Source organism: Methylobacterium sp. WL1 (assembly GCF_008000895.1).
GTDB lineage: Bacteria > Pseudomonadota > Alphaproteobacteria > Rhizobiales > Beijerinckiaceae > Methylobacterium.
In genome coordinates this window covers 4,052,390-4,165,003 of record NZ_CP042823.1, presented here as the reverse complement: position 1 = coordinate 4,165,003, position 112,614 = coordinate 4,052,390, and the positions used below count along the sequence as shown (strand labels likewise).

The 112,614-nt window shown below is 70.7% G+C and carries 100 protein-coding genes, 10 pseudogenes and 1 riboswitch (2 of these 111 only partly in view); of the genes and pseudogenes, 50 read left to right on the top strand and 60 right to left on the bottom strand.

Annotation, left to right across the window (positions count from 1 at the left end):
• Window positions 1–127, bottom strand: the 5' end (the start) of a protein-coding gene (locus FVA80_RS20230; protein WP_147908067.1) for an SDR family oxidoreductase. 734 nt of this gene lie to the left of the window's left edge; only the first 127 of its 861 coding nucleotides appear in the window; it begins with the start codon at window positions 125–127; its stop codon lies off the left edge, out of view.
• Window positions 128–960: 833 nt separating this feature from the next.
• On the opposite strand from FVA80_RS20230, the gene FVA80_RS20225 reads away from it, so the two are divergent.
• The 4 genes and pseudogenes from FVA80_RS20225 (at window position 961) to FVA80_RS20205 (ending at window position 4,594) form a co-directional block, all read left to right on the top strand.
• On the top strand, window positions 961–1,686 hold the full coding sequence (locus tag FVA80_RS20225; RefSeq protein ID WP_147908068.1) for an NUDIX domain-containing protein: 726 nt from the start codon (window positions 961–963) through the stop codon (window positions 1,684–1,686).
• 17 nt (window positions 1,687–1,703) lie between these two features.
• Window positions 1,704–2,690, top strand: a complete 987-nt coding sequence (locus FVA80_RS20220) for an SPFH domain-containing protein (protein ID WP_147908069.1) — start codon at window positions 1,704–1,706, stop codon at window positions 2,688–2,690.
• A 12-nt stretch (window positions 2,691–2,702) separates the two neighbouring features.
• A pseudogene (locus FVA80_RS20215) lies at window positions 2,703–3,593 on the top strand (hypothetical protein); the annotation flags it as partial.
• Between the two features lie 623 nt (window positions 3,594–4,216).
• The gene (locus tag FVA80_RS20205; RefSeq protein WP_147857259.1) at window positions 4,217–4,594 is read left to right on the top strand and encodes a PH domain-containing protein; all 378 of its coding nucleotides are present in this window, start codon (window positions 4,217–4,219) and stop codon (window positions 4,592–4,594) included.
• Window positions 4,595–4,621: 27 nt separating this feature from the next.
• On the opposite strand, the gene FVA80_RS20200 is transcribed toward FVA80_RS20205, so the two are convergent.
• From FVA80_RS20200 to serA, 3 genes are all read right to left on the bottom strand, one after another.
• On the bottom strand, window positions 4,622–5,182 hold the full coding sequence (locus FVA80_RS20200) for a cytochrome b (protein WP_147908072.1): 561 nt from the start codon (window positions 5,180–5,182) through the stop codon (window positions 4,622–4,624).
• A complete protein-coding gene (locus FVA80_RS20195) occupies window positions 5,179–6,234 on the bottom strand; it encodes a catalase family peroxidase (RefSeq protein ID WP_147908073.1) in 1,056 nt (351 codons plus the stop codon). The genes FVA80_RS20200 and FVA80_RS20195 overlap by 4 nt, the downstream gene beginning before the upstream one ends.
• 229 nt (window positions 6,235–6,463) lie before the next feature.
• Window positions 6,464–7,687, bottom strand: coding sequence for a phosphoglycerate dehydrogenase (serA, locus tag FVA80_RS20190; RefSeq protein ID WP_147908074.1), 1,224 nt, complete (start codon window positions 7,685–7,687; stop codon window positions 6,464–6,466).
• A gap of 413 nt (window positions 7,688–8,100) precedes the next feature.
• Here serA and FVA80_RS20185 point away from each other — a divergent pair, with 413 nt between their 5' ends.
• The 6 genes and pseudogenes from FVA80_RS20185 (at window position 8,101) to FVA80_RS20160 (ending at window position 14,898) form a co-directional block, all read left to right on the top strand.
• On the top strand, window positions 8,101–9,057 hold the full coding sequence (locus tag FVA80_RS20185; RefSeq protein WP_147908075.1) for a GlxA family transcriptional regulator: 957 nt from the start codon (window positions 8,101–8,103) through the stop codon (window positions 9,055–9,057).
• 140 nt (window positions 9,058–9,197) lie between these two features.
• Window positions 9,198–9,644, top strand: a complete 447-nt coding sequence (locus tag FVA80_RS20180) for a (2Fe-2S)-binding protein (protein WP_147908076.1) — start codon at window positions 9,198–9,200, stop codon at window positions 9,642–9,644.
• 10 nt (window positions 9,645–9,654) lie between these two features.
• Window positions 9,655–11,917: pseudogene (locus FVA80_RS20175) on the top strand (xanthine dehydrogenase family protein molybdopterin-binding subunit).
• Window positions 11,918–12,137: 220 nt separating this feature from the next.
• Window positions 12,138–13,052, top strand: coding sequence for a C4-dicarboxylate ABC transporter (locus FVA80_RS20170; protein ID WP_147957924.1), 915 nt, complete (start codon window positions 12,138–12,140; stop codon window positions 13,050–13,052).
• 214 nt (window positions 13,053–13,266) lie between these two features.
• Entirely contained in the window at window positions 13,267–14,352 is a 1,086-nt protein-coding gene (locus FVA80_RS20165) for an alpha/beta hydrolase (protein WP_147908079.1), read from the top strand.
• 45 nt (window positions 14,353–14,397) lie between these two features.
• Window positions 14,398–14,898: a cytochrome P460 family protein gene (locus FVA80_RS20160; protein ID WP_147908080.1), complete on the top strand. Its 501-nt coding sequence runs from the start codon at window positions 14,398–14,400 to the stop codon at window positions 14,896–14,898.
• Window positions 14,899–14,940: 42 nt separating this feature from the next.
• On the opposite strand, the gene FVA80_RS20155 is transcribed toward FVA80_RS20160, so the two are convergent.
• From FVA80_RS20155 to FVA80_RS20145, 3 genes are all read right to left on the bottom strand, one after another.
• Window positions 14,941–15,942 (bottom strand): 4-hydroxyproline epimerase, encoded by a 1,002-nt coding sequence (locus tag FVA80_RS20155; RefSeq protein ID WP_147908081.1) that lies wholly within the window; start codon window positions 15,940–15,942, stop codon window positions 14,941–14,943.
• Window positions 15,943–15,952: 10 nt separating this feature from the next.
• Window positions 15,953–17,203: an FAD-dependent oxidoreductase gene (locus FVA80_RS20150; protein ID WP_147908082.1), complete on the bottom strand. Its 1,251-nt coding sequence runs from the start codon at window positions 17,201–17,203 to the stop codon at window positions 15,953–15,955.
• A gap of 426 nt (window positions 17,204–17,629) precedes the next feature.
• On the bottom strand, window positions 17,630–18,652 hold the full coding sequence (locus tag FVA80_RS20145) for a glycosyltransferase family 2 protein (protein WP_147908083.1): 1,023 nt from the start codon (window positions 18,650–18,652) through the stop codon (window positions 17,630–17,632).
• A 595-nt stretch (window positions 18,653–19,247) separates the two neighbouring features.
• Between FVA80_RS20145 and FVA80_RS20140 the strand changes: the two genes are divergently transcribed.
• Window positions 19,248–19,568, top strand: coding sequence for a hypothetical protein (locus FVA80_RS20140; protein ID WP_147908084.1), 321 nt, complete (start codon window positions 19,248–19,250; stop codon window positions 19,566–19,568).
• 18 nt (window positions 19,569–19,586) lie between these two features.
• Here the strand turns inward: FVA80_RS20140 and FVA80_RS20135 are convergent, their stop codons facing one another.
• Together FVA80_RS20135 and FVA80_RS20130 are read right to left on the bottom strand one after the other, a co-directional pair.
• Entirely contained in the window at window positions 19,587–19,991 is a 405-nt protein-coding gene (locus FVA80_RS20135) for a lysozyme inhibitor LprI family protein (RefSeq protein ID WP_147908085.1), read from the bottom strand.
• A gap of 26 nt (window positions 19,992–20,017) precedes the next feature.
• Window positions 20,018–21,118 (bottom strand): hypothetical protein, encoded by a 1,101-nt coding sequence (locus tag FVA80_RS20130; RefSeq protein ID WP_147908086.1) that lies wholly within the window; start codon window positions 21,116–21,118, stop codon window positions 20,018–20,020.
• 806 nt (window positions 21,119–21,924) lie between these two features.
• Between FVA80_RS20130 and FVA80_RS20120 the strand changes: the two genes are divergently transcribed.
• Entirely contained in the window at window positions 21,925–22,143 is a 219-nt protein-coding gene (locus tag FVA80_RS20120; RefSeq protein ID WP_246692045.1) for a hypothetical protein, read from the top strand.
• A gap of 13 nt (window positions 22,144–22,156) precedes the next feature.
• On the opposite strand, the gene FVA80_RS20115 is transcribed toward FVA80_RS20120, so the two are convergent.
• Window positions 22,157–23,632 (bottom strand): protein adenylyltransferase SelO, encoded by a 1,476-nt coding sequence (locus FVA80_RS20115; RefSeq protein WP_147908088.1) that lies wholly within the window; start codon window positions 23,630–23,632, stop codon window positions 22,157–22,159.
• 484 nt (window positions 23,633–24,116) lie between these two features.
• Here FVA80_RS20115 and FVA80_RS20110 point away from each other — a divergent pair.
• Window positions 24,117–26,257: pseudogene (locus FVA80_RS20110) on the top strand (PAS domain-containing protein).
• Between the two features lie 10 nt (window positions 26,258–26,267).
• Here FVA80_RS20110 and FVA80_RS20105 read toward each other — a convergent pair.
• From FVA80_RS20105 to FVA80_RS20085, 6 genes are all read right to left on the bottom strand, one after another.
• On the bottom strand, window positions 26,268–27,323 hold the full coding sequence (locus FVA80_RS20105) for a zinc ribbon domain-containing protein (protein ID WP_147908089.1): 1,056 nt from the start codon (window positions 27,321–27,323) through the stop codon (window positions 26,268–26,270).
• Between the two features lie 161 nt (window positions 27,324–27,484).
• The gene (locus tag FVA80_RS20100; protein ID WP_147908090.1) at window positions 27,485–28,798 is read right to left on the bottom strand and encodes an MFS transporter; all 1,314 of its coding nucleotides are present in this window, start codon (window positions 28,796–28,798) and stop codon (window positions 27,485–27,487) included.
• Between the two features lie 36 nt (window positions 28,799–28,834).
• Window positions 28,835–28,978, bottom strand: coding sequence for a hypothetical protein (locus FVA80_RS30625; protein WP_187193436.1), 144 nt, complete (start codon window positions 28,976–28,978; stop codon window positions 28,835–28,837).
• A gap of 197 nt (window positions 28,979–29,175) precedes the next feature.
• Complete coding sequence (locus tag FVA80_RS20095; protein WP_147908091.1) at window positions 29,176–29,679, bottom strand: MucR family transcriptional regulator; 504 nt, start codon at window positions 29,677–29,679, stop codon at window positions 29,176–29,178.
• A gap of 350 nt (window positions 29,680–30,029) precedes the next feature.
• Window positions 30,030–30,326, bottom strand: coding sequence for a hypothetical protein (locus tag FVA80_RS20090; protein WP_147908092.1), 297 nt, complete (start codon window positions 30,324–30,326; stop codon window positions 30,030–30,032).
• A 60-nt stretch (window positions 30,327–30,386) separates the two neighbouring features.
• Window positions 30,387–30,758, bottom strand: a complete 372-nt coding sequence (locus FVA80_RS20085; RefSeq protein WP_147908108.1) for a hypothetical protein — start codon at window positions 30,756–30,758, stop codon at window positions 30,387–30,389.
• 231 nt (window positions 30,759–30,989) lie between these two features.
• On the opposite strand from FVA80_RS20085, the gene FVA80_RS20080 reads away from it, so the two are divergent.
• On the top strand, window positions 30,990–31,319 hold the full coding sequence (locus FVA80_RS20080) for a hypothetical protein (RefSeq protein ID WP_147908093.1): 330 nt from the start codon (window positions 30,990–30,992) through the stop codon (window positions 31,317–31,319).
• 21 nt (window positions 31,320–31,340) lie between these two features.
• On the opposite strand, the gene FVA80_RS20075 is transcribed toward FVA80_RS20080, so the two are convergent.
• Window positions 31,341–31,574 (bottom strand): DUF2171 domain-containing protein, encoded by a 234-nt coding sequence (locus FVA80_RS20075; protein ID WP_092037671.1) that lies wholly within the window; start codon window positions 31,572–31,574, stop codon window positions 31,341–31,343.
• A gap of 227 nt (window positions 31,575–31,801) precedes the next feature.
• Between FVA80_RS20075 and FVA80_RS20070 the strand changes: the two genes are divergently transcribed.
• Entirely contained in the window at window positions 31,802–31,987 is a 186-nt protein-coding gene (locus FVA80_RS20070; RefSeq protein ID WP_147908094.1) for a hypothetical protein, read from the top strand.
• Window positions 31,988–32,061: 74 nt separating this feature from the next.
• On the opposite strand, the gene FVA80_RS20065 is transcribed toward FVA80_RS20070, so the two are convergent.
• Window positions 32,062–32,325 (bottom strand): hypothetical protein, encoded by a 264-nt coding sequence (locus FVA80_RS20065; protein WP_147908095.1) that lies wholly within the window; start codon window positions 32,323–32,325, stop codon window positions 32,062–32,064.
• 230 nt (window positions 32,326–32,555) lie between these two features.
• On the opposite strand from FVA80_RS20065, the gene FVA80_RS20060 reads away from it, so the two are divergent.
• Window positions 32,556–32,921, top strand: a complete 366-nt coding sequence (locus FVA80_RS20060) for a hypothetical protein (protein ID WP_147908096.1) — start codon at window positions 32,556–32,558, stop codon at window positions 32,919–32,921.
• Window positions 32,922–33,286: 365 nt separating this feature from the next.
• Complete coding sequence (locus FVA80_RS20055; RefSeq protein WP_147853809.1) at window positions 33,287–33,550, top strand: hypothetical protein; 264 nt, start codon at window positions 33,287–33,289, stop codon at window positions 33,548–33,550.
• A 30-nt stretch (window positions 33,551–33,580) separates the two neighbouring features.
• On the opposite strand, the gene FVA80_RS20050 is transcribed toward FVA80_RS20055, so the two are convergent.
• Window positions 33,581–34,321 carry a DUF4336 domain-containing protein gene (locus tag FVA80_RS20050; RefSeq protein WP_147908097.1) on the bottom strand — a complete coding sequence of 247 codons (741 nt, stop codon included), beginning with the start codon at window positions 34,319–34,321 and terminating at the stop codon, window positions 33,581–33,583.
• 104 nt (window positions 34,322–34,425) lie between these two features.
• Window positions 34,426–35,004, bottom strand: coding sequence for a YgjV family protein (locus tag FVA80_RS20045; RefSeq protein WP_147908098.1), 579 nt, complete (start codon window positions 35,002–35,004; stop codon window positions 34,426–34,428).
• Between the two features lie 534 nt (window positions 35,005–35,538).
• Between FVA80_RS20045 and FVA80_RS20040 the strand changes: the two genes are divergently transcribed.
• Window positions 35,539–36,513 (top strand): methyltransferase, encoded by a 975-nt coding sequence (locus tag FVA80_RS20040; RefSeq protein ID WP_147908099.1) that lies wholly within the window; start codon window positions 35,539–35,541, stop codon window positions 36,511–36,513.
• Complete coding sequence (gene egtD, locus FVA80_RS20035; protein WP_147908100.1) at window positions 36,510–37,469, top strand: L-histidine N(alpha)-methyltransferase; 960 nt, start codon at window positions 36,510–36,512, stop codon at window positions 37,467–37,469. Before FVA80_RS20040 ends, egtD begins: the two co-directional genes overlap by 4 nt.
• Window positions 37,470–37,907: 438 nt before the next feature.
• Here egtD and FVA80_RS20030 read toward each other — a convergent pair whose 3' ends face one another.
• Complete coding sequence (locus tag FVA80_RS20030; RefSeq protein WP_147908101.1) at window positions 37,908–38,141, bottom strand: hypothetical protein; 234 nt, start codon at window positions 38,139–38,141, stop codon at window positions 37,908–37,910.
• Window positions 38,142–38,592: 451 nt separating this feature from the next.
• Between FVA80_RS20030 and FVA80_RS20025 the strand changes: the two genes are divergently transcribed.
• The 4 genes and pseudogenes from FVA80_RS20025 (at window position 38,593) to FVA80_RS30620 (ending at window position 42,464) form a co-directional block, all read left to right on the top strand.
• Window positions 38,593–39,558: a helix-turn-helix domain-containing protein gene (locus FVA80_RS20025; RefSeq protein ID WP_147908102.1), complete on the top strand. Its 966-nt coding sequence runs from the start codon at window positions 38,593–38,595 to the stop codon at window positions 39,556–39,558.
• Between the two features lie 185 nt (window positions 39,559–39,743).
• Window positions 39,744–41,809, top strand: a pseudogene (locus FVA80_RS20020) (oligopeptide transporter, OPT family).
• Window positions 41,806–42,297 carry a DUF2243 domain-containing protein gene (locus FVA80_RS20015; protein ID WP_147910405.1) on the top strand — a complete coding sequence of 164 codons (492 nt, stop codon included), beginning with the start codon at window positions 41,806–41,808 and terminating at the stop codon, window positions 42,295–42,297. The pseudogene FVA80_RS20020 and the gene FVA80_RS20015 overlap by 4 nt, the downstream one beginning before the upstream one ends.
• Window positions 42,294–42,464: a hypothetical protein gene (locus FVA80_RS30620; protein WP_187193753.1), complete on the top strand. Its 171-nt coding sequence runs from the start codon at window positions 42,294–42,296 to the stop codon at window positions 42,462–42,464. Before FVA80_RS20015 ends, FVA80_RS30620 begins: the two co-directional genes overlap by 4 nt.
• Window positions 42,465–42,467: 3 nt before the next feature.
• On the opposite strand, the gene FVA80_RS20010 is transcribed toward FVA80_RS30620, so the two are convergent.
• The 3 genes from FVA80_RS20010 to FVA80_RS20000 form a co-directional block, all read right to left on the bottom strand.
• On the bottom strand, window positions 42,468–43,223 hold the full coding sequence (locus FVA80_RS20010) for an amino acid ABC transporter ATP-binding protein (protein ID WP_147910404.1): 756 nt from the start codon (window positions 43,221–43,223) through the stop codon (window positions 42,468–42,470).
• Entirely contained in the window at window positions 43,220–43,900 is a 681-nt protein-coding gene (locus tag FVA80_RS20005) for an amino acid ABC transporter permease (RefSeq protein WP_147856460.1), read from the bottom strand. Before FVA80_RS20005 ends, FVA80_RS20010 begins: the two co-directional genes overlap by 4 nt.
• Before the next feature lie 398 nt (window positions 43,901–44,298).
• On the bottom strand, window positions 44,299–45,075 hold the full coding sequence (locus tag FVA80_RS20000; RefSeq protein WP_147910403.1) for an amino acid ABC transporter substrate-binding protein: 777 nt from the start codon (window positions 45,073–45,075) through the stop codon (window positions 44,299–44,301).
• Between the two features lie 657 nt (window positions 45,076–45,732).
• Between FVA80_RS20000 and FVA80_RS19995 the strand changes: the two genes are divergently transcribed.
• Window positions 45,733–46,659 (top strand): dihydrodipicolinate synthase family protein, encoded by a 927-nt coding sequence (locus FVA80_RS19995; protein ID WP_147910402.1) that lies wholly within the window; start codon window positions 45,733–45,735, stop codon window positions 46,657–46,659.
• A 230-nt stretch (window positions 46,660–46,889) separates the two neighbouring features.
• On the opposite strand, the gene FVA80_RS19985 is transcribed toward FVA80_RS19995, so the two are convergent.
• Window positions 46,890–48,110 (bottom strand): pyridoxal phosphate-dependent aminotransferase, encoded by a 1,221-nt coding sequence (locus FVA80_RS19985; RefSeq protein WP_147910401.1) that lies wholly within the window; start codon window positions 48,108–48,110, stop codon window positions 46,890–46,892.
• A gap of 229 nt (window positions 48,111–48,339) precedes the next feature.
• On the opposite strand from FVA80_RS19985, the gene FVA80_RS19980 reads away from it, so the two are divergent.
• The 4 genes from FVA80_RS19980 to FVA80_RS19965 all read left to right on the top strand — a co-directional run bounded on the left by FVA80_RS19980 (window position 48,340) and on the right by FVA80_RS19965 (window position 51,607).
• The gene (locus tag FVA80_RS19980) at window positions 48,340–49,758 is read left to right on the top strand and encodes a cytochrome ubiquinol oxidase subunit I (protein ID WP_147910400.1); all 1,419 of its coding nucleotides are present in this window, start codon (window positions 48,340–48,342) and stop codon (window positions 49,756–49,758) included.
• Between the two features lie 7 nt (window positions 49,759–49,765).
• A complete protein-coding gene (cydB, locus tag FVA80_RS19975) occupies window positions 49,766–50,773 on the top strand; it encodes a cytochrome d ubiquinol oxidase subunit II (RefSeq protein WP_147910399.1) in 1,008 nt (335 codons plus the stop codon).
• Window positions 50,773–50,895 carry a DUF2474 family protein gene (locus FVA80_RS19970; protein ID WP_147910398.1) on the top strand — a complete coding sequence of 41 codons (123 nt, stop codon included), beginning with the start codon at window positions 50,773–50,775 and terminating at the stop codon, window positions 50,893–50,895. Before cydB ends, FVA80_RS19970 begins: the two co-directional genes overlap by 1 nt.
• A 133-nt stretch (window positions 50,896–51,028) precedes the next feature.
• A complete protein-coding gene (locus FVA80_RS19965) occupies window positions 51,029–51,607 on the top strand; it encodes a GbsR/MarR family transcriptional regulator (RefSeq protein WP_147856216.1) in 579 nt (192 codons plus the stop codon).
• A 174-nt stretch (window positions 51,608–51,781) separates the two neighbouring features.
• On the opposite strand, the pseudogene FVA80_RS30615 reads toward FVA80_RS19965, so the two are convergent.
• The 7 genes and pseudogenes from FVA80_RS30615 to FVA80_RS19930 form a co-directional block, all read right to left on the bottom strand.
• Window positions 51,782–52,156 (bottom strand): annotated as a pseudogene (locus FVA80_RS30615) (autotransporter outer membrane beta-barrel domain-containing protein); the annotation flags it as partial.
• Between the two features lie 133 nt (window positions 52,157–52,289).
• Window positions 52,290–56,981, bottom strand: a complete 4,692-nt coding sequence (locus FVA80_RS32020; protein ID WP_187193432.1) for a S8 family serine peptidase — start codon at window positions 56,979–56,981, stop codon at window positions 52,290–52,292.
• Window positions 56,982–57,734: 753 nt separating this feature from the next.
• Window positions 57,735–58,901, bottom strand: a complete 1,167-nt coding sequence (locus FVA80_RS19950; protein ID WP_147909896.1) for a glutathionylspermidine synthase family protein — start codon at window positions 58,899–58,901, stop codon at window positions 57,735–57,737.
• Complete coding sequence (locus FVA80_RS19945) at window positions 58,901–59,563, bottom strand: DUF1190 domain-containing protein (protein WP_147909895.1); 663 nt, start codon at window positions 59,561–59,563, stop codon at window positions 58,901–58,903. The genes FVA80_RS19950 and FVA80_RS19945 overlap by 1 nt, the downstream gene beginning before the upstream one ends.
• Before the next feature lies 1 nt (window position 59,564).
• Complete coding sequence (locus tag FVA80_RS19940; RefSeq protein WP_147909894.1) at window positions 59,565–59,963, bottom strand: DUF350 domain-containing protein; 399 nt, start codon at window positions 59,961–59,963, stop codon at window positions 59,565–59,567.
• A 152-nt stretch (window positions 59,964–60,115) separates the two neighbouring features.
• Window positions 60,116–60,436: a hypothetical protein gene (locus FVA80_RS19935; protein WP_147909893.1), complete on the bottom strand. Its 321-nt coding sequence runs from the start codon at window positions 60,434–60,436 to the stop codon at window positions 60,116–60,118.
• A 277-nt stretch (window positions 60,437–60,713) separates the two neighbouring features.
• Window positions 60,714–61,034, bottom strand: coding sequence for a hypothetical protein (locus tag FVA80_RS19930; protein WP_147909892.1), 321 nt, complete (start codon window positions 61,032–61,034; stop codon window positions 60,714–60,716).
• Between the two features lie 876 nt (window positions 61,035–61,910).
• Window positions 61,911–62,120: riboswitch (cobalamin riboswitch) on the top strand.
• A gap of 220 nt (window positions 62,121–62,340) precedes the next feature.
• Between FVA80_RS19930 and FVA80_RS19925 the strand changes: the two genes are divergently transcribed.
• Together FVA80_RS19925 and FVA80_RS19920 are read left to right on the top strand one after the other, a co-directional pair.
• A complete protein-coding gene (locus tag FVA80_RS19925; protein WP_147909898.1) occupies window positions 62,341–64,461 on the top strand; it encodes a TonB-dependent siderophore receptor in 2,121 nt (706 codons plus the stop codon).
• Between the two features lie 128 nt (window positions 64,462–64,589).
• Window positions 64,590–65,675 carry a heparan-alpha-glucosaminide N-acetyltransferase domain-containing protein gene (locus tag FVA80_RS19920; protein ID WP_246692439.1) on the top strand — a complete coding sequence of 362 codons (1,086 nt, stop codon included), beginning with the start codon at window positions 64,590–64,592 and terminating at the stop codon, window positions 65,673–65,675.
• 46 nt (window positions 65,676–65,721) lie between these two features.
• Here FVA80_RS19920 and FVA80_RS19915 read toward each other — a convergent pair whose 3' ends face one another.
• The 11 genes and pseudogenes from FVA80_RS19915 to FVA80_RS19865 form a co-directional block, all read right to left on the bottom strand.
• Window positions 65,722–67,128, bottom strand: coding sequence for an amidase (locus tag FVA80_RS19915; RefSeq protein ID WP_147909890.1), 1,407 nt, complete (start codon window positions 67,126–67,128; stop codon window positions 65,722–65,724).
• Window positions 67,121–68,044, bottom strand: coding sequence for a DUF1028 domain-containing protein (locus FVA80_RS19910; protein WP_147909889.1), 924 nt, complete (start codon window positions 68,042–68,044; stop codon window positions 67,121–67,123). Before FVA80_RS19910 ends, FVA80_RS19915 begins: the two co-directional genes overlap by 8 nt.
• Before the next feature lie 3 nt (window positions 68,045–68,047).
• Window positions 68,048–68,779, bottom strand: a complete 732-nt coding sequence (locus tag FVA80_RS19905) for an ABC transporter ATP-binding protein (protein ID WP_147909888.1) — start codon at window positions 68,777–68,779, stop codon at window positions 68,048–68,050.
• Window positions 68,772–70,571, bottom strand: a complete 1,800-nt coding sequence (locus FVA80_RS19900) for an ATP-binding cassette domain-containing protein (protein ID WP_147909887.1) — start codon at window positions 70,569–70,571, stop codon at window positions 68,772–68,774. The genes FVA80_RS19905 and FVA80_RS19900 overlap by 8 nt, the downstream gene beginning before the upstream one ends.
• Window positions 70,564–71,397, bottom strand: coding sequence for a branched-chain amino acid ABC transporter permease (locus tag FVA80_RS19895; RefSeq protein ID WP_147909886.1), 834 nt, complete (start codon window positions 71,395–71,397; stop codon window positions 70,564–70,566). Before FVA80_RS19895 ends, FVA80_RS19900 begins: the two co-directional genes overlap by 8 nt.
• 105 nt (window positions 71,398–71,502) lie before the next feature.
• On the bottom strand, window positions 71,503–72,660 hold the full coding sequence (locus FVA80_RS19890) for a substrate-binding protein (RefSeq protein WP_187193430.1): 1,158 nt from the start codon (window positions 72,658–72,660) through the stop codon (window positions 71,503–71,505).
• A gap of 36 nt (window positions 72,661–72,696) precedes the next feature.
• Entirely contained in the window at window positions 72,697–73,542 is an 846-nt protein-coding gene (locus FVA80_RS19885; protein ID WP_147909884.1) for a nitrilase family protein, read from the bottom strand.
• Window positions 73,543–73,713: 171 nt separating this feature from the next.
• On the bottom strand, window positions 73,714–74,340 hold the full coding sequence (locus FVA80_RS19880; RefSeq protein WP_147909883.1) for an ANTAR domain-containing protein: 627 nt from the start codon (window positions 74,338–74,340) through the stop codon (window positions 73,714–73,716).
• Window positions 74,337–75,491, bottom strand: a complete 1,155-nt coding sequence (locus FVA80_RS19875; RefSeq protein ID WP_147909882.1) for a transporter substrate-binding domain-containing protein — start codon at window positions 75,489–75,491, stop codon at window positions 74,337–74,339. The genes FVA80_RS19880 and FVA80_RS19875 overlap by 4 nt, the downstream gene beginning before the upstream one ends.
• Window positions 75,492–75,811: 320 nt before the next feature.
• On the bottom strand, window positions 75,812–76,504 hold the full coding sequence (locus tag FVA80_RS19870) for a GntR family transcriptional regulator (RefSeq protein ID WP_147910915.1): 693 nt from the start codon (window positions 76,502–76,504) through the stop codon (window positions 75,812–75,814).
• A 471-nt stretch (window positions 76,505–76,975) separates the two neighbouring features.
• Window positions 76,976–77,895, bottom strand: a pseudogene (locus FVA80_RS19865) (LysR family transcriptional regulator).
• 126 nt (window positions 77,896–78,021) lie between these two features.
• Here FVA80_RS19865 and FVA80_RS19860 point away from each other — a divergent pair.
• The 5 genes from FVA80_RS19860 to FVA80_RS31425 all read left to right on the top strand — a co-directional run bounded on the left by FVA80_RS19860 (window position 78,022) and on the right by FVA80_RS31425 (window position 81,106).
• Window positions 78,022–78,948, top strand: a complete 927-nt coding sequence (locus tag FVA80_RS19860) for a ring-cleaving dioxygenase (RefSeq protein ID WP_147910917.1) — start codon at window positions 78,022–78,024, stop codon at window positions 78,946–78,948.
• A 62-nt stretch (window positions 78,949–79,010) separates the two neighbouring features.
• Window positions 79,011–79,643 (top strand): alpha/beta hydrolase, encoded by a 633-nt coding sequence (locus FVA80_RS19855; protein WP_147910918.1) that lies wholly within the window; start codon window positions 79,011–79,013, stop codon window positions 79,641–79,643.
• Window positions 79,644–79,680: 37 nt separating this feature from the next.
• Window positions 79,681–80,100, top strand: a complete 420-nt coding sequence (locus tag FVA80_RS19850) for a DoxX family protein (protein WP_147957860.1) — start codon at window positions 79,681–79,683, stop codon at window positions 80,098–80,100.
• 31 nt (window positions 80,101–80,131) lie between these two features.
• Window positions 80,132–80,497, top strand: coding sequence for a Gfo/Idh/MocA family oxidoreductase (locus FVA80_RS31430; protein ID WP_348644584.1), 366 nt, complete (start codon window positions 80,132–80,134; stop codon window positions 80,495–80,497).
• Window positions 80,498–80,674: 177 nt separating this feature from the next.
• Window positions 80,675–81,106: a hypothetical protein gene (locus FVA80_RS31425; protein WP_246692044.1), complete on the top strand. Its 432-nt coding sequence runs from the start codon at window positions 80,675–80,677 to the stop codon at window positions 81,104–81,106.
• A 149-nt stretch (window positions 81,107–81,255) separates the two neighbouring features.
• On the opposite strand, the gene FVA80_RS19840 is transcribed toward FVA80_RS31425, so the two are convergent.
• The 4 genes and pseudogenes from FVA80_RS19840 to argJ form a co-directional block, all read right to left on the bottom strand.
• Window positions 81,256–81,684 (bottom strand): (deoxy)nucleoside triphosphate pyrophosphohydrolase, encoded by a 429-nt coding sequence (locus FVA80_RS19840; protein ID WP_147910215.1) that lies wholly within the window; start codon window positions 81,682–81,684, stop codon window positions 81,256–81,258.
• Window positions 81,685–81,855: 171 nt separating this feature from the next.
• Window positions 81,856–82,170: pseudogene (locus FVA80_RS31420) on the bottom strand (SIMPL domain-containing protein); the annotation flags it as partial.
• Between the two features lie 23 nt (window positions 82,171–82,193).
• Window positions 82,194–82,394, bottom strand: coding sequence for a hypothetical protein (locus FVA80_RS31415; RefSeq protein ID WP_246692501.1), 201 nt, complete (start codon window positions 82,392–82,394; stop codon window positions 82,194–82,196).
• Entirely contained in the window at window positions 82,391–83,641 is a 1,251-nt protein-coding gene (gene argJ / locus FVA80_RS19830) for a bifunctional glutamate N-acetyltransferase/amino-acid acetyltransferase ArgJ (protein ID WP_147910213.1), read from the bottom strand. The genes FVA80_RS31415 and argJ overlap by 4 nt, the downstream gene beginning before the upstream one ends.
• A 236-nt stretch (window positions 83,642–83,877) precedes the next feature.
• On the opposite strand from argJ, the gene FVA80_RS19825 reads away from it, so the two are divergent.
• A complete protein-coding gene (locus tag FVA80_RS19825) occupies window positions 83,878–84,315 on the top strand; it encodes a histidine kinase (protein ID WP_147910212.1) in 438 nt (145 codons plus the stop codon).
• Between the two features lie 580 nt (window positions 84,316–84,895).
• Window positions 84,896–86,887, top strand: a complete 1,992-nt coding sequence (locus FVA80_RS19820) for a methyl-accepting chemotaxis protein (protein WP_246692043.1) — start codon at window positions 84,896–84,898, stop codon at window positions 86,885–86,887.
• Window positions 86,888–87,150: 263 nt separating this feature from the next.
• Here the strand turns inward: FVA80_RS19820 and FVA80_RS19815 are convergent, their stop codons facing one another.
• The 8 genes and pseudogenes from FVA80_RS19815 to FVA80_RS31410 form a co-directional block, all read right to left on the bottom strand.
• A complete protein-coding gene (locus tag FVA80_RS19815) occupies window positions 87,151–87,987 on the bottom strand; it encodes a TetR/AcrR family transcriptional regulator (RefSeq protein ID WP_147910211.1) in 837 nt (278 codons plus the stop codon).
• A 94-nt stretch (window positions 87,988–88,081) separates the two neighbouring features.
• A pseudogene (proC, locus tag FVA80_RS19810) lies at window positions 88,082–88,884 on the bottom strand (pyrroline-5-carboxylate reductase).
• 23 nt (window positions 88,885–88,907) lie between these two features.
• Complete coding sequence (locus tag FVA80_RS19805; RefSeq protein ID WP_147856750.1) at window positions 88,908–89,417, bottom strand: YbjN domain-containing protein; 510 nt, start codon at window positions 89,415–89,417, stop codon at window positions 88,908–88,910.
• Between the two features lie 289 nt (window positions 89,418–89,706).
• The gene (locus tag FVA80_RS19800; RefSeq protein WP_147910210.1) at window positions 89,707–89,991 is read right to left on the bottom strand and encodes an accessory factor UbiK family protein; all 285 of its coding nucleotides are present in this window, start codon (window positions 89,989–89,991) and stop codon (window positions 89,707–89,709) included.
• Between the two features lie 164 nt (window positions 89,992–90,155).
• Window positions 90,156–90,392: a hypothetical protein gene (locus FVA80_RS19795; RefSeq protein ID WP_147856748.1), complete on the bottom strand. Its 237-nt coding sequence runs from the start codon at window positions 90,390–90,392 to the stop codon at window positions 90,156–90,158.
• A 132-nt stretch (window positions 90,393–90,524) separates the two neighbouring features.
• On the bottom strand, window positions 90,525–91,241 hold the full coding sequence (locus FVA80_RS19790; protein ID WP_147910209.1) for a PhoH family protein: 717 nt from the start codon (window positions 91,239–91,241) through the stop codon (window positions 90,525–90,527).
• A gap of 412 nt (window positions 91,242–91,653) precedes the next feature.
• A complete protein-coding gene (locus FVA80_RS19785) occupies window positions 91,654–94,017 on the bottom strand; it encodes a UvrD-helicase domain-containing protein (protein WP_147910208.1) in 2,364 nt (787 codons plus the stop codon).
• A gap of 130 nt (window positions 94,018–94,147) precedes the next feature.
• A complete protein-coding gene (locus FVA80_RS31410) occupies window positions 94,148–95,620 on the bottom strand; it encodes a hypothetical protein (RefSeq protein ID WP_246692042.1) in 1,473 nt (490 codons plus the stop codon).
• A gap of 160 nt (window positions 95,621–95,780) precedes the next feature.
• Between FVA80_RS31410 and FVA80_RS31405 the strand changes: the two genes are divergently transcribed.
• The 4 genes from FVA80_RS31405 to FVA80_RS19770 all read left to right on the top strand — a co-directional run bounded on the left by FVA80_RS31405 (window position 95,781) and on the right by FVA80_RS19770 (window position 99,765).
• On the top strand, window positions 95,781–96,791 hold the full coding sequence (locus FVA80_RS31405; RefSeq protein WP_246692041.1) for a hypothetical protein: 1,011 nt from the start codon (window positions 95,781–95,783) through the stop codon (window positions 96,789–96,791).
• A gap of 296 nt (window positions 96,792–97,087) precedes the next feature.
• Complete coding sequence (locus FVA80_RS31400) at window positions 97,088–97,663, top strand: hypothetical protein (protein WP_246692040.1); 576 nt, start codon at window positions 97,088–97,090, stop codon at window positions 97,661–97,663.
• Between the two features lie 408 nt (window positions 97,664–98,071).
• Window positions 98,072–98,824, top strand: coding sequence for a bacteriorhodopsin (locus FVA80_RS19775; RefSeq protein WP_147910414.1), 753 nt, complete (start codon window positions 98,072–98,074; stop codon window positions 98,822–98,824).
• Between the two features lie 74 nt (window positions 98,825–98,898).
• Window positions 98,899–99,765, top strand: coding sequence for a Brp/Blh family beta-carotene 15,15'-dioxygenase (locus FVA80_RS19770; RefSeq protein WP_246692039.1), 867 nt, complete (start codon window positions 98,899–98,901; stop codon window positions 99,763–99,765).
• 154 nt (window positions 99,766–99,919) lie between these two features.
• On the opposite strand, the gene FVA80_RS19765 is transcribed toward FVA80_RS19770, so the two are convergent.
• The gene (locus tag FVA80_RS19765; protein ID WP_147910412.1) at window positions 99,920–102,055 is read right to left on the bottom strand and encodes a S9 family peptidase; all 2,136 of its coding nucleotides are present in this window, start codon (window positions 102,053–102,055) and stop codon (window positions 99,920–99,922) included.
• 379 nt (window positions 102,056–102,434) lie between these two features.
• On the opposite strand from FVA80_RS19765, the gene FVA80_RS19760 reads away from it, so the two are divergent.
• The 3 genes and pseudogenes from FVA80_RS19760 (at window position 102,435) to FVA80_RS19750 (ending at window position 104,121) form a co-directional block, all read left to right on the top strand.
• Window positions 102,435–102,860, top strand: coding sequence for a MucR family transcriptional regulator (locus FVA80_RS19760; protein WP_246692038.1), 426 nt, complete (start codon window positions 102,435–102,437; stop codon window positions 102,858–102,860).
• 115 nt (window positions 102,861–102,975) lie between these two features.
• Window positions 102,976–103,188 (top strand): hypothetical protein, encoded by a 213-nt coding sequence (locus FVA80_RS19755; RefSeq protein ID WP_147910410.1) that lies wholly within the window; start codon window positions 102,976–102,978, stop codon window positions 103,186–103,188.
• A gap of 139 nt (window positions 103,189–103,327) precedes the next feature.
• Window positions 103,328–104,121, top strand: a pseudogene (locus FVA80_RS19750) (DUF6456 domain-containing protein).
• Window positions 104,122–104,229: 108 nt separating this feature from the next.
• Here the strand turns inward: FVA80_RS19750 and FVA80_RS19745 are convergent.
• The 4 genes from FVA80_RS19745 to FVA80_RS19730 form a co-directional block, all read right to left on the bottom strand.
• Window positions 104,230–104,661, bottom strand: coding sequence for a SufE family protein (locus FVA80_RS19745; protein ID WP_147910409.1), 432 nt, complete (start codon window positions 104,659–104,661; stop codon window positions 104,230–104,232).
• A 96-nt stretch (window positions 104,662–104,757) separates the two neighbouring features.
• Window positions 104,758–105,849, bottom strand: a complete 1,092-nt coding sequence (locus tag FVA80_RS19740; RefSeq protein ID WP_187193426.1) for a PAS domain-containing protein — start codon at window positions 105,847–105,849, stop codon at window positions 104,758–104,760.
• A gap of 520 nt (window positions 105,850–106,369) precedes the next feature.
• On the bottom strand, window positions 106,370–106,735 hold the full coding sequence (locus FVA80_RS19735; protein WP_147910408.1) for a response regulator: 366 nt from the start codon (window positions 106,733–106,735) through the stop codon (window positions 106,370–106,372).
• Window positions 106,736–106,755: 20 nt separating this feature from the next.
• A complete protein-coding gene (locus FVA80_RS19730) occupies window positions 106,756–107,049 on the bottom strand; it encodes an STAS domain-containing protein (RefSeq protein WP_147910407.1) in 294 nt (97 codons plus the stop codon).
• 447 nt (window positions 107,050–107,496) lie between these two features.
• Between FVA80_RS19730 and FVA80_RS19725 the strand changes: the two genes are divergently transcribed.
• From FVA80_RS19725 to FVA80_RS19710, 6 genes and pseudogenes are all read left to right on the top strand, one after another.
• Complete coding sequence (locus FVA80_RS19725; RefSeq protein ID WP_147910415.1) at window positions 107,497–108,636, top strand: methyl-accepting chemotaxis protein; 1,140 nt, start codon at window positions 107,497–107,499, stop codon at window positions 108,634–108,636.
• A gap of 379 nt (window positions 108,637–109,015) precedes the next feature.
• Window positions 109,016–109,246: pseudogene (locus FVA80_RS31395) on the top strand (Hpt domain-containing protein); the annotation flags it as partial.
• A gap of 727 nt (window positions 109,247–109,973) precedes the next feature.
• Window positions 109,974–110,915: an ATP-binding protein gene (locus FVA80_RS31390; protein ID WP_246692037.1), complete on the top strand. Its 942-nt coding sequence runs from the start codon at window positions 109,974–109,976 to the stop codon at window positions 110,913–110,915.
• On the top strand, window positions 110,849–111,151 hold the full coding sequence (locus FVA80_RS31385) for a chemotaxis protein CheW (RefSeq protein WP_246692438.1): 303 nt from the start codon (window positions 110,849–110,851) through the stop codon (window positions 111,149–111,151). The genes FVA80_RS31390 and FVA80_RS31385 overlap by 67 nt, the downstream gene beginning before the upstream one ends.
• A complete protein-coding gene (locus FVA80_RS19715; RefSeq protein ID WP_147910928.1) occupies window positions 111,151–111,612 on the top strand; it encodes a chemotaxis protein CheW in 462 nt (153 codons plus the stop codon). Before FVA80_RS31385 ends, FVA80_RS19715 begins: the two co-directional genes overlap by 1 nt.
• 19 nt (window positions 111,613–111,631) lie before the next feature.
• Window positions 111,632–112,614, top strand: the 5' end (the start) of a protein-coding gene (locus FVA80_RS19710; RefSeq protein WP_147957859.1) for a methyl-accepting chemotaxis protein. The gene runs 1,201 nt beyond the window's last position; 983 of the gene's 2,184 nt are visible here — the first part of the coding sequence; the start codon lies at window positions 111,632–111,634; the stop codon falls past the right edge of the window.

Below are 112,614 nucleotides of genomic sequence, written 5' to 3'. Positions count from 1 at the left end.
CGGTGAGACGTCCCGACCCCCGGTAATGCGCCTCGCCATAATCGGGCCGGGGATCCATGTCGGCGTCGCGGGCCGGGGGCGTCAGCGGGCGCTGCCGCTCGAAGGGGGGTTTTGGGAAATTCGTCATCCGCGGATCTCCATTCTCTGACGCGGGTGGGTCGGGGCGCGGACGCATCCGGTGTCGCGAAGACGGTGCAGCCATCCGGGCACGGCGGCCGGATGCGAGGCGGTCCCGTTGTCGAGCCGTGCGGCGGCCCGAGGTGGACTTAGGTTTTCCAGGTCGCCGTCGCGCACAACGTCGCCGTCGCGCACAACGTCGCCGTCCTCTCGGTCGTCCGGCACGAAGCGTGATCCGCGCGCCGGATCGGCCCGCCGCCGACCGTTGGCCGCCCGAGCGACGCGGACGAGCCGTCCCGCTCTCCGCACGCGGAGCACAGTCTTCGTCTCGTCCCGGACGAGCCCGCGCAGCAGCGGCGCGCTGGAAAGGAAACAGAGCGCCCGTCTCGTCCGACATGACAGGCCCAGCGGACGTTCTTGGTAAGACGGTTCAGCTGCATAACGCGACGATGATGCCGGTTCTTGAGGCGATAACCTTCGAGGGAAATATTTGTTTCGATGATTTTCTATTGACGCATGTTAAGTGTTCGAACGATCGGCGCTGCTTCATAGGCGCCTCCTCACCTGCGCGTCGTGCCTTGGCCGTGCCCCGGCAAACCGGTTCGCGCCGCCCGCAGGCCATGCCGCGGGGCGGATCGAACCCGTGAGGCCGGCTCGCACATCGGGTTCTCGCGCACGGCTTCCGGCGGCCACGCGACGCGTCGCCCGTCTTCGGCGCCCATTCTCCCAGGCCGGTCGCGCCCCGGCGGATCGGGGCGCCCGCTCCGCGCCTGAACCCGGTGGCTCCTTGACTTATAAGCAATCTGCGTCTTAGTTATGCTCAAGTTGAGCATAGTTGGCGCCATGACCGAACCCGAGTTCCTCGCCGGATATGACCCCGCCTCCTACGAGCGGCCGGCGCTCGCCGTCGATCTCGTCCTGCTCGGCCTGCGTCAGGGGCGCCTGACGGCGCTCCTGACGGAGCGCACGCAGCATCCCCATGCCGGGCGCTGGGCGCTGCCGGGCGGCTTCGTCGGCATCGCCGAGACCCTGGACGCGGCGGCCTGGCGGGTCCTGCGGGAGAAGGCCGGGATCCCGCAAGCGCGCCTCGAACAGCTCTACACCTTCGGCGCCCTGGACCGCGATCCGCGCATGCGCATCGTCTCCGTGGCCTACTTGGCGCTGCTGCCGGAGCGGACCTTCGCGGAAGCGCTCGCGGGTAAACGAGGCCTGACGGCCGCGAGCGTCGCGGTGCCCTGGGAGGGCGAGGCCGGCGGCCCCGTCTCGGCCCTGCCGGAGGACGGGGACCCGCTCGCGCTGGCCTTCGACCATGCCGACATCCTGGCGCTGGCCGTGCTGCGGCTGCGCGGCAAGCTCGACTATTCGGACGTCGCCTTCGCGCTCCTGCCGGAGCACTTCACGCTCCGGCAGCTGCAGGACGTGCACGCGGCGATCCTCGGTACGTCGCTCAACAAGCCCGCCTTCCGCCGCCGCATGCTCGACCGCGGCTGGCTGGAGCCGACCGGCGCGCGCGAGGCCGGCACGGCGTTCCGCCCCGCCGAACTCTACCGGTTCCGACCGTCCCGTTGACCCGCAAGGAGGACATCATGGCTACGATCCGCAACATCGGCCTGATCGCCCAGCTGAGGAGCGAGGCGAGCCGCCACGTCATCCGCTACAGCAGCGGCCGCGTCCGGCAGAGCGGCCGGGGACTGGTCTTCTGGTTCAGGCCCGAGACCGCCAGCATCAGCGAGGTGCCGGTGGACGACCGCGAGATGACGCTGTTCGTGCGCGGCCGCAGCCGGGACTTCCAGACGGTCGCGGTGCAGGGGACGGTCGGCTGGCACGTGGTCGATCCCGAACTGCTGGCACGCCGGGTCGATTTCTCGATCAACCTCGCCACCGGCCGCCTGCAGGGCGAGCCGGTCGAGCAGATCGAGGCGCGCCTCAGCGGCATCGCCGGCCAGGCGGTCCTGCAGTATCTCGGCGCCGCGCCGATCGGTGCCCTGCTCGATGCAGGCCCCGAGCCGCTGCGGGTGATCCTCGAGGCGGTCCTGGCATCGGCCCCGGCGCTCGCCGAGATCGGGGTCGCGGCGGTGTCGGTGCGGCTCACCAACCTCGCACCCACCAGCGAGCTGGAACGCGCCCTGCAGACGCCGACCTACGAGGCGCTGCAGCAGAAGGCCGACGAGGCGACCTTCGCCCGCCGTGCCCTCGCGGTCGAGAAGGAGCGGGCCATCGCGGAGAACGAACTCGCGACCAAGACCGAGCTGGCCCGGCGCGAGACGCTCCTGATCGTGCAGGAGACGCAGAACGCCCGCGACCGGGCGGCCGGCCTCGCCGAAGCCCAGGGGCTCGAGGCGGCCGCCGAGGCCGAGCGGATCCGGCTCGTCGAGGGCGCCCGCGCCGAGGCCGAGCAGCAGCGCGCCGCGATCTACCGCGACATGCCGCCGGCCGTGCTGCTCGGGCTCGCCGCACGGGAATTCGCCGGCAAGCTCGACACGATCGAGCACCTCAACGTCACGCCCGACCTGCTCGCGGCGGCCCTGGGCGAATTCCGCCGGGCCGTGCCGCTGCCGGCCGCGACGCGCTGAGGGGGGCGGGCCATGGCAGGGGTCACGCCCCGGGTGGTCTTCGTGATCCGCGACACCGATTACGAACTGCTGCTGATCCGGCACGCGACCCGCGGCCAGGTCCGGTTCTTCCTGGAGAGCCGCGGGCAGTCGATCGCGGAGATCGAGGAGCGCCACGCGCGCGTCCACGCGGTCCTCGCGCAGGCCCGCGCTTGCGTGCCGACGGAGTGGCGCCAGGCGCTGGTGCGCCGCCCCGACCTCGATCGCTTCCTGTTCGCCCCCGAGGACGTCGTGGTCGCGGTGGGCCAGGACGGGCTCGTGGCCAACGTCGCGAAGTATCTCGACGGGCAGCCGGTGGTCGGCGTCAATCCGGCGCCCGACCTCTACGACGGCATCCTGGCGCGCGCCCCTGTGGGGCGGCTGGCGGCGCTGCTTCCGGCCAGCGTCGCCGGAGCCGCGCGGATCGAGCGCCGCACCATGGTGCAGGCGGTGCTCGACGGCGGCGAGCGGCTGCTGGCGTTGAACGAGATCTTCGTCGGCCACCGCAGCCACCAATCCGCGCGCTACCGGATCGAGGATCGCGGCCGGGCGGAGGACCAGTCGTCGAGCGGCCTGATCGTGGCGTCCGGGACCGGCCTGACCGGCTGGGCCCGGTCGATCAGCGACGCGACCCACATCGCCCTCGCTGTCGGCGTCGAGGAGGCGGCGGTCGGCTACTGGGTGCGCGAGCCGTTTCCGAGCGTCGCCACCGCGACGGGCCTGCGCGCGGGCAAGCTCGCCGACGCGGCCCTGGCCGTGACCTCCCGGATGAACGAGGGCGGCGTCGTGTTCGCCGACGGGATCGAGCAGGATTTCCTCGCCTTCGACTGGGGGCGGCGCGTGGACATCGCCCCCGCCGCCCGGACCCTCAACCTCGTCGTCGGTGAGACCGCGGGCCGCGTTCGGGGCGGGCGGCGTCACCGGCCAGCGCACGCGGCCCTCGTCGAGACGCCGGCAACCGGGCGGGGCAACGCGTCGGCGCGCGCCGCTGTCGCGTCATGCGGCGACGGGCCTGACCACCACGTCCTCGGCGTCAACAAGGGTCGCCATGACGCCGGACTGGATCCGCGCGAAGACCGTCTCGCGGTCGCCGGTGCCTTGCATCAGCAGGGCGCACGAGAGGGCGATGACGTGCGGGGTGCGGTCAGGCCCTTCGGCGAGGAACGCGCGGATCGCCTCGACCAGGGAGTCGTTCGGATCCTCCTCCGGCAGCGTGCTCAGGACATGCGCGCAATCCTGCCGCAGCGACGCCAGCGCGGTGTCCACGACCGAAACCCAGTGCCGGGCCTGGTCATGGATGAGCCAGCGCACCGACCCTTCAGCGACCGGGGCCAGTCCCGCGAGATAGCGTCGAGCGGCTGCGTCATCGAACATGGCGTTGGCTTTAGCGCCCGCCCTTCGAAACGCCAACGCGTCGGATGACCGGTTCGGACCGCCGCCCTGTTGCCGGCGCGGGACCCGGCCGGCATGGTGTCGGCCCCGGAACAGGCGAAGCGAGCATTCGAGCCATGGGTCTGCTGGATGGATTGCTGGGACACGGCGCCGAAGTCGACGCCGCCTCACTCGAGCGAAGGCTCGCGGGCATCCTGATCGACGGCGAGACGGCGCGCCTGGCGTTCAAGATCATCCGGGACGTGTTCGTGTTCACGGAACGCCGGATCATCCTGATCGACGTGCAGGGCGTCACCGGCAGCAAGGTCGAATTCACCTCGATTCCCTACCGGGCGGTGGTCCGCTTCTCGGTGGAGACCGCCGGCACCTTCGATCTCGATGCCGAGCTCAAGATCTGGGTCTCGGGCACGCCGCAGCCGATCGAGCGCACCCTCAAGAAGGGCGCCGACGTGCGCGGCATCCAGCGCGCCCTGGCCGAGGGCGTGCTGCGCTAGAGCGGTGCCCGAGCGCCGGACGCCGGCTCATCGGGGCGCCGCGCCGCTCCGCGACCCGACCGGGGCCATCGCCTCGAACACGCCGTCCCGGCGCACCAGCGCGTGGAACAGCGCCGCCGCCACATGGGTCAGCACCAGGGCGAAGAACGCGAAGGCGAGATAGGAATGCGCGTTCCACAGCAGCGTATGGAGCGCGGCGTTCTGCGGTAGGATCGCGGGCAGGCGTAGGCCGCCGTAGAGCACGACCGGGTAGGCCCCGGCCGACAGCATCGCCCAGCCCAGAAGCGGCATGGCGAACATCAGCGCGTAGAGCCCGTAATGGGACAGGTGCGCGGCGAGCTTCATCGGCGCCGGCAGGTCGGCCGGCAGGGGCGGGCTCCCGCTTCGCGCCCGCACCGCCAGCCGGATCAGGGCGAGGACGAAGATCGCCACGCCCAGCGTCTTATGGGTCGCCAGCAACGGCACGTATGTGGGCATGATCGTCGAGACCATGCCGACCCCGATGAAGAACATCGCGATGATGCACGCCGCCATCGACCAGTGCAGCAGCCGCTGGCCGCCCGTGAAGCGCGTCCTGTCTGTCGTCATCGCCGCGCCTCCGCCGTGCGCCCAGGATAATCCTTCTCCTCCGCGGTGCGGAGGTCGTAGGATCGCGCGTAGGCCGCCGAGCGCGCCGCCGGGAACGGGTCGTCGGAGACCCGGATGCCATCCGGCAGGATCGTCGGATCGAAGTTGATGTCGCGGCAGGGGCCGTCCGCCTCGGGTTCGATGCGCCGAACCACCAGGGTGCCCGCCTCCACGCTGCGCCGTCCCTCCGGCCAGGCCCGGCTCGGATCGGCGGTCGGGTCGCCGGGCTCGGCGACGGTGAGGACCAGGGTCCAGCGTTGCGGCGCGGCCGCGACCCGGTCCGCGATCTCCTGCTCCAGGTAGGCGGGGCCGCGCTTGTCCAGATCCTCGGGCGTGATCCGCACCGCCTGCGCTTCGGGACGGAACGACCAGCGCACGGCCCGCTCGGCGCCGGACGCGTCGGTCACCAGGAAGGCGTTGAGGCTGTTGTAGGGCTCCTGCGCGTAGCTCTCGGTCCAGTCGGGGCTCTTGGCCCAGGCGCCGAACGGGGCGAACCCCGGATGCGCGGCGACGAAGGCCGCCATCGCGTTCGGCTCCTTGCTCGCCGGGACCCGCAGCAGGGCGTAGAACGCCTCCGGGGTGGAAACCGGGAAGACCGGCGCGTTGATCATGGCGGTGCGCCACACCGCGCCGTCGTCCGACGTGATCTGCAGCCCGAGGCCCCGCACCCGGACGGTGGCATCCGGCGCGCCCGGATTGGGGGTGCCGAGGTTGAACCGCCCCAGCGCCGGATGGTGCCCGGCCTCAAAGATGCGTGCCCGCGAGAGCGCGCTGCCCTGGCCGTTGGCCTCGAACGTTCCGGTGAAGCAGATGCCCTTGGCGTGGTTGCGGCGATACCCGGGAACCGGGCCGGTCGGCGGCGCGAGCGCGTCGACGAGCTTCGTGGACGTCAGGCGGTCGGGCGAGAGCCAGCCCGCCGTGTAGGCGAGCGCCCCGGTCGCGCCGACGCAGACGGCCGCGATGACCGCGAGCGAGGTCAGGGTCGAGCGCGGCCCCGATGATGGAAGCGGCATGCGAGGGTCTCCCTTGGACGTCGCGCGGCGCCGGCCGCCGACGGCCCCGGCGCGGCGACGAACGATCCCGGACGCCGGCGGAGACCGGCTCCGCCCGCGTTCGAGGACTCACAAGCTGCCAGAAATTTTGAATGCAGGAAAGCAAAGCTTCGGAGCAGCGACGAATACGGGCGGCGTTCGTGGAAAGACGGGTTTCTGCCCGGGCCGTACTGCTCCACGCCGGTACCGCTCACGCGGCCCGGGGCACCAGGCGCCGGGCGCGCACGGTGCCGTCGATGCTCCGGAGCGCCTGGAGAACCGCATCCGCCTCCGTCCGCTCCACCGACGCATCCACGACCACGTAGCCGAAATCGCCATCGGTCTGCAGATACTGCGCGTCGATGTTGAGCGCGCGGCCCGAGAAGACCGTATTGATCTTGCCCAGGACGCCGGGCACGTTCCGGTGCACGTGGAGGAAGCGTGCGCCGGACAGGCGCGGTGGCAATTGCACCTGCGGGAAGTTGACGGCGCCCAGCGTCGAGCCGGTCTGGGCATACTCCACCAGCTTGCGGGCGACCTCCGCGCCGATGCGGTCCTGCGCTTCTTCCGTCGATCCGCCGATATGCGGGGTCAGGATCACGTTCGCGAGGCCCTGGAGCGGCGAGACGAAGCGCTCCGCGTTGGAGGTCGGCTCGACCGGGAAGACGTCGATCGCCGCGCCGCCGAGACGGCCCTCCCGCAGCGCCCCGGCCAGGGCCTCCAGGTCCACCACCGTCCCGCGGCTGTTGTTGATCAGGTAGGCGCCGGGCTTCATGGCGCGGATCCGTGCCGCGTTCATGAGCCCGTGCGTCGCCGGGGTCTCGGGAACGTGCAGGCTGACCACGTCGCTCAGGGCGAGCAGGGTCTCCAGGCTGTCCACCGGCTCGGTGTTGCCGTGGCGCAGCTTGTCGGTCAGGTCGTGGAAGATGACGCGCATGCCCATCGCCTCGGCGAGATTGGACAGCTGCGAGCCGATATTGCCGTAGCCGACGATCCCCAGTGTCTTGCCGCGGACCTCGAAGGCGCCCGTCGCGGATTTGTCCCATCCGCCCGCATGCGCGGAGGCCGAGCGCGGCAGGATGCTCCGCAGCAGCATCACGATCTCGCCGATCGTGAGTTCGGCGACGCTGCGCGTGTTCGAAAACGGCGCGTTGAAGACGGGCACGCCCCGCGCCCGGGCGCTCTCGAGATCGACCTGATTGGTCCCGACGCTGAAGCACCCGATGACGGTCAGGTCGGGCAGCGCGTCGAGCAGCTCCGCCGTGACCGTGGTCCGCGAGCGGATCCCGAGCACGTTGGTGTCGGCGAGGCGCGCCGCCTCGGCGAGGCCGAAGGCGTGGGACAGCGGTTGGACCGCGCCGAATCCCGCCTGCGCGAAGATCGCGTGGGCCGTGGCGGCGATGTTCTCGCTCAGGACGATGCGTTCCGTAGGCAAAACCGGCACCTCTGCGGAAGGGATGTTGCAGAGTATCACGATCTGCGCGGCGCTGTTCGTCGTCAATCGTCTTCGATCGGCGAACAGGACAAGACGGAAGAATCGTCGTGGTGTTGTGCAATACGATGGGAAGAATGTATCGTTCGCGGCTGGCGTCCTGCTTCATTGCGATCTTGAGGGATCGGTGCTTCCGATTCGCCCTTCGCTGAGTCCGGCGGGCGTCGAGATCGCGCGTCCGGCCCGAAGGATCCGCGGCGCCTGCGTCGGTCATGCGCTCCGTCCGCCCGGCGGTTGACCCGTATCCGGTGCGAAAACCGCGTCGCGCACGTCGGGATGTGCTTCTACCGTTCGCCCTCTCTCGAAAGGAATGCTACTATAAAAGCCGATACCGGGGTGGAACGGGACGGTTCTTCATGGCAGCGACGCGTCGCATCGGCCTCGTCCTCTGTCCCGATTTCGACTTCATGGGTCTGGCCGTCACCTCGCCGTTCGAGATGGCGAATTGGTATGCGGGCGAGAAGCTCTACGACGTCCGCCTGCATTCCGAGTTGGGCGGCCGGCTCCGGGCCGGACTGGGCGCCGACGTCGCCACCGAGCCGCTGGCCGAGCCGGACGCCTTCGACACGATCCTGGTCGCGGCCGGCGTCGGCATCCCGACGACTGCGCCGGGGCTCGCCGCCTATATCCGCGCCGCCGCGCAGGGGACACGCAGGCTCGCCGGCCTGTGCCTGGGGGCCTTCACCCTGGCCGATGCAGGGATACTCGACGGGCGGCGCGCGACCACGCACTGGTATTTCGCGCCCCATTTCCGCGCGCGCTACCCCGCCTGCAAGCTCGACGTCGACAAGATCTACATCGCCGACGACAACATCTGGACCTCGGCCGGCATGTCGGCGGCCATCGACCTCGCGGTCGGCATGGTCGAGCGCGACCACGGCCGGGACCTCGCCACCTCGGTCGCCCGGGGGCTGGTGATGGAGCGGCGCCGGTCCGGCGGCCAGGCGCAGCGCTCGGCCCTGCTCGATGTCGATCCCCCCACCGATCGGATCCAGAGGGTGCTGGACTACGCCCGGCGCAACCCGGGCAAGCCGCTGACGGCCGAGGACCTGGCGGCGGTGGCTTGCCTGAGCCCGCGCCAGCTGACGCGCCTGTTCCGCGCCGAGACCGGGACCTCCCCGGCCAAGGCCGTCGAGACGATCCGGGTCGATGCGGCCAAGCTGATGCTGGAGGAGAGCCGGCTGCCGCTGGAGGCCATCGCCCAGGCGGTCGGGTTCGCCAACCGGGAGCGGATGCGCCGGTCGTTCCTCCGGGTCTACGGCGAGGTCCCCCGGCGAATCCGCCAGGCTGCCGGGCCGCTCGCCGTGATGTGACGCGGACCATGTCCGCGGGCGGTGCCGGCGGGCTGCGGCCGTGGGCGATGTCCGAAAACGTGGCCTTTATGGCGTAGGCCGCGGGCAGGGCCACGCTTAAGCATGGTGCAGGCCCTGCTGATATTCGGACGGACACGATCATGGTGAACCTGTCGATCAATGGTCGCCAGCATGCAGTCGATGCCGAGCCCGACACGCCATTACTGTTCGTCCTGCGTGATACGCTGGGCCTGACCGGCACCAAGTACGGGTGCGGTATCGGCCAATGCGGCGCCTGCACGGTGCTGCTGGACGGCCAGGCGACGCGCTCCTGCCAGATCCCGATCGAGAGCGTCGGCACGCAGCCCGTCGCCACGATCGAGGCGGTGGAGCAGGACGCGGTCGGCCAAAAGGTCGTGGCGGCCTGGGTGGCGCTTCAGGTGCCCCAATGCGGCTATTGCCAGTCGGGTCAGGTCATGGCCGCGACCGCCCTGCTCAAGCAGACGCCGCGCCCCACCGACGCCGACATCGCCGACGCGATGACCAACCTGTGCCGCTGCGGAACCTACAACGCCATCGCCGCCGCCGTGCGGCAGGCCTCGGCCTGAGGAGAGCGGCATGGAACAGTTTCTCGCTCCGGCCCCGGCGGACGCCGTGACCGTGGTCGAACCGATGCCGCGCGAGGCATCGCGGCGCGGCTTCCTGACGGCCGCCGGCAGCGCGCTGGTGCTCAGCGTGGCGCTCCCCGGCCGCAGCGCCCGCGCCCAGGCGCAAGGGCCCGCGGAGGGAGCGGGCGCGATCGCGCCCAAGCCCGGCACCCGGGTCGCCGCCTTCCTGGAGATCCACCCGGACGGCACCGTCAAGCTGCTCAGCCCCTTCGTCGAGGGCGGTCAGGGCATCGCCACCGGCATCGCGCAGATCGTCGGCGAGGAGCTCGACGTGCCGCCTGCGCGGTTCGTCGTGGAATGCTCGCCGCCCGGTCCCGACTATGCCGTGGTGAACGGGCTGCGCATGACCGGCGGCAGCTTCTCGACCCGCTCCAGCTACGCGGTGATGCGCCGGCTCGGCGCGACCGCCCGCGACATGCTGATCCGCGCCGCCGCGGCCCGGCTCAAGGTCCCGGAGGCCGAACTCACCACCCGCGACGGGGTCGTGCTGCACGCGGCGACCAACCGGTCGCTGCCCTACGGTGACCTGGCGGCCGACGCCCTGCTGCTGAAGCCGAACGAGGCCGTGCAGCTGCGTGACCCGGCGACCTTCCGGTATATCCGCCAGCCGGTCCCGCGGCTCGACGTGCACGACAAGGCGACCGGGCGGGCGGTCTACGCGATCGACCAGAAACTCGACGGCATGCTGTACGCGGCCGTGCAGCACGCCCCGCATCTCGGCACCGAGCCGGAGGCGCTCACCAACGAGGCGGACATCCGGGCGATGCCGGGCGTCCATTCGGTGCATCGCCTGCCGGGCGCCGTCGCGGTCGCGGCCGACAGCTGGTGGCGGGCCCGCAAGGCGGTCGAGGCGCTCACCGTGCGCTGGTCGGCGCCCAAGCCCGGCGGGCTCGACACGGTCGCGGCCGACTTCTCGTCCGACGGGATGGTGGCGGCGCTCAAGGCTTCCACCGATCCGGGCCTCGCGGCCGAGGCGGTGGGCGACACCGCCGACGCCTTCGCCAAGGCGGCCAAGGTCATCGAGGCGGAGTACGAGGCACCCTATCTCGCCCATGCCCAGCTCGAGCCGCCCTCGGCGCTCGCGCGCTTTGCCGAGGATGGGACGCTCGACCTCTGGCTGCCCAACCAGATGCCGGAGCTGTTCCAGGCGATCTCCGCCCAGGCCGCGGGCCTGCAGCCGGCGCAGGTGCGGATCCATTCGCCGATGCTCGGCGGCTTCTTCGGCCGCCACTTCGCCTACGGGCCCGGCAACCCGTTCCCGCAGGCGATCCGCCTCGCGCAGGCGACCAAGCGTCCGGTGAAGGTGCTGTGGTCGCGCGAGGAGGAGTTCCGCTCCGACGCCCTGCGCCCGCTCAGCTACAGCCGCTTCCGGGCCGCCCTCGACGCAGAGGGCCGGCCGAGCGCCATCGCGGTCCGCACCGTCGGCGAGGGGCCGATCGGGCGCTATTTCGGGGCGCTGTTCAAGAACCCGATCGATTCCTCCGCCGTGGAGGGGATCGTCGAGAAGCCCTACGCCATCCCGAACCGGCGGATGACCTTCACCAAGCTCGCCCACCCGGTGACCATCGCGTTCTGGCGCTCCGTCGGCCACTCGATGAACGACGCGTTCTACGAGAGCTTCCTCGACGAGATCGCGCAAGGGGGCGGGCAGGACCCGTTCGCGCTGCGCCAGGCGCTCCTGAAGGACAGCCCGCGCCACCTGGCGCTGCTCGCGGCGGTGGCCGAGATGTCCGGCGGCTGGCGGCGCGGGCCCCTACGCGGCCGAGGGCGGCACGCGCGCCCGCGGCCTCGCCATGGCCTCGCCGTTCGGGTCGGAGACGGCCACGATCGCCGAGGTGTCGGTCGAGGGCGGCGAGGCGCGGGTCCACACCCTGTGGATCGCGTTCGATCCCGGCAGCGTGGTCAACCCGGCGATCGTGCGGGCCCAGGTCGAGTCGGCCGCGGCCCTGGGCCTCTCGTCGGTGCTGTTCGAGCAGATCGTCTACCGCGACGGCGTACGCCAGTCGCAGAATTACGACACCTACCCGATCCTGCGCCGGGAGCACATGCCGGCGGTCCACGTGCGCATCGTCGAGAGCGGCGCGCCCATGGGCGGCGTCGGCGAGCCGGGGCTTCCGGGGGTGCCGCCCGCCGTGCTGAACGCGGTCGCGGCCCTCACCGGGCAGCGCATCCGCGCCCTCCCGATCGCCAACACCAGGCTCACCACGGCCTGACGAGTTTTGGGGACGCGTCCGGTAGGCCGGCGACGGGGGCCGGGCTCGCCGGGGCCATCTTGGAGGCAGCCGATGCTGGATATGGTCGCGCCGGGCGTGCGGATCGCGGATCCGCCCGAGACCGCCCTGACCGCGCAACAAGGCCCCCGACACGCCGCCGGCCGCCCCGGCGGGCTGGCGGCAGCTCGCGGCGCTGCCGGTCGGCCTGTTCGCCGCGGTGATGGGCCTGACCGGCCTCAGCGTCGCCTGGAGCCTGGCCCAGGCCCGCTATGCCGCGCCGGCCTGGATCGCGGATGCCCTGGGATTGGCCGCGCTCGCCGCCTTCGTGGCGATCGCGGCGGGCTACGCCGTGAAGGCTGCCATCGCCCCGCAGGCGGTGCGCGCCGAGTTTCTCCATCCGATCGCCGGAAACCTGTTCGGGACGCCGCTGATCAGCCTGCTGCTGCTGCCGATCCCGCTGGCGCGAGCGAACCTGCTCGTCGCGCAGGTCCTGTGGGTTCTGGGCGCCGTGGGCATGACCCTGTTCGCGTGGCTGATCGTGACCCGCTGGCTGAGCGAGCGCCAGCAGGCGGCGCACGCGACGCCGGCCTGGATCGTCCCGGTGGTGGGCCTCCTCGACGTGCCGCTTGCCCTGCCGGGACTGGGCCTTCCGCCGATGCACGCGGTCATGATGTTCGGGCTCGCGGTCGGCCTGTTCTTCGCGGTGCCGCTGTTCACGCTGATCCTGTCGCGCCTGCTGTTCGAGGCGCCGCTTCCGGTGGCGCTGCAGCCGGCGCTGCTGATCCTGATCGCCCCGTTCGCGGTCGGGTTCTCGACCTACGTGGCGACCACCGGGACGATCGACCTGTTCGCGGAGGCGCTCTACACCGTCGCGCTGTTCCTGCTGGCGGTGCTGCTGCCCAAGCTCGCCCGCCTCGTCCAGGCCTGCCCGTTCCGGGTCGCCTGGTGGGCGGTGAGCTTCCCGCTCGCCGCCGCCGCGGTGGCGTCCCTGCGTGTCGCGACCGCGATGCCGGGCGCGCTCGCCGACGGCACCGCCCTGGCGCTCCTGGCCCTGGCGACGCTGGTGGTCCTGTGGCTCCTCGGTCGGACCCTGGTCGGCCTCGCCCGCGGCGAGCTGCGCACCCTGTCCCAGTGATCCGATCGTGGCGGGGATCCGAGCGAGGACCGGATCCGCAACGCCGTGAGGAACGGCGCCGTCCCGAAGATCGTCGGCCACCGTTCAGGACGATGGACGGGCACAGGCGCCGCGCGGTAAGAGTCGAGCGCTTCTGAAAGCCGTCTTCAAGCGCGTTGCCGGCCCGTGATGCAGTCTTCGCGCACTCGAAGATCCGTCAAAACGGAGGCCGCCCATGAAAGCCGCCACGCATCCTGAACATCCCCCCGAGACCATCGACCGGAGCCGCCGCCGGCTCCTCGGCGCCACGGCCGCGGCCCTGGCATTCGCGGAGTTCGGCCGCATCGGCGTCGCGCGGGCCGAGACCGGAGCCCCCGCGGACGGTTCCATCCCTCGCCCCGTCCCTCGCCCGGTTCCTCGCCCCATGCCCGGCACGCTGAAGCAGGTCGAGGCCGGAATGCTCGATGTCGGCTATGCCGAGGCCGGCCCCGCCGACGGTCCGGCGGTCATCCTGCTGCACGGCTGGCCCTACGACATCCACGCCTTCGCGGAGGTCGTCCCGATCCTCGCCGCAGCGGGCCATCGGGTGATCGTTCCGCATCTGCGCGGCTACGGGACGACCCGCTTCCTGGCCACGGACGCGGTCCGCAACGGCGAGCAGGCGGCGCTGGCGGTGGACGTCATCGCCCTCATGGACGCCCTCGGCATCCCCCGCGCCGTGCTCGGCGGCTTCGACTGGGGCGCCCGGACGGCCTGCATCGTCGCGGCGCTCTGGCCGGACCGGTGCCGCGCCCTCGTCTCGGTGAGCGGCTACCTGATCGGCAGCCAGGAGGCCGGCAAGGCGCCGCTGCCGCCGAGGGCCGAGCTGTCCTGGTGGTACCAGTTCTACTTCGCCACCAGCCGGGGCCGGGCCGGCTACGAGGCGTATCGCGACGCCTTCGCCCGGCTGATCTGGCAGAGCGCCTCGCCGCGCTGGGCGTTCGACGACGCGACCTTCGCCCGCAGCGCCCAGTCCTTCGACAACCCCGACCATGTCGGCATCGTCGTCCACAATTACCGCTGGCAGCTCGGGCTCGCCGAGGGCGAGCGGCGCTACGAGGCCCTGGAGGACCGGCTGGCCCGGGCGCCGGAGATCGCCGTGCCGACGATCACGCTCGAGGGCGACGCCAACGGCGCCCCGCATCCGGAGCCTGCGACCTATGCCGGGAAATTCACCGGCCGCTACGCGCACCGGCCGATCACCGGCGGGATCGGCCACAACCTGCCCCAGGAGGCGCCGCACGCCTTCGCGCAGGCCGTCATCGATGCGGCCTCGGCCTGAGGTCCCCCGCGTCCGGATCGGCCTGAGACGGCACAGGAGCCTGCGATGCGTGCCATCACCGTTGCTGCGTCCAGCTTGCTGGCGGCCGCCCTGCTGGGCGCCGCCGCCCTCCGTGCCGGGACCGCGCCCGAAGCGTCGCCGCTCTACGGCGTGACCGTTCCGGACGGTTTTCGCGACTGGCCGCTCATCGGGGTCGCGCAGGAGACCGGCGCCCTCGACGAGCTGCGCGCGGTGGTGGGCAACGCCCCGGCGCTGCAGGCCTACCGGTCGGGCACGCTGCCCTTCCCGGACGGGACGATCCTGGTGAAGCGCGCCTGGAAACGCACCCCCTCCGGGAAATTCGAGCCGGCCTTCGTCCCCGGGGCGGCGACCACGGTCCAGGTCATGGTCAAGGATTCGAAGCGCTACCCGGAAACCGGCGGCTGGGGGTTCGGCCGCTTCATCGACGGCAAGCCCACGGACGCGGCCCAGCACGAGACCTGCTTCGCCTGCCATCAGGCCAACGTCCGGGACCACGACTACGTGTTCACCCGGCTCGCGCCCTGAGGAACCGCGGGCACGGCGACTTCGACGCGGACCCGCTGGGAGCTACGCCACCACGAAGCCGTGCGCGAACGGATCGCGGTCGTCGATGAAGATGGTGTTGATGCCGGTCTGGCGCGCCCAGCCCGCCACCGAGGGCACGATCGCGGGCTTGCCGGCCACCGTGGTCGCGGCCTCGACCCGGCCGCGGAACAGCGAGCCGATGATCGATTCGTGCACGAAATCGTCGCCCACCCCGAGGCGCCCCTTGGCGGCGAGCTGCGCCATCCGGGCCGAGGTGCCGGTGCCGCAGGGCGAGCGATCGATCGCCTTGTCGCCGTAGAACACGGCGTTGCGGGCCTGGGCCTCGGGGTGGCGCGGCGCGCCGGTCCACAGGATGTGTGACAGGCCCCGGATCTCCGGATGCTCCGGATGGACGAAGTCGTACGTGGCGTTGAGCGCCGCGCGCAGCTTCGGCGACCGGGCGATGAGGTCCCCGGCGGTGTGATCGGCCATGTCCCGGAAGTTTTTTTGGGGCTCGACGATCGCATAGAAGTTGCCCCCGTAGGCGACGTCCACCACGATCTCGCCGACCCCATCGAGATGCGCGGTCAGCCCTTCGGCGTGCAGGAAGCCCGGCACGTTGCGCAGCCGCACCTCCTCCACGAAACGGCCCTCCTGCCGGTAGGTGATGTCCACCTTGCCGGCCGGCGCGTCGATCGAGAGCCGCCCCGGCGCGCGCGGCGTGACCAGGCCGTTCTCGATCGCCATGGTGACCGTGCCGATGGTGCCGTGGCCGCACATCGGCAGGCAGCCGCTGGTCTCGATGAACAGCACCGCGACGTCGCAATCGGGCCGCGTCGGCGGATACAGGATCGCGCCCGACATCATGTCGTGGCCGCGCGGCTCGAACATCAGCCCGGTGCGGATCCAGTCGTAGGTGCGCAGGAAATGGGCGCGCTTCTCCAGCATGGTGCCGCCTTCGAGGATCGGGCCCCCGCCCGAGACGAGGCGGACCGGGTTGCCGCAGGTATGGCCGTCGAGGCACGAGAAGGTGTGGTTGGCCATAGGCGAAGCCCTATCGGAAGCGCTGGGGCGAGAACGGCGCGAGGTCGATGGACGGCGGCGCGCCGGTGACGAGGTCGGCGACGAGGCGCGCGGTGCCCGCCGACTGGGTCAGCCCCAGATGACCGTGCCCGAAGGCGTAGACGACCCGGCGGGTGGACGCGGCCCGACCGATGGCGGGCAACGAGTCGGGCAGCGACGGTCGGAAGCCCATCCAGGGCTGGCCGCCCTCGGTTTTGAGGCCCGGCAGGAAGGTCTTGGCCTTGCGCAGCATCGCCTCCGAGCGCCGGAAATCCGGCGGCCGGTCGAGGCCGCCGAGTTCCACCGCGCCGCCGACCCGGATCCCGCAGGAGAGCCGCGTCACCACGAAGCCGTGGCCCCCGAAGGTGACCTGCGTGCGCAGGTCGAGGGCGCCCTCGGGCAGGGTCGTGTTGTAGCCCCGCTCCGTCTCCAGCGGGATCCGCTCGCCCAAGGTGCGGGCAAGGCGGTGCGAGAAGGCCCCGGCCGCGACCACGACCTGCCCGGCCATGCGGGTGCCGGCGGATGTCACCACGGCGATGCCGTCGGCTGTGGGGCGCAGCGCCGTGACCTCGGCCCGCGCGATCGCGCCGCCTTCGTCCCGCAGGCGCTCGGCCAGGGCGAGCACGTAGGTTTTCGGTTCGGCGATCGAGTACCAGCCGGGGGTGAACGTCCCGTGCGTGAAGCGGGGCGCCAGGCCCGGCTGGATCGCCGCCATCGCGGCGGCGTCGAGGTGCTGGAAGGCGATGCCGTGATCGGCGCGGACGTCCCAGCCGGGGAGGGCGGCGTCGAATTCCGGCTTTCCCTCGTAGACCTGGAGGTTGCCGTCCTTGCACAGCATCCCCCGCGTGCCGGTGGCCTCGAGGAATGGCTCCAGCGTGTCCCGCGACAGGTCCATGAGCGCGGTCTGGGCGGCGGTCGCCCGGCGGACGCGATCCGGCGCGCAGGCTCGCCAGAAGCGCAGCATCCAGGGCAGGATCCGGGGCGCGTAGGCCGGCGGCACCGAGAGCGGCCCGAGCGGATCGAGCAGCCAGCGCGGCGCCCTCCTGAGGATGCCGGGCGAGGCCAGCGGCAGGATGTCGGAGAACGCGAAGGCGCCGGCATTGCCCGCGCTCGCCCCGGCCGCCGGGCCCTCCCGATCGAGCACCGTGACCGACAGGCCGCGCGCGCGCAGGACCAGGGCGGCGGACAGCCCGACGACGCCCGCTCCGACGACGATGACGTCCGGTGGCTCCGCGGCCGCCATCCTAGCGCGCCACCGCCCGGTGCGGACGCGTCGCGCTCCCGGACGCGACGCCCCTTGGACAGCAAGAAATGGCGTCCTTCATGCCGGTCGGCAGGCCTCCGAAGATGAGCGGGCCCGGCATCGGGCCCCGCGCAGACATCCGGAACCGATGCCTCTATCGAGATGCGTCGTTCCGGCGTCTGCATCCAAGCACGTTCTGGGCCGGTCGGCAAAAAGAGCCCGGACGGACTATCGCGGGCAAGCCTGACGCCCCGGAGATCTCGCCATTGCCGTCTCCGCGATCGCTTCGTCTTGCGCTCCGGTTCCGGTGCTCGCCGGCGTGGGCACCGGTCGTCCCACGTCTGGCGCGCGTGTGCCGCCTCTCCCTACCGGGGCCGATGGTCCCCGATCGCTGCCGGATGCGGGCAAAGGCCGGCTTGCGGCCCATCAGCCCGACCGGGCCATGCCCAAGGTGCGGATGTTCGACACGACAGGCCTCCAACTCCCGGTCAGACGCGCCTCCAGGATCGATCTGACCGTCCGGCGCGGCAGGATTGTGCAGGCCAGCAGGAACAGCACGACGGATACGCGCCTGAGCGGGCTGTACCAGGTCGGGAACGATCGGATCGTGACGACGACGCCCGCCCAGGTGATGCGGCGCATCTCCAGTATATCGCAGTAATTATTGTACCGAGCATGCATGTACATACGGGTCGGTGAGGCGATTTTGCAGGATCCATCCCTGTCGGGCAGTGCGGTTCTAAGATGTTCCAGCCGATCGACGAACCGTTTCTGGTGCTTTCTGATCAGGGCCACCGTCGGTGTCCGGTTGGTGCCGGACTTGTTCTTGTTGTGCAATCTGTAGCGGCCGAGCGGTTCGGACAGGCTCACGACGTCACCGTGGAACGGCGCGGCGAGCAGCATCACGCCGTCGACGGCCGAATCGTAATGGGCGTCCTCCAGGAGCGCGCACAGGTCCCTGCGAAACACGTTGCCCGAGGTCGGTGGCGAGATGTAGGTCCCCGCCCTCTCGATGGCCTTGACGAACGTGGCGCGCGCCCGGCCTTTCGCCAGATTCGGAAAAGACGTGCCGAGCGGCGTGCCGTTGCTGTCGATGCGAAGCAATGGGAACTGTAGCTTCGCAACGTCCGCATCGAGATGCTGGATGATCGTCTGTATCGAGCCCGGAACGAGTTCGTCGTCGGCATCCAAGAACAGGATGAACGGGGCATCCGTTTTTGACACGCCGTATCGGCAGGCGCTGACTTGACCGCCGTTCTCTTTCCTGAACGCGCGAACCTTGAACTGCTCGATTACCTCCCACGAACGATCAGTCGATCCATCATCGACGACGATGACATCGCGGTGGGTCGTGTCCTGGGAGAGTACGCTTGCGATCGCATTTCGAACGTAATCTTCATAATTATGACAATTTATTATGATCGCAAGCTTTAGTTCTCTGTCTTCCATGTTATTTTCCCACGTAGAGATTGCGCAATATTTCTTGATGGCATCTTGAATAGGTTTTGATGTTGCTATTATCCACGTATTAAGGCTTTCGGTAAATACCCTGATCCATAAATAAGGCCGGGATTAAAATCATCGCTCGGCGATAGGCCGTCCGGATTGCAGAGATCCCTGCGTGGGACGCGATCATCACCCCGCCGCACGTCCGCAACCGGGAAGGGGGCGACTGGCAGCGCCGACGATCGGACGCTTGGCCCTCGCCCGGCACGACCGGCTCACCGATCGGGACACGGAACCCGCACCCATCGACCTGGATCGGCGGCGTCACGCCGGCCGGGGCGCGGACCGGCCGGCCGCGTCCGCCCCACGTGCGCAGGTCTTCGCGTTAAGTCAGCGTTCCGCGGCCGCAGGTCGTACATTTCGCAGTGACTGCGCGGGATCGCGCGGCCACGGCCCGAGTTAACGCGCGGTCTGACCGACGATCGGGCTGTCGGACACCCGGTGTCTTCGCTGGGACTACACCGATGCGCATACCGGTTATCAATCCGTCCCGCGCATACCGTCCCGGGATTGGACGCGGCGCGAGGAGGGACGATCGGTGGGCCTGCCCGGTGTGAAGGACGGGGAGAAATCCCGTCACATCCTCCCGACCGCCAGCACGATGATCGGAATCAGCACCACGCTGATTGGTCTGGTGAAGCTGCTGGAGCACTATTCCGGTCCCAGCCAGGTCGACGTCTTCAGCGGCATCGTCGCCGTCCTGTTCCTGCTGAGCGCGATCCTGTCCTACCTGTCGACGCGGCTCGAGGCCCGGCCGCGCATCAGCCGCTTCGCCGAGCAGGTGGCGGACAACTTCTTCCTGCTCGGGCTCATGGGCATCACCGGCGTCGCCTTCCTGTTCGCCTACGAGGTGATCTGAGGCCGGTCCGTATCCCGCTCAGGGTGCGCAGGCGAGGTCGCCGCCCGGGCACTTGATCTGTGCGGTCAGGTCCTGGATGCGCTGGCGGGTCAACTCGGTCTTGCAGGTGCCGTCGAGCAGGGGCGCGATCGTTCCGTTGGAATCGGGCGCGGAGGCGTCGTAGCCGGTGCGCAGGTTGCACTCGAGGTCGCGGAAGGCGATCCAGGCCCGCTGCGCCGCCACCAGGTTGTGCCGCCCGTTGCTGTCGAGCTTGTCGCGCAGGGCGGCGTAGCGCCGGTTCAGTTCCGCATCGGCCTGCGCGAAATTCTGGGCCGCGCAGAGATTCGCCGCCGTCTGATCGGGCGCCTGCGTGCAGTCCGCCCCCACGGCGGAGCCGACGGCCGGCAGGGCGATCAGGACTCCTATGAGGGCGGTTCGCAGCATGGCAGGTTCCAGGGCCGAGGCGGGCTTCAGGGCTCATCATCCGTCTGCCGGGCGCGGAAGGCGTAGAAGCCGCCGTCGGCGTCGTACAGGACGTCGAAGCCGTTGAGCAGGCGCAGACCGGTATTGACGAAGGGCAGCGGACGCGTGGTGTTGAGGACGATGCGCTCCGGCGCCAGGGGCGAGGCGGTATCGCCGCTCGTGATCGCGTAGCCGGCCGCGTCGCCGAAGCGGAAGCGCAGCCGCGTCCCGGGGGCGAGCGCGCGGTGGCCGGCGCCATCGGTACGGAGGCTCTCAGTGACTTGCTCGCGCGGGAGCGTCAGGAACATGTCGGTCACGCCGGTATCGATCAGCGCGCGACCGCAGGCGCCCGGCTCCCGGGCATTCACCCCGATACACACCGGTACGCCGAGCCAGTCGCCCGAGACCCGCGGATGCGGATCGAGCTTCACGAAGCGGAAGCGTCCCCGGGTGTTGGCGCGTGTCAGCCCGACATGCACCCCCGTCCTGGTCACGACGTAGCCGCGATGGACCGGACCGGGACCCGGCGGCTCGGCGTTGAGCAGCGGATTGGTGTCCGGCGTGCTCTGGGTCTGGCTGTCGTCCTCGCGCCCGAAGCCGATCCCCAGCATGGCCACGTGCCCGGGGGCATCCTCCGGGGTGCAGGAGCGGGCCTTCTCTGTGCAGTCGATCCGGTCGACCGCCAGCACGGGAAGCGGCCGCGTCGAGACCCTGGCGCCGTCGCGGCCCGACAGGGTCACCGGCACCGTCACCCAGCGGCCGATCATGATCCGGCCGGAACTCGTGTAGGTCAGGCGACCGGGCCGGCTCGGCAGGGCGTCGACATCCGGGATGCGCCCGGCCGACACGACGATGCCGGTTGAGCCGGTATCGACGAGCACCGGGCGGGTCTCGCCTCCGAAGGACAGGCTGAAACGCGGTGAGCGAGCGATCGCTTCGCCGGGACCGGGTGCGTTGAGGAAGGTCAGGAAGATGCCGCGCCGGTCGCTCTCGTAGCTCGGGCGCTCATCCGCCCTCGCGGCGGCAGCGCGCGCGATCAGCCCGGCTCCGAGCAGCGCCGTCCAGGCAAGACCGCGCGTTCCGACGTGTAGCGTGTTGATGAGACGCATCGTGGGACCCGGATATGGGAAGCCCGAGCCTAGCATCCGGTCGAACTGCCGGCACGCTGGAGTCCCTCCCGCCGATGTGGAGACGAAACGGACTTGGCCGGTACGGTGAATCTCGCCGCGCCGGACCTGCCTGACGGCGGCACGACCGGGAGTAGCGCTATCGCCGGGGGGGCGCCCGCTCCTCCAACCCGCCCAGGAGGACCAGGATCCGGCCCAGCAGCACGCGTGTGTGCAGCGCCGCACCGGTGACGGCACGATCGTCGGCCTGTCTGGTACAGGCCTCGTAGGCAGCCCGCAGAGCGGCAAGCTGGCGCGCACGCAGTTCGGGAACATCGGAGCCCATGGGCCACCCCCGACAGGCTCGTGTCCGCGGTACGTCCCCGCAGACAAGCCTCCTGAACCATCCATAGTCGGGGAGTTGGAAAACCGTGCTCGAACGGTCCCTACGACCTTTAGTGCCGGAACACCTGGACATACGCCGCAGGCTCCCCGACCCACGCGGTCAAGGATTCGGGTGCCATCGCGGCCGGCACCAAACCGTCGAGCAAGAGGTTTCCACGCCCCAGGGCGGCACGTACCGCCCCGGGCAGGCAGGTAACCAATTCTAGGAAGCGAATCCAGACCGATAACGCTTCCGCCCCGATGCGTTTTCGGGATGCCTGGTGGCGCATGCAGGACAGCATTTGGTAGATAAAATGCTCGAATTTGTCTTAAAAAGCATTAACCTCGTTGCTCGGCGATGTTGAACAAATGCCTCGCCTTCGACATCTGCTTCCGTCCAGCAGGTTGTCTCAGGTGTGATGAAGATGAAATCGTATTCCATCTTTCTTCGCGATCGGGCGCAGGTCGACGCGGATCATCCGCGCTTGCTCGCGTACGAGATTTCAGATCGGGATGTGGCGCAGGCGCTCGTCTCGTCGATCGCCGCGTCTCATGAGGATCACGGCTTCAATCCAGCGACGGGCGTGCATTGGTTCAGGTACGGCGGCAGCCTTCACGAGATCTACGCTTGGCCGCAACGCTGAGTGCGGGGTCGGCTCAGGTACCGCAGAACGTGCGGTATCCGACCCCGCCGCCCTCGGGTGGCTCGGCATAAGGGGCGGCCGCGGGCTGGTCCTCGTAGGGGCGCGACAGCACCGCCAGAAAGGCTTCGAAGGGAGCGAAGTCGTCACGCTCCACTGCCGCCTCGATCATCTCCTCGACCCGGTGGTTGCGCGGGATGTAGGAGGGGTTGACCTGCCGCATCGCCGCCGCGACCGCCGCAGGGCTGCGGCCGTCCTGGGCCAGGCGGGCGCGCCAGCGCGACGCCCAGTCGTCATAGGCCGTCGGATCGACAAACAGGTCGCGCGGATCGGCGCCGGTCTCCGGTCGTTCCGCGACCGCGCACAAGGCCCGGAACGTGCGGGTGAAGTCCGCCTGATTCTCTGCCATACGCTTCAGGAGGTCGCCTGCCAGCGCGGGGTCGCCGTCCCGGATGTCGGACAGGCCGAGCTTGGCATTGAGACCGCCCTGATAGGCGGCCTCGAAGCGCGGCGCGTAGCCGGCCAGCGCCGCTTCGGCCTGCGCGACCGCCTCGGTCTCGTCCGGATCGAGCAGCGGCAGCAGCGTCTCAGCCAGGCGCGTCAGGTTCCAAAGCGCGATCCGGGGCTGCTCGCCATAGGCATAGCGGCCGTTCCGGTCGATGGAGCTGAACACCGTCCGGGGATCGTAGGCGTCCAGGAAGGCGCAGGGGCCGTAATCGATGGTCTCGCCCGCCACCGACATGTTGTCGGTGTTCATCACCCCGTGGACGAAGCCGACCAAGAGCCAGCGGGCCACCAGTTCGGCTTGGCGGGCGACGACGCCTTCCAGCAGTGCCCGGTAAGGTTTCTCCGCACCGGCCGCATCGGGATAGTGCCGGGCGATCACGTGGTCGGCGAGTGCCCGCAGACCCTCGACGTCGCTCCGCGCGGCGAAGAATTGGAACGTGCCAACCCGGATATGGCTCGCCGCCACGCGGGTCAGGATTGCGCCGGGCAGGACCGTCTCGCGCGCCACCGGCTCGCCGGTCGCGACGGCGGCGAGTGCCCGGGTGGTCGGAATGCCGAGCGCCGCCATGGCTTCGCTGACGAGGTACTCGCGCAGCACGGGCCCCAGCGCTGCGCGGCCGTCGCCCCGTCGGGAGAACGGTGTCGGGCCGGACCCCTTCAACTGGATGTCGCGGCGCTGTCCCGCCCGGTCGATCACCTCGCCGAGCAGGACCGCACGGCCGTCGCCGAGCTGCGGTACGAACTGGCCGAACTGGTGCCCGGCATAGGCCGCTGCGAGCGGTGCCGCGCCCTCCGGGACACGGTTGCCCGCCAAAGCCGCGACGCCCTCGGAACCGGCCAGCCAGTCCGGATCGAGGCCGAGGTCCTGGGCCAACGCTCGGTTCAGCCGGATCAGGCGCGGTGCCGCCACCGGCGTCGGCGCGCGGGACGCATAGAAGCGCTCCGGGAGGCGGGCGTAGCTGTTGTCGAATGGGATCGGGGTCATCGACGCCATCTATGAATGCGCCCGGCGGCCAGCAAGCGCGGCCGAGGTCGGTTCTCATGGGCCGCCGTTGGTCCAAGACCGTTCGCGCGTGCCCGGTTCCGTACGTCGCAGTCGTGGCGCTGCGGATCCGGCTGGATTGCGACCGAACCGCCGGGATGCGCGTTCGCTCCAGACGCCGATCAATCCCGGCTCCGTCGTGCCCGGCCCCGTCGTGAGCCGTCGAGCGGCGTGTGGCGGGCGGGTCTCAGGACGTTTCCTCTGGACGAAAATACGCGGTGACGGCCAACCGGATGCTTGTAAGCCTTCCCCCCACGGGCGATGCCGCTGCCATGGCTGTGTGCGAACCCGTATCAATCTTGCCGAAGCCCGAACCGGGGGCTGCGATGCACGTGCATGACACCGCCAACCGAGCCTGCGCGACCGATCGCGAGCCCGGTCTGGCGGTGCGAGGGGCTGCTGCAGGACCGCGCAGTTCGAGCGAGCCATGAGCGCCACGGCCGCATTTCTGCCTGGAGGCGGCGAACTGGGCGCGATCGTCCGGGCCTACGACTGGGCGACGACGCCGCTGGGTCCAATCGCCCGCTGGTCTCAGAGCCTGCGCTCCGCGGTCAGCACCGTGCTGCTGTCGCCGGTGCCGATCGTGCTGCTCTGGGGCGCGGACGGCATCATGATCTACAACGATGCCTACTCGGCTTTCGCGGGCGGCCGGCACCCGCAGCTCCTCGGCTCGAAGGTCCGCGAGGGCTGGCCTGAGGTCGCCGACTTCAACGACAACGTGATGCGGGTGGGGCTCGCCGGCGGCACGCTGTCCTACAAGGATCAGGAACTCACTCTGCACCGCTACGGCCGACCCGAGCAGGTCTGGATGAATCTCGACTACTCGCCGGTGCTCGACGAGGCCGGGCAGCCGGCCGGGGTGATCGCAGTCGTGGTCGAGACCACCGAGCGCGTGCTCGCGGAGCAGCGGCTGAAGGCGAGCCAGGCGCTGGCTCAGCTCTATGCCGACCGCATCCAGCTCGCCCTGTCGGCCGGCGCGATCATCGGCACCTGGGTGTGGGATCTGCCCGCCGACGCGTTCACCGTGGACGAGGCCTTCGCCCGCAGCTTCGGCCTCGATCCGGCCCTCGGCCGGGTCGGGCTCAGCCTCGAGCAGGTAATCGCTACGGTCCATCCCGAAGACCGGCAGGGGCTGATCGCGGCGATCAACGAGGTCATCGCCCGCGGGGGGGCGTACGCGCACCAGTACCGGGTGCGGCGCACCGACGGGAAGTACTACTGGATCGAGGCGAACGGCCGGGTCGACCGCGCTCCGGACGGGACGCCGCTGAGCTTCCCGGGGGTGCTGATCAATGTTGAGGACCGCCGGGCCATCGAGCCGAGCGCGACCGCGCCATCATGATGCTGCGCACCCTTACCGACACGCTGGAGCAGCGTGTTGCCGAGCGGACCAGCGAACTGATGCGCGCCGAAGACGCCCTGCGTCAGTCGCAGAAGATGGAGGCGGTTGGCCAGCTCACAGGCGGTGTCGCACACGACTTCAACAACCTGCTGACGATCATCCGTTCCTCGGTGGACTTCCTGCGCCGGCCCGATCTGCCGGAGGCGCGCAAGACCCGCTACCTCGATGCGGTCTCCGACACGGTGGACCGCGCCGCCAAGCTCACCGGCCAGCTCCTCGCCTTCGCCCGGCGGCAGGCGCTCAAGCCCGAGGTGTTCCATGTTGGGCAGAAGGTCCGCGGGATCGCCGACATGCTCGACACCGTGATCGGCGCCCGCGTCCGGGTGATCGCCGAGGTCCCGGACGAGCCCTGCCATATCCGGGCCGACGTCAGCCAGTTCGAGACCGCCCTGGTGAACATGGCGGTCAACGCCCGGGACGCCATGAACGGGGAGGGCACGCTGACCCTGCGGCTCGCCGGCGGTCGGACTATGCCGGCGATCCGCGGGCATGCCGGGGCCGACACCGCCTTCGTGGCGGTGTCGCTGACCGATACCGGCTCAGGGATCTCGGGGGCCGACCTGGGTCGTCTGTTCGAGCCGTTCTTCACCACCAAGGAGGTCGGCAAGGGCACCGGCCTCGGCCTCAGCCAGGTGTTCGGATTCGCCAAGCAGTCGGGCGGCAACGTCGACGTCACCAGCGCGCCGGGGCAGGGGGCGACCTTCACCCTGTATCTGCCGCAGGTCGAGGTCGATCGCGGGATCGACGAGGCGGAGGGCGTCCCGGCGACAGTCTCGCCGCTCGGCACCGGGCAGCGGGTCCTGGTGGTCGAGGACAATGTCGAGGTCGGTCAGTTCGCCACCCAGATCCTGCAGGATCTCGGCTACGAAACCGTCTGGGCGGCCAACGCCGAGGCGGCGCTCGAGCGGCTCGGCCGGGACGGCGGCGGGTTCGAGGTGGTGTTCTCGGACGTGGTCATGCCCGGGATGGGCGGCCTGGCGCTCGCCCAGGAGCTGGCGCGCCGCCTTCCGGACCTGCCGGTGCTGCTGACCTCGGGCTACAGCCACGTCCTGGCCCAGGAAGGCACCCACGGCTTCGAGTTGCTACACAAGCCCTATTCCGCCGACCAGCTCGGGCGCGTGCTGAGCCGGGTCGTCGGACGGCCCACACCAGCCTCGGTGGAGTGAAGGCGACGCCTTAAGCTGCCGGCAGGACCGCACCGGCCCCCGGGGTGCCGCAGGCGTGGCAGAACCGCTCGAAGGTGCTCTTGCGCTGCGTGCAGGCTTGGCAATCCTCGAACAGGCCGAGCCCGCAATGGGGGCAGAAATTCGTGTTCGGATCGCCGAGCGCGACCGGCCGCTCGCAGCCCGGGCAGACCTTCTTGGCAAGTCGGGCCAGAGCCTGATCGGTGGCGATCTCGGTGCGGCGCTCCTCGTTGGGCCGTGTCTCGACCAGCGCCTGACGTGCGCGGTAGGCATGCAGGGCGTTGATCGCCGCCCGACCGCCGACCAGCGTTACGACCACGCCGACACCGTACTGCACGTAGCCGCCGTAGCTCGGCATGTACGGGACCAGCTCGACGAAGAACGCGAAGGCGGCGGCGAACGCGAAGCCCCAGACGAACGGCCAGTTGCGCGTGTTCCGCCGCTTCAGCAGCAGCCATCCGGCGAGCACCAGCAGCGGCAGGGTCAGAGCGAGCCGGTAGCCGAACACCCGGAGTTCCTGGCCACGCTCCGCCGAGTCGAGCTTCTGCTGAGCCGCCGCGCGGAGTTCGCCGTCCACCCGGCTCTGGTCCTGCTCCCGCTCGGACAGCGTGCGCTGCGTTTCGGCAAGCCCGGCCAGCCGCTCCTCGATCGTCCGCTCGGCGTCCTTGAGTGCGTCGAGCTGCCGGGTGCGTGCGATGAGTCCCGGATCCTGATCGACGCGCTGGGTCGCATCCCTGGTCTTTAGCCAATTGGCGAAGGTCTCGCGGGCGCCTTCCGAGGCCGCCTGGGCGGCATCGAGGGCGAGTTGGTCCCGCTCCGTCCGGCGCCGGCTGTCGTCCATCTCGCGGCGGATTTGCTTCAGCGCGTCGGTCGAGGCCCGGGCTTGGTCGGATCCGAGGAACTGCTCGAGGGTGTAGTGCTGCTCCACCTGCGGCAGGTCGCCAACGACTAGGGAGCCCAGCCCGATCAGGAACCAGGCGAACAGCAGTGCGACGAGCCAGAGGGCGACGTTGAACCAGCGCTCGGACAATCGGGAACCAGCACGCACGCCGTCGACCCCACAGATCCCATTATCGCCCGCCGCACACGCGTCGGACCGACGACCGTGAGCCGTGCTCGACCGCTATTCGGTCGGGCACGGCTCCGGTGTCGGCAAGCTCTAGCATAGGTCGGCCTCCGCCCAACTCGGTCGGCTGACGGAGCCGATAGTCAGCGGGCCGACGCTGTTCGCGAGGCGCCCGGCGCGGCGCGTGCCCGGCCAGGAACGAGCGACAGTCCGGCCGAAATCAGCGCGAACAGGATCAGCGGCGTCAGGCTCAGAGTGAAGCTGCCGGTGGCATCCTTGATCGCGCCGATCAGGTAGGGGCCTAGGAATCCGCCGAGATTGCCCACAGCGTTGATCGCCGCGATGCTGGCAGCCGCCGCAGCCGGCGGCAGCTCCTCGGTCGCCAGGGCCCAGAACGGCCCCTTCAGCATGTAGACGCCGACCGCCGCGACGGTCAGCGCCCCGACCAGCGGCAGGATCCCATTCAGGACGGTCCCGCCTGCCAGCCCTGCGGCCAGGACCAGGAACGGGATGGCGAGGTGCCAGCGCCGCTCGCCGACCTGGTCGCTGTGCCGCCCCCACAGGATCATCGCCACGGAGGCGACGCCGTAGGGAACGCTGTTCAGCAGGCCGGTCTCGAAATTGCCCAGGCCGTAGCTCTTGACGATCTGCGGGGTCCAGAAGGTCAGGCCGTAACTACTGGCGGTCGAGCCGAAATAGATGGCGGCGAACAGGATCAGCCGCCGATCGCGCAGCATCGTTCCAAGCGACGGCGAGGCGGCACCGCCGCTGCGCGCGGCGTTCCGGGCGGATTCTTCCTTCAGGCGTCCCTCCAGCCAGTCCCGCTCGGCCGGCGGGAGCCATTTCGCGTGGCGCGGCCCATCGGGCAGGAACCACAGCACGGCCCCGGCCATCAGGACGGCGGGCAGGCCTTCCAGGATGAACAACCACTGCCAGCCGCGCAGACCCCATCCGTTCAGGCCGAGCAGCGCCCCGGAGATCGGCGAGCCCAGGAACGACGAGATCGGGATCGAGATCATGAAGATGCCGACGATCCGAGCCCGGTACGCCGAGGGGAACCAGTAGGTCAGGTACAGGATCACGCCCGGGAAAAACCCGGCCTCGGCAACGCCCAGCAGGAAACGCAGGGCAATGAACGACCAGGGACCCTGCACCATCGCCATCGCCATGGAGATCACACCCCAGGTCGCCATGATCCGGGCGATCCAGAGCCGCGCCCCGAACCGCTCCAGCATCAGGTTGCTGGGGACCTCCATCAGGAAGTAGCCGAGGAAGAAGATCCCGGCGCCCCAGCCGAACAGCGTGGCGGTCAATCCGACATCGTGGTTCATCTGGATGGCCGCGAAGCCGACATTCACCCGGTCCAGGAAGGACACGAAGTAGGCGAGGATCAGGAACGGCACCAGCCGCCACCCGATCCGCCGCATCGCCGACCGTTCGAGTTCAGACTCAGCCATGATGATCCTCCTCGGCGGCGGCTGTCTTCGAGCCGCTCACGGGTGCAGGCGCAGGCTCCGGGCGCGCCGGTTCGGCGCTCCGGCGTCGGAGTTTTCGACATCGACAAGGCAGGCGGCCGTGCGCATCCACTCGAACGGCGCGCCCCGGTCGTCCGGGCCGGAGTCGATCGTGGACGCCATCAGAGCGCCGCCGCAGCGCAGCGCGTGCGGATCATCTCGGGTTTCCTCGCGGCCCGTCGGTTCGATTGCCGATCTTGGTCAGCCGATCTAACGCGAAAGCCCGGTGACCGGAAGTCGTCGCCCGATGAAGACCTCCGATTTGTCGCGGGTTTACCGGATCGCAGCCGACGCCGGGGTGCCCCGGAGCGGGCGCAACCTCACGCCGGCTTGCGTGCGCGGGCGGGCTTTGCCGCCGGAGCCTCGACCGTCTCAGCGGCCTCGGAGGCGTGCGCGGCAGGCTTCCGGCGCTTGTGGCCGAGGCCTGCGGTGCGGGCGAACTCGGCGCGCATGGCCGAGTAGTTGGCAGCGGTGGCCGGGTAGTCGCGCGGCAGCCCGAAACGCTCTCGATAGGCCTCGATGGTAAGGCCATGGCCGCTCAGGTGCCGCTTCAGGGTCTTGTACGGCTTGCCGTCGATGAAACTGATCAGCGCGTCGGGGGTGATCGACTTCCGGATCTGGCCGGGCGTGGTCTTCTTGGCGTCCGGCTCGGCGGGTGTGCCGGCCTGACCAAGCCCCGTGAGGGCTTCATGGACACGCGACAGCAGGGTCGCCAGTTCGGGCATCGGGACGGAATTGTTGGATACGTATGCCGACACGATGTCGGCGGTCAGAGCAATGACATCGGTCTGATCGTCTTGCGGTAATGCGGTGTCGTCTTCCATGGGCAGCTCTCGCGAGGACAGTACGCGATGAACATCGCTGTATCTGTCAACAGTCAAGCGCTAAATCGCACAAAACAGATGACGCCGTGGGTTATCGACTGTTGTATCGAATGAATACCAACATAGATTTGCAACGGTGTAAGCGTGGGACTGCGTCCCGCTGGCTCAGGCCCAACGGCGAGGCGCGTCGAGCCGCCGGGCGCCCGCCGCGTGATGGCCCGTTCGGGATGTCTTAACGATCCTGTGGTCTCTCGAGGCGTCGCTGCGGCCTCGAGGGGTACGAAGCCGAACGACAGGCGGGCCGAGCCCTGCCCTTCATGCTCGGCCCGCGCCCTTCTACCTGGCAGCGCTCAGGCGTTGGCTGCGTGCCCGATCGGCGCTGGTATCGTTCCGCGATTGACCGACGGCGCGGCGGCCGGAAGCGTCGCGCTGGATCCGTATTCGGCGCGGTAGGCGCGCTCCAGGGTCATCAGTGTACGCATCGGCGCCTCGGCCAGATCGAGCAGCCGTGCGTCTCGCCAGCGCGGCTTAGTCAGCTTCTTGCGGCTGAACCAGCGCGGCCTTTCTTCCTCGACGAGCAGAATCAGCTTGCCCGACCACGTTTTCCGAAACCAGAACTGCCCCGTGAGCTTGCCTGCGCCGAACATGGCAGCACCTCGCATGAGAGTCCGGAACGACAACGCCCCCGAAACTCGGCGGTTTCCCTGTCACCCGCTGGTGCGGGCCTGGAGGCGCCGGTCCACCCAGGATGCCAACCCGAGGCCCACAATGCCGCCCACCAGCGCCGCTGCCGCCTTCACGAGGAAGTCGTCAAACCGGCCGTGACGCGTACCCGTGAGGGACTGCCCGGCTTCCAGCCCGCCGGCCAGCAGCACGGCTCCGAGCAGGATCCACGGCCAGGGCCGCGGGTAGCCCAGGGTCAGAAGAAGGCCGGCCAACGCGTAGGCGGCCGCCCGCTCGAAGCTGGGATTGGCCGTCACCACCGGACGGAGGCCGATCGGCACCAGCGTGATGGCGACGATCGCCGCCACCAGGATCCAGGCCGCGACCCGCACGAGACCCAGTACCCACTTCTCCATCATGCGCCGCATATCCCGTAACCCTTTGCCGAGCCTCCGGCTTACAGGGCCTTAGGGTTGGAAACTGTTGCAGTTCGGCGGCCAGGACCGGGAAAGCCGATGCCGCAAGTTCAACCGACGGTCCGAGCGGCGTCGCAGGCTTGGCGCCTCATCCGAGTGGGCAGCTTCTGATCGCGAGGTGTTGCTTGTTCGTTCTAGGCACTAGGTCGTCGAATCGGGCATAGAGGCGTCATGCGCTCGCCCGTGCTCAGCCTCCTCGCGATGCTCGTCCTGATCGACGCTGGGTCGACAGCGATGGCGACGGCGACCGATCCGCGCGCGCTCGAACGGGCGTGGCATCGCTGCTTGCGGGAATCCTACGCCCATCAGCCGCCCGGTCAGAGCCGGGCTGGGGACGAACGCAACGCCCTCGACGAATGCAAGGTGCAGGAAGATGCGTTCGTGGCGTCGCTCATAGCAGCCGGGCCTGCGCAGGATGGCAGAACCGGGACCGTCTGGGCCCGGACCTGGGCAGCCTTCGTGGAGCCGCTCACCGCCTGGATCGGCGGTCTTCGGCGTTGAGCCTGCGCCGATGCGTGCCGATCAGGAGGTCGACCACTCGCGCTTCACCTCGTCGGCCGGCCGGTCGAGATGAACCTTGCCGCCCTCTACGGCCCGAACGAAGTCGAGCGGGATGTAATGGTGCAGGCCGCCCGCCGCCGCATCACGCTTGGTCAGTTTGATCTCGCCTTTGTCGATGTGATCGACGGTTCCAACATGGGCCCCGTCCGAGCCGACGACCTCGGCGTGTTCCTGGATCTGCGCAGCGTCCACCATCTTCATCCTCCCTGTGAAGTCGTCAAACCGTGCCCTGCTCACAGCGGTTCCTGGCTGCGCCATTCCAGCTCAGGCCTGGGTTTCAGGGATGCAGCGTTCGGGATGCGTGCCGCAGGGTCGCACCGTGCGGACGTGACTGAACCGGCATCTGCCCGGACCGTTGGACCGCCATGACCGAGCCAACATCCGCCTCACTGGAACAAGTTGCCGACGCCCGGCGACACGAGATGGCCACCGAACACCTGCTGTTCGGCACGATCCGCTTCCTGGCTCACCGCCACCCGGAACTGCTGGATGAACTTGACGCCAGCTTGGCGCACCTATGGGACCGCGCGGAGGGCGAGGCGCGGGACGACGAGGCCGTGCGCAAGATCGCCAGCCGCATCATCAAGAGCCTCCGGGCGGAGAGCTAGCGACGCCGGGTCGGCCGCCTATCCTTGGCCGACCCGCTAGATGCTGCTTTTCGGGGACACGTGATTGGCGTCTGTCAGCGCGTACAGCCGATGCAGATCCCGCGTGTGATCGCGTCGTTGCGCTGTTCGCCTGGGCTCCGCCGTTCGATGCTGCCGGTCTCGCTGGGTCCGAGTGCGTTCGGATTGGGCACCGTCTGCCCGGTGGCCGCGGTATGTGGGGCCTTCGCAGCCGTGGTCGGACCGCCCCCCGTCCCCGTCTGGCTGATGGATTGTGCCCAGCCTTGCTGAATGCCGACGACGAGGAAGGCGACGGTGGCGATCTTCAAGGGCGCGCGCATGATAACCTCCCGGCGCTTTGTTCTGCGTGGAACTGACGCACTTGCCGAGCGAAAGTTCCGTTGATGCGCAGATTCGGACTTTCAGCTCCAACCGTTGATGTTGCCGCATCCAGATTTCGTACGCCCCATTCAGGACTTCGCCAACCGGCGTATCGGCTAAGTCCTATTGAGGCTTGCCGGCTGCGCGGGATTACTAGTCCCTGACACGGTCGCGCTTAATGGGGCTCCCGATGAACCCGACCGTCAAGGCTGTGTTGCTGAACGAGCGGGCGACCGTCCTCTCGGCCATCGCGGCCCGTGAAGGGACCGTCTCAGACCTTCTTGTCCAGTTGAATGGCGTAGAAAATGACATCTGGCGGTTGCGTCACCGCTTGATCGACCTGGAAGCCTATTTGGTCGGCCAGCGGATCGACCTGCCGGCGGATCCGACCGACTCGGAAGCGGCTGCCCCATGCCTGGATGCAGTGGCGACCCCGGCACCAGGCCTGCCGGCTTGCAAGCCCCTCGACGATTTTGTGCGCCACAGGTCCGGCAAGCGAAAGGTCCTCGCCAGCACCGCACCGCGCCGCATCGAGGATGCGAGCCGCTCGGCCTGAGCCTTCCATGCGGATCGGCGCGGCTTGGTTGAGGCGGAGCCGGGTCAGGCTTCCCGCAGGTCGGAGCCAATTACCGGAAAGCCTGACCCGGCTCATCGGCGACCGCCGCGTAGAGTCGATGCCCGTATGGGCTATCGATCGCAAGCGCGATATCCTGGTAGCCGCGGTCTCCCTGGCGATCTTCGCATCGGTTGGAGGACCTAGTGTTCCGGCATGGTGAGCTGTCTTGGCCCGGGGCAGGGCGTGAGCGCCATGTAGACCCGGCTCGCGGTCGTTCGGATCGCTGATGCGGCTTCCGCCGGGATTGCCGAGACCCCCATCCTGAGGCCTATCTGAGGCCTGCGAGGATCCGAAAGGGGTGAGGGATGGGCAACCGGGATGGTGCCGGCGCGTCGAATGCACGGATCGCCGAGGTCCAGCGCCTCGCGACCGCCCTGGCTGCCCGGGTGCGATACGCCCAGCTGGTTCAGCGGCCGATCTTCGAGGAGCAGGTCAATGCCCTGGTCGGCGCGGCGCGGCTGTTGGACGAGGAGAGGGTACCCTGGCCGCCCATGGTGGAAGAGGTGTTGATGGAGCTGGCCAAGTCGCTGGACAGCTCCGGGGATACCGACACGCCAGCGGAGCCCTGAGGCTGGGACGGCCGGCCGACCGGTCGGCGGTCAGCTGAAGTCGCCGAGCCAGCGCAGCGAGTGTCGCAGGCGTGCGGTGCCCTCCCGTGCGAACCAGAGCCCGTGCGCGAAGACAACGGCTTCGGGCTTGAGGGCCACGAGATCCGCCGCGCCCCGGGCCGCGTCGCGCCGACGCAGCTTGATCACGAGGCGCAGATAGGGCGGCGGCTTCCCCTCCGGCGCGGTCATTCCGGCCAGCCGCAGCAGCGGGCGCAGGAGCGCCGGCATCTTCGCCGGTTCCAGGTTCAGGACGAGGTCGGTGAGCACCAGCGTCCGGCTGCGCTTGTGGAAGAAGGCGACCTCGCGGAAGCCGAGGCCGCCCGGCACCACCTGCTGGCGCAGGTCCGCCTGCCACTCGGGAGGCGCAGCGTCCCCGAGCACGCGGTCGATCCGCAGGCCGGAGCGGCGAACCTGTCCGCGCTGGCGCAGGTTGGGCGCCGCCCAGGTCAGCGCCTCCGGACACTGGCTCTGCCAATCCTTCAGGAAGGTCCAGTGCGCGATGTTCGGCGCGACGAGGTGGCGGATCGGTCCCAGCGCCTCGATCGCCCGATGCAGCGCCGCGTCGTAGCGGGTTGGCGAATGCAGCCACAGGCCACCATCGCCGAGCCGGACCACGGTCATCCGCACCGGGAGCGGGAAGCCCAGGATCCGCAACGGGCCGCTGTCGACGATCCAGACGCCCTCGGCGACCGGCTTGAGCACGTCGAGGGGTGGATAGGTTGCTTCAGGCAAGGCCCGGTTCTCTCGGCTGCCTCCGGCTGTGCGGCCGGAAAGTGAGGCAACCGCCGCGGCGCATCGGGTTTCCCGGATGGATCGCCGCAGCCCGCTGCCTCAGGTCAGGCCTGAAGATAGGTGGGCGCCGCGATGGGCCGGGCCGGGAGGGCGCGCCACAGGGCGATCCCGAGGCCCAGGAGGGTCAGAAGATCGCAGGTCAGCCCGAACACGGAGCCGACGAGGAGGTTGTGGCCGGCCCAGCACAGGGACGCGCCCAGGAACAGCAGGCGCATCGTCTGGGGCGCGGCCTGCAGGCGTGCGGCCGTCGCCAGCAGGGTGCCGATCGCCGCGCAGGCGGAGGGCGTCCCGTTCCAGGTGGCGATCGTCAGCCAGGCCGCCAGCAGGGTGGTGGCGGCGAACAGGGGATGGACCCATCCGTTTCGGTTCGGTGCGCCGAGGCAGGTCAGGGAGACCAGGCTCTGCACCACCGCGATGGCACACATCGCGGCGCCGGTGAGCGCTCCGAGCGTCAGGTAGTGGGCGCCGAAGCAGGCGGCGCAGGCCGCCGACCCGGCAAGCATCCACGGGCGGCGCGGCATCAGGCCGGCAATGAATCCCAGGGTCAGGCCCAGGGATCCGAAGATGTCGAGATGGGTCCCGGCGAGATCATACCAGGTCAATACGGTGTCGGCGGCAATCATCGGTCGCGCTCAGCCGGCGCGGATGCGCCGTTTCCGCCGAATGCGCTAGATTCGCATGGTAATCAGATGGTTAACGATAAATCGCCCGGTGATCACGTCCCTGCGAGGGTGGCGAAACGGCCGCACGGGCGACGCGCTCAGATCTACCGCGTACATCAAGTATTGGATCGGCAATAACTCGAGAATAACATAGGTTATCGCTCGGTTGTCCGGAGATAAATCCGGGAACAAGGCCTGAGAATTCCAGTTGCCGTGGTATTCATTCGGACGTGTCCGGGGCCGATCGAGGCCGCGGGGCGTCCGCTCCTGCCGTCCTGCGGCGACCCGACCCGACGCGCCCATGCAGCTTTCCAACCCGGATATCCGTCGCCCGATCGCCGTCCCGGCCCGGCTCCGCGCGCCCGGCGGCACCGGTCCCTTCGCGGTCCTGGCCCGCGCGCAGCGCCGGACGACGCGAAGAATCGACGAAGTCTGGGGCCACCACCCGCCCGGGTCCCGCCAGACTTCGCGTAGCCGGCAGGCGGGGTCCGGCCGATGACCCGATCCGCAGCGTTTCCCGAAAACCAGGACGCCCTGCTGGCCTTGGGGCGCACCCTGCGCGACAGCGGCTACACCTTTACGACGGTGACCCCCGCGACCCATGCCATCGTCAACGCACGGTCGTGCAACGCCGAGGCGCGCACGCTGCGCGACGTGATCGGCTGGAGCCGCCCGTTCCGGCCCGAGATCCTGTCCGGAGAGATCCTGAGCCGGCTTCGGGATGCCGGGGCCGTGGTCGAGGACGGCGCGCTGCTGCGCCCGACCGTCCGGTTCTCCAGCCTCGACGGCGAATTGCTCGCGCATTCCTCCTACCCGCCGACCGCCACCGATGCGGTGTTCTTCGGGCCGGACACGATGCGCTTCGTCGCGGCGGTGGTGGCCCATGTGGAGGCACGGCCGACGCCGGTGCGCCGGGCGGTCGATCTCGGCTGCGGTTCCGGGGCCGCCGGGATCTGCATCGCCAAGCGGTCGCCCGGCGCCGAGGTGGTGCTGGTGGACATCAACCCCGCCGCGCTGCGGGCCGCCCGGGTCAACGCCCGGCTGGCCGGGACCGACGGCGTCGATGTCCGGCACAGCGACATGCTGCGCGACGTCGAGGGGACGTTCGACCTGATCGTCTCGAACCCGCCCTTCATGATCGATCCGGCGGCCCGGGCCTACCGGCATGGCGGCGGTCCGCTCGGGGCCGGCCTGCCGCTGGCGGTGGTGGAGCAGGCGATCGCGCGGCTGGCGCCGGGGGGCAGCCTGGTGCTGTTCACCGGGGCGGCGATCGTCGAGGGGGCGGACCCGTTCCGGGACGCGGTGGCCGAGGCCTGCGGCCGCGCCGGCCTGGACTGGACCTACCGCGAGTTCGATCCGGACGAGTACGGTGAGGAGTTGGCCAACCCGGAATATGCCGCCGTCGAGCGCCTCGCCTTGGTGGTGCTCACGGTGACCCGGCCAGGGACCCGGCCAGGGACCCGGTCATGAGCGAGGCCGATGGCGGGCGCGAAGAGGTCCTGAACGACGAGGTCCTGAACGATGTTCTGGCCGGCCTCACGGCCGAGGTGAAGACCCTGCCGGGCAAGTATCTCTGGGACGAGACCGGCTCGGACCTGTTCGACCGGATCTGCCACAGCCCCGATTACTATCCGACCCGCCAGGAGATGGCGCTGCTGCCCCGGGTCGCCGCCGAGCTGGCCGGCAAGGTCGCACCGGGCGTGACCGTGGTGGAGTTCGGCAGCGGCGCCAGCCGCAAGATCCGCACCCTGCTCGACGCGCTGACCCGGCCGGCCGCCTACGTGGCGATCGACATCTCCGGCGAATACCTGGAGGGCGCGATCCGGCGCCTGGCCGCGGATTACCCCGACATCGCCATGGTGCCGGTCTGCGCCGACTACGCCAAGCCGGTGCCGCTCCCCGTCGCGGCGGGGCCGGGCGGCATCCTGGGCTTCTACCCGGGCACCAGCATCGGCAACTTCGCGCCCCCGGAGGCCGGCCTGTTCCTGGAGCGGGCGCGCACGACCCTCGGGCCCAGCCTGTTCCTGGTGGGCGCCGACGCCACGGTCGAGCCCGAGCGCCTGCAGCGGGCCTATGCCGGCGCGGACGGTCTGATGGCGGCGTTCCACCGGAACATCCTGGTCCGGCTCAACCGCGAGCTCGGGGCCGACTTCGACCTCGACAACTTCCGGCACGGGATCACCCTGTGCCCCGATCCGCAACGGGTCGAGGCGCATCTCGAGGCGCTCCGTCCGGCCACCTATCACCTCGGCGGGCAGGCGATCGCGTTTGCGGCGGGCGAGCGCATCCGCACCGACACCTCCCACAAGTACACGTCGGCGGCCTTCCAGGCGCTGGCCCGCCGGAGCGGCTGGCAGCCGCGCGGCCTGTGGCAAGCGGAGGACGGGAGCTTCAACCTGCACCTGCTGGAGCATGCCGGCATGTGAGGCCCCGTCGAGGCCGGGCTCGTTGTCCGGCGTCGCTCGTGGAGCTTGCCCGGCGCGTCGGATGCGCGCTACGGCCGGGGCCGGTCGCTTCTCTCCCAAGGAGGCGTGTGGATCCTCCTCTCACACAGGGGAGGGAGCCGCGCTTGGGGCTGGCCCTTGCGTTCATCCGGCAGCGATGTGCGAATGTCGTGGCGGGCCGGGGGAGGGCACGGGTTCGCGCCGGATCGGCGCATCGTCCTGCCGCGGAAGATCGGGTTGCGGCCTAAAAATCCGTCGGCGCGACCGGCGACGTCCGGTCGAGCCCAGCCGGGGCGAGGGCGCTTCGAACCGATGGCGTCCCAACCACGGCGCGGATCGGACAGGCTTTGGACCGGAGGCGCGCCGGATCGCGCGCGGCGGGTCAGCCGCGCGAAAGACCCTGGACCCCGGCGAAAAATCTCACACCATCTGGAGCGGCCGGTGCTTGTCGTCGTCGGTATCGGTGGCCGCGCCCTTCGGCACGGTGCCGGTCTCGACCATGGCCCGCTGGTCGCGCGGTGGCGGCGGGAAATCCGTCAGGGGGCGCCAGGGCGCAGCCGGCACGCCCATCCGCACGGCGTTGGCCGAGCGGAACATCCATGCCGCGACCAGCATCCAGGGCACGACGAAAAAAACGAACGCAGTGAGTCCCACGACGATCCTCCCGGGCTAAGAGCCGTTCGCGCTCGCCGCCGAAACGAATACTGGTTCGGCATCGGCGAGCGCACTGAATCGACGGCTCTCCTACAAACGCGTGACCGGCCGGCATCGATCCGGGGGCTTCACGCCTCGTCGAAACGTGCCGGGGTGCAGAGGAGAGCCGCGTGGCGATACGCGCTGGGTGCCATGCCGAGGCGTGCGTTCAAACGGCGAGAGAAACGGGCCCGGCTGGCGAAGCCGCAGCCCAACGCCAGGGTGCCGCCGGCCGCAGGTCCGATCGTCACCGTACGGGATGCGTCTGCAAGACCAGTTGCAAGACCAGTTGCAAGACCAGTACCGGCGGCGGTCTAAAACGGAGTAAAATAACGTATGATAAGATTAAGACCGGGCCATCCTGCGATGACGGTTCCAAATCTCGAATCGTCGGCGATGTGCGCGAGGGTGTGTGCAGACAGTCCTTTCTACATGCGAAGTCAAAGAAAACACGCGGTTCAAACTGTGGTGTGAAGTCATCTCCGACCGCATGGGGCCAATTGAGCTGAGTCAGACTTGTGATCGGCCTTTCGAAGGACTGATACAGGCGGCCGATGTCGGCAGCTTGCGGATCACCCGCATTCGCGAAAGCAACGTGCGGTCGGAGATCACGCCGCAGACCCTGCGTCGGCGCGAGCGGACGGGGGCGGTGTTCGCGCTGATCCAGCTCGAAGGCCGCTCGATCAACATCCAGGATGGCCGGGAGGCCATCCAGGGGCCCGGCGAGATCGTGCTGCTGGCCGACCGGCCGAACGTGCACATCTCGGGGCCCAGCAATCAGTCCCTCGTGCTCGAGATCCCGGTCGCGCCCCTGACGCACATGCTGGGGCCGACCCAGCACCTCACCGCCCTGACGTTCGGGGGCGACGACGGCACCGGCGTGCTGGTGAAGGCCTTCTTCACCGATCTCGTCCGGGTCTACGCGGACCTCGACGCCGTGACGGCCGAACGCATGGCCGGTGTCGGCATCGACCTGATCGTGGCGAGCCTCGCCGAGCGGCTGGCCAGGGAGGTGCCGCGACCGCTCCACGGCAGCGTCGTGGTCCAGCGCGCCAAGGCCCATGTCGAGGCCAACCTGGGCGACACGACCCTCGACCCGCCCCGTCTCGCGGCCGCCGTCGGGGTCTCCTTGCGCCGTCTGCAGGAGCTGTTCCACGAGCGCGGCCAGCACATTTCCGACTGGATCTGGCAGCGCCGGCTGGACTCCGCGGCCGAGCGCCTGGCGGATCCGGGCTGCGCCCACATCGCGATCGGCAACCTCGCGTATGGCAGTGGCTTCACCAATCAGGCCCATTTCGCCCGCCGCTTCAAGGCGCGCTACGGCCTGAGCCCCAGCGCGTACCGGGCCGTTTCCGCGAAGCCGCCCCCGGGTCGGTAATCCGACGCGCGCGCGCTGCCGGCTCGGGCCGTGGAGCGTGGCCGCGCGCCGTCGCGACGGGCTCCGTCCCCGTCCTGTCCCCGTCCCATCCACCGTCCCGTTCCCCTCCCGACCCCGTCGCAACGCCGCAGGCGGGATAGCTTTCGCGACTGCGGTGGTTTGCGGGACGACAGCATGGGGGCAGAATGGACGCCACCAGTCCTAGACTGGCGCCCGAGACCGCGCCAAAGACCGAGACCGGGCCGAAAACCTCGACCGCTCAGGCGCATCAGGCGGAGTTGACCCTGCGCGGCATCGTGCTCGGGGCCGCCATCACGATCGTCTTCATGGCGGCCAACCTCTACATGGGGTTGAAGACCGGGATGACGTTCTCGTCCTCGATCCCGGCCGCAATGCTGTCGATGGGCGCGTTCCGGCTGATGGGCGGCGCCGGCATCCTCGAGAACAACATCGTCCAGACCCAGGCCTCGGCGGCCGGCACCCTGTGCAACGTGATCCTGGTCCTGCCGGGTCTCGTCCTGATCGGGCATTGGCACGGCTTCCCGTTCTGGCAGACCACGGCGGTCTGCGCCCTGGGCGGGCTGCTCGGCGTGGCGTTCTCGATCCCGTTGCGGCGGGCGCTGGTCTCGGGCAGCGACCTGCCCTACCCGGAGGGCATCGCCGCAGCCGAGGTGCTCAAGACCGGCCACGAGGAGGAGGGCGGCCACGGCCTGCGCGACCTGCTGGCCGCCGCCGGGGCGGCCGGAATCGTCGGGCTCGCCACCACGGGGCTGAAGCTCCTGGGCGAGGGGCTCTCCGGCGCGATCAGCCTCGGGGGCGCCGCCTTCCGCACCGGGACCGGGTTCTCCCTGGCGCTGGTCGGCGTCGGCTATCTCGTGGGCATCGGGGCGTGCCTCGCGCTGCTGACCGGCGTGCTGATCGCCTGGGGCATCGCCGTCCCGATCCTGACCGCGCTCTCGCCCGATCCGGGCAAGACCGCCGGGCAGGCCGCCGAGGCGGTCTGGTCGGAGGAGGTACGCCTGATGGGGGCCGGGATCATCGCGGTGGGCGGCCTGTGGACGGTGGCCTCGCTCGCCCGCCCGATCGCGGCCAGCATCCCACGGCCCTGTCGTCGGCCGGCGGCGGCCTCGGCGCGGACCACCCGCGCGAGGAGCGGGACCTGCCGATCACCTGGGTCGCGGGCGGGGCGCTGGCCCTGTGCGTGCCGCTGGCGCTGCTGTTTGCCGACTTCGCCCAGCCGGCCGGGCTCGGCGGCACGCTGATCGTCTTCGCGGTCGCGGCGACTTTGTTCATGGTGCTGTTCGGCTTCCTCATGGCCGCCGCCTGCGGCTACCTCGCGGGCCTGCTCGGCTCCTCGTCGAGCCCGATCTCGGGGATCGGGATCCTCACCACCATGGCGACCGCGCTGCTGCTGCCGCTGCTGCTGGGCCACGCGACCGGCCCCGACGGCGACCGGTTCGTCACCGGCATGGCGCTGCTGCTCACCGCCGTCATCGTGACGACCGCGTCGATCGCCAACGACAACCTGCAGGACCTCAAGACCGGACAGGTGGTGGGCGCCACCCCGTGGCACCAGCAGGTCGCGCTGGTCATCGGCGTCGGGGTCGGCGCCCTGGTGATCGCGCCGCTGCTGTCGCTGCTCTACCAGGCCTACGGCTTCGTCGGCGCCCCCTCGCGGGAGGGGCTCGACCCGGCGAGCGCCCTGCCGGCGCCTCAGGCCGCCCTGATGACCCAGATCGCGCAGGGCATCACGCACGGCGCGCTGCCCTGGACCATGGTGCTGATCGGCGCCGGGCTCGGCATCGTGCTGGTGGCGGCCGAGGCGTGGCTGAAGCGCCGCGACCTCACCTTCCCGGCGCTCACCGTGGGGATCGGCATGTACCTGCCGCTCTCCGTCGAGGTGACGATCGCCATCGGCGGCATCCTGGGCTGGCTCGCCGAGCGCCGCCTGCGCCGCCGGGTCCGGGGTGACCGGCGGGATACCGTGCTCGCCGCCGCCCGCCGCCGGGGCGTGCTCCTGGCCTCGGGGTTCCTGGTCGGGGAAAGCTGCGTCGGCGTGCTGCTGGCCGGCGCCGACCTCATCGCCGGGCACAGCGCGGCGCTGGCGATCATGGGGCCGGGCTTTGCCGCCACGGCGACTTGGCTGGGGCTGGCGGTGTTCCTGGGGGGGCTGGGCCTCTATTTCCGGCTGGTGTCCACGGCCGATGACGACGCGCCCGGGACCGCCGCCCGCTCTTCGGCCGCGTCATGACGGCGGCGGCATCCGAAATCCGCTCGTTTCCGCTCAGCGCCGGGATCCTGTTCGGGCTGGGGCTCGGCGGCTTCTTCGACGGGATCGTGCTGCACCAGATCCTGCAATGGCACCACATGGTGAGCAGCTGGTACCCGATCGATTCGATCCCGAACCTCGAGCTTAACACCCGCTGGGACGGGATCTTCCACAGCGCCACCTACGTGTTCGTGGTGCTCGGGCTGTTCATCCTGTGGCGCGCCGCCCACCGGGAGCACCTGGCCTGGTCGAACAGGTTGCTGGCCGGCTCGCTGCTGATCGGCTGGGGCCTGTTCAACCTCGTCGAGGGCGTGATCGACCACGAGATCCTCGGCGCCCACCACGTCAACGAGACGATGCCCCGGGACCAGTGGATCTTCTGGGATGTCGGGTTCCTGGTCTGGGGCGTCGCCATGCTGGTCGCCGGCTGGCTGCTGGTCCGGGCGGGCCGCCGGGAGGGGGCGGCGTGAGGCGTCGGCGAAGCGCCCGGCCGACCCTGGCCCTGCCGACCCTGGTTCCCTGGCTCGTGCTCGGGGCCGGCCTGGTCCTGGCGACGATGCCGGCCTGGCGGCCGCTGGTGTTCGGCACCGCACTCACCCTCGACAACCTGCTGAGCCTGCGCTGCCTGTCCGGCTGAGCCTCAGGCGCCGGCCTCGCCGAGCAGGGTCTGGACGAAGCGGCGGGTGCGCGGGTCGGCGGGCCGGGCGAACAGCTCGGCCGGCGGTCCCTGCTCCACAAGCGCGCCGCCGTCTAGGAACGCCACCGTGTCGGCGACCCGCCGGGCGAGGCGCAGGTCGTGGGTCGCCATCAGCATGGTCATGCCCTCGCGGGCGAGGCCGGCCAGCACGTCCACCACCTCGGCGGCGAGTTCGGGATCGAGCGCGGAGGTCGGCTCGTCGCACAGCAGCAGGCGCGGGGAGGGGGCGAGCGCCCGGGCGATCGCCACCCGCTGCTGCTGGCCGCCCGACAGGCTCGCCGGCCACGCCTCGGCCTTGTGGGCGAGGCCGACCCGCGCCAGCAATTCCAGCGCCCGGACCCGGGCCGCGGCCCGGGGCCATTTGCCGACCGTGATCAGCCCCTCGGTGATGTTCTCGATCACCGTGCGGTGGGGAAACAGCTGGAAGTTCTGGAACACCATGCCGGTCTGGCGCCGGACCGCCAGCAGGTCCCGCCGGGCCGGCGCCGTGCCGGGCCGGAAGGTGAGGCGCTGGTCGCCGAGCACCAGCGTGCCGGCCTGCGGGATCTCGAGCAGGTTCACGCAGCGCAGCAGGGTCGACTTGCCCGAGCCCGACGGGCCGATCAGCGCGGTGACCTTCCCCTCCGGGACCGTCAGGTCGATGCCGCGCAGGATCGGGGTGTCGCCGAAGCGCTTCTCGATGGCCTGGAGGGCGATCACGCGCGCGCCTCCAGGTAGCCGCCGTAGCGCCCGAGGCGCCGCTCCAGCCCGCCCTGCAGCCAGGACAGGCCCGAGCACAGCACGAGGTAGATCAGCGCCGCCTCGGCGTAGAGGATCAGCGGCTCGTAGGTCACCGCCACGATGCGCTGGGCCGCCTGGAACATCTCCGGCACGGTGATCGCGGCGGCGAGCGAGGTGTCCTTCACGAGCGCGATGAAGCTGTTGGACAGGGACGGCACCGCCACCCGCCCCGCCTGGGGCAGGATCGTGCGGCGCAGGGCCTGGGCGGGGGTCATCCCGGTGGCGTAGGCGGCCTCCCACTGGCCCTTCGGGATCGACGCGATGGCGGCGCGCACGATCTCGGACGCGTAGGCGCCGACGTTGAGCGTGAAGCCGATCACCGCGGCCGGGAAGGCGTCGATCAGGATGCCGGCGCTGGGCAGGCCGTAGAAGATCACGAACAGCTGCACCAGCAGCGGCGTGCCCCGGAAGATCCAGACATAGGTCCAGGCGAGCGCCGCCACCGGGCGCGGCCCGAACAGGCGCGCGAGCGCCACCGCCAGGCCGAGGCTCAGCCCGAGCCCGAAGGCGATGAGCGTCAGCGGCACGGTGAACCGGAGACAGGCTTCGAGCAGCGGCCCGAGCGACTGGAGCATGAGGTCGAGCCAGTGCGGCACGGGACGGTGTTTCCTGCGGGATCGGGCGACGGTCTATACGGGTTTGCGCCGCGGATCGCGCGGGGGATTTTTCGGGTCGGTTTCGGATCGCCCGCGCCTGTCGGGGGAATACGGTTCGGTGACCGAACCCGCCCGGCGGGGGCTGACGGGCTCAAACCTGTCCGGACAAGGCGTGGGTCCGCTCTCCCGTGCGGGCTACGATGTTCGGACATCGTAGCCGGATGAAGCGACGGCTGGACCCAGGCGCGTCTCCCTCCCCCGCAAAGGGGGGAGAGAGGGGGCGTGTCTGCCTCGAAAGGGACTTCTCTTCCCGCCGCCGACGGTCCGAATTGCGATGTGCGAACATCGTAGCCCGGGGAGGGCGCGTGTTCCGCCGCGCCCTGCAGGCGATGACCCGCCTATCGAGACACGTCCGCCCCGAAATAATTCTGCGCGATCGCCGCGTAGCTGCCGTCGGCCTTGATCTCGGCCAGCGCCTTGTCGAGGGCGGCCTTCAGGTCGGGGTTGTTCTTGCGCAGGAGGATGCCGGACGCGTCGGCGTCGTCCTTCTGGGCGACGATCTTCACGGGGGCGTTCGGCTTCTGCTTGTGGAAGTCGAGGAAGGACAGGTTGTCGTTGATGGTCGCGTCGGCGCGGCCGGTGATGACCAGCTGGATCGACTGGTCGAACCCGTCGGTGCCGACCAATTCGGCCCCGGATTCGGTGGCGAGCCGCGCGAAGTTGCTGCTCAGGCTCTGGGCGGATTTCTTGCCCTTGAGGTCGGCGAACCCCGTGATCGTGCCGGTGTCGGCGCGGGTGATCAGCACCGCCCGGGAGCGGATATAGGGCTCGGAGAAATCGAACTTCGCCTGGCGCTCCTTGGTGATGCCGACCTGGTTGATCACCACGTCGTAGCGCTTGGCGTCGAGCCCGGCGATCAGGCCATCCCACTTGCCTTCGAGGAATTGCGGCGCGACGCCGAGTTTGTCCGCCACCTTGCGGCCGATCTCCACGTCGAACCCGGCCAGCGCCCCGGAGGCGTCGTGGAAGGAGAACGGCGCGTAGGTGCCCTCGGTGCCGATCCGCAGGGTCTTGGCGGCCCGGATCGCGTCGAGGTCGTCGGCCCGCGCGGAGACGCCGAGGAGCAGGGCGGCCGCGGCGAAGACGGCCGCGCGGGCGGCGGGGACAAGACGCATCACGACGAACTCCAGAGCGAAAGCGTTGAAACCACGGACCCGGATCCCCGCCGCCCGTCCGGCAAGATCGTCCAGGACGGTTCTGTCGCGACGCGCGGATTGGAAAACCGGGGTGGCTCGTCGCCGCGTCGTCGCCGACCGGGCCGGGCCGAGAGCCCTATACCAAGCGGGGCGCGCGGCGCCTACGCCGAGTCGGGGCGGCTCCGTCGCCTGAAAGCAGAGTCTTCCAGTGGGCCGCACGGTTCCAGGTGTTTGGTTCTTCGGGGCGCGCGCCGCCCCGGACGGCCCGGATCGGCGGGAACACGAGGCCTCGACGGCGCAAGACCTTGATCGACTGATGTTCTCGGATCCCGGACCCCGCCGCGCGGCTCCGGCATGACCGGGTGATGATCAATCCCATGCGCTGTGGGTAGGGAATAAGATTTCTTGCGGCCGGACCGGGTTGTCGCCGTCGCCCAAGGCTTGCGCGGCCGGCCCGGGCACATCGCAAACAGAGCGCGGCTTTTGTCGAGCCGGCGCCGGGACGGGCGTTGATCTTGGATGATCCTTCGGCACAGTGCCGGCGTGGTGTCGATCCGGGGCTGGCCTCTCGTCCCGGTGGCGGCACGCAATGGTCTATCGCTGTGAGCCGGGGGCCGCCCCGGCGGAGGATCGCGCATGAGCTCGCCTGCCCAGCCCTACCGGGGCGTCTTCCCGGTCGCCCCCACGGTGTTCGACGCCGCGGGCGCCCTCGATCTCGACGGACAGCGCCGGGCGATCGACTTCATGATCGAGGCCGGGAGCCACGGGATCTGCATCCTGGCCAACTTCTCCGAGCAGTTCGTCTTCACCGACGCCGAGCGCGAGACCGTGATGGACGCGGTGCTCGACCACGTCGCCGGCCGGGTGCCGGTGATCGTGACGACCACGCACTTCGCCACCCAGGTCTGCGCCGAGCGCTCGCGCCGGGCGCAAGAGGCGGGGGCCGCCATGGTGATGGTCATGCCGCCCTATCACGGCGCCACGATCCGGGTGCCGGACATCGGCGTCTACGACTTCTTCCGCGGCGTCTCGGACGCGATCGCGATCCCGATCATGATCCAGGACGCGCCGGTGGCCGGCACGCCGCTCTCGGCCGCGTTCCTGGCCCGCATGGCCCGGGAGATCGAGCACGTCTCCTACTTCAAGATCGAGACCCCCGGAGCCGCCGGCAAGCTGCGCGCGCTGATCGCGCAGGGCGGCGACGCGGTAATCGGCCCCTGGGACGGCGAGGAGGCGATCACCCTGATGGCCGACCTCGATGCCGGCGCCACCGGGGCGATGACCGGCGGCGCCTATCCGGACGGCATCCGCCAGATCACCGACGCCTACGCGGCCGGCCGCCGGAGCGAGGCGCTCGACGCCTACGCGCGCTGGCTGCCGCTGATCAACCACGAGAACCGGCAATGCGGCCTGTTGGCCTGCAAGGCGCTGATGGCAGAGGGCGGCGTCATCGCCCACGAGACCGCCCGCCTGCCGCTCCAGCCGCTCCACCCGGATACCCGCACGGCGCTGATCGAATTGGCCCGGCGCAACGATGCGCTGGTGCTGCGCTGGGGGCGGTGAGGGTTATTTGCTAGCGGCGGGCCGCGGTCCGACGGACGCGCGGCTTTCCCTCCCCCCTCTGCGGGGGAGGGTGGCCCGCGAAGCGGGTCGGGAGAGGGGAGCGACGCGGCCGGAGAAAGCTCTGGCTCGCACGCCCGCTCTGCCTCTTCCGGACACCGGGTTCCCCTCTCCCGACCCCTGCTGATGCAGGGGCCACCCTCCTCCGCAGAGGGGAGGGTGGATGCGGTGGTTCAGGCGTCTAAGGCCGAACCCCGCCCCAACACCCCCGACAACCGCCGCACCGCCTCCCGCGCCAAGTCCGGGCTGATGGCGAAGCAGATACGGACCAGGCCCTCGCCCGCGGGGCCGAAGGCGGTGCCCGGGGCGACGCCGACCTTGGCGTCGCGCAGCAGGCGGAACGCCAGGTCGAGGCTCGGCTCGTCGCCGGCGATCCGGGGCATGAGGTAGAAGGCGCCCTCCGGCGGCGCCACCGTGACCCCGGGCAGGCGCGCCAGCCCCTCCACCAGGATCCCCCTCGCCTCGGCGCAGCGGTCGACCATCGTGCGGATGAAGCCGTCGCCCTCGTCGAGCGCGGCGACGCAGGCGTGCTGGATGAAGGTCGGGATCGAGGTGGTGCTGTACTGGCCGAGCTTGGCGAAGGTCGGCGCCAGGCCCCGGGGGAAGATCACCCAGCCGGCGCGCCAGCCGGTCATCGCCCAGTTCTTCGAGAAGGTGTTGGTCACGATCAGCCGGTCGTCCTCCGTGCAGATCTGCAGGAAGGACGGCGCGATCTGGTTGCCGTAGGTGAAGTGCGCGTAGACCTCGTCCGACAGGATCCACAGGCCGCGCGCGCGGGCGAGGTCGCGAAGCGCCGTCATCTCCGAAAGCGGCATGGTCCAGCCCGTGGGGTTCGAGGGCGAGTTGACCATGATCACCCGGGTGCGCGGCGTCAGCGCCGCCACGATGTCGGCGAGCGGCAGCGTGAAGCGCCCGTCCGGCTGGATCCGGTAGGGCACCGTCACCGGCACCCCGCCGGTGATGCGGACCGCCTCGGCGAGGTTCGGCCAGGCCGGGGACGGGATGATGATCTCGTCGCCCAGCTCCAGCAGCGCCTGCGCGGCCTGCATGATCGCGTTCATGCCGCCGGCCGTGACAGCGAACCTGTCCGCCGGGACGTCCACCCCCCAGTGCCGGGCGTGGTAGGTGCCGAGCGCCGCCCGCAGGGCCGGCAGGCCGAGCGAGGTGGTGTAGCGGGTGTGCCCGGCCTGCATCGCCCGGTGCGCCGCCTCGACGATGAACGGCGGCGTCGGCAGGTCGCCCTCGCCGATCCAGAGCTTGACCACGTCCGGGTCGTCCCGGCCGCGATCCGCCACCAGGCCGATCTGGCTCGTGCCGATGCCGCGGATGCGCTCCGAGAGCGCGGCGGACAGGTCGAGGGGCATGTCGAGGGCGGCGGCAGCGGGTTCGAGCATGGAGCGAGGGGTCTCCTGGTGTCCGGGGAGCGGCGCAGCGCGGCGCGCGGGTGGGCACCCGACTTGCAAGCGCCCGGCCGTTTTGGGGAATCGCGCCGAGCCTGCCGCGTCGGAGCGCGCGCGTCCAGGCCCGGCGTCGCCGCGATGGCTGTCCTGTCTTTGTCGACATTTCAGAAATTTCTGAAAATGCTATAAACCGAGTCGCAGATCCCGAGCCGGGAGACCCATCGTGCTCGACACCCTCGATCCCCTGATCCTCGCCCGCATCCAGTTCGGCTTCACGGTGGCGTTCCACATCGTGTTCCCGGCCTTCTCGATCGGGCTGGCGAGCTTTCTGGCCGTGCTGGAGGGCCTGTGGCTCGCCACCGGCCGGCAGGTCTTCATGGACCTGTTCAAGTACTGGCTGAAGATCTTCGCCATCGCGTTCGCCATGGGCGTCGTCTCCGGCCTGGTGATGTCCTACCAGTTCGGCACCAACTGGTCGGTCTTCTCCGACAAGACCGGCCCGGTGCTCGGCCCGATGATGGCCTACGAGGTGCTGTCGGCCTTCTTCCTGGAGGCGGGCTTCCTGGGGGTGATGCTGTTCGGCATGCGCAAGGTCGGCCCACGCCTGCACTTCGCCGCGACCCTGATGGTGGCGTTCGGGACCTTCTTCTCGGCGTTCTGGATCCTGTCGGTGAACTCGTGGATGCAGACGCCGGCGGGGTACGGCACCAACGCCGAGGGCCAGTTCGTGCCGCTGGACTGGTGGGCGATCGTGTTCAACCCGTCCTTCCCGTACCGGCTCGTCCACATGGTGCTGGCGGCCTACCTGACCACCGCGCTCGTGGTCGGCGCGGTCGGCGCCTGGCACCTGCTGCGCGACCGGGCCAACCCGGCGGCCCGGACGATGTTCTCGATGGCGATGTGGATGGCCGCCCTGGTGGCGCCGGCCCAGATCCTCGCCGGCGACGCCCACGGCCTCAACACGCTGGAGCACCAGCCCGCCAAGGTCATGGCCATGGAGGGCCACTTCCAGAGCCATCCGGACGGGGCGCCCCTGGTGCTGTTCGGCCTGCCCGACCAGGAGGCCGGCACGGTCCGCTACGCCGTGGAGATCCCGAAGCTGTCCTCGCTGGTGCTCAAGCACAGCCTGGACGCGCCGCTGGCCGGCCTCGACAGCCTTCCCCGGACGGACTGGCCGCCGGTGCCGATCGTGTTCTGGTCGTTCCGCATCATGGTCGGGCTCGGCATGCTGATGCTGCTGCTCGGGGCCCTGAGCCTGCTCGCGCGCTGGCGCGGGGCGCTCTACCGGTGGAGCCCGCTGCATCGGTTCGCGCTCGCCATGGGCCCGGCGGGCTTCGTGGCGGTGCTGGCCGGCTGGATCACCACCGAGGTCGGGCGCCAGCCCTACACGGTCTACGGCCTGCTGCGGACCGCCCAATCCGCCTCGCCGCTCCACGGCCCGGCCGTGGCCGCCTCGCTCACCGCCTTCGTGGTGATCTATTTTTCCGTCTTCGCCATGGGGGTTCTGTACATCCTGCGCCTGATGGCCCAGCCGCCCCATGCCGGCGAGACCGGGATCGAACCCGGCACGCCGATCCGCACCGCCGGCATCACCCCCGCCCCGTCGGTCGATCCCGACCGCCACCTCCAGCCGGCCGAGTGAGGCAGCCATGGTCTACAACGTCGATCTCACCGTGATCTGGGCGTTCGTGATCGCCTTCGCGGTCTTCGCCTACATCGTCATGGACGGCTTCGATCTCGGCATCGGGATCCTGTTCCCGGCCCTGCGGCCGGGGCCCGAGCGCGACACCGCGATGAACTCGGTCGCCCCGGTCTGGGACGGCAACGAGACCTGGCTGGTGCTGGGCGGCGGCGGGCTGTTCGCGGCCTTCCCGCTGGCCTACGCGGTGATCCTGCCGGCGCTCTACGCGCCGATCATCGCCATGCTGCTCGGGCTGATCTTCCGGGGCGTGGCGTTCGAGTTCCGCTGGCGCGATCCCGGCCACCGGGCGGCCTGGGATGTCGCCTTCACGGGCGGCTCGCTGGTGGCGGCGCTCGCCCAGGGGATCGCGCTCGGCGCGCTGCTGCAGGGCATCGCGGTCGAGGGCCGGGCCTATGCCGGCGGCTGGTGGGACTGGCTGACGCCGTTCAGCCTGCTGGTCGGCGCGAGCCTGGTGATCGCGTACGCGCTCCTCGGGGCGACCTGGCTGGTGATGCGCACGGAGGGGCTGCTCCAGCTCCAGGCCCGCCGCCTGGCCCTGCGCCTCACCGTCGCCACGGTGGCGGCGATCGCCCTGGTCAGCGCCGCGACGCCGTTCCTGCAGGGCCGCTACTTCGAGCGCTGGCTGGCGATGCCGAACGTGCTCGTCACCGCGCAGGTGCCGCTGCTCGTGGCGCTGGCCGCCGTCGCCCTGTGGCGGACCCTGCGGGGCGGCGGCGAGCGGGCCCCGTTCCTGATCGCGCTCGGCCTGTTCGCCCTCTCGTTCCTGGGGCTGGGGATCAGCATCTTCCCCGACGTGGTGCCGGGCCGGATCACGATCTGGCAGGCCGCCGCCCCCGCGTCGAGCCAGATGTTCATGCTGGTCGGCGCCTCGGTCCTGATCCCGATCATCCTGATCTACACCGCGTATTCGTACTGGGTGTTCCGCGGCAAGGTCGACGCGCACGGGTATCACTGATGGAGCCTGCAACCCCGCCGCCCCTGTGGACGCGCCTCGCCTGGTACGTCGCGCTCTGGGCCGGGAGCATCCTCGGCCTCGGGGCCGTCGCGACGCTCCTCCGGTTCTGGCTCAAGAGCTGATAAGCCGGCCTCACGCCTCCATCGAACGCGCTCGTCTCCGTCGAACCGGTCTCCACGTCGGCGGCGCGCGCTCCGAACCCCCGCCTCGAACCCCCGCCCGCTTTGGGGGCTCACCGTCCGACGGATCGCCGCCGTGCACCTGCCTCCCCTGGTCCAGACCTTCGTGCTGCATTTCGGCGAGATGGGGTCTCGCTGGGGCATCAACCGGACCGTGGGGCAGATCTACGCCCTGCTGTTCGTCGCCGAGCGCCCGCTCAACGCCGACGAGATGGTGGAGCGGCTGGGCGTCTCCCGCTCCAACGTCAGCATGGGGCTCAAGGAGCTGCAGGCCTGGAACCTGGTGCGGCTGCTGCACGTGCCCGGCGACCGGCGGGACTATTTTGCCACCCCGGAGGACATCTGGCAGATCGTCCGCACCCTGGTCGAGGAGCGCAAGAAGCGCGAGATCGACCCGACCCTGACCCTGCTGCGCGAGTTGCTGATGCAGGAGGCCGAATCCGAGGTCGAGCGCCACGCGCAAGGCCGGCTCCGGGAGATGCACGACCTGTTCGAGCTCTTCGCGGGCTGGTACGCCGACGTCCGCCGCCTCGACACCGAGCGCCTGGTGCAACTCCTCACCCTCGGCGCCAAGGTGCAGAAGGTGCTGGCCATGAAGGACCGCCTGACCGGCCTCCCCGGCCGCCTCGGGGGGCGGGGCGGCCGGGTGGAGTGAGGGGGCGTTCCGAGCGGAGCCTGAAGGGTCCCGCGCTCGGCGAACGGTGCGCCGCGAGGGCACGGCAGGCGATACGGGAGCGGTATCGCAATCCCTCGGGAGCGGGCTGTGCCGCCGCATAGCGAGCTGCCGCCTGCCGCGCGCTCGCGTGATCCCCGCCGCGCGTAGGCCTGTTCAGAACCGGACCGTGAAGGCGCCCTTGGCGGCATGGTCCTGGGCTCTGGCGCCGATCTGGCCGGTGTAGGACACGCCGAGCGAGGCCGCCGGGGTGAGCAGCACCGACAGGCCGGCCTCGGCGACCAGGGCGTCGCGGTCGATCGGCAGGCCCGCGCTCACGAACCGGGCGCCGGTGCCCCGGAACGCCAGCACCGCGCTCGGCACGACGTCGCCGAAGGTGCGCCGGTAGCCGGCGAGCGCGTGCACCGACACCGGCAGCGCCGCCTCCGGATCGAGCTGGCCTTCCGCGCGCACGCCCGCGGTCGCGGTCGGCAGCAGGCTGGCGCGGGCCGCGCCCATGAGCGCGGCCGCCCCGCCCTGCTCGGCGAAGCGGTCGCGCCGAGCGCCACGGCGCCCGCGCCGACGAACGGCTCCAGCACCGTGCCGGCGCCGAGCGCCATCCGGTAGCCGGCCTCGCCAAAACCCTGGACGCTGCGCCCGCCGGTGCGCGCGCTCGGCGTGTCGGTCAGCCCGGGAACGCCACGACCCGGCGCAGCCGCGCCGGCTCGTCGGCCGCCAGCGCGCCGAACCGCACCACCGCCGGACCCGCCTCCAGGCTGCCGTAGATGCCGCCGAACGTGCTCGCCAGCGTCCCGGTCTGGACCTGGCCGGGGCTGGCGAGATCGGTCTCGACATGGCCGCCGACCACGCCGAGCCGCAGCCCGCCGAGGCCGAGCCCGTCCAGGCGCGCGTCCACGCCCATGACGAAGCCGGCGCTCCGGCGCGACAGGGCGGCGGCGTTGACGTCGGCCCGGACGTGGCCGAGGCTGCCCAGCCCCTGGCCCCACAGGCTCACGACCCGCGGGTCGAACACCCGCGCCGGGACCGCCACCGGCTCCACCGGCTCCCCGGGCCGGTCGGCGGTGTAGGCGGCCGGCAGGGCGCCGTAATCGCGCGCCTCCGGGCGGCCCCCAGCGCAGCCGGTCGAGCACCGCCTCGCGAGTGAGGCCGGCATTGGCGAAGGCGGTGGAGGCCAGCCCGGCATGGGCGTCGCCCGCCAGCCCGGCGAACGCCGCCGGGCCTGGGGCGCCGACAGGGTCGCGACCGCGTCGTACAGCGCCGAGCCGACCGCCCTGGCCTGCACGGCGGCGGCCGCCGCGCGCTGGTTGCGGGTGTGCGCCACCGCGGCGAAGTCGAGGTCGTTGCGCGCCAGCGTCAGGGTCACGGCGTTCGGCTCGTAGCCGAGGAACGGGGTCAGGAACGCGAAGCTGCTCGACACCCCGGCGAACCGGCCCTGGACGCCGCCGGCGGCGCTCAGGATGGTGTAGTGGGTGCGCGCGGACCACGGGCCGGCGCCGGCCACCGCCTCGACCCGGGCGCCCGCCACCGTGGCGCTGCCGCCGACCGCGACGCGGTCGGCGCGGCCGTCGGCGGCGGCGTCGACCCGGTAGACCGAGCCGGGCGCCAGGGTGAGGCTGCCGGCGACGGTGATGCGCCCGAGGGGGCTCGATCCGGTACCGGGGCTGAGCACGCTGCCGGCGCCGAGGCTCAGGCTGCCGAACCAGCCGTCGCCGGTGAGCCGGCTGCCGGAACCGAGGCTGAGCGCGGCGTTGGGCAGGGCGCCGGTGACCGCGAGGTCGCCGCCCTGCACGCTGACCGGCCCCGAGAAGCTGCTGAGCCCGGAGAGCGTCAGGGTGCCGGCGCCGACCTTGGTCAGGCTGGTCGGGCTGGTGCCGTCGACGATCTGGCCGGCATAGTCGGACGCGCTGCCGTCGGTGCCGACGGTGAGCCGGCCGTTGCCGAGCGTGGCGGTGGCGGTGGTGCCGGCGAGCGAGCCGACGGTGAGGGCGGTGCCGCCGAGGTCGAACGCGCCGTCGTTGGCGAGCCGGGTGATGCCGGTGGTGGGGCCGGTGAGCGCGATCACCGCGCCGGGCGCGTTGCTCACCGGCCCGGCGAGCACGCCGGCGGCCTGGACGGCGCCGGTGTTGGTGAGCCCGCCGGTGAGGCTGCCGGTGGTGACCAGGGTGCCGGCGTTGGCGAACGGGGCCGAGACGGTGGTGAAGCGGCCGGTGTTGATCAGGGTGCCGCCCGGGGCGTTGACCGCGTCGGCGGTGTAGGCGCCGGCGTTGACCAGGCGGCCGGTGTTGACGAGGTCGTCGACCACGCTGGCCTGGGCCGCGACGGTGAGCAGGCCGGCATTGGCGATGCGGCCGGCGACGAGGCGGCTGCCGTCGGCGATCGCGACGGTGCCGGCGTTGTCGAGGCCGCCGGCCAGGGCGTAGCGGCCGGAGACGGTCAGGCTGGCGCCGGCGGCGTTGGCGAAGCCGGCATCCGAGGAGACCGGCCCGGTGACGGCGAGCTGCCCGGCGTTGCGGATGGCGCCGTCGAGCGTGCCCCCGGTGGCGGTGAGGCTGCCGGTGTTGGTGATCCCGCCCGCGATCGTGCCGCTGGTGAGCGCGGAGCCGGCGTTGGTGAGGCCGCCCGTGAGGCTGCCGGCATGGGTGAGCGTGGTGCCGGCCAGGGTGACCACCGGCGAGACCAGGCTGGCGCTGGCGGTGAGGTTGAGCCCGCCGGCGGCCACGGTGGTCAGGCCGGTGAAGCTGTGGGCCCCGGTGAGCGTGAGGGTGCCGGCGCCGCGCTGGACCAGGTCGCCGGTGCCCGAGACGGTGCCCGCGAAGGTGACGGCGTCGGCGCGGTCGAACGCCAGGGTGCCGGCGTTGGCGACGTCGCCGACGAGGCTGCCCGTGGTGCCGCCGGCGCCGACCTGCAGGGTCCCGGCCGCGATGGTGGTGCCGCCGGTGTAGGTGTTGGCGCCCGCCAGGGTGAGCGTGCCGGCGCCGGCCTTGGTCAGTCCGCCGGTGCCGTCGAGGGTCCCGGCGAAGGTGGTGGAGGAGCCGTCGCCGCCGGCGGTGAGGCGGGCGGATCCGAGCGCGACGCGGCCCTGACCGGCGAGCGAGCCGACGGTCTCGCCGTCGGCGAGCGCCAGGGTGGCGCCGGCGCCGATGAGCACGGCGCTGCGGTCGCCGATGGCCTGGCCGCCGCGGGCCAGGAGTGTGCCGGCCGCGATGGTTGTGGCGCCCGCGTAGGTGTTGGTGCCCGAGAGCGCGAGGGTTCCGGCGCCGAGCTTGGCCAGGCCGCCGGCTCCGGTGAGCGATTGGGTGAGGGTGAAGGTGTTGGCCGGGTCGGCGATGTCGAGCCCGCCGCCGCCGTTCGCCCAGGTGATCGGGCGTGAGGTGGCGGTGAAGCCGGTGCCGGTCACCTTCAGGACGCCGCCGTCGAAGGTCAGCGGGGCGGCGGCGGCGCCGAGGCTGGCGTCGCGGGCGACCGAGAGCGTGCCGCCGGCCAGGGTGGTGCCGCCGGAATAGGTGTTGGTGCCGGTGAGCGTGAGCGTGCCGCCGCCGCGCTTGATCAGGCTGCCGCGGGTCGGGATCGACGCGAAGGAGGCGATGCGGGTGGGCTCGACCAGGACCTCGGTCTGCCAATCTGTGGCGATACCGGCGGCGACCTTGGTGAAGTCGGCGCGGGTCAGCCCCACGATATAGCGGGCTAAGCGATTGCCGATGTTGACGCGCGCGTAAGCTAAGTTCGGATCGGAGAGCGGCCAGGCCCAGCCGATCCTGTTCGTCTCGACGAAGGCGGTCACGACTTTGCTGCCGACGGGGCTCGCGTCGCTCGCCTTGAGGGCGTCGAGGATGGCCGGCAGACTGCCGCTGCGGAACGCCGTGACGACGCCGACGAGGGCGGACCAGGTCTCCGGCAGGGAGGCCTGCAAGGCGGGAAGCGTGAGCTTCGGATCCATGGCGGCCTTGCGCGCCGGCCAAGCCGCGGCCTCGGCGTCGTTCTCCTGCTTGCGCTGGATCAGCGCGTCCTCGGAGATGTCGTTGGACCACGTGTCGCTGGTGCCGGTGGGAAGGTTGGCGGCGACGGGACCGAGGAACTGCCCAGGTCCTTTCATGGCCTTGTTCAGGTCGATCACGCCCCAGCCCCAGATCGCGTTGGGAGCGTTCGGGTTGGCGTCCGCGACGCCGTCGACCGCATTGCGATGGTAGGCGGTGGTGAGCAGGACGTCGCGGACCTGCTGGTTGGTCATGTACGGGTAGCGCTGCATGATCACCGCGAGTGCGCCCGTGGCATGCGGCGCGGCCATCGAGGTCCCCATCACCGCCGTGTAGCCGGTCTGGTGCGCAGGATCGATGTTCCAGTGTCCGGACGGCCAGACATCTTTCGAAGTCGAGGGCGGTACGGTGCTGACGATCGCACTGCCTGGTGCGGCAACATACCAATATTTCGCCGCACCGGCCCTTACGGAATACCAGTCTAGTGCAACACTGTCAGGATCAAAATGGCCGTTGTAGCCTTTTCGAACGGCTCCCACCGCAACCCAATTGCGTTCGAGGTTCGTCTGAAAATAGGGCAGTACAGTCCGTATGTCGGGGTGAGCGGAAGCGTTGTTCCCGGCCGCGAATACCAATATGGTGTCGTATTGCTTGGCTACTTCACTGACGGAATCGAAGTAAGTCTTTTTCCCTAGAAAGTTCTTATAGGAATTTAACAAGCCGCCGATGCTGTTATAATTATCTGCAGGTGGTGAATTTCCCCAGGACGTGTTGATAGCCCGCGCGCCGGCCGCAGCCAGGGTGCCGTATGCGTTCTTGAAATAGGCATAATCCGCATTGGCACCGTAGGTCATCTCGTCAGTGGACTGCGTGTTGGTTACGTAGACGTTGGCGTTGAACGCCACGCCGTGCATGCCGACGCCGTCTCGGGAAGCCCCGATCGTCCCGGTCACGTGCGTTCCGTGCGGATCGTTGTAGGCGGGGTTGTACGTGCCGGGAACGCTATAAGGCTCTCCGCTGGAGAACAGGGTCGGTCTCGGCGACCGGTCGATCGGTTTCCCGAGCCAGTCCATGAAGTAGAACCCGTTCGATCCGAACGTGCCGGTGATGGTCAGCGGCTTGACCCGGCCATCGGCGAATTCCGGGTGGGGGCTGTAGAAGCCGGAATCGACCACCCCGACGGTGACGCCCAGGCCGGTATAGCCCGCCGCGTAGGCGTCGGCCGCATGCATCGCCTCCAAGCCCCAATCCGCCCGGTACTCCGTCGTGCGCCAGCTCGCCGGGTCGGTGCTGGCCAAGCTCTGGGCGAGGGCATGGTGCGAGACCGAGGCACCCAAGGCCGTGAGACCGAGGGTCGAACGGTATAGTGCAGTCGCGATCAAGCGCCGACACTTAGATCCGTTCCGTGAAGTGCTATCGACGTACGTGTGTCTACGCATCTTGACCGCTCAGTGTCCGGTGCAAAAGGGAAACAACGTCGCTTATTTTCCGCCGTAGATCGTCTTTGTCGAAAGTTAAGGCGTTAAAATGAGCGAATCCACGCAGGTTAGTTTCGAAAAAAAGGGATGCAAGTGGAGCGTTGTTTTCGAAAAAGGTGCGACGCGTGATCAATTGCCGTATCGATATAGAATGATCATCGAAATTTCTTCGGTATGTCTCGAATGCTGTCGCCGGCAAAATTTTTCAAGTGGCATGTTTATTGCCTATATCCGCAGGCATGGCGGGGCGCGCAGGGCGCTTCCGCCCGTTGAACAGATGCGGTTTCCGAGCGCCGTGTGACCCGAATGCCACGGCTTGGCGCACCGGTGGGCGGGCGATGCATGTGCGCGTGCCGGGGCAACCCGATGGCTCCCGCTGCTGGACGGCGGCACGGGACCGCTCGGCGGCCAACGCGAGGGGGCCGCTCCGACGATCCGGCCGCCGTCGGCACGACGAAACACGGTCGCGCTGTGAGGCCCGGAGCGCGGAAGCGCCCCAATCGGCAACGCGTCGAGCATGGGTCAGCCGGGGGCTGGCGCCGTCACGGCGTCCGTAGCGCCCGAAGAGGGGCCAGGGCGGCGAGCGCCGACATGAAGACCGGCATCGGGTCGGTCGAAGGTTCTGCCCTGGTCGCGGTGTCGCCGACGAGCCCCGCTTCAGCCTGCGATCAGATGCGGCACGAACCGTGCCCGGTCCGTGGTGATGCGGCGTGGCCCCTCGCGCAGACAGAGGCCGGAGGGCTCGTCCCCGACGATCCAACTGCCGACGAGCGCGTGGCGGCCATCGAAGGCGGGGAGTTCCGCCAGCGCCTGCCGCACGAAGCCTTCGCGTCCGTAGGGGCCCGCGTCGCGCTCCAGGATCACGCCGTCGCGCACGAGCAGGATGTTGGCGCCCTCGCGCGAGACGAGCGGTTTCTTCGCGAAGGAGGTGCCCAGGGCCGCCTTGCCGGGATCGTCCTCGAAGTAGGTCGGAAGGAGGTTCGGGTGGCCGGGCGCCATCGCCCACAGATGGGCGAGCAGGCCCTTGTTGGAGAGCACGGCCTTCCACGGCGGTTCGACGAAGCGGGTGGGCGAAGCGCCGATTGCCGGGCCGAACGCGTCGGCGAGCAGCCATTCCCAGGGGTAGAGCTTGAACAGGTCGGCCAGCGGCCGGCCTCCGGCGTCGAGGAACTGCCCGTCCTCGGACAGGCCGACCGCCTCCAGCGGCACGAACGGCGCCGCGAGCCCGGCCTGCACGGCGCAATCCTGCAGGTAGGCCACCGTGCCCCTGTCCTCCGGCGCGTCGGGATAGCACGTGAACGCCAGGGTGTCGGGGAGCCCCATGGCGGCGAGGCGGGCGATCAGCCGCTCGTGGAGCGCGTTGAACTGGTCCGCCCCCGCGGGCAGGCGTCCCTGCGCGAGACCGTCCTCCAGCCAGAGCCACTGGAACACGGCGCTCTCGTAGGGGGCGGTCGGCGTGTCGGCGTTGTATTCGAGGAGCTTGGCCGGTCCGGTGCCGGCCCCGCCGTAACAGAAGTCCATCCGCCCGTAGAGGGAAGGGTCGCGCCGCCGGAAACTGTCCGCGATGGCGTCCCAGGCGTGCTCGGGGATCGCCAGGGAGGCGAGGATCGCACCGTCCGACACGGCCCGGTCGGCGAAGGCGAGGCACAGGGCGTGGAGCTCGCGCGTGGGCGCCTCGATGTCGTCCTCGACCTCGGCCAGGGTGAAGGCGTAGTAGGCGCTCTCGTCCCAGTAGGGTTCGTCGTCGAAGGTGTGGAAGGCGAAGCCGGCCCGCGCCGCGTGATCGCGCCAATCGGGACGCTCCGGGATGGGCACGCGGCGCATCAGCCGCCTCCGAACCCGCCCGAGCGGCTGCCGGCCGAAGCGATCGCCCGCCCGGTCCCACCGAACCCGCCCTGGGACACCATCCGCGGTGCGGACGCCGTCGTGCGCGCCACGCTGGACGCGACGCGGGTCGCCGGACGGCCCGCCGCGGCGTAGACCCGGCCGCCCGAACCGGTGCAGTAGCCGCCTCCGCCGCGGCTGCCTCCGCCGGCCGCCTGGGTCTCCTCCGCGTGCCGGTAGAGCGGCTGGGCCGGCAGGCCTTGCTCCAGCGTGCGCCCGATCATGTAGCCGGCCATCAGGGGCACGAAAGAGCCGGCTGCGTCCGGAGCGACCGTCTCTCCCGCCACGCAGCCGTCCGGACCGTGATGCGCCCGGCATGTCTCTGCGGTGGGGTAGCGCGGCGCTGTCGTGGAATAGGCGGCCTGGGCGGCCGCATAATCGGTCGTGCAGGCCTCCTCCGTGCGAAGCCCCTGGCCGATGCAGGCGGACAGGCTGTCGTACACCAGGGCGTCCTCCTCCTTCTGGGAGGGATCCAGCCAGCCCAGTCCGAGCGCCGCCGCTCCGGCCCCGGTGACCAGGACGAGGGAGATCGCGGCCGAGCGCTTGCGCCGGCGGCTCTCGCCAGGGTCTTCTGCGGGCCCGACCGTGCGCGCGTCCGCCATCTCAGGCGGTCATCGAGGCGGCATTCACGAGGCCGCCCGCGAAGGACGCCGCGCCAAGGAGCACCGCGGCGGCCATCCGCCCGTCCTCGATGCGCCGCGACAGATCCGGCACCGCGAGGCGCACGAGCCAGTAGATCAGGATCTGCACGACGAGGGCGACGAGGCCCCAGACGATGCAATCGAGGATGGACTGGGCGTTGTAGATCGCCACCGAGAGCGGCAACGCGAAGCCGACGAGGCTGAAGCCCAGCGCCACCGCGGCCGCGGCCACGTCCCGCCGGATCAGCGCGAGCTCATTGTGGGCGGTGGCGAGCGTGTAGACGAGAAGGTAGAGGCCGATCAGTCCCCCAGCCGTCACGAGGTAGAGCAGGAAGGCGGGCAGACCCGAGATGGAGGTCATGCCCAAAGCCCTTCGGCGGGACCCGGCGCGGACCAGGGTGATGCGTCGGTCGGGTCGCCCATGGAGCCGTATCCGTCGAGGTTTCGCTCAGCCGCTCCGCAGGGCGTAGCATGCAGGCAGGAACGGTCACAATCGCGGGGCGGCAACCGCCGCTATGGGGCTGGACGATCGGCAGCGCGGCGTGTTCCCCGCCCACGCCGCCAGGTCAGACCGATGCGGACGCCGCCCCAAACCACACCCGCCACCAGCGTGAGGGCCATCAAGGGCAGCATCGCGACGACGACCCAGCCCATGAGCGCCATCAGCGTCAGGGGTAGACCGAGATCGATCCCGGCGATCACGCACGGATGGACGTCGTTCTCGCTCAACGTGCAGCCGGCCCCATTGCCCACGGCCAACGCGATGGCAAACGGTAGGGCGGGCAGCCAGACGGCGAGGCCGAGGCCGATCAGGACGCGGTCCACACTGCGCATCACAAGCATCGCCTCGCGACGGGTCGAACCGGAACCGAGCCGCCCGGCGGGATCGGCTTCACGCTGACGGGCGCGGACTTCGCAGGCCGGATGGCGGGCTTAGAGCAGACGCGGGCTTACCCCGCTGCCCCCTCCACGCCCCCTCCACGGCTTCTCAGCGCGGAGGGGTGAGATCCGGTAGCCATCCCGCACCCGCACCCTCGTCGGGAGGGCACGCGTCGTGACGGTGCGCCGGCACGGAACCGGCGCGCGAGCCGATTGACGGCGGGTACGAGGGTCACCGGCGCTTCGTCAGGCTGAAGATCGCGAAACCGGCCAATGCGGCGAGGCCCAGGGCGAAAGAGCGGTTGCCGTGCACGAAGTCGGCCGCCTGTTCCCCGGCCTGCCGGAGGTCGTTGCCCAGCGGCGATCCGGTCAAGATACGCTCGGCCCGTGCCTTGTTCTCTTCGCGCGTGTTGATCGAGACCTCAAACCCGTCGCCATGCCGCTCGATGTCGATGCTGTTGCGGGCAAACCCGGCACGGGCCAGGCGGTCTCGCGCCGATCGAGCGGCCTTCAGGGAAGGGACCGTTACCGAAGCCAGGGTGCTGTCCATCATCATGTTCTCCACGCCGCGCGGCGTACCGCGTCGGTGCCGACCGCGCTCTTCGGAAAGCAAACCCCCTGCGGCCGTTCAGGTTCGCGACGCCGCGACCCGGTGTCGAAGCCAAGCCGCAGGTGCCGCGCCCCGAGGGCCCACCGGAGGCCGGCACGCACCGCGAAGCCCGCGCGGGGGGCTCGCAGCCCGCCGATCTGATGCGGGTCTCGACGCGCCCGGCCCACGCCGCGCGCCCGATACGGATGAGCCCGGCGGCGGCCCGGAGTTCGCCCGGCCTCGCGCCGAGGCGCGTCGCTCCCTGGCACCGCGGGTGCAATCCGGGCCGCGTCTCGAAACAGATCGGGGGCCGCCCCAGGTGGACGCAAGACCGTATCCGGACGGATCGAACGCCGTGTCGAATCGCTGCGTTACGGTTTGCGGCCGAGCGGGATCGGAAGAGCTTGGAGGCGGCGCGTCCGTCCCGGTCTGGGGCCAACACCCACCCGATCCGGACAGGTCCGGGTTCCTGGACGAGGCTGCGGCCAACCCGGGCCTGGCGCTCCGCCTGCGGGTGGCTCCGCACGGTGAACACGCCCGGATGGCCGCGCCGTCCGGTCCCTGGCAGACCATCGCGGTCTCGGCCGGGCTGCCTGCTGGCCGTCTCGCCGCCACCGCGCGCCGACAGGCCGACGTCCGGCGCTGGCTTCCGCGGCCACGTGGAAGAGATCCCGGATCCGGCCCCGGAAGGCCCCCCCCGCTGCTCGCCCGGGCTCGCTCATCCGCCAGAGCCGAAACCGTGAGCTGGCGAACCGGGAGGCCGATGTGTCCCTGAAACCACAGCGTGTGTAACGTTATTGCATTCTGTCGTTGAGGCATTGACCCCCGGGGGCGCGGTGGCGAGTATCGGGCGGCCAAGGTTCCCGCGGGCTTCGGTCCGCGGGCGAAGATGGGAATTCGGTGCGCTCGTACGGGCAAGGCCGAAGCTGCCCCCGCAACTGTAAGCGGTGAGTCCCTGCCGCCCGTGGTCACTGATGCGTCGCATCGGGAAGACCAGGCCGGGATCGTGACCCGCGAGCCAGGAGACCTGCCTCGGCGCGACGACGACCCTCGGGCGGGGTGCCCCGGCGGAACGCAGGGACGGCGCGGCCCCGTGGGCCCGTCGCCCGCACGCGCTCACGCTGAAGCCTCCGGCTCGACAACCATGAGTGTGCCGGTGCCAGTCCGCCCGAAGCCGACCACGACCCATCCCTCCGCGAAAGCCCGGGGCCCGCGGAGCCGTTCCCGGTCTCCCTTCCGCCGCCAGAGCCCGCGTGTCGCCCTCGCGGCGATCCTGACGGCGGGCTCGCCGGCCGGCGAGACGCGGGCGCAGGAGAGCATCGCCCTGGAGGAGGTCTCGGTCGAGCATGTCGGCGGCAGCCCAGCCCCCGGTACGACGGCCGCGTCGGACAGCATCGGCCTGATCGGGCCGACTCCGGGCTACGGTGCGACCCGGGCCGTCAGCGCGACCCGGACCCCGACCCGGCAGATCGACGTGCCGCAGGTGGTCACCGTCGCCCCCCGGGAGGTGATCAGCGACCTCGCCGCCACCCGCGTCGATCGCGTGTTCAACTACCTCCCCGGCGTCGCGCAGCAGAACAATTTCGGCGGCCTGAGCCTGTTCAGCTACGCCATCCGCGGGGTGACGACCTCGGAGATCTACAAGAACGGTTTCCCGCTCAATCGCGGCACGCCCCCGCCGCCCGACGCCCAGAACATCGAGCGGATCGAGGTGCTGAAGGGCCCCGGCGCCGGACTGGTCGGGCGCAGCGATCCGGGCGGGCTGGTGAACCTCATCACCAAGCAGCCCACCGCCCAGCGCTTCGTCGAGATGGGCACCCAGATCGATTCGTTCGGGCTGACGCGCGGGACGGTCGATGCCGGCGGCGCGCTCAACGAGGATGGCACGGTCCTGTACCGGTTCAACCTCGCGGCCCAGGGCGCCGGCAGCTTCCGGGACTTCGTCAACAGCGACCGGCTGCTCGTGGCGCCGGTGATCAGCTGGCAGGTGACGCCGGATACCCGCGTCACGGTCGAGACCGAGTTCGTCAAGAACCGCATCGTGTTCGACCGCGGGGTGATCGCGATCAACAAGCAGCTCGGCTTCCTGCCGATCTCACGCTTCCTGGGGGAGCCGGGCCAGAGCACCTATCAGACCAACAACACCCTGCAGGTGCGCGTCGATCATCGCTTCGACGACGCCTGGCAGATGCGGCTCGCGACCTACCTCAACACGGGCGACCTGGCGGGCGAGTCGGCCGAGGTCCGTTCGCTCGCCGCCGACAACCGCACCGTGGCGCGCGACCGCAACGTGCGCGACTACCGCTGGGACGTGGCGATCGGGCAGGCCGAACTGCTCGGGCGCTTCGACACGGCCGGGATCGGCCACACGGTGCTGCTCGGGCTGGACCGCGAGAGCACCGACAGCCGGACGCAGTACTTCCGCTCGAATTTCCGCACGAGCCCCTTCGCGCTCGACATCTACGCGCCCGTCTACGGGCAGGCGCTGCCGCCGATCACCATCCCGCGCAACAACCTGGAGCGGGTCACCAACACCGGCCTCTACGCGCAGGACGAGATCGTCCTCACCCCGGAATGGCGGGCGCTCGTGGGGATGCGGGTGGACATCTTCGAGCAGTCCTTCCGGGAGCGGGCCCCGCGCAGCCAGGTCGATCAATCGCGCGTGGCGGCCTCGCCGCGGGCCGGCCTCGTCTACCGCCCGATCCCGGAATTCGCGCTCTACACCAATGTCGGCACGAGCTTCCGCCCGAATATCGGCCCCGACGCCGCGGCGGTGACGCGCGGCACGCCGCTCGCACCCGAGACCGGCCTCGGTTACGAAGTCGGCGTGAAGTCCGAGCTGTTCGACGGCAACCTCCTGCTGACGGCGGCCGCCTTCCGGGTCGAGCGCGAGAACGTGCTCACCCCCGATCCCAACAACAGCGGCTTCTCGATCGCGGCGGGCGCCGTGCGCAGCCAGGGGTTCGAGGTGACCGCGCAAGGTCAGTTGACCCCCGAACTGAAGGTGCTGGCCGGATACGTCTTCGCCGACGCGGTGGTGACGAAGGACAACGTGCTGCCGGTGGGCGCGCCGCTGATCAACGTGCCGCGCCACTCGGGCAGCCTACTCGCGGTCTACGAACCGCAGGGCGGCGACTGGAAGGGCCTCGGCGTCGGCGGCGGCGTGCGCGGCGTCGGCGAGCGGGCAGGGGATGCCGCGGGCTCGGGCTTCGTCCTGCCGGCCTATGTCGCGGTGGACGCCCTGGCCTATTACCGCTTCGACAACGTCCGCTTGGCCCTCAACGTCGAGAACATCTTCGACACGCAGTACTACGAGAGCTCGCTCAACGTGTTCCGCGTGTATCCGGGCTCGCCGCGGCGCTTCACCGGCTCGTTCACGGTTCGGTTCTGATGGCCCGCAGGGCCGAGGAGCCCGCAGCGCCGCCGGATCCCCTGCGCCCGGGGGATGCCGGCTGCCGCGCCCCATCCCCGCGTCGATCGCACCGCATCGGCTCGATCGACGCCCTGCGCGGCCTCGTGATGCTGCTGATGGTGGTCGATCACGTGCGCGAGTTCGTCTACCTGCACGCCCAGGTTCGCGACCCGATGGATCTCGGCGTGACCCCGGCCGGCCTCGCCTGGACGCGGATCGCCTCGCATCTCTGTGCCCCGGTCTTCATCCTGCTCACCGGCCTGTCGGCGAGCCTGTACGGCCGGACGCATGGCGGGCGGTCGGCGACCGCCGCCTTCCTGCTGAAGCGCGGCCTGCTCCTGATCGTGCTGGAAGTGACCCTCGTCAGCTTCGCCTGGACCGCCAGCCTGCCGCCGCCCATCCTGTACCTGCAGGTGATCTGGGCGATCGGCATCGGCATGATCGCCCTCGCGGGCCTGCTCTGGCTCCCGCCGGTGGCGCTGCTGGGCGTCGCGCTGGCGATCATGCTCGGACACAACGCCCTCGACGGGATCGCCGTCGCGCCGGACCAGGCAGGCTATGCCCTGTGGTCGATCCTGCACCAGCGCGGGCTGATCCCCCTGCCATGGGGCGCGGCCCGGACCTCGTACCCGGTCCTGCCCTGGATCGGGGTCATCGCGGCCGGCTACGCGCTGGGACCGTGGTTTTGCGGCGCCGTGCCGGCGAAGGACCGGCAGCGCCGGCTGGTCCTTCTCGGCGGGGTCGCGCTCGCGGCCTTCGTCGTCCTGCGTGGCCTGAACGGTTACGGGGATCCCGTACCCTGGCAGTCCCGCGCGACGATGGTCGACACCGTTCTGGCCTTCCTCAACCTGACCAAGTATCCGCCCTCCGCCGACTTCCTCCTGGCCACGCTCGGCCTCGGGCTCGTTCTGCTGGCGCTGTTCGAGGGCCTCCCGGCGGCGATGTCGGGTTGGCTGCAGGTCTTCGGCGGTGCGCCGCTGTTCTTCTATCTCCTGCACCTGCTGCTGTTGCGCGCCCTGCAGACCGCCGCGGCCGCGCTCGGTCTCGTCGCGCCCTCGGGGCGGATCGAGGTCGGCTCCCCCGCGCTGATCTGGCTGATGGCCGCCGCGCTCTCGCTGCCCCTCTACGCGGCCTGTCACGGGATGATCGGGCTCAAGCGCCGCGCGTCCTGGCCCGGCCTGCGTTACCTGTGACGAGGCACAAGGAACGCGGGCCCGCAGCAGCGTCGCCGCCTTGCGGTCACGGCTCCCTCCCGACGTGCGGGACACGATGCCACCAACCGTGCGCTTGCTCGTATCGGTGCGCGAACCGGAGAAGCATCCCCTCGGCGAAGGGCCGGGCGGCGATTTGCAGGCCGATCGGCAGGCCGCGCCGGTCGAAGCCGCAGGGCAGCGCGATGGCGGGCAGCCCCGTCAGATTGAACGGGTAGGTGAGGCGCCAGGACGCCGCCAGCACGCTCTCCTGCCGGCCCGCGAGCGCCACGGTCGCCTCGTCGGTCCGCCACGCGGTCAGCGGCGAGGCCGGGGTGACGATCACGTCCGCGTCGTCCAGCGTGGCGGCCATCTCGGCCATGATCAGCCCCCGGGCCTGCTCGGCCCGCAGGTAGTCCGGACCGGTCACGAACCGGCCCATCTCGACGAGGTCCCGGACGTCGTCGGCGAAGCCCGCCACGTGGCCCTGCGCGAGGCTGCGGTCGTGATAGGCCGTGGAGGACGCCAGCTCGATGGCGTAGATGGCGCCGAGCCCGTAACGCAGGGCGGGCACCGTGACGTCCCGGACCGTGCAGCCCTGCCCGGCGAAGAAGCGGATCGCCTCCTCGACCGCCGCGGCGACGTCCTCGTCGACCGCCTCGAAGAAATGGTTGCGGATCACCGCCACCCGCAATCCGCCGACCGGCTCGTCGAGCCCGGCCGTGTAATCCGGCACGGGCACGGAGGCGGCGGCAGGGTCGGCCGGATCGGGGCCCGCCAGGACCTGGAGCAGGAGCGCCGCGTCGGCCACCGTCAGGGTGAGCGGCCCGGCATGGTCGAGGGACCAGGAATGCGGGACGATCCCCGAGCGGCCGATCCGTCCATAGGTCGGCTTGAGGCCCACGACGCCGCAGAGGGCCGCCGGGATCCGGATCGAGCCGCCGGTATCCGAGCCGAGCGCCGCCGGACACAGCCGGGCTGCCACCGCCGCCCCCGATCCGCCGCTGGATCCGCCGGGCACCCGCGCGAGGTCCCAGGGGTTGCGCGTCGGCGGCGTGACCATGCCCCAGGCGAATTCGTGCATGCGCAGCTTGCCGAGGATCACGGCGCCGGCCGCCCGCAGCCTCGCGACGCAATGGCTGTCCTCCCGCGGGAAGGTCAGGGCGTCGACCGAGGTGCCAGCCCGGGTCGGCAGGTCGGCGGTCGTGTAATTGTCCTTGATGCCGATCGGGATGCCGTGGAGCGGCCCGCGCGGCCCCGTCCGGGCGATCTCCTCGTCCGCCGCGCGCGCCGCGTCGAGGGCGGCCGAGGACAGGCACACGAAGCTCTGGAGGTCGCCGTCGAGGCGCCCGATCCGGTCGAGGTAAGCGCCGACGAGCGCGACGCTCGAGAGCTCCCGCGCCGCGATCCGCCGGGCGAGCTCCGTGATCGGCAGGGACCAGATGGCGTCAGTCATGGGGCACCCGGCGATAGGGGAGGCTCGGGTCGAAGACGACCGGGGGATGGACCGCCGCGAGGTCGAGGTCGCGCAGGGTCCGGATCTCGGCCAGGACCGGCGCGAACTGCGCATGCAGGTGCGCGACCCGTGCGGCCGGCTCCGGGGGCAGGCCGACGATGTCGTGCAGCGGGTCCAGCGCGCCCGCGGCCGCCGCGCCGGGCCGCTCGCCGGGAGACCGAAGCAGCATCGCGGCGACATCCTCCGGCAACGCGCCGGCCGGCTCCTCCCGCCGCGGCATCCCGGCCACGAAGGGCACGAGCTGCCGCCGGGCCACGGCGAGGACGCGGCGCAGCTCGGCCACGGGGGCGGCATGCTCGTCGACGCGCAGGTCGAGGCACGGATAATCCTCGCGGGCGACGATCTTCAGCGCCGCCGATTGCTTGCCGCGCCGATCGCCGCCCGCGTCCTCGCCGGCTTCGAGGACGCGCATCAGCCGTTCGTCGAGGTCGCAGGCGGCGCTGCCCGCGAAGGCCTCGGCCATGGCGTCGATCACGCCGGGGGCGGCCAGCATGTTGCCCTGCACGGCGTATCCGGCTCCGGTGCGGTGCCCGGCCTGCGCCGTGCAGCCGGCACCGGTCCAGGCGGCGGCCGCGCCGCCCGCATCCACCAGCCCGATCTGGCGCAGGTCCGGCCGGTCGTCGGTCTCGAGCGCGGCCGCGAGGGCCGCGTCCGCTTGCTGCCCCCCGGCGAGCCCGTCGAGGATGCGCAGGGCGAGGTAGGGGTTCACCCAGGATTGGGTGGTGACGGCCCCGATCCCCGCCCGGATGTACGGGCAGAGGCCGCCCACGGCCGGCACGGCGCTCGCCACCGCGACGCCGAGCTGCCCGGTCCGGGGACACCGGGCGGCGATGGAGAAGGTGTTGAGTTCCATCATGCCTCACACCGCGAGGTGGTCGATGACGCGGGCCTGCGCATCCGGGCCCTTGGCCGAGCCGCTGTCGACGATCTCGCCGAGCTTGAGCACGGCGTAGCGGTCGGCGAGGCCCAGCGCGAAGGCGACGTGCTGCTCCACCACCAGCATGGACAGGCCCGAGGCCCGCTCCGCCAGGAGCACGGCGCGCAGGCGCTCGACCATCGAGGGCTGCACGCCCTCGGAGATCTCGTCGATCAGGAGCAGGCGCGGGCGCAGCATCAGGGCGCGGCCGAGGATCAGCATCTTCTGCTCGCCCCCGGAGAGCGTGCCGGCGCGCTGGGCGAGCCGGTCCTTCAGGAACGGGAAATGGCCGAACAGGCGCTCCAGCGCCTCCGGCAGGTGCCGGTCGGACGGCACCGCGAGGCGCAGGTTGTCGCGGATCGACAGGTCCTGGAACAGCGGCTGCTCCTGGGGGGCGTAGCCGACGCCGAGCGCCACGAGCTTGGCGGGGGACAGCCCGGAGAGCCCCTGTCCGGCGATGGTGATCCTGCCCCCGCGCAGGGCCACCATCCCGAGGATGGTCTTCAGCAGCGTGGTCTTGCCCATGCCGTTCTTGCCGAGGAGGGCGACGATCTCGCCCGCTCCCACCGCCAGGGACACGCCCTTCACGATCGAGACGGCGCCGTAGCCGCTCGCTACGGCATCGAGGTCGAGGGCGGCCCCCGACGGCGCGGTGCGTTGCGCGACCTCAACCATGGGCGCCTCCCGAATAGATGGTGCGGACCAGCTCGGAGCCGACGACCGCGTCCACGGTGCCGTCGAGAACCAGGCGGCCCTGGTGCAGCACCACGATCCGGGACGAGATCTCCCGCACGAAGTCGAGGTCGTGCTCGACCAGGACGGCGGCGATCCGGCGCCCGGCGGTCAGCGCCTTGAGGACGGTCCCGATGGTGGTGCGCTCCGCCTTGGTCAGGCCGGCGGTGGGCTCGTCGAGCAGGATCAGCCGTGGCTCCAGCGCCACCACCATGGCGAGTTCCAGGGCCTGCTTCTGGCCATGGGACAGGAGGCGCGCGGGCTGCGTCAGCAGGCGGTCGAGGCCGGTCATCCGCAGCACGTCGAGGGCCGCCTGCGGCAGGCCCAGCGTCGGAGCCCGGCCGACCGGGTTCAGCCCGTCATGCGGGGCCCGCGCGAGCCGCAGGCAATCGGCCACCGACAGGCTCTCGAACACGCTCGCCACCTGGAACTTGCGGCCGACCCCGAGCCCGACGATCCGGTTCGGCGTCAGGCCGGAAATCGCCGTGCCGCCGATGGCGATGGCGCCGGTGAAGGGCTCGGTGCCGTCGCTGAGGCAGCGCATCAGCGTGGTCTTTCCGGCGCCGTTGGGGCCCACGAGGCTGACGAGTTCGCCCGCCCGGATCTCCAGGTCGATGCCTTCGAGCACGGTCAGGCTGCCATAGGCTTTGGCCAGGCCTTCCACCTTGAGGATCGGCGCATCCGTCGCGGTCGCGGCGGCGGTGGCGTCCCGCGCCACCAGGGCGGGGGCGGCGGGCTCCGTCCGGCCGAGCGGCAGCGCCCGCCACAGCCGGCCGGCGAGGTCGGCGAGCCCGCCCGGCAGCAGGATGATGATCGCCACGAAGGCCGTCCCCAGCAGGAGCTGCCAGAGGAAGGGCAGGTCGCCGGAGAGGTTCGCCGCGAGGTAGTCGATGGCGATCGTGCCGAGGACCGGGCCGAGCAGCGTGCCGCGGCCGCCGAGCGCCACCCAGATCACCAGTTCGGTGCCGAACAGGAAGCCGGCATTCTCGGGGGCGACCACGCCGGACGCGTTGGCGAACAGGAACCCCGCGAGCCCGGCCACGGCGGCCAGCGCCGCGGTCAGGAGGATCTGCAGGCGCCGGGGGTTGAGGCCGAGATAGGCGCAGCGCGCCTCGTTGTCGCGCAACGCCACGAGGGCGCGCCCGGCATCCGACCGCACCAGGATCCAGGCCGCCAGCGTGACGGCGATCAGGAACAGGGCCGCGAGGCGGAAATAGCCCTCGATCTCGAAGGGCAGCACGTCGAACCCGACGAGGCCGCTGCTGGAGCCGGTCCACTCGCCGCCCGAATAGATGAGCTGCGTCACGACGATCGGGACGACCAGCGAGATCACCGAGGCGTAGAGCGGCGTCGAGCGGTGATAGAAGGACAGCCACCCCACCGCGAGGCCGAGCAGGGCCGGCGCCGCGACCGCGGTGGCGATGCCGGCCGCAATCCCGAGCGGGGTCGCCCCGTAGGCGCCCAGGATCATCGCGGCGGCGTAGGCGCCGACGCCGAAGAAGGCGGCCTGGCCGAAGGTCAGGATGCCGGCAAAGCCCCAGAGCAGGTCCACCGTGACGGCGAGCACCGCGTAGATCATCGAGCGGGTCAGCACGTTGACCGCGAAGGTGTCGAGGAACGCCGGCGCGATCCAGAGGGCCGAGGCCGCCACCGCCGCGACCACGAGGGGCGCCGTCCGGGCGAGGCGTCCACCGGAGAGGGCGGCGCGCTCCGTGGCGGGGATCGTGTCAAGCACGGGAGAAACCTTTCGGGCTGACGCGCAGGACGAGGGCCGCGAGCACTGCCACGGCGATGCTGCCCAGGATCGGGCTGACGAAGGTGCTGATCAGGACCTGCGCGGCTCCGAAGACGAGGCAGGCCGCCGCGAGCGCCAGGAAGGACGCGTCGGCGACCATCACCAGCATGAAGGCGCCGATCAGCCAGCTCACCCCCATGTTGGGATCGACGCTGGTCAGCGGAGTCAGGAGGACGCCCGCCAGCGCCGCGAGGCCCGCGCCGATCATGAACACCACCAGGCGCACCCGCCCGGTATCGATGCCGAGGCTGCGGGCCAGGGTCTCGTTCATGATCACGGCCCGGGCCGACAGGCCGAGCCGCGTCCGCTCGATGGTGAGGGCGAACAGGATCCCGATCGCGAGGGCGATGCCGAGGGCCACGAGCCGGTAGGCGGAATAGTCGACGCCGAGGAATGCGACGGTGCCCGAGAACAGGTTCGGGGTGAGCTGGACGTCGCGGCCGAAGGCCAGGGTGATGAGCTGGCCGAGCACGATCCCGAGCCCCCAGGTGGCGAGGATCGCGTCCAGCGGCCTGCGGTAGAGGGGGCGGATGATGAAGTGCTCCGCCAGGCCGCCGAGGCCCGCGCCGACCACGAAGGCCAGCGGCAGCGCCGCCCAGGGATTGAGCCCGAGCCTGGCCGTCACCACGGCGCAGTAGGCGCCGATCGTCAGCCACGCCCCGTGGGCGAAATTGATGATCTTGAGGACGCCGAAGATCGCGAGGAGGCCGATCGAGACCACGAACAGGATCGCCGCGGTGGTCAGGATGTCGAGGATGAGCAGCATCGCAGCTTCCGGATGGGCCGGCGTCTTCGCGCGGCGTAAGCGGATCGGCCCGACGGCCGATCCCGGACGCTCCCTCCCCCGGGAGGGAGGGAGAGGCGCATCACGTCACGGCAGCTTCGGGCACTGCTCGCCGGGATCGACATCCTTGAAGGTGCCCGCGACCTTGACCGATCCGTCCGCCTGGATCTGGCCGAGATACATGGTCAGGGGTGCGTGGTGCTGCTTGCTCATGCGGATCGTGCCCCGCGGCCCGGTCACGCTCACGGTGGGCAGGGCCTCGAGCACCTTCGCGGTCTCGGTGCCCCCCGCCTTCTCGACGGCGGCCTTGTAGAGGTAGATCGCCTCGTATTCCGGCACCGAGAGATCGTTGGGCGTCCGCAGCTCGGCGCCGAACTTCTTCTTCATGGCGGCCAGGAAGGTCTTGTTCTCCGGGCTGTCGATCCCGGTGACGTAGGAGGCCGACAGGTAGACCCCCTCGGCGTCGGCGCCCATGCTCTTGGCGGTGCCCTCGTCCAGCGCGAGGTTGGCGAAGGGCAGAGACACGCCGGCGCCGCGCAGCTGCTTGGTGAGCGTGACGTTCGGCGCGCCGCCGGCGGTCGAGGTGACCAGCGCGTCGGGCTTGGCCTCCTTCAGCTTGGAGATGATCGCGGTCCAGTCGCTGCCGTCCATCGGCAGGTATTCCTCGCCCACCACCTTGCCGCCGGTCTTCTCGGCGTAGGTCTTGGCGAAGCCGAGCATGCCGCGCCCGAACGCGTAGTCGCTGCCGATGAGGAAGTAGGTCTTGGCGCCCTTGGCCTTGAAGGCGTCGATCACCGGCGGCACCTGCTGCTCCGGCACCCAGGCATCCACGAACATGTTCTTGTTGCAGGAATGCCCCTCGTAGAACGAGGTGTAGATGTACGGCACGCGGCCCTTGGTGACGGCGGGCAGGCCGGCGTTGCGGGCCGCGCTCGTCTCCATGGAGATCAGGACGTCGACCTTCTTCTGGTAGATCAGGCCGTCGAAGGCCTTCTGTGCGCCGGCCGCGCCGGAGGCGTCGTCGGCCACCTCCAGGACGAGCTTCCGGCCGAGCACGCCGCCGCCCGCATTGATTTCTTCGACCGCGAGTTCGGCCGACTGCACCACCGAGGGAGCGACGACGCTGTTGGCCCCCGACAGACCGATCGGCACGCCGATGACGATGGGCTTTTCGTCGGCGGCCTGCGCAGCCGAGGCCGCGAGCACGAGCGCAGCGGCCGTGCCGATGAGAGAACGTGTCATCATGAATGGGCTCCTGGGAAAGACGCGGTGGCGGCGGGGTCAGCCGTAGATGTCGGTGCGGCGGTCACGCAGGAGGGAATTGAATGCGTTCAAATCCTTGCGGCCGGCTTCGTCGAGATCGACCACGGCCGAGAGGGTCTCGGTCCGGTCGCGGCTCGCCGGGCCGGCCAGCGGCCAGCCCTTGGGCCCGATGATCAGGCTCTGCCCCTCGAAGGGCTGGCCGCGCTCGATGCCGACGCGGTCGGCGCAGGCGATGAAGACGCCGTTCGCGTGAGCAGCGGCCCGGTGCAGGGTGTTGGCCATGGCGGCCTCGCCCGCGGGCTGGTCGGGCATCGGCACCCAGTTGGTCGGGATGCAGACGATCTCGGCGCCCGCGAGGGCGAGCTGCCGGAAGGTTTCGGGGAACCAGCCATCATAGCAGATCGCGATCCCGATCTTGCCGAGCGCCGTGTCGAAGACCGGGAAACCGAGGTCGCCCTTGGCGAAGAACGCGTTCTCCTGGTCCCAGAGATGCGCCTTCCGGTAGGTGCCGATATAGCCCTGCGGCCCGACGATCACGGCGGCGTTGTAGAGGACGCCGTCCCCGCGCTCGGCGATGCCGGCCACGATGTGGACGCCGAGTTCCGCCGCGAGCGCCGCCCAGGCCCGGGCCGTCGGCCCGTCCGGCACCGGCTCGGCGAGGGCGGCCGCCTCCGCGTCGGATTCGAACACGTAGCCGGTGCTGGCGAGCTCGGGCAGGACGATCAGCCGGCTGCCCTCCGCCACGGCGGCGCGGATGAGATCGGACGCCTGCGCGATATTGGCCGCGACGGCACCGAATTGCGGTTCGAACTGGATGCAGGACACCCGTAACGGCGGGCGTGCGGGATCGTTCGCTTGGATCATGATGGCTCCAAAACGCAAAAAGCCCCTGGGCGCGGACGTCATCCGCGGACCAGAGGCTCCAAAGCCGAGATGTCATGCAGCAATGCTGCTGCGGGGCAACCTTGCCCGATAAGACTACGATACGCGCCTGAAGACGGGTCGCAAGGTGATATTTGCGGCAGGTTGCTGCATTCAGGTCTTCTCCGCCAACGCGATGCGCAAGCCGAGGCCGCTCATCGCCTCGTGGGCCGAGACGACGCTCTCGGCCACGCTCGCCATCGGCACGCGGGACGCGGTGGCACGGTCCCGAAGCATCTTGTAGGCGGCCTCCTCGTCGATCCGGTTGAGCTCCACGAGCAGCCGGACCGCCTTCTCGACGGTGCGGCGGCCCTTCATGGTCTCCTCCAGCCGGTTGATCTTGCTGATCAACCGGCCCTCGTAGCCGCGCCGATAGCGGGCCAGGGCAAACTGGGTCAGCACCCCGCGCGGGTGCAGCGGCTTGTTCAGCACCCCGTGCGCGTTGACGTCGGCGATCGCCTTCAGCGACGTCGGGCTCTCGTAGGCCACGATGGCGATGACGGCGGGCTCGATCTCCTCGATCGACGGCAGGAGGTGCATCACCTGCGCGTCGTCGAGCTGGATGAACAGCGTGTCGATGTCCGGCGGTAAGGCCGCCGGCGGCGGCCAGGCGAGGGAGACCGCGCAGCCGAGGCGCCGGAGTTGCTCCAGAAGCGCGGCGCCCTCCTCGTCGCTGGGATGGATGACCAGGGCTCTCGCCCGCCTCAGGTCGTCCAGGATCCTGCGGGCGGGCGCCGTCACGCGGCCATCCCCTCGTCCAGGCAGTTCGTCTCGAACCGGGACCAGGCGAGGTACGGATCGGGCCGCACCGGTCGGCGCGCCCGCCAGACGACGTCGAACTGCCCGTCGGCGCGGGCGACGCCGATGCCGGGGGTGAGCCAGACGTGCCGCGTCTCGCCATCGAAGGCGAGTTCGCCTTCCGGTGCCGCGAGGCGCTGCCGCAGAGCCGCGGCGCCGAGGCGCTCGGCATCGAGGGTGCCGGCCTCCGCCAGGGCGCGGGCGAAGAGATGCACCTGCGCGTAGGCGGTCTCAGACCACATGCTGGTCGGGCGCTCAGACCCGAACCGGGTCTGGAAGGCGGTGACGAAGCGCCGGTTCTCCTCGCCCACGAGGGCCGCGAAATACGAGGCCGCCAGGACGTGGCTGCTGCACCGGTCCGGGCCGATCGCCCGGATCTGGCCCTCCGCCAGGGTCAGGCTGGCGATCGGGCAGCGCCGCCGGTCGATCCCCGATGCGGCGTAGGCCCGGTAGAGCCGCTCGGCGCCGCGCCCGACCACGGTCGAGAACACCGCGTCCGGCGCCGCGTGGCGGATCTCGGCGATCATGTCGACATGGCCCGCATCGTCGGCGTCGAGGGGGGCGTAGAGTTCGCCGACGATGGTCCCGCCCTTGGTCTCGACCAGATCGCGCATGACCCGGTTCGACTCGCGCGGGTAGATGTAGTCGGACCCGATCAGGAAGATCCGGGGGCCATGCTCCTGGAGGAGGTAGTCTGCCAACGCGAAGACGTTCTGGTTGAGGGTCGCGCCCGTGTAGATGATGTTCTCCGAATACTCGAAGCCCTCGTAGATCGACGGGTACCAGAGCAGGCCGTTGTGCCGCTCGACGGTGGACAGGACCGACTTGCGGCTGGCCGAGAGCGAGCATCCGAAGATCACCTCGGCCCCGTCCTCGGCGAGCATCCGTCGGGCATAGGACCGATACGCATCGTTGTCGCCGGCCGGATCGTAGCAGATCGGTTCGATCGGCCGCCCGAGCACGCCGCCGGCCGTGTTGATCTCCTCGATCGCCAGGGCCGTGCCGAGGAAGTGCTCGGTCTCGGTGATGCCGCTAACCCCGCTGCGTGAGAACAGGACGCCGACCCGCCATGTCGCTTCGTCCTTGCCTGCCATGGCATCCCCACCCGTGCTGAAGGCCGCCCGCCGGGCGACCGCGCGCGCCCCGTCCTAACGCAGTCGCGACAGCCTTGGAAACCAAGGCGCCGGGGCGACGGGTGCGCGGGGGCGGGACCGGGAGGCGGGATATGGCGCTCCTGCACAGCCGAAGCCATCCCGTGCAGGAGCGCGGCCCCATCGGCCACGCTATCCGTGGTGGGGCAGCCGACCGCGAACCGATTTTACCGTGCGACCACCGCGTGGGGGCGATCAGGGCATCCCGGCCAGCAGGGTGCGGGCGCTGGTCGGCCCGCCACCGGGCGCTGCCATGGGGTCGTTCACGGCGTGAGCGCGCGCCGGTAGATGGCGATCAGGGATTGCGCGGCGAACTCGATGTGACGGCGCAGGTGGTCGGCCGCCCGGTCGAACCGGCCGGCCTCGCACAGGGCGAGGATTTCCCGGTGCTCCCGGTCGGCGCGGGCGACGTCGCCGGAGGCCGAGAGCTGCAGCCGGGTCGGGCGGTCGCAATCCTGCAGCAGGCTGGCCACGATGGTCAGCGAGCGCGGGCGACCGGCATGCCGCAGCAGGTCGAGATGGAAGCGCTGGTTCAGCTCGCCCCAGCGCAGGATCTCGCCGGCCTCCAGGGCGGTGCCGTATTCCTCGGTGAGGTCGCGCAGGCCCTGGAGGTCCTGCTCCGACAGGCGCGGCGCCGAGAGGGCCAGCAGTTCCGGCTCGAGCCGGACGCGCAGGGCGAAGATGTCCTCGACCTCCTCCACCGACAGGCCCGAGACCACGGCCCCGCGATGCGGCATGATCTTGATCAGGCCGGTGGCCTCGAGCTGCAGCAGCGCCTCGCGGATCGGGATCCGGCTGATCCCGAACTCCTCGGCGAGCGCGTCCTGGCGCAGCTGCGTGCCGGCCGGAAACTCGCCGGTCAGGATCCTCTGGCGCAGGGATTCCGCGACGGCCGCGGCCACGGTCTTGTGGCGCAGGCGGTCAGGCACGGAGCGAGAGGGCACCGCAGTCAGCATCGGGGCCTCGACCGGACGGAGCTCACGGGCACAAGCCGGGCGCGCGGTTGGAGCGGATGCCGGACGCGGGCGGGCGTGCGGCGCTGGGGATTCTCGATCGGTGTCCTCATCGGGCGACGCGGCCCTGCGCGACGGATGCCCTGACCCGCAGGACGGTTCCAACGTCGGTCGACACCGCATCCCTCCCATGACGTCCGGGGATCGGTCCGATCGACGCCGGAAGCAGACGCGCGTCGATCGATTCGGGTCCCGGCCATCCCTGGAAAGGTCGGGTCATCAAGAGTTTCGATCTCGTCAGATACAATCGTGCGAGTCAAGAAACTTTGTATAAAATCATTCAACGTGTAGCAGCCGTCGGGACATGGTCGGATTGCGGTTGTCCCGCGCTCTTGCCGGACCGGCATTCAACCACGTTAGAATTTCAGCCCCGCAGGCCTGCGATGGCCGGTCGTGCCGCCCATGGCGGCGGCCTTATCCCGGCGCCGGACCGGCCCAGGGCGCCTGGGCGAGCGTCTGGCCCAGATAGCCCAGCAGCGCGGTGATCCGGGCCGGCCGCGGGTCGCCGGGGGGCGTCACGAGGTGGAGCGCGATCGGGGGCGGCGACCAGCCTGGCAGGACCCGCTCGAGCCGCCCGGCCTCCAGGTCGTCCCAGATCATGAAGTCCGGCTGCAGGGCGAGGCCGAGCCCGGCCCGGAGCGCCGGGGCCAGCGCCTCGGCGTTGTTCGCCCGCAGCTGTCCGCCGGGCACGATCACGGCCTCCGCGCCGGCCGCGTCGATGAAGCGCCAGCGGTCGGGGTCGGCAGGTAGGCGTAGCCCAGGCAGGCGTGGCGGGCGAGGTCGTCCGGATGTCCGGGCCGCCCGTGCCGGTCGAGATACGCCGGCGTCGCCACCAGCGAGCGCCGGATCGCGCAGAGCCGCCGGGCCCGTAGGGAGGAATCCGGCAGCGCCGCGATCCGAAGGCCGATATCGAAGCCGCCGCCGACGAGATCTACCACCGCGTCCGACAGGTGCAGGTCCACCGAGACCGCCGGGTGCTGCCGCAGGAAATCCGGCAACAGCGGCGCCACGTGCATCACCCCGAAGGTCATCGGGGCCGCGAGGCGGACCAGGCCGCGCGGCTCCGCGGCGCCCGCCACGGCCTGCGCCTCCGCGGCCTCGCCCTCCGCCAGGATCCGGGCGGCGCCGGCCTTGGCGGCGTGGCCGGCCTCCGTCAGGGCGAGCTTGCGCGAGGTGCGGTTGAACAGCCGCGCGCCGATCCGGGCCTCCAGCCGGCCCACCGCCTTCGAGACGGTGCCCTTCGACAGGCCGAGGTCGTCCGCGGCCCGGCCGAACGAGCCCACCTCCACCACCTTGGCGAAGACCGCCCAGGCCTCGAAATCGGGGAGCCGCATGGGTCTCATTCCGGAAACGATGGGTTTCCAGCGTTTCTATTTTCGGATCCGATGGCAAGGGCCAGATTGCCGTCATCGACACACGTCCACCGCGCTTCTCGCGGCGGCCTCTCGGGAGACAGCGTCATGGTGCAGTCCGGCCTCCACCACGTCACGGCCTTTTCCGGCCCGGCAATGCGCAACCTCGACTTCCACACCCGCGTGCTCGGACAGCGGCTGGTGAAGAAGACCGTCAACTTCGACGATCCGGGCACCTACCACCTGTATTACGGCGACGCGTCCGGGCAGCCCGGCACGATCCTGACCTTCTTTCCGATCGCGCACGCGGCCCCCGGCCGGGTCGGGATCGGCGAGACCCAGGAGACCGCGTTCCGGGTGCCCCGGGGCTCGATCGGCTGGTGGACCCACCGGCTGATCGAGAAGGCCGTCGCCCACGAGCCGCTGGTCCAGGTGTTCGGTGCGCCGACCCTGCGCTTCCGGGATCCCGACGGGATGATGCTGGCGCTGGTGGGCGTCGACGGCGCGGAGGCGGAGCCCGCCTGGGCCTCGGCCGAGGTGCCGGCCGAGCACGCGATCCGCGGCCTGCACGGGGTGACGCTCCTCCTGGAGACGGCACAGGGAACGGCCGCGATCCTCACGGAGGTGCTGGGCCTGCGCGAGGAGGCCCGCGAGGGCAACCTGATCCGGTTCGCCGGCAGCGCGGCGCTCGGCGGCTTCGTGACCCTCCGGGCGGTGGGCGGCTTCCTGCCCGGCCGGCAGGGGGCGGGCTCGGTCCACCACATCGCGTTCCGGGCGGCCGACGACGCCGCGCAGGCCGCGATGGCCGAAAAACTCGCCGGGCTCGGCCTCCAGGTCACCGAGCAGCGGGACCGGCAGTACTTCCGGTCGGTCTACTTCCGCGAGCCCGGCGGCGTGCTGTTCGAGATCGCCACCGATGCCCCCGGCTTCGCCATCGACGAGCCGGCGGAATCCCTCGGCACCGCCCTGAAGCTGCCCGCCGGGCTGGAGCCGCACCGGGCCCAGATCGAGGCGGTGCTGCCGAAGGTCGCCTGACCGAAGCCTCCGCTCCGGACGAACGGAGCGGAGGCGCCAACCATGCCACCCGTGAGGTCGCCATGACCCAAGATTCCCTCGGCTTGATCCACCTGTTCGAACCCGGCGCCGCCGACGCCCCGCCGCTGCTGCTCCTGCACGGGACCGGCGGCAACGAGCACGATCTCCTGCCGCTCGGCCGGATCGTGGCCCCGGGCGCCGCCCTGCTGTCGCCCCGCGGGGCGGTGACGGAGAACGGCATGCCGCGGTTCTTCCGGCGCCTGGCCGAGGGTGTGTTCGACGAGGCCGACCTGCGCCTCCGCACCGCGGAGCTCGCCGCCTTCGTGGCCGCGGCGCGGAAGCGCTACGGGATCGCCGCCCCCGTGGCGCTCGGCTTCTCCAACGGTGCCAACATCGCCGCCGCGCTGCTGATGCTGGCGCCTGAGGTGCTGGCCGGCGCCGTGCTGATCCGCCCGATGGTGCCGCTCTCCGAGCCGCCCGTCGCCGACCTGGCGGGCAAGCCGGTGCTGATGCTCTCCGGGGCGATGGATCCGATCGTCCCCGCCGAGAACGCCGGCCGGCTGGCCCACCAGCTCACAGCGGCCGGCGCCGCGGTGGCGCACCGGGTCGTGCCGGTCGGCCACGGCCTGTCCCAGGCCGATGTCGGCCTCGCGGCGGACTGGATCCGCGGCCTCGCCCGACCGGGCGCGGCCTGATCCGCGCCAACGTCCCCACCTTGAACCGGGTATCGCCATGGCTTCCCCGATCGCCCCCGCCGCCGCCCCCGCCGCCGCCCTCTTGCCGGTATCCGGCCGGCTCCTGATGAGCGCCCTGTTCCTGGTGAGCGGGGTCGGCAAGCTCGCCGCCCCGGAGGCGACGCTCGCCACCATCCGGGCCGCCGGCCTGCCGCTGCCGGAGGTCTCGTTCGCGGCCGCCGCCCTGGTGGAGGTCCTGGGCGGCCTGCTGCTGATCCTCGGCTACCGGACCCGGCTCGTCGCCCTCGGGCTCGCCGGGTTCGCGGTGGCCACCGCCCTGACCTTCCACACGGCGCTGGCAGACCCGAACCAGATGTTCCATTTCCTGAAGAACCTCGCCGTGGCGGGCGGCTTGCTTCAGGTCGCGGCCTTCGGGGCCGGCCCGTTCAGCCTCGACGCCCGGCAGGGCCGGATCTGACCGGGCGCCGTCACCAGCACAGGGACCAGGAATGACCACGACCGACGCGCCGCTCGCCCTCGGGATCATCGGCGCGGGCATCATGGGCGAGCGCCTGATCGCCGCCCTCCACGGGGCGCCGGATTCGCCGGTTCGGGTCGCCGCCCTGTGGGATCCGTCGCCGGAGGCCCTGGCCCGGGTCGGCGCGGCCTTCCCGGCGGTGCCGCGGGTCGCCGACGCCGCCGCGGTCGTGGCGGCGAGCGCCTGCGTGTACGTCGCCTCGCCGCCGGCTCGCATCTCGGCTACGCCCGGGCCGCGCTGGCCGCCGGCCGGACCGTGTTCTGCGAGAAGCCCCTGGCGGTCGACCTCGCCGAGGCCCGCGCCTTCGTGGCGTCCGCGGGGGCGGCCGGGGCGGTGAACTTCCGTTCGCCTCCTCGCCCGGCGTGGCTGCGCTGCAGCGCTGGATCGCCGACGGCGCGGTCGGGACGCCCCGGCGGCTCACCATCGCGGTGGCCTTCGCCCGCTGGCCGCGCCCTGGCAGGCCGACGCGGCGCGCTGGCTCGACGCCCGGGCCGAGGGCGGCTTCACCCGCGAGGTGGTCTCGCACTTCCTGTTCCTCAGCCACCGCCTGTGCGGGCCCCTCCACGGGCTCGCCGGCACGGTCGCGTTCCCGGAACCCGGCCATTCCGAGCGGGCGATCGACGTGACGCTCACGGCGGGCGACGTCCCGGTCACGCTCACCGGCCGGGTCGGCGGGGTCGCGGAGGACGACCGCAACACCTGGACGCTCGAAGGCGATGCCGGCACGATCCGCCTGCGCGACTGGGCCATCGCCGAGCGCCGCGCCCCGGACGGGACCTTCATCCCGGCCCCCGACGCGCTGCCCAACGCGGAGGTTCGCCCGATCGCGCTGCGCCGCCAGCTCGACGGCGTCGCCCGCATGACCCGCGGCGAACCCCACCATCTCGCCACCCTCGCGGAAGCGCTCGCCGTGCAGGAGGTGGTGGAGGGGATTCTGGCGCTGTGAGGATTTGGATGTCGGCGGGCCAAGATGGTCAGACATCGCTTCCGGACGAGGGCTCAGGCCGACCCCGGGCACCTCTCCCTCCCCCGCAGAGGGGGGAGGGAAGGCGCACGTACCTTCTTCCGCGCTCGAAAGGACGGCTTTCGCCCGCTTCACCCCCCCAGCAGCTCCACCAGGAACGGGATCAGCGGCGTGTCGGCCGGGGGCATGGCGAGGTCGCGCAGGGCCTTCGGGCGGACCCATTTGAGCGCTTGGCCCTCCATCGGGCGCGGCGTGCCCGACCAGCGCCGGCAGACGTAGAGCGGCATCAGCAGGTGGAAGTCCGGATAGGCGTGGCTGGCGAAGGTCAGGGGCGCCAGGCACGGCTCCTCGACCCGGATGCCGAGTTCCTCCGACAGCTCCCGGATCAGGGTCTCCTCCGGGCGCTCGCCGGCCTCGACCTTGCCGCCGGGGAACTCCCACAGGCCGGCGAGCTGCTTGCCCGCCGGGCGCTCGCTCACCAGGATCCGGCCGTCGACGTCGACCAGCGCCACCGCGACCACCAGCAACAGGCGCAGGGCGGGCGTCCCGGGCCCGCTCACGGCGCCACCGCGAAGGTGGCCGAGACCTCGGAGGAGAGCTGGATCGTGCCGGCCTCGATCGGGACGCGCCGGCCCTGGCCGCCATCGGCGCCGCCAGCGCCCGGCTGAAGGCCGGCGGCGGCGGGACCGCGCCCCCGCGGTGGTGAGCACGCAGACCGGCCCGAGCTTGGCGCCGAGCGCCTCGGCCAGCGCCTCGGCCCGGGTCCGGGCATCGCGCGCGGCGGCGACCTGGAGCGCCGCCTCGGCCTTGTCCGGATCGCGCAGGCCGAAGCTCACCCCGTCGATCCGGTTCGCGCCCGCATCGAGCGCCTGGCGCAGCAGGTCGCCGAGGCGGTCCATGTCGGCGAGGCGCACGGTCACGGTGTTGCCGGCGCGGTAGCCGTCGGGCTCCTCGGTGACGAGGCCGCCCGGCCGGGTCACGGAGCGCGCGCCGGCCTGGAGCGTCACCGCGGCGGTGCCGATGTCGGCGGGCGGCACGCCGAGCGCCCGCGCCTGCGCCGAGACGCCGGTTACCGCCTTCGAGGCGGCGTCGAGGGCCGCCGCCGCCGGCCCCGCGCCTCGATCCCGACCGTGACCTCGGCGAAGTCCGGTGCCCGCGCCTCCGCGGCGTGCCCGACGACGCTGATGCGGCGCTTGCACGCGTCATCGTCGGCGTGCGCCCGGGCGGGCAGCAGGGCGAGCAGGAGAAGGCCGGCGAGGCCGGCCCTCACGAGCGGTAATCCCCGTTGATCTCGATGTAGGCCTTGGTCAGGTCGCAGGTCCAGACGCGGGCCTGGCCCTCGCCCAACCCGAGATCGACCCGGATCCCGATCTCGGGCTCGCGCATCACCGCGCTGGCGGCGTCCTCGCTGTAATCCGGGTCCCGGGCGCCTTGGACGGCCACGCGCACGTCGCCGAACCAGATCGCGAGCCGGTCCCGGTCGGCGGGCTCGCCGGCTTTGCCCACCGCCATAACCACCCGGCCCCAATTGGCGTCCTCGCCGGCCACCGCGGTCTTCACCAGCGGCGAGTTGGCGATCGACATGGCGATCTTGTGCGCGGAGGCGTCGCTCTCGGCGCCCGTGACCCGCACGGTGACGAACTTGCGCGCGCCCTCGCCGTCCTTGGCGACGAGCTGGGCCAGCTCGATCAGCAGGCCGTCGAGCGCCGCCTTGAAGCCGGCCAGCCGCGGGTCGGCCGCGTCGGCGATCTCGGCGTTGCCGGCCTTGGCGGTGGAGAACAGCAGCAGGGTGTCGGAGGTCGAGGTGTCGCCGTCCACCGTCACGCAGTTGAAGCTGGTCCTGGTGCCCGCGCTCAGCAGCGCCTGGAGGGCGGCCTGCGGCAGGGCGGCGTCGGTGAACACGAAGGCCAGCATGGTCGCCATGTCGGGGGCGATCATGCCCGCGCCCTTGGCGATGCCGTTGATGGTGACGCGCACGCCCGCGATCTCGGCGGTCCGGGTCGCGAGCTTGGGGAAGGTGTCGGTGGTCATGATCGCCCGGGCGGCCTCGGCCCAGGCGGCCGGGCCGTCCGTGGCGCGGGCGGCGCAGTCGGCCAGCACGCCCTCGAAGCGCTCGGCCGGCAGCGGCTCGCCGATCACGCCCGTGGAGGCGACGTAGACCTCCCGGTCCCCGCAGCCGGCCGCCTGCGCGGCGATCTGGACGGTCTTGGCCACCGCCTCCCGGCCGAGCCGGCCCGTGAACGCGTTGGCGTTGCCCGAATTGACCACCAGGGCCCGGGCCGGTCCGTGGGCCAGGGCCTCGCGGCACCAATCCACCGGCGCCGACGGGCATTTCGAGCGGGTGAACACGCCGGCCGCGCGGGTTCCGGCGGCGAGGTCGACGTAGAGCACGTCGGTCCGGCCGCTGTAGCGGATGCCGGCCTGCGCGGTGGCGATCCGCACGCCCGGGAGCGGCGGCAGCTCCGGCACAGCGCGCGGCGCCAGCGGAGAGACGGGCGGGGATTTCGCGGACGACATCGACTCAAAGCTCCGGCAGCGCGCGGGGCGTCCCGCGGCGGCCCGGTGTTGCGCGCGACCCCGGCGCCGTCAACCGCACGCCGCCGCCCGGGGCTGCTGCCTAAGCGTGAGGCTGCACGCGCTTTGGGCAGTGCCGCCCCCGAATGCGGCGTCTTCGCGGCGGCAGACTTGCGCGGGGCTCGGTTCCCGGCATAGCATGGTGCATCGCAATGCCAGAGCGAGGTCGAGTGCGGACGATGCCCACAACCGACGTCGAGACGGCCTCCGGCAGGCTGCCCCAGGGCGTCTGCTACCGGATCCAAGTGCTGGTCGTCGGCCGCCATAAGCGGTGGCGCGACGAGATCTCCACCGAGATCCGGATGCTGGGCTATCAGGTGACCGCCTGCGACCGCGGCGTCGACGCCATGACGGTGCTGGCCCTCGGGCTGCCCGTGGACGTGATGGTGGTGGATGCGGCCCTGCAGGGCGGCGGCCTGTGCTGCGCGCAGCTCGCGGTCGAGGCGCGGGCCCTGCGCCCGGGCCTGCGCATTGTCCTGTCCAGCGACCCGATCGATCCGCCGGCGCAGGAAGCCTCGGTGCTGGTTCCGGATGCCCTGTTCATCCAGCGCGAGCAGTTCCAGGACGGGATGGTCGCGAGCCTGATGCGCGAGGCGCTGGCCGACCGCGTGGCCTGACGGGCCTGTATCCCGCCCACCGATTCGCGAGTCCCGTACCCCCGAGACTTGTTGCCTGACCCAGCGCGGCGTGGATGTCGGGAGGTTCCGCCGCCCGTCGAATCGCTCACCATTCCGCGCGTCGGGATGTCGTCCGGGGCGGGTGCCGTACCCCCGGATCCCGGGGAGCGCGCCGGCGATGCACCGGTCGTCACCACGAAAAGCTGACCCGGTGCCATCCTGGTTCGTCTGCTTATCGCCGACACCTGGCACGTAAAGTTTCCTGGCTATGCATTTGGAAACTAGATAATTCAGCCCGCTGTTCTCGATGTATCGATAAGTTTCATCTCGTTTCGGAAAGGGCCCGGATCAGAAAGATAATGATTTTTCTTTTATCAAATCACGCGCGCGGCGAACATGCATTTGGAGAATGTGGGGCGCATCACAAAGCATGATTGGCCCGCCAGTATCAGATTTTGATAATTTATCTTTTAACTATTATCGTGATTTGCGAATTAATTTTGACACATGAATGTCATTCGACTGACTTTTATGGGTGCCGTGCCCATCGATGGTACGCATCAATGAAAGTTGTACGCCTGTGACCTTGGGAATCCGCCACCGGCTCTATGCCGGCTTTGCGATGCTTGTGCTGATCGCTGCCGGCATAGGTGCCTTCTCGCTTCATCAGCAAAGCACGATCGATGGGTATTACGACGCGCGCTCTCGTCTGGACCAAGGTTCGCGGTCGATCCTCGCGATCAGCAACCTCGCCCTCCGCCTGACCGGCGCCGCAGAGAAGTACCGCTTCGAGTCGGATCCCGCGCAGGTCGCCGCGATCGAGCAGATGCGCCAAGCGATCGAGGCCGCGAGCATCAACCACCTCGTGGCGACCCCGAGTGAAGAGCGGCGCAAGATCTACGGTGAGATCCGCGACGAGGCGCGGGCCCTGAAGCCGGGACTGGAGCGACTCGCGGCGGCCGGCTCGACGTTGACCGAAACCAGAACCGCCATGTTTGCGGGTGGGGATCAGCTCACGCGCTTCGCCGACGCACTGATCGCCGAGGCGCGCGGCCGTGCCGACGACGCATTGATCTATCGGGTTCAGGCGGTCGAGAACGCCGTGCTGCGGACCCGGCTCGCCGCCGCGCGCCTCACGATCAGACTGCGTCCGGAGGATCGGGGCGTCTTCGCGAAGGCTGTCGAGCAGACCCGCGCCGCCTTGCGGGCGTTCGAGACGGGCGGCGCAACACTCATGCCGATGGTCACGGCCATCGCCAAAGCGCTGGATACCTATGCCGGCACCGTTACTGCCTATGACGACGCGGCGAGCAACGTCAAAGCGACCTTCGAGCTTGGTATCAAGTCGCAAGCCGACAAGATCGAACAGCACGCCGAGACGGCGCGCACGAGGGTGATGTCCCAGGTCGCCGAGATTTCGGCGACGACGTCGGCCGCGGTGGCGAGTGCTCAGCGGGGGCAGATCGGCCTGATCGGCCTGACCGTGGGGGTCGGTGGTCTTCTGGCTTTCCTGATCGCCCGCAGCGTCATCCGGCCGGTCGCCGGCATGACCGACGCGATGAAGCGCCTCGCCGAGGGCGACACCGCTGTCGAGGTTCCGGCGCCGAGGGCCAGGGACGAGATGGCCGAGATGGCCAAGGCGGTGGACGTGTTCCGCCAGAACGCCATCGTCCGCGCCGAGTTGGAAGCTGCCCAGGCCGCCGAGCAGGCGACCCGCCTGAGCCGGGCCGAGCGGGTCGACCAGCTGGTCCGCGCCTTCCAGCAGAACGTCGCCGCCTCGCTCGAGGTCGTCACCGGGGCCGCCACGGAACTCGATGCCACGGCGCGCTCGATGACCCAGGTCGCCGACGACACCAACACCCAGGCGGTGGCCTCGAGCGCCGCCGCCGAGCAGGCCTCCACCAACGTCCAGACCGTGGCGGCCGCCGCCGAGCAGATGGTCGCGTCGCTGCAGGAGATCGAGCGGCAGGTGATCCGCTCGAACGAGGTCGCGGGCCACGCGGCCCACGAGGCCGAGGCCACCAACACCGCCATGGCCAGCCTGCGGCTCGCCTCCGAGCAGATCGGCGCCGCGGTCACGACGATCTCGGGGATCGCCGGCCAGACCAACCTGCTGGCCTTGAACGCCACGATCGAGGCGGCCCGCGCCGGCGAGGCCGGCCGCGGCTTCGCCGTGGTCGCCGCCGAGGTGAAGGAACTGGCCGGGCAGACCGCCAAGGCCACCGAGGAGATCGGCGGCCAGATCGCGGCGATCCAGGCGGCCACCCATCAGGCTGCCGCCGCGATCGAGCAGATCGCCCGCACGATCGCGGCGGTGAACGAGATCAGCGGCTCGATCGCCTCGACGGTGGTGCAGCAGACGGCGGCGACGAGCGAGATCTCGCGCAACGCCGGCGAGGCCGCCCGCGGCACCCGCGACGTCTCGTCCAACGTGGCCCAGGTGCTGGCCTCCTCCGGGGAGACCGGCAGCGCCGCCACGCAGGTGCTGCACGCGGCGTCCCAGCTGGCCTCGCAATCCCAGAAGGTCCGCCAGGAGGTCGACGGCTTCCTGCGGGTCATCCAGGCGGCCTGAGGCGGGCGCGCGGCCTGCCGCGGGGCGCTCGTTCCGCTGTCGGGTGATTCCCTCCCTCCACCCCATCCCGAGGTGGAGGCGCTGGTCGCACGCACCACAGCACGCGGCGCGCGTGGCTTCGTACGGCGCGTCCGGCGGCAAGCGCTTGCAAAGAGGCGCTTGCCCATCCCCGCAAGGGAAGGAGCGTGCGTTCCGCCTTTCACGGGCGATATGAAACCCGCAAGGTCGGGGCGTCGCTCTGCGACGTCCCGCCCAACGCGGCGCTAGATCGCCGCCGCGGGATCCGTCTCGTCGCCGTCCGGCGCGCGCCGGGCGCTGGGACGCCGGTCGAGGAGGGACCGGCCGAGCGCGCGCAACGGCGCGGTCAGCCGACGGGCATCCTCGGCGCGCTCCATGAGGCGCTCGCCGTTGCGGATCTCCTTGTCGAGCTTGGCCATCGTCCGGGCGAGCGCCGGATCCTCGTCGTCGAGCCAGACCTGGGTGACGCGGGCGAACGCGATCACAACGCCCTGGAGCTTGAGCTGGCCCAGCGGCCCCTCGGTGTCGATCCCGGCCGCCGCCAGCATGTAGCGGTGCGAGTTCAGCATAACGCTGTTGAGCGCCAGCATCGACAGCGGCTCGCCGCGCAGCGCGTAGGCGATCCGGCGGAGCGCCGGCTTGTAGGGGGTCATCGCGTCGAGCCGGCGCATCAGCACGTCGAACAGGCGCTCGCGGGTCGGCTCCTCCTCGAGGCCGGCGCTGTCGCCCTCCAGGACCTTGCGGTCGATGATCCGGGTCAGGCCGCCGAGCACCGCACCCTTCGACGGGAACAGGTCGCGCAGTTCCGCAAGCGTCAGACCCGCCTCCCGGGCGATGTCGCCGATCTCGATGTCATTCCACGGCTGCTCGGCGGCGAGCCGCATCAGCGCCTCGACCGCCGCCTCGCGGGGCGACGGCTTCGGCGCGGAGCCGGACTGCGCCGATTCGGGATGCGCCGATTCGGGCTGTGCGGAGGTCTCCGGCGCCGTGCCGGCCTGGCTGGCCTGATCCGGGGCCGTACCGTCCTGCGGGGTGCTCGCGCCCTTGCGGGTACGCTTCGACGGGGCTCTGGTCTCGGTCATGGGTCTGTCGCCCGCTCCTGTCGGTCGTCGAGCCCCTATCTAGGCACGGCGGCGGCGATGGGCAGGGCCGTCGCGCGGCGATGCCGCACGGATGTCAGCCGGCGAGCTCGGCAGCCCGGCGCCGGGCCGCCGCCACGGCCTCGCGCATCAGCGGCGCCAGGCCGTCCGGCCGCATCAGCACGTCGAGGGCCGCGGCCGTGGTGCCGCCCGGGAGGTGACGTTGCGGCGCAGCTCGGCCGCCTCGGCCGGGCTGGCGTCGAGGAGCGCCCCGGCGCCCGAGACCGTGGCCCGCGCCAGGGTCCGGGCCACGTCCGGATCGAGCCCGGCGGCGATCCCGGCCTCGGCCAGGGCCTCCGCCAGCAGGAACACGTAGGCCGGTCCGGAGCCCGACACGGCGGTCACGGCGTCGATCTGGGCCTCGTCGGCGAGCCACGCCACCGCGCCGTTGGCGGAGAACAGCGCGTCGGCCGCGTCGCGCTGGGCCGGCGTCACCTCCGGGCTCGCGCAGGCGCCGGTGGCGCCCCGGCCGATGCTGGCCGGGAGGTTCGGCATGGCCCGCACCACGGCCCGGGCCCGGGGCAGCCGGGCGCGCAGATCCGCGACGGTCTTGCCCGCCAGGATCGACACAAGCAGCGTGTCGCGGCCGATCAGCCGGTCGAGGCCGGGGGCCGCCGCCTCCAGGCCCTGCGGCTTGATCGCCAGCACCAGCACGGCGCCGGGCTCGGCCTCCGCCGGGTTCAGCCGGATCCCGCGCGCGCTGCACAGCTCGGCGATCTCGCGGGACGGCACCGGGTCGATGATGGTGGTGGCGTGGGGATCGAGGCCGGATTCGAGCCAGCCCGCCAGCATCGCCCCGCCCATCTTGCCGGCCCCGGCCAGGACCAGGGAGGGCGGCATCCGCGCGGCGTCGGGGGCGGCCGTCACGCCTCGCCTTCGGTCTCGAACAGCACGGCGTCCAACGCCTCGCGGGCGCTCTTGCCGGCCCAGAGCACGAACTGGAACGCCTGGAAGTAGCGCTCGCAGGCGTCCACGGCGGTCTTCATCATGGTGGAGCATTGCGGGTGGGTCGGCACCGCGCCGCCCGCCAGCAGCAGCGCGTGCCGGAACATTACCACGCTGTCGCTCGACCACAGGTCGAAATGGCCGATCCAGAGCTGCTCGTTGATCATCGCGATCAGGCGCAGCACCTCGGTGCGCTGCCGCTCCGGCACCTTGAGGTCGAAGGCGCAGGCCACGTGCAGGGCCTCGACATCCTCGATCCAGGTGAACGCCACATGGTAGTCGGTCCACCGGCCGGGGCTGGTGATCGACATCTCGTCGGTCTCGGCCCGGTCGAAGATCCAGTCGCGCAGGGACGCCAGACGCTCGACGACGTCGAGCGGATGCTCGTTCCGGTCAGGGTCGTGGAAGTCGACGTGGAGAAGCGGCATGACGATCCAAAGGGACGGCCCGGAATCGATCCAGCCCGACGTGACGGGGACGCGAGAAGGAGTGTGAGAACACTCCGAGAACTTGCTACGACCGTCAGAGACGGGCCGGGGTGACGCGATCGACTGTCAAAGCGCTGCGGACATCGCCTGGCAGCCGTCGAATCACCCTATGCCTGACTATAGACCGGCCGTGACTCGCGACACAAAGTGCAGGTCACGCTCGGTGAACAGGAAACGAAATCGTCGGCTGCGCTTCCTGTGCAAAAGCCAGAAGCGTTGCCGTGCGGACTCAGATCGCCTCGCTGAGCCCCGCCACGCCGGCCGCGGCGGTGCCGGATTTGGCCTCGAGGGCGGTCACCCGGGCGGTGAGCGCGTCGTTCTGCGCCCGCAGGTTGGTCACGAGGTCGCGCAGCACGTCGAGCTCCTCGCGGGAGGCGATGTCGAGGTCGCGCACGAGGCGCTCGGCCTGCGCCTTGACCACGGTCTCGGCCTCGCGGCGCACGCCCTGGGCGGCGCCGGCCGCGTCGGTCATCAGGCGGGCGAGGTCGTCGAACAGTCGGTTCGAGGGGGGCATCGTGGTCTCCCGGATCGGCCGGCTGCCGCTTCGGCCGCCTGACTGCGCGATTCTCAGGTGACGAGATAGGAATCCGCGGGGTGTGGAGCAACGCCGGAAACGCGCTCCCGACGCGAACGCGCGCCGGACATGAAAGCGGGGCCCGAAGGCCCCGCCCGTCGCGATCACATGCGGCGCATCATCCGGCGATGCATCATCTTGCGGTGCATGTGCCGGTGCATCATCCGGCGCTCCATGCGCCGGTGCATCATCCGCCGCTCCACCGGGTGCATGCGGACCTGCGTGACGGTTTCAGGTGCGGAGATCCCCGAGGGCAGGCCGGGGGCGGCGCTGGCCGGCTGGACGAGAGCGGCGCCGCCGATCGAGGCGAGAACCGCGAAGGCGAAAGTCAGTTTCCTCACGAGGAGACTCCAATGTTCTGATATCCGGGCATGGCGCCCGGTTCATCCTCCCAAGCGGGAGGTTCGGAGAGTCGTCTCGTGCCGGTGAGGGCACGGCGGGCCCGCGAGGACCCGCCGCCATCAACTTCTGGGTTAGAGATTCGTTTCCTCGAACGCCTTCACCCATTCGGCGCAGATCCCGGAGCGGACGATGTCGTCGCGGGTGAACTCCACCACCGGGATCGGCATCATCCGGCTCTTGATCAGGTGCATCACCGTGCGCAGGCCCGAGGTCTCGCGCAGGTCGGTCTGGGAGACGTCGCCGTTGATGATGACCTGGCAGTCGTCGCCGATCCGGGTCAGGAACATCTTGATCTCGGCGGTGGTGGTGTTCTGCGCCTCGTCCAGGATCACCAGGCAGTTCTTGAAGGTGCGGCCGCGCATCACCTCGAACGGCACGATCTCGATGTCGCCGGTCTTGAGCGCGATCTCGAAGGCGGCCTGGCCCATGCGCTCCTTCATGGCCTCGGTGAGCGGGGCGACCCAGGGGGCGATCTTCTCCTCCAGGGTGCCGGGGAAGAAGCCGAGCGAGCGGCCTGAGGGCACGTTCGGGCGGGTGATCACGACCTTGGATATGCGGCGCTGGCGGAGCTGGTCGGCGGCGCGGGTCCCGGCGATGTAGGTCTTGCCGGTGCCGGCGGGCCCGAGGACGATCACCTGCGGGGCGCTGGCCAGGGCGTCGAGATATTCGGCCTGGCGGTCGGTGAGCGGTTGGATCGGGCTGAGGTTGCGTTCTTCGTCGAAGCGGGTGCGGTGAATACGGGGCGTGCGGTCTTCAACCAGTTCAAGTCGTGTGCGGCGTCGCTTCATGGATCAACACTCCAACGGGACTTGCCAACCTGGATCTGTCGATGAACTGCCGTTTACCTTGGTGCTCCCGGACTTACTCTATTCCGAAACTAATTCCGGCGCCATGCCGAAGGTTCCGCCCCGTGCTATTCGCCTGTGGAGAGCGTCACGCCGCCTCGCCCGGGGTCGAATACGCTGTGCAAGCGTCGCACCAACGCGATTCGCACGGGACGTTTGCGCGGCGGGTGTGACCAGGGGGTGACGGTCGGTGCCGCGCCGCGTGAAATGCCGGGACGCTGGCAAGATGGCATCAGGTCGAGGGCCCGGGACACGGGCGGGCGCGGCCATCCGGCACGACCGCGCTTCATCCGGCCAGCACGGGCGAAGCCGGCCGACCCTGTGGCCCGCGAACGCCCGGGCCCGGTCGGCGGGGCTAGCTCGATCCAGCCTGGATGAAGCTGTCGAGGACCATCTTCCGGCCGGCCTTGTCGAAGTCGACGGTGAGCTTGTTGCCGTCCACGCCCGCGATGGTCCCGGGGCCGAACTTCATGTGGAAGACCCGCTGGCCGTCCTGGAACGCCGACGGCGTACCGCTCGACTTGGCGATCAATTCGCCCTCGATCTGGCGCGGGCCGCCCGACCGTCCGCCGGGCGCGGTGCCGAAGCCGGACCGGCTCCCGGCGCCGGAGGCGGTGTTGGCCTGGGCGCGCTGCCAGCCGGGCGTGCCGTAGCTCGATCCGAACGGCGTCGGGTTGCGGTCGAACCGCGAGGCGCCGGCCGAGAAATGCGCGGGCGCCTCGACCACGTCGACGGCCGATTCCGGCAATTCGTCGATGAACCGGGACGGGATGGTCGAGGACCACAGGCCGTGGATCCGCCGGTTGACCGCAAACGACAGCTTCGCCCGCTTGCGCGCCCGGGTGAGACCGACATGGGCGAGGCGGCGCTCTTCCTCCAGGCCGGCCCGGCCGCTCTCGTCGAGCGCCCGCTGGTTGGGGAACAGGCCGTCCTCCCAGCCGGGCAGGAACACGGTGTCGAATTCCAGGCCCTTGGCGGCGTGGAGCGTCATCAGCGAGACCCGCTCGGCGCCCTCGGCCTCGGAGGCCTCCATCACCAGGGAGACGTGCTCCAGGAAGGCCGCCATGTCGGGGAACTCTTCCATCGAGCGGACGAATTCCTTCAGGTTCTCCAGGCGGCCGGCGGCGTCGGCGGAGCGGTCCTTCTGCCACATCTCGGTGTAGCCGGATTCCTCCAGGATGGTCTGGGCGACCTCGCTGTGCGGCTGGGTCTCGACCAGCCGGGCCCACCGCGAGAAACTCTCGGTGAGCGCCCGCAGGGTGGCGCGGACCCGGGGCTTCAGCTCGTCGGTCTCGCACAGGCGCTGGGCGGCGATCAGCAGCGGCAGGCGGTTGGCCCGGCCGAAGGTGTGGAGCTGCTGCAGGGTGGCGTCGCCCAGGCCGCGCTTGGGCGTGTTCACGATCCGCTCGAAGGCGAGGTCGTCGCTGACGTTCATGGTGACGCGCAGGTAGGCCAGCGCGTCGCGGATCTCGGCCCGCTCGTAGAAGCGCGGGCCGCCGATCACCCGGTAGGGCAGCCCGAGCTGGACGAACCGGTCCTCGATCTCGCGCATCTGCGCCGAGATCCGCACCAGCACGGCGATCTCCGACAGGGGGTGCTGCTTGGATTGCAGGGATTCGATCGCTTCGGCGAGCTGGCGGGCCTCCTCCTCGGAATCCCAGGCGCCGGTCACGGTGACGCGCTCGCCCGGCTCGTCCTCGGTGCGCAGCGTCTTGCCCAGCCGGCTCTCGTTCTTGGCGATCAGGCCCGAGGCGGCGGCCAGGATGTGCCCGGTGGAGCGGTAGTTGCGCTCCAGCCGCACCACCACGGCGCCCGGGAAATCGTGCTCGAACCGCAGGATGTTGTCGACCTCGGCGCCGCGCCAGCCATAGATCGACTGGTCGTCGTCGCCCACGCAGGCGATGTTCTTGCGGGTCTGCGCGAGCAGCCTGAGCCACAGGTACTGGGCGACGTTCGTATCCTGATACTCGTCGACCAGGATGTAGCGGAAGCGGTCCTGGTAGGTCGCCAGGACGTCCGGGTTCTCGCGCCAGAGCTTGAGGCACAGGAGCAGAAGATCGCCGAAATCGACGGCGTTCAGCGTGGCGAGTCGGGCCTGGTAGGCGGTGTAGAGCGTGCCGCCCTTGCCGAACGCGAAGGACGCGGCCTCGCCCGGCGGCACCTGATCGGGCGAGAGCCCGCGGTTCTTCCAGCCGTCGATGGTGTGGGCCAGGGCGCGTGCCGGCCAGCGCTTCTCGTCGATGTTCTGGTCGGCGATCACCTGCTTCATCAGGCGCAGCTGGTCGTCGGTGCCCAGGATCGTGAAGTCCGACTTCAGCCCGACCAGCTCGGCATGCCGGCGCAGGATCTTGGTGCCGATGGCGTGGAAGGTGCCGAGCCAGGGCATGCCCTCGCCGGCGGGGCCGATCAGCGCGCCGATCCGGAGCTTCATCTCCCGGGCGGCCTTGTTGGTGAAGGTCACCGACAGGATGTCGAACGGGCGGGCGCGGCCGGTGGCGATCAGGTGGGCGATCCGGGTGGTCAGCACCCGGGTCTTGCCGGTGCCGGCCCCGGCCAGCACCAGCACCGGGCCTTCCGTCGCCTCGACGGCGCGGCGCTGCTCGGGGTTGAGCCCTTCGAGATAGGCGGCGGCGTCCCGCCGGAGGGCGCCCATGGCGCGGGCGGCGATGGAGGTCGGAGCGCCGTCCCCGGCGGGCTGCGCGTGCGGGCCATTCTGCATTCCGCTTCCCTGGACCAAATCGCGAACGGCGTCGAGGCCATTCAGTCCGGAGCCGCTGCGGCTCAGAGGGGGGATCGCCCGTGCGGGGCGCGGCCGGCAGCGCCTCTGGCGCCGTCCGGGACTTATCGTGCTATGGCCGGTGACAGGTTGCCCAGGGGGGCACGCGACGGCGGGGCATCGCGATGGTGCCGGCCCGCGCGGAAAAGAGTGCGGAACGGGTAGCGTGCGTGATCTTCTGACCGCGCTGGCGGGCGCCGTCATCCTGGTTCTCGTCGCGGCTCTGGCCGTTCCGCCCGTCATCGATTGGCAGGCCCAGCGCGCGCTCGTCGACCGGGGCCTGACCCGGTCCCTCGGGGTGCCGGCCCGGACCGACGGCCGGATCGAGGTCCGGCTCCTGCCCTCGCCGCGGCTGCGGATCGACCGCCTGCATCTCGGGGCCGATCCGGCCCGCCCGACCCTCGACGCCCGCTTCGTCAAGGCCGAGATCGCCCTGACGCCACTGCTGAAGGGCGAGTTCCGCTTCACCGAGACGCGAATCGGACGGGCCGAGATCAAGCTCCCGGTGGTGGCCAGCGAGGCCCTGCGGATCCCGCCCGATCTCGGCGAGGCCCTGCGCGCCCGCGACTTCGCCATCGAGGACCTGCACGTCCAGCAATTCCTGGTGACCACCCAGGTGCCGGCCACCGGCCGGACCGACCAGCTCTACGTCCAGGACCTGCGCCTGCAGACCCCCGCGCTGATCGGGCCGTGGCGGGTCGAGGGCACGAGCGGCGGCGTCCCGTTCCGGGCGGTGAGCGGGACGCCCGGGGCGGACGGGCGGCTCGCCGTGAAGATCGCCGGCGGCGGCGACGCGCATCCCCGCTTCGAGGCCGACGCCCGGCTGGGCCTCGTCCCCACCGAGTCCGACGGGGCGGTCATCGAGTCCGAAGGCTCGGCCCGCCTGGTGGTCGGCCCGCCGACCCAGGCGGCCGGCCCCTACCTGCCGTTCTCGCTCGGGGGCAGCTTCAAGGCCCGGGGCACCCAGGTCCGGTTCGAGGGCGTCGAGCTGGCGATCGATCCGGGCGGCCGGGCGCTGCGCCTGGGCGGCACCGGACGGCTCGACCTGCGCCAATGGCGCGCCGGCCTGACCCTGGAGGCCCGCCGGCTCGACCTCGACGCCTTCCTGACCTCCCCGGAGGGCCAGAACCTGATCGGCCGCGGGCTGCCGGGCGCCGGGGCCGGGTTGCCGGCCATGTTCGACCTCGACCTGTCGGTGGGCAGCGCGGTGCTGGGCGGCGAGGAATGGTCGAACCTTGCGCTCGCCGGCACCGTCGAGCGCGCGGGAGGCCTGCTGCTGCGCCGCCTGACCGCGACCGGACCCGGCGACGCGACCCTGACCGTCAGCGGCCAGGTCGAGGCGGCGCCGCTGCGCCTCACCGGTCCCGTGGCGCTGGTCGCGGCCGATTCCGACCCGCTCGGGCGCTACCTGCGCCGGCTCGGCGTCGAGGGCCCCCGACCGCGCTCCTCGACGGGCGCAGGGTCGAGGCCGCGGCGGACCTCGCGGCGGCCGCCTCCAGCCTGTCCGTGCGCAACCTGCGCCTCGCGCTGGGGCGGCCCGCGTCACCGGCAACGCCCGCTACACCGCCGCGGAAGCCGGCGCGCGCGGGCGGTTCGACGCCCAGATCCGCGCCAGCGGCATCGACATCGCCGCCCTGCCGCCGCTCGGGACGACGCTCGGCAGCCTGCGCGACCACGACCTCGCCCTGACGCTGGAGGCCAAGGACGTGCGCTACGGGCCGGCCGGCTCCGGCAACGGCACGATCGCGGCCAGCATCCAGTCGGACGGGTCGAGCCTGGTGGTCGACAGTCTCGACGTGACGGACCTCGCGGGCGCCAGCGCCAAGCTGTCCGGCCGGATCGGCGCGGACGGGACCGGCCGCGTCTCCGGCCGCCTGAAGGCCCCCGTGGCGGCCCCGCTGCTCGGCCTGCTCGAACGGGTCTGGGTCGGCGAGATCCGCCTGCTGCCCGCGTTCCTGCGCGAGGCACCCCTCGACCTCGCCGTGACCCTCGATCGGGAGGGCGGCGCGTCCGACGCCCTGCGCAGCCAGATCAAGGGCAGCGCCGGCGGCGGCACCCTCGACCTGACGCTGGCGAGCCGCGGCACGCGGATCGAGGGCGGAACCGCGACCCTCGCGGCCCCCCGGGCGGGTCTCTGGTTCGGGCGCACCGACATCCCCGGATTGCAGCAGCCGGCCGAGCTGCGCCTCAGCGCCGAGCGGCCGGACGCCGACACCCTCGCGCTGACCGTCGACGGCACGCTCGCCGGCCTGAAGCTCGCCACCTCCCGGCCGATCCTGGTGGGGTCCGACGCGCTCGCCGGGGCCGGCGAGATCCGGGCCGCCACCGCCGACCTCGCCCCGTTCCTGACCCTGGCCGGGGCCGCGCGCCTGGCGCCGGGCGTGTGGCCGGCCGACCTGACGTTCGTCCTCGCCAAGGACGGCAGCGACATCGCCGCCGACACCACCGGGACGGTCGCGGGCGCGGCCCTGGGCGGCCGGCTGCAGCGGGCCCTGGCGGGCGCTGCGCGGCCGGCTCAGCTTCGACCGCCTGTCGGTGCCGCAGCTGGCGACGGCGCTGTTGCTGCCACCGGATCCGGCCAAGGCCGACCGCTTCGGCCCGGTCCCGCAGGCGCTCGCCCCTCGCGCTCGAGGCCCGTGTCGCGACCCTCGACCTCGGCCGCGGCCTCGCCGCCACGGAGGCCGGCCTGGCCCTCGGCCTTGCGGACGGCGTCCTGACCCTGCGCAACCTGACGGGCAAGCTCGCCGGCGGGCGGATCGCGGGCTCGGCCACGCTCACCCGTCGGGCGCGGAGGCGTCGGTCACCGGCGAGGGCGCCCTCGACGACGTGGCCCTCTCCGCCCTGGCCGGCGGTCCGATCGGCGGACGCCTGACCGCGTCCGCGCGCTTCGTCACCACGGCCGAGACCGCCCTGGCCTCGCCGACAACCTGTCCGGCAGCGGCAGCCTCACCCTCAAGGACCTGAGCGTTCCGGGGCCGACCCGGCGTCGCTCGGCCGCGCACTCGCCCGGGCGGTGGAGATCGACGATCCCCTGCGCGAAGGCCGGCTCCAGGCCCTGGTGGCCGAGGAACTCGCGAAGGCCGGCGCCCAGGCGAAGGCGCCCGCGAGCAGTCCGGCCACCCTCGTGGGCGGGTCCTGCGGGCCGGGCCCCTCGACCCGATTTCGGGGCCGCCCGCTGGTCCGGCACGCTCGGCTACGACCTGCGCGGCGGCCGGCTCGATGCCCGCGGGCTCCTGTCCGGCGGCCCGGTCCCCCGCGGCTGGAGCGCCGGCCCCCGGCCGTCCAGCTCGGCTTCACCGGGTCCCTCGCGGCCCCCGAGCGCGTGCTCGACGTCGGCGCCCTGTCGAACGGGTTGGCGGCCTTCGTGCTCCAGCGCGAGCTGGACACGATCGAGCTGACCGAGGCCGACCAGGTCGAGCGCCAGCGCCGCCGGGCCCGGATCGAGATGGACCGCGCCCGCGCCGCCGCCCTCAAGGCCGCCGCCGACAAGGCGGCAGCGGAGGACGCCGCCCGGCGCGCGCGGGTGCAGAGCGAGGGCGAGGCGACCCCAGGCGGGACGGAGGGGACGCAGCCGCCCGGCCGGCCGTGAGGCCAGGCTCGACCCCTTGATCGCGGCGTCGGCTCAGATCGCCTGTTCGGCCTTCGCCGGGGTGATGGGGACCGCGCAATGCGAAGGGTCGACAACCGACGCTCGGGGCCCATCGCGATCTCCGCAACGGATGGCTACGCGACGGTGCGCTTCGGGATGGCGCTGCATGGAAGCGGACGTCGTGTGTTGCCTCGCTCACGACCTGAGGCAGACGTATTCGGACCGAGCCCCGGCTCCGGCACGCTCGAGCGAACGGACGAGCCTGCTCCCGTAGCCTGAGGCGAGGCGCGGTTACCTGACTCGACTGTGACCGTTTGCCCTCGCAACGATCGGGGAGCCGCGCGATTGGCAGGGTCGCGCAGCTACGTTTCCGGGCGCACCTTTCATCCCCGTACGAACGAGAGATTTATGACGCCTCAATTCTGGCTGTGGCTGGGCTTTGCCGGAATGGCAGCCGGAGCCGCCGCGATCCTGTTCATGGCGAAGCGACGGACGCATGCCGAGGAGGCCGATGGCATCATCCATGGCATCGTGCCGATCATCGCGGCTTGCTCCTACTTCGCCATGGCGACGGGACAGGGAAGCATCACCCTTCCGGCCGGCCCCGATGCGGGGGAGGTTGCGCGCCAGTTCTACTTCGCCCGCTACATCGATTGGACCTTCACAACACCACTCCTGCTTCTCGGGCTCGCGCGCACGGCGATGCATTCTGGGATGCGCCGGCCGGCCGTCGTCTGGGGACTGATCGGCTCCGACCTGATCATGATCGTCACGGCCCTGGCCTTCGGCCTATCGACGGTCGCCTGGATCAAGTGGACGTGGTTCGCCATCTCGTGTGGTGCGTTCGTAGCCGTATTCTACGGGATCTTCGTGCAGTTGCGCGCGGAGAACGCCGCTGAGCGGGCCGACGTGCGCACCGCCTTCCTTCGCAACGCGGTGTTCCTGACCGTCGTCTGGTGCGTCTATCCCGTCGTGCTCCTCATCGGCCAGGACGGCCTCGGCATCCTGTCGCCCACCTTGGCCCTCGCCCTGATCGCCGTCTCGGACCTGACCGCGAAGGTCGTCTACGGCATCATGGCGACGATGGAGACTACCCGCGCCGTCGATCGCGATCTGGCCGACGGCCGGACCACCGCGACACCGCTTCGCCGGGCGGCCTGATCGGGATGGCGGCTCGCACATCCAGTCCCGTCCTCGGGGTCCGTGATCGGGCGAGCCGCCGCCGGATCGGTTCGGTGGAAGCGAAGCTCCCGCCCCTGGCGGGCGCCCTCGCGGCGCTCGCCCTGATCGCCACGGCGGCCCTGCCACGCGACGACTCCTGGCTCGTGGCCCTTGCCGTGGTGATCGTTCTCGGCGTGCCGCACGGCGCCCTGGATGGGGCCATCGCGGCGCCCCTGCTGCGTCCGCGTTACGGCCGGCTCTGGTTCGGGATCTTCGCGGTTCCGTATCTCGGCCTTGCCGCCCTGGTGCTACTGTCCTGGGAGATCGCACCGATGGCGACCCTGGCGGGTTTCCTCGCGTTGTCGGTCCTGCATTTCGGCGAGGAGGATTCCGGTCCTGGGCGGCCGTTCGAGGCCCTCGTGCGCGGCGGCCTGCCGATCGCCCTGCCGGCGCTGCTGCGGCCCGACGAGACGGCCGCAATGTTCGCGGCCGTGGCGCGAGTCCCGATGCCCCAGCTTCCCGATTGGTGGGCGGCCGCATCCTGGCTCTGGCTCGCCCTGGCCGCAGCCTGGGTGCTTGCGCATCGGCGCCGACGGGCCGTGCAGCTGGAGATCGCCGTGCTGGCAGCCGCCTTCTGGCTTCTGCCGCCGCTCACGGCCTTCACGCTGTACTTCGTCGGCCTCCACGCCCCCCGGCACATGCGCGCGCTGGTGTGCGATCCGATCCGGGCGCCGGGCGTGGACACGATGGGCAAGGCCGTCCTCGGCTCGCTACCGGTGTTCGGCCTCACGCTCCTGCTCGGCGCGGCCCTGTGGCCGCTCTACGCTGCGGGCTCGGACAACGAGGCCGTCACCCTCCTGACCCTCACGCTTCGCATGCTCTCCGCCCTGACGGTGCCGCACGTGCTCCTTGATCGGATCGCCGCCCGGCATCACGCTTGAACGCCCCTCCGTTCGCCGACCTTGGGATTTGCTCCTCGGGGTGAGCCCGGCCGCGTGCTCGGAGATCGCCGAGCGGTCCGCGGCCCTTCAGGTCTAGACCCAGGGCAAAGAGGGCCGCGCACGGGCTGCCGATCCGACCCACGTTCCGGATCTCCTACACCGTCCCCACCACCATCAGCGCGAAGGCGTAGATCAGCGCCACCTCCTCCAGCCGGTCGAAGCGGCCGGCCGCGCCGCCGTGGCCGGCTTCCATGTTGATGCGCAGGAGGATCGGGCCGCCGCCGGTCAGGGTGGCGCGCAGGCGGGCGACCCATTTGGCCGGCTCCCAGTAGGTCACGCGCGGGTCGGTGAGGCCGCCGAGCGCCAGGATCGCCGGGTAGTCCTTGGCGGCGACGTTGTCGTAGGGCGAGTAGGACAGGATCGTCTCGAACGCCGCCACGCTCTCGGCCGGGTTGCCCCATTCGGGCCATTCCGGCGGGGTGAGCGGCAATTCCGCGTCCAGCATGGTGTTGAGCACGTCCACGAACGGCACGTCGGCGACGATGCCGGCGAACAGCTCCGGGGCGAGGTTGGCGACCGCGCCCATCAGCATGCCGCCGGCCGAGCCGCCATGGGCGACGATGCGCTTCTCCGCCGTGTAGCCGGCCGCGATCAGCGCCCGCCCGCAGGCGATGAAGTCCATGAAGGTGTTGGGCTTCTTCTCGCGCTTGCCGTCGAGGTACCAGCGCCAGCCCTTCTCGGTGCCGCCGCGGATATGCGCGATCGCGTAGACGAAGCCGCGGTCGACCAGGCTGAGCAGGTTCGTGCGGAACCCGGCCGGCATCAGCGTCCCGTAGGAGCCGTAGCCGTAGAGCAGGAGCGGCGCCGAGCCGTCCAGCGGGAGGTCCCGGCGGTGCAGGAGCGAGATCGGCACCTGCTCGCCGTCCGGGGCGGTGGCGAACAGCCGGCGGGTCACGTAGGCGGCCGGATCGTGCCCGGACGGCACGGCCTGGCGCTTGCGCAGGGTCCGGCCGCGGCTGTCGCAGGCATAGTCCCAGGTCTCGGACGGCGTCGTCATGGACGAGTAGACGAAGCGGATCGTCGCCGTGTCGAACGCGTGGCCGCCCCGCAGGCCCAGCGCGTAGGCCTCCTCGGCGAACGCCACCGTGTGCTCGCCGTCATCGGCGAGGTCGCGCACGATGATCCGCGGCCGTGCGTTCTCGATCTCGAGGCGGACCAGGTGGCCGGCCAGCAGGTGCAGGTGGCGGATCATCACCCCGGGCCGGTGGGGCACGAGGTCGGTCCAGTTGGCCCGGCCCGGGTCGTCGAGCGGCGCGGTGACGATCTTGAAGTCCTCGGCGCCGTCCGCGTTGGTGCGGATGTAGAGCCGGTCGCCCCGGTGCTCGACGTCGTAGATCAGCAGCGGCTCGCGCGCCTGCACCAGGCGCAGGGCGGCCGACGGCGCGTGCCGGTCGAGCAGCCGGACCTCCGACGTCTCGTGGTCGCTCGCGGTCACGTCGAGGAACGCCCCCGATTGGGTGCGCCCGATATGGACGAAGTAGCCGGCATCCGCCTCGGTGTAGAGCGTCTCGTCGTCCGCCTGCCCGGTGCCGATCCGGTGGCGCATGACCTTGGCGGGGCGGTGGTTGGCGTCGAGGGCCACGTACCAGAAGCTGTGTCCGTCCGCGGCCCAGACCGCCTCGCCGGAGGTGGCCTCGACCCGGTCGTCGAGGTCGAGCCCGGTGGCGAGGTCGCGCACCCGGATCGTGTAGAGTTCCGAGCCCTTGGTGTCGGCGCTCCAGGCGAGCCGGCCGTGGTCGTCGGAATGGACCGCGGCGGCGATCTCGAAGAACGGCAGCCCCTCGCCCTCGCGGTCGCCGTCGATCAGGATCGTCTCGTCCGGGTCGGGGCCCGACTCCGGCACGTTCGGCGCGGTCGAGGGCCGGCGGCAGACCAGCGGGTGCTGCCCGCCCTCCCGGTGGCGGGTGTAATAGGCGTAGGGCCCGTCGGGATCGGGCACGCCGCTCTCGTCCTCCTGGATGCGGCCGCGCATCTCGGAGACCAGATTCTTGCGCAGGTCGGCGGCGCCGGCGAGCGCGGCCTCCGCGAAGGCGTTCTCGGCCTTGAGATAGGCGGCGATGTCGTCGGGCAGGGCGGCGGGGTCCTTGAGGACCGCCTGCCAGTTCTCCGCTTTCAACCACGCGTAGTCGTCGACGATCTCCCGGCCGTGGACGCTGAAGCGCCGCGGCCGGATCTCGGCGACCGGCGCCCCGGTCCGGTGAGCAAGAAGGCCGCGCCCGATATCCGTCATCGTCTCTCCCGCCGGGTTCCGTCACGCCCGGTCTGGGGATGTGTCCCGCCCGGGGCCGGGACGCAAGCCGCCGCGACGCCGGAACCGGCCAGGACATAACTTTAGGTAGGTTTCAAGAAAATGACGGTCTACTTCTAGATGGGATGGCGGAACTTTAAGTATCGCGCAACCGAAACATCGGCGCGTATCCGTAATGATGTTCTAACTTGTAATACAAAGCCGCCTGTTGTACCTTCGTATGAGGGATCGATTGGTGCACTCCCGGCCTGGGGCCGCTTGTTTGTGCTGGGTGCCACTCTGTCCCGATGCCTGCATCAGGCGCTGCTTGAACTGGCGAGGGCAGAAGCGAGACGCACGCTTCTTAGGAAATCGGGGGGACGTGGTGGAAGAGAACAGGAACGGGATCGATCTCGTCGGTGCGACGGCCGATATCGTGGCGGCCTATGTCAGCAACAACGCCGTCCCGGTGGGCGAATTGCGGCCGTTGTTCGGGAATGTCTACGCGGCCCTGAAACGGGTCGCGGAGGACCATGCCGGCCCGGTGGACGCGCGGGCGGAACCGGCGGTCCCGGTCGAGGGCTCGGTGACGGCGGATTACATCGTCTGCCTGGAGGACGGGCGGACGTTCAAGTCGCTCAAGCGGCATCTCCGCTCGAAGTACGGGATGAGCCCCGAGCAATACCGCGCGAAGTGGAAATTGCCCGCCGATTACCCGATGGTGGCGCCGAACTACGCCAAGGCCCGCTCCGAACTCGCCAAGGCGATCGGGCTGGGCCGGCCCGACGCCTTCCGGAGCGCCGCCTGAGGGCGAGCCGACCGGGACCGCGAGCCGGGAAACCGGGACGCCGTCGGACGTTGGGTTGCGATGGCGCGCTTCCTGCGAGGCCGTCGAACCCCCGTCCCGCGCCGAGGTGCTGAGCATGAACGCCATTCCCGACCCGCAGGACGGCGATCCCGCGGAGGACATCGTGCGGGTGAACGCCGCCCTCTCCGAATGGGCCGCGCGTTCCGCCGCCGACAGCGCAACGCTGATCGATCGCTTCGAAGACCTGGGCTACGCGGTCCGGGGCAAGTCCGAGGCGGAGATCGCCGAGATCCTCCGCCAGCCGCCGACGGGACAGCGTCGGACCTGAATCCCGTATTAGGTAAATAAGCCTTGACAATCGGGCCGATCGTCCGGTAGGCGTGGCGACGGGCCCTCGCATATCGGTATTGGAACAAAACATGAACAAAAAGGTGAAGTCCAGCCGAGCGAAGGCGGCGGCGCGTGGGATGGCCGGGACGCCCCTGACGTCCGAGGCGGCGCGGCTTCTGGCCCGGCTCGGGGAGGCCGGGGCCTATGCCCGGCCGGATCCGCTCACCGAGGACGGGCTGCTCGTCCGGCGCGGCGGCGACGGGGTCTCGGTGGGGAGCGGACGCTTCTCCTGCGCGGCCGGGCAGGCGCTGGTCGAGGCCGACCTCGCCGCCTGGAACCCGGGCGGCACCCGGCTGACGCTCGGCACGGCCGGGCAGGCGCGGCTGCGGCGCGGCGGGGCCCCGGACGGGATGGCGTTCCTGGCCCAACACCACGATCTCACGGTCGAGCCAGGCAGCGGGCCGGAGCCGACCCTGCGCAACGCCTCGGAAAATCCTCTGGCCTGGATGGTCCGGCGCCGGGGCGGCGACGGCGCACCGCTGATCGACCCGGCCGCCTTCGAGGCCGGCGAGCGGCTGCGCCGGGACATGACCACGGCCGCGATGCTGCCCCGGATGGGGATCGAACTCGGCGCCCCCGGGTCGACGGCGGCAGCGCCCGCGACCCGGCCGCCGCCTCCGACCAGGTGATCGCCGCGCGCCAGCGGGTCCGCGGCGCCCTCGACGCCGTGGGCGGCGACCTGTCGGGGCTGCTGATCGACCTGTGCGGCTTCCTCAAGGGCCTGGAGCGGATCGAGGCCGAGCGCCGCTGGCCGGCCCGCTCGGCCAAGGTCGTGGTCCGCATCGCCCTGGGGCGGCTGGCCGAGCATTACGGCCTGGCACGCGAGGCGACCGGACCGGACCACGGGCCGTTGCGGCTGTGGCGGGCGTGAGGGGGACCGGTGCGGACGCCGGAGGGGTCTCGGCTTCACCCTTTGCATCCGGCGATGCGGGAATGCGCCAGCCCGCGCGGGTGAGGGGCCGGCCGAGTCGGCCCGATCCTACGCCTCGGCCCCCAGGAACCGCACCGAATCCCGGTGGACCCGGTCGGCCATGGCGCGGACGCCGTTCGAGCGTTGCGGGGTCAGGTGCTCGCCCAGGCCCAGCTTGGTGTAGAGTGCGAACGCGTCGGTCTCCGCGGCCTCGCGCAGGGGTTTGCCGTCGAACAGCGCGATCATCAGCGCCACGAGGCCGCGCACGATGTGGGCGTCGCTGTCGCCGCGCATACGCAGGCGCGGCTCCGAGTCCGAGCGGTCGACGTCGAGGTCGATCCAGACCTGGCTGGCGCAGCCCTGGACCTTGTTGGTCTCGGCGTGCAGCGCCGGGTCCGGCGGCGGCAGGGCGCGTCCGAGCTCGATCAGGTAGCGGTAGCGCTCTTCCCAATCGTCGATGAACGCGAAATTCTCGACGATGGTGTCGATCGGGGGAACCATGGTGGACCGGATCCGGATTTGGGCGGGGCCGCTATACGGCGCTGGGGGAGATCTGGCGACTCCCGTGCGAACCACCAGGGGGCGCGGCGCCGGAGATCAGGTCTCCGGCGGCTGCGTCGGCGGCAGGGTCAGCATCAGGGGCGTGGCCGTGCTGGCATCGCCCGCGACCTGGATCTCGGCCTGGGCCGCGTAGGCCGCGATCAGGCGCGGCCCGAGCTTGGGGATGTTGGACCGTCCGGTGGCGGCCATCTCGCTCACCCCGGAGACGATCGAGACGCGCAGCGGCTGCCCCTCCGCGCGCTCGATCTCGATGGCGATCGAGCAGGCGACGTGCTCGGCGGTGGCGTCCAGGCACTCGGCCACGATCTCGGCGACGATCATGCCCAGGGCGTTGGCGGTGCGCGGCTCGACCAGCCCGGTCCCGGAGCCGCCGACCTGCACGCCGATCCGTCCGGCCCGGCGCAGCTGCCCGAGGCCCGAGGCCAGGCGGTGCAGGTAGTCGTGCAGGTCGATCGACGCGATGTGAGGGGCCTCGTGCAGGTGCTGCTGTACCAGGGCGATCGCCCGCACCCGCTGGCCCAGCGCCTCGAAGCTGCCGCGGCACGGTTCCGGGGCGGCCCGCCCGTACAGGCCGATCAGGCTGACCATCACCTGGAGGTTGTTGCGGACCCGGTGGTAGACCTCGGCGAGCAGCGCCTCCTTCTCGGCGAGCGCCTGCTCGATATGCTCCTCCGCATGCTTGCGGTCGGTGATGTCGAAGCAGGTGCCGAGATAGCCCTGGAACCGGCCGTCCTCCACGAGCGGGCGGGCGGTGTCGAGCAGCCAGCGGTAGACGCCGTCGTGCCGCCGAAGCCGGAATTCCACCGTGAACGGCGAGCGCGCCGCGAACGCCTCCGAGACGATCTGGGCGTGGCGCTCGAAATCCTCGGGATGCAGGCCGCTGCGCCAGCCGACGCTCAGCTCCTCTTCGAGGGGCCGGCCGGTGAACTCCAGCCAGCACTCGTTGTGATGGACCGCGTGGCCGTTCTCGTCCGAGCGCCACAGCATCAGCGGCACCACGTCGGCGAACCGCCGGAAGCTGTCGCCCAGCGCGACGCTGCCCGTCAAAGCGGCCCCGTGCGACGGATCTCCCGCCTGGTCGGCCGCCGGCGGCGCAGCCATTCCGGACCCTGGTGGCTGACCGCCCATTCTGTACCCGACCCGCTGTGTCGAACTGTGTGAGACGCCGTGATTGGTTCGTGATTGCGCCGGTCAACGTGCCGGTCGGGTCCCCGTTCCGATCCCACGTTGCCGCTGCCGCCGTCATCCACACGGGCCTGTGGATTCCCGCACGCGGCGGGATCGGGGTTACACGGGCTGGACGATTCATCTCCCGAGGGTGGGTCCCACACGCGATCACCCGCGCCGTCATTCCGGGGCGCCGCAGGCGAGCCCGGGATCCAGAACCGCCGTCGGTGCAGGAGCTTAATACGCCGGCGTCTCTGGATCCCGGGCTCCGCCGCGCAGCCCCGGAATGACGGCGCGGGGCTGTATCGGTCAGGTCGTCACGAGAAAAAGACTGAGCCGTCCGCCCTGAGCGGAGATTAAAATTCTCCCCTGTCTGACCCGCAGTCACAAGGGGGCGGGGGAAACGCGTTGCGTTTCCGAGGCTTGCCGCCGAACGGCCCTGTTGTGTGCATCCGGTGGACCGCTCGGGAGAGGCGGCGGCTCAAGCCCGGATCAGCTTCGACACCACCGCCAGGAGCTGTTCCGGCTTGAACGGCTTGGTGATCCAGCCGGTGGCGCCGGCGGACTTGGCCTGCTGTTTCACCGACTCGTCCGATTCCGTGCTCAGGAACAGGATCGGCACGCCCGCGCAGGACGGCACGGTGCGCAGCTGCCGGATCATCTCGATGCCGTTCATCACCGGCATGTTGAGGTCGGTGATCACCAGGTCGATCGCCCCGGCCTTCGCCTTGGCGAGACCCTCGGCGCCGTCCGCGGCCTCGATCACCGTGTGGCCGGCGGGGCTCAGCACGATCTTGATCATCTGCCGGATGCTGGGCGAATCGTCGACGGCGAGAACGGTGGCCATGGTGGGGCGCGGTCCTGGGATCAGAGAGCGGGAGCGGCGTCGAACGGGGCGTGCGGTGCGATGCCGGCGCGCCGGAACGCCGTCACGACCGGGTCGGGCAGGTTGGTCAGGTCTAGGGTGAGGCCGCGCCGGCCGGCGGTCCGGGCGGCCGCGGCGACGAGCTGGACGAAGGTGATGTCGGTCCGTTCGATCGCGGCACAATCCAGCACGAGCCGCGACCCGCCCTCGATGGCGGCCAGCACATCGTCCTGGAGCGCCTGCGCGGTCCGCAGCGTACAATCGGCCGGCATCGTGAGGGTGAGGTGTTCGGCCATGAGCAATCCGCTGCTGAGGCGCGGCCGGACTGGCTGCAGCCGTACGCATAAAGAGTCGCGCCCGTTAAAGTTTCCTTGAGCTGACCATAACGGCCAGGATTGTCCGACCCGTCGCGCTGCAATTCCTGTTGAAAACTGCTCGACCGGGCCGGGGGAGCGGTTTTATATTTGCCGAATTCATTGGTTTTATTTCGGCATACTGGTTCGGCTGAGACTGGTATCCGACTGTATTTCAGCACCAATACGCGGCTTGTATTGATATTGACGTTTCTTGAGATGATGATCGCTTCAAAGCACAATGAGTCACATCATCTGCATGATCGGAGATCAGACTGCCCGGAGCATAACTTTTCATTCAGAGGACGCGGCTAGGAACCCGGTGATTGATAGTCCTGCGTTCAAGCCTGTCCCCGGCAATATCTGGCAGAGTCCGAGGAATACACGGTGATGGCCTTCTGGGGGCGCGCGAATCTCAGGACAGCTCGGGCGGACGCAGCGGATCCGCGCGCGGCTCAAGAGTCCGACCGGGCCGACACCATCGCCGAGCCCGTCGCCGAGACCGCCGCCGAGCCTGTGGTGGTGCGTCCGGAGGGCCGGGGCGCGGCCGCCGACGTGCTCCAGGCGCGGCTCGGCCTGTCGGAGGTCCAGCGCCGGACCCTGGATGCGCTGATCGACGAGCTCGGGATCATCTCGGCGGATGTCGAGGCCGACGTGCACGGCGTGTCGGACCGGTTCCAGCGGATCGCCACGACGACGCGGGGCCAGTCCGAGATCGTGCAGGGGCTGGTGACGGCGGTCCAGTCGGTCCGGATCGACGGGGCCGAGCGGCCGCTCGCCGAGGTCGCGGGGGCGCTCGGCGAGATCCTGGCGATGCTCAACGACCGGATCGGCTTCATGGCGTCGCGCGGCGCCACCATGGGGGATGCGCTGAACGGCGTGCTCGGCGAATTGTCCTCCGTGGACGGCAGCATCGCCGAGATCGAGAAGATCAACCGCCAGACCAACCTGCTGGCGCTGAACGCCAAGATCGAGGCGGCCCGGGCCGGGGAGGCCGGGAAGGCGTTCGCGGTGGTCGTCGACGAGGTCCGCAGCCTCGCCGGCACGATCAACGCCCTGTCGGGGGTGATCAAGCGGCAGATCGGCTCGATCGCCACCGGTCTGCGCAGCAGCCACGCGTTGCTGCACGACATCGCCACCATCGATATGTCGGAGGAGAGCCGCAACGCCGACGCCCGGGTCCGCCTGGTGATGCAGGCCCTGGTCGAGCAGAGTTCGCGATTCGCCGGCGTGCTGAGCCAGACCGTGCAGACCACCGAGGCGATCACCCAGGACGTCTCGGGCGCGATCGTGGCCATGCAGTTCCAAGACCTCGCCAAGCAGCGGATGCAGAACCTGCAGGCGATCCTGCGGGCGCTTCCGGCGGCCCCGGAGGCCGGCGCCGGGTCGGAGCGGGACTGGGCGGCCGCGATGATCGCCGGGTGTACCCTCGGCGAGGTCCGGGAGCGGATGTCCCACCGCCTGCTGGGCCAGGCGGCACCGGCGCGGCTGCACGACGACGATCCTCTGGCCGGCATCGACCTGTTCTGACTTCGCGCCCGTCTTCGGTGCGCGATGGGCGTATCCGATGCAAAAAATCTAGGGCGTTATGTAGAATTGGCGATTAGTCTGCGGAATTATTAGATTAATCTCGCTGTAGGTCTCCATATTTTGCAATCGAGAGCCGATTTTGTTCATCGCACCAAAATTAGGTTTCTTAAAGAAACGTATTTTAGCGCGGGAAAAGCGCAGATCTGAGATTTTTGATGGATAAAGCGCTTCATTTTTTAACGGGTTTAAAGTATGGTGTGGCCTGATTGATAGACCTGATCTCGGCTCTATCGCGGGGTATAGCCTTTGGGCAGCGTCCTCGGTGGGCGCGTGATCGCCCCGGTATTTTCGAAGACGGCGCAACGGGATCCGCTCGACGATGACTGATCACGATCCACGCGCGGTGTTCCTGGCGGAGGCCAATGAGCTTCTCGACCGCCTTGAGACCACGCTGCTCGACCTCGGCGACCGGCCCGGCGAAACCGCGCTGGTCGACACCGCGTTCCGGGCCCTGCACACGATCAAGGGATCGGGGGCGATGTTCGGCTTCGACCGGGTCGCGGCCTTCACGCACGATTTCGAGACCGCCTTCGACCTGGTCCGGCGCGGCGCGGTGCCGATCAGCGCCGAGCTGGTCAACGTCTCCCTCTCGGCGAAGGACTACATCCGCACGCTGATCGAGGATCCGGAGGTCACCGCCCCGGTGATCGGCGATGCGATCCTGGCCGAGCTCGAGCGCCTGGTCGGCCGCGCGCAGGCCCAGCCGGCGCAGCAGGAGGGGGCGCCGGCACAGGCGCAGGCGATCGCCGACGCGCCCGAGCCGGCCGCAGGCTGGCGGATCGGGATCGCGTTCGCCCCGGAGGTGCTGCGCAACGGCACCAACCCGCTGGCGCTGCTCGACGAGCTGCGCGAACTCGGCCCCTGCACACTGGTGCCCCGCCTCGACGCGCTGCCCGACCTCGGCGCCCTGGACCCGGAAAGCCTGGCGCTCGGCTGGGACGTGACCCTGCGCGGCGCCGCGACCCGGGAGGCGATCGAGGACGTCTTCCTGTTCGTGCGCGACGACATGGTGCTGACCCTGGCGCCGTTGCTGCATGGATCCCAGGACGCACCTCCGGGCGTCCCGGACCCAGAGCAGGAGCGGTCCGCCCTGCCGGCCGTCGCGCCGGCATCTGCGCCGGTGCCGGCTCCGCGCCCGTCCCCGCGCCAGCCCCCGTGCCGGCGGTGTCGGAGACGGCGCCTGCGCCCGTGGCCCGACCGCCGACCGTGCCGCCGGCGGCAAAACACCTGGGCGGCGCGGCCCCGCCCGCAGTGCCGAGCCGCGCGCGGCCAGCACCATGCGGGTCGAGGCCGAGCGGCTGGACGAGCTGCTCGACCGGGTCGGCGAACTGGTGATCGCCCAGGCCCGGCTGAGCCAGCTGGCCGGCCTCCACGCCGATGCCGGGCTCCAGACCATCGCGGAGGAGATCGAGCGGCTGTCGGCACAGCTGCGCGACACCACCATGAGCATCCGCATGGTGCCGATCGGGGCCCTGTTCAGCCGGTTCCGGCGCCTCGTCCACGACCTGTCGGGGGATCTCGGCAAGCCCGTGACCTTCGTGACCGAGGGCGAGGACACCGAACTCGACAAGACCGTGATCGAGCGCCTGGCCGATCCGCTGGTGCACCTCATCCGCAACGCCATCGACCACGGGATCGAGGATCCCGCCCGCCGGGGCGCCTCCGGCAAGAGCGCCACCGGGCGAATCACGCTCAGCGCCGAGCATGTCGGCGCCCAGGTCCACGTCAGCGTGCGCGACGACGGCGCCGGGCTCGACGTGGCGCGCATCCGCGCCAAGGCCGAGGAGCGCGGGCTGGTGGCGCCCGGCACCCCGCTCACCGACCAGCAGGTCTACCAGTTCCTGTTCGCGCCGGGCTTCTCCACGGCCCAAGCGATCTCGTCGCTGTCGGGCCGCGGCGTCGGCATGGACGTGGTCAAGCGGACCATCGAGGCCCTGCGCGGCTCGATCGACATCACCACCGAGCCGGGGGCGGGCACCGCCCTCGTGCTGCGCCTGCCGCTGACGCTCGCGATCATCGAGGGCCTGCTGATCCGGGTCGGCGACGGCCGCTACGTGCTGCCGCTGGCGGCCGTGGAGGAATGCGTCGAGCTGCCCGAGGGGGGGGGCGCAGCGACCGCGGCCGGGACTTCCTCAACATCCGCGGCGACCTCGTGCCGTTCCTGCGGCTGCGCACCCTGTTCGCGGCGGCCGGCGAGCCCGACCGCTACCAGAAGGTGATCATCGTCTCGGTGGGCGAGGCCCGGTTCGGGCTCGTGGCCGACCAGATCCTCGGCAATCACCAGACGGTGATCAAGTCGCTGTCGAAGCTGCACGCCGACGTCACGACCTTCTCGGGCGCCACGATCCTGGGCGACGGCACCGCGGCCCTCATCATCGACCCGGCCCAGCTGATGGCCGGCGGGCAGATCGGCGCCGCCCCGGACGGGCTGCGCGAATACCGCGAGGTGGCGTGATGACCGATTTCGTCGATGCGATCGAGCAGGGCCACGCCTTCCAGGTCGTGATGATGCGGATCGGCACCGAGACCTTCGCGCTCGGGGCCGGGATGGTGCGCGAGATCATCGACCCCATCCCGACCACCCGGGTCGCCGGGGCGCGGCCGCATCTCGGCCACGTGGTCAACGTGCGCGGCAACGTGGTGCCGCTCGCCGACATCCGCGAGCGCTTCGGCATGCCGATGGACGCCGCGACGGCCGATACCCGGTTCGTGGTGATCGAGCTGGATCTCGACGGCGACCCGACCCTGGTCGCGCTCGTGGCCGACAAGGTGTTCGAGGTGACCTCGGTGCCCCTCGAGACCCGCCAGCCGGCTCCGACGATCGGCACGTCGTGGCGGCCCGAATACATCCGTTCCATTGTAAAGTCCGGGGAAGAGTTCGTCATTATTCCGGACATGCAACAAATATTAAATTGATTGTGCTTGGAGATTGTCGATGCGCTTTTCAATCAAAGCCAAGCTCGCGGCCGGGTTCGGCGTCATGCTCATCCTCGTCGGACTGGCGGGTTGGGTCGGTTATTACAAGCTCGTGAATACCGATGCGGCCCTGCAATACGTGCTCGGCCGCGCGGACCTGAACACCCTCGCGCTGGAGGCCAAGTCCGATCTGTTCAACGCCATATCGCTGACGCGCGCCGCGGTGATCGCAGTCGACGACGACCAGATGGCGGTTTTCGCCAAGCAAGCGGCGGAGAGGCGCAGCGCCGTCCAGGCAAAGCTGTCCAAGATCAAGGATCAGATCGATACCGAGAAGGGCCTGCGGCTCTACGATGAGGTCAAGGGCCGGCTCGAGAAGCAGGCGGTGATCGCCGGCCAAGTCGTCACGCTGACCCAGGTCAATTCCAATGTCCGGACCTGGACCGAGATCGAAACGGTCGGCATCCCGGCACTGAGGGCCCTGCAGGCGGATCTCGAGGCTGTTTCGGCGAAGGCCGGGACCGACGCCGGCGTGGCCCGCGCCATCGCCGCATTCCAGATCCAGATCGAACGGGCCTGGGGCGGCCTGAAGGCCACCACCGGGGCGATCAGTTACCCCGCGCTGGAGCAGCATGTAAAAGCCGCGCGGACGTTGGAATCCAACCTCGCGCCGAGCCTCGACGCGCTGCTCCGCGCCCTGGCCGAGTCCAAGCACGGGATGGCCGGAGACCATAGCCAGGGGCCGCCCGTCCGGCCCTCGTTCGACCTCTGGATCGCCTCGTTCCGAAAGGCCCTGGCCACGGTCGAGAACGGCGCGACCATCCGCGCCGCCGACCTTGCTGCGGGCGACTACGTCACCGCCAGCACGGCGACCCTGCAGGCCATCGACGCCTTGGCTCAGTACGAGACCCAGCAGATGGCCGACGCGGCCGAGCACGCCCGGGTGGAAACGCGCGACGGGCGGACGATCCTGATCGCCACGGTCGCCGGGGCGCTGCTCCT

Bases quoted from the DNA above. Each gene is read 5' to 3' on its own strand.
- FVA80_RS20200 (WP_147908072.1), bottom strand. From the start codon at position 5,182: ATGACGACAGACAGGACGCGCTTCACGGGCGGCCAGCGGCTGCTGCAC.
- FVA80_RS20040 (WP_147908099.1), top strand. From the start codon at position 35,539: ATGACCCGATCCGCAGCGTTTCCCGAAAACCAGGACGCCCTGCTGGCC.
- FVA80_RS19800 (WP_147910210.1), bottom strand. From the start codon at position 89,991: ATGCCCCCCTCGAACCGACTGTTCGACGACCTCGCCCGCCTGATGACC.
- FVA80_RS19850 (WP_147957860.1), top strand. From the start codon at position 79,681: ATGGCTTCCCCGATCGCCCCCGCCGCCGCCCCCGCCGCCGCCCTCTTG.
- FVA80_RS19895 (WP_147909886.1), bottom strand. From the start codon at position 71,397: ATGCTGCTCATCCTCGACATCCTGACCACCGCGGCGATCCTGTTCGTG.
- FVA80_RS20090 (WP_147908092.1), bottom strand. From the start codon at position 30,326: ATGTTCGGCGCAGGCAAGCTCACGGGGCAGTTCTGGTTTCGGAAAACG.
- FVA80_RS19870 (WP_147910915.1), bottom strand. From the start codon at position 76,504: ATGCTGACTGCGGTGCCCTCTCGCTCCGTGCCTGACCGCCTGCGCCAC.
- FVA80_RS20095 (WP_147908091.1), bottom strand. From the start codon at position 29,679: ATGGAAGACGACACCGCATTACCGCAAGACGATCAGACCGATGTCATT.
- FVA80_RS31430 (WP_348644584.1), top strand. From the start codon at position 80,132: ATGACCACGACCGACGCGCCGCTCGCCCTCGGGATCATCGGCGCGGGC.
- FVA80_RS20045 (WP_147908098.1), bottom strand. From the start codon at position 35,004: ATGATTGCCGCCGACACCGTATTGACCTGGTATGATCTCGCCGGGACC.
- FVA80_RS19855 (WP_147910918.1), top strand. From the start codon at position 79,011: ATGACCCAAGATTCCCTCGGCTTGATCCACCTGTTCGAACCCGGCGCC.
- FVA80_RS19875 (WP_147909882.1), bottom strand. From the start codon at position 75,491: ATGGCAGGCAAGGACGAAGCGACATGGCGGGTCGGCGTCCTGTTCTCA.
- FVA80_RS19715 (WP_147910928.1), top strand. From the start codon at position 111,151: ATGACCGATTTCGTCGATGCGATCGAGCAGGGCCACGCCTTCCAGGTC.
- cydB (WP_147910399.1), top strand. From the start codon at position 49,766: ATGGTCTACAACGTCGATCTCACCGTGATCTGGGCGTTCGTGATCGCC.
- FVA80_RS20115 (WP_147908088.1), bottom strand. From the start codon at position 23,632: ATGACCCCGATCCCATTCGACAACAGCTACGCCCGCCTCCCGGAGCGC.
- FVA80_RS20070 (WP_147908094.1), top strand. From the start codon at position 31,802: ATGGCCACCGAACACCTGCTGTTCGGCACGATCCGCTTCCTGGCTCAC.
- FVA80_RS19935 (WP_147909893.1), bottom strand. From the start codon at position 60,436: ATGCGCAGTGTGGACCGCGTCCTGATCGGCCTCGGCCTCGCCGTCTGG.
- FVA80_RS19815 (WP_147910211.1), bottom strand. From the start codon at position 87,987: ATGACCGAGACCAGAGCCCCGTCGAAGCGTACCCGCAAGGGCGCGAGC.
- FVA80_RS20150 (WP_147908082.1), bottom strand. From the start codon at position 17,203: ATGGCGGCCGCGGAGCCACCGGACGTCATCGTCGTCGGAGCGGGCGTC.
- FVA80_RS20225 (WP_147908068.1), top strand. From the start codon at position 961: ATGACCGAACCCGAGTTCCTCGCCGGATATGACCCCGCCTCCTACGAG.
- FVA80_RS20015 (WP_147910405.1), top strand. From the start codon at position 41,806: ATGACGGCGGCGGCATCCGAAATCCGCTCGTTTCCGCTCAGCGCCGGG.
- FVA80_RS19860 (WP_147910917.1), top strand. From the start codon at position 78,022: ATGGTGCAGTCCGGCCTCCACCACGTCACGGCCTTTTCCGGCCCGGCA.
- FVA80_RS19755 (WP_147910410.1), top strand. From the start codon at position 102,976: ATGAACGCCATTCCCGACCCGCAGGACGGCGATCCCGCGGAGGACATC.
- FVA80_RS20185 (WP_147908075.1), top strand. From the start codon at position 8,101: ATGGCAGCGACGCGTCGCATCGGCCTCGTCCTCTGTCCCGATTTCGAC.
- FVA80_RS20080 (WP_147908093.1), top strand. From the start codon at position 30,990: ATGCGCTCGCCCGTGCTCAGCCTCCTCGCGATGCTCGTCCTGATCGAC.
- FVA80_RS20075 (WP_092037671.1), bottom strand. From the start codon at position 31,574: ATGGTGGACGCTGCGCAGATCCAGGAACACGCCGAGGTCGTCGGCTCG.
- FVA80_RS20170 (WP_147957924.1), top strand. From the start codon at position 12,138: ATGGGCCTGACCGGCCTCAGCGTCGCCTGGAGCCTGGCCCAGGCCCGC.
- FVA80_RS20205 (WP_147857259.1), top strand. From the start codon at position 4,217: ATGGGTCTGCTGGATGGATTGCTGGGACACGGCGCCGAAGTCGACGCC.
- FVA80_RS19765 (WP_147910412.1), bottom strand. From the start codon at position 102,055: ATGACGGATATCGGGCGCGGCCTTCTTGCTCACCGGACCGGGGCGCCG.
- FVA80_RS19740 (WP_187193426.1), bottom strand. From the start codon at position 105,849: ATGGGCGGTCAGCCACCAGGGTCCGGAATGGCTGCGCCGCCGGCGGCC.
- FVA80_RS19785 (WP_147910208.1), bottom strand. From the start codon at position 94,017: ATGCAGAATGGCCCGCACGCGCAGCCCGCCGGGGACGGCGCTCCGACC.
- FVA80_RS20000 (WP_147910403.1), bottom strand. From the start codon at position 45,075: ATGCGTCTTGTCCCCGCCGCCCGCGCGGCCGTCTTCGCCGCGGCCGCC.
- FVA80_RS19890 (WP_187193430.1), bottom strand. From the start codon at position 72,660: ATGATGACACGTTCTCTCATCGGCACGGCCGCTGCGCTCGTGCTCGCG.
- FVA80_RS20165 (WP_147908079.1), top strand. From the start codon at position 13,267: ATGAAAGCCGCCACGCATCCTGAACATCCCCCCGAGACCATCGACCGG.
- FVA80_RS19790 (WP_147910209.1), bottom strand. From the start codon at position 91,241: ATGAAGCGACGCCGCACACGACTTGAACTGGTTGAAGACCGCACGCCC.
- FVA80_RS19775 (WP_147910414.1), top strand. From the start codon at position 98,072: ATGACGCCTCAATTCTGGCTGTGGCTGGGCTTTGCCGGAATGGCAGCC.
- FVA80_RS19920 (WP_246692439.1), top strand. From the start codon at position 64,590: ATGCTGCTGATGGTGGTCGATCACGTGCGCGAGTTCGTCTACCTGCAC.
- FVA80_RS20085 (WP_147908108.1), bottom strand. From the start codon at position 30,758: ATGGAGAAGTGGGTACTGGGTCTCGTGCGGGTCGCGGCCTGGATCCTG.
- FVA80_RS19725 (WP_147910415.1), top strand. From the start codon at position 107,497: ATGGCCTTCTGGGGGCGCGCGAATCTCAGGACAGCTCGGGCGGACGCA.
- FVA80_RS19730 (WP_147910407.1), bottom strand. From the start codon at position 107,049: ATGGCCGAACACCTCACCCTCACGATGCCGGCCGATTGTACGCTGCGG.
- FVA80_RS20120 (WP_246692045.1), top strand. From the start codon at position 21,925: ATGAAATCGTATTCCATCTTTCTTCGCGATCGGGCGCAGGTCGACGCG.
- FVA80_RS19985 (WP_147910401.1), bottom strand. From the start codon at position 48,110: ATGCTCGAACCCGCTGCCGCCGCCCTCGACATGCCCCTCGACCTGTCC.
- FVA80_RS19915 (WP_147909890.1), bottom strand. From the start codon at position 67,128: ATGACTGACGCCATCTGGTCCCTGCCGATCACGGAGCTCGCCCGGCGG.
- FVA80_RS19745 (WP_147910409.1), bottom strand. From the start codon at position 104,661: ATGGTTCCCCCGATCGACACCATCGTCGAGAATTTCGCGTTCATCGAC.
- FVA80_RS30625 (WP_187193436.1), bottom strand. From the start codon at position 28,978: ATGGCGTCCACGATCGACTCCGGCCCGGACGACCGGGGCGCGCCGTTC.
- FVA80_RS20220 (WP_147908069.1), top strand. From the start codon at position 1,704: ATGGCTACGATCCGCAACATCGGCCTGATCGCCCAGCTGAGGAGCGAG.
- FVA80_RS19945 (WP_147909895.1), bottom strand. From the start codon at position 59,563: ATGGCGGACGCGCGCACGGTCGGGCCCGCAGAAGACCCTGGCGAGAGC.
- FVA80_RS20180 (WP_147908076.1), top strand. From the start codon at position 9,198: ATGGTGAACCTGTCGATCAATGGTCGCCAGCATGCAGTCGATGCCGAG.
- FVA80_RS20065 (WP_147908095.1), bottom strand. From the start codon at position 32,325: ATGCGCGCGCCCTTGAAGATCGCCACCGTCGCCTTCCTCGTCGTCGGC.
- FVA80_RS19930 (WP_147909892.1), bottom strand. From the start codon at position 61,034: ATGATGGACAGCACCCTGGCTTCGGTAACGGTCCCTTCCCTGAAGGCC.
- argJ (WP_147910213.1), bottom strand. From the start codon at position 83,641: ATGTCGTCCGCGAAATCCCCGCCCGTCTCTCCGCTGGCGCCGCGCGCT.
- FVA80_RS19905 (WP_147909888.1), bottom strand. From the start codon at position 68,779: ATGGTTGAGGTCGCGCAACGCACCGCGCCGTCGGGGGCCGCCCTCGAC.
- FVA80_RS31390 (WP_246692037.1), top strand. From the start codon at position 109,974: ATGCGGGTCGAGGCCGAGCGGCTGGACGAGCTGCTCGACCGGGTCGGC.
- FVA80_RS19910 (WP_147909889.1), bottom strand. From the start codon at position 68,044: ATGATGGAACTCAACACCTTCTCCATCGCCGCCCGGTGTCCCCGGACC.
- FVA80_RS20130 (WP_147908086.1), bottom strand. From the start codon at position 21,118: ATGCGTCTCATCAACACGCTACACGTCGGAACGCGCGGTCTTGCCTGG.
- FVA80_RS20195 (WP_147908073.1), bottom strand. From the start codon at position 6,234: ATGCCGCTTCCATCATCGGGGCCGCGCTCGACCCTGACCTCGCTCGCG.
- FVA80_RS20145 (WP_147908083.1), bottom strand. From the start codon at position 18,652: ATGGAAGACAGAGAACTAAAGCTTGCGATCATAATAAATTGTCATAAT.
- FVA80_RS20100 (WP_147908090.1), bottom strand. From the start codon at position 28,798: ATGGCTGAGTCTGAACTCGAACGGTCGGCGATGCGGCGGATCGGGTGG.
- FVA80_RS19950 (WP_147909896.1), bottom strand. From the start codon at position 58,901: ATGCGCCGCGTGCCCATCCCGGAGCGTCCCGATTGGCGCGATCACGCG.
- FVA80_RS20055 (WP_147853809.1), top strand. From the start codon at position 33,287: ATGGGCAACCGGGATGGTGCCGGCGCGTCGAATGCACGGATCGCCGAG.
- FVA80_RS19940 (WP_147909894.1), bottom strand. From the start codon at position 59,963: ATGACCTCCATCTCGGGTCTGCCCGCCTTCCTGCTCTACCTCGTGACG.
- FVA80_RS19805 (WP_147856750.1), bottom strand. From the start codon at position 89,417: ATGCCGCTTCTCCACGTCGACTTCCACGACCCTGACCGGAACGAGCAT.
- FVA80_RS19995 (WP_147910402.1), top strand. From the start codon at position 45,733: ATGAGCTCGCCTGCCCAGCCCTACCGGGGCGTCTTCCCGGTCGCCCCC.
- FVA80_RS19825 (WP_147910212.1), top strand. From the start codon at position 83,878: ATGCCCACAACCGACGTCGAGACGGCCTCCGGCAGGCTGCCCCAGGGC.
- FVA80_RS19735 (WP_147910408.1), bottom strand. From the start codon at position 106,735: ATGGCCACCGTTCTCGCCGTCGACGATTCGCCCAGCATCCGGCAGATG.
- FVA80_RS19970 (WP_147910398.1), top strand. From the start codon at position 50,773: ATGGAGCCTGCAACCCCGCCGCCCCTGTGGACGCGCCTCGCCTGGTAC.
- FVA80_RS20135 (WP_147908085.1), bottom strand. From the start codon at position 19,991: ATGCTGCGAACCGCCCTCATAGGAGTCCTGATCGCCCTGCCGGCCGTC.
- egtD (WP_147908100.1), top strand. From the start codon at position 36,510: ATGAGCGAGGCCGATGGCGGGCGCGAAGAGGTCCTGAACGACGAGGTC.
- FVA80_RS20160 (WP_147908080.1), top strand. From the start codon at position 14,398: ATGCGTGCCATCACCGTTGCTGCGTCCAGCTTGCTGGCGGCCGCCCTG.
- FVA80_RS19885 (WP_147909884.1), bottom strand. From the start codon at position 73,542: ATGATCCAAGCGAACGATCCCGCACGCCCGCCGTTACGGGTGTCCTGC.
- FVA80_RS20155 (WP_147908081.1), bottom strand. From the start codon at position 15,942: ATGGCCAACCACACCTTCTCGTGCCTCGACGGCCATACCTGCGGCAAC.
- FVA80_RS20060 (WP_147908096.1), top strand. From the start codon at position 32,556: ATGAACCCGACCGTCAAGGCTGTGTTGCTGAACGAGCGGGCGACCGTC.